The organism is Promicromonospora aerolata, from assembly GCF_042682255.1.
In the GTDB taxonomy this organism is placed as follows: Bacteria; Actinomycetota; Actinomycetes; order Actinomycetales; family Cellulomonadaceae; genus Promicromonospora; species Promicromonospora aerolata.
This window is the reverse complement of record NZ_JBHUHF010000001.1, coordinates 5,028,787-5,144,129: the sequence shown is the minus strand read 5'-3', so window position 1 is coordinate 5,144,129 and position 115,343 is coordinate 5,028,787. Positions and strand designations below refer to the sequence as shown.

The window sequence follows — 115,343 nt, the reverse complement described above, 5'->3', positions numbered from 1 at the left end:
GCGGAGGCGTACTTGCCGGTGACCCGGCCGGAGACGGGGTGACAGGTGTGGCAGGCATGCCCTGACCTTGTCGCGGCCGGCCCGCCTCGTCGTCGGCCGAAGGGACGATCTACCGGCCGCGCGCCTACATCGTTCGACGGACTCGGCGGCAGGCGGCGTTTCCCGGTCTGGCACCCTGACCACATGACGATCCCCACCGGCACGGTCGCCGTGCCCGACGTGGTACGCGAGCTCGCCGCCGGAGCACCGATCACCCCCGCGTGGAGCAACGAGCTCGGCGGCCTGACCTTCCGCATCGACCCCGCAGGGCCGGCCGACGCCCGGAACGGCCTGGCCGGGCTGGGCGGGACGGCCGATCTGGGCGCAACGGCACCCGGCACCCCCGAGCGCGCGACCTACGTGAAGTGGGCGCCCCGGACGGACCGGTCGGCGGCCGAGGGGGTCGATCTCGCCGACGAAGCGGCACGGATGCGGTGGGCGGCGCGCTACACGCCGGTCCCCCACGTCCTGGAGGTCGGCGCCGACGAGCACGCCGAGTGGCTGGCGACGGTGGCGATCGAGGCCCGCTCCGCCGTCGACCCCCGCTGGCTGGCCGATCCCGAGACCGCCGCCCGCGCGATCGGGACCGGGCTGCGCGCGCTCCACGACGCGCTACCCGTCGACGAGTGCCCCTGGACCTGGAGCATCAGCGACCGGATCGCCGTCGCCGCGACCCGGGCGACCCGCGGGCATGCGGCCGACGGCTGGTCCGTCGAGGCGCGGGCGCGGCTCCTCGACGCACCCGACCACGACCGGCTCGTCGTCTGCCACGGTGACGCCTGCGCGCCCAACACCCTGCTCGCCGACGACGGCAGCTGGGCCGCGCACGTGGACCTCGGTTCGCTGGGCATCGCCGACCGCTGGGCCGACCTGGCCATCGCCACCTACAGCCTGGGCTGGAACTACGGTCCCGGGCACGACCACCTGGTCTACGAGGCGTACGGCATCGACGAGGACCCGGAACGCGTCGCCTACTACCGCCTCCTCTGGGACCTGGGATGAGCGGCACCGTCCGCGCGCCGAGCCCGATGGGCCGCCTGGGCGTTGCGGTTGCTGCACGTCGTGGAGCAGTAGCGGCGTGAGCGGTTGCGGGAGAGGTCCAGGACGATTCCCCCGCAGTCGCTGTCGGCACAGATCGTGAGGCGGGACAGCTCGTCGTCCCTGATCACGTCGATCATCGCCATCGCGGTCTCGACCAGGATCCGCGTGGCGAGCGGAGCGTCGACCGGCACCGCGTGGATGTGCCAGTCGACGGGCGGGTGCCGCACGAGCTGTGGCACCGCCCCTGCCGCGGCCAGCATCTCGTTCACCAGGTGTGCGGCCGAGTCGCGGTCCGCCGTGAGCAGCTCCCGCAGCCGTGGCCGGAGCTCCAGCACCTGGCCGAGCTCCGCCTGCGTTCGGTCGTGCCGCCCGGTATAGGCGTGCTCGACGAAGAACGCGTCCAGATCCGCGACGGTCCTGATGGTGACCGGCGGCTCACCCGCGTTCACCAGCGCGACGGCCGACTGGAGCGCCCCTGCCGTGTCATGAGTAAAAACCACGTTGACACATTACCCCGAGACCCATAGCGTCAGGACCCATGAGCGCTGTGACACCTGACGCCGACGGCGCGAGCCGCACCAGCGGGATCGGCGTCGGCTCCGCGCCGCGCCCCCGCCGCCTGACCACGGGCCTCGTGCTCGCGGGGGTCTCCGCCGCGGCGTTCAGCCTCTCCGGCGTGTTCGCCAGCGGGCTGCTCGACACGGGCTGGAGCCCCGGTGCCATGGTCCTCGTCCGGGTCGCCATCGCGGCGCTCGTCGTGCTCCCGCTCGGCATCGTGTCGCTGCACGGTGACTGGCGCCCCGTGCGGCGCAACCTCGGGCTCATCACGGTCTACGGGGCGGTGTCGGTGGCGGGCTGCCAGTTCGCGTACTTCTCCGCCGTGCAGCACATGCCGGTCGGTCCGGCACTGCTGATCGAGTACACGTCACCGGCCGCCGTCGTGCTCTGGTTCTGGCTGCGGCACGGCCAACGCCCCACGCGGGCCACGATCGCGGGCACGCTGCTCGCCGCCGTCGGACTGGTGCTCGTGCTGGACCTCGTCTCCGGGGTGCCGGGCGCGACATCGGTCAGCCCCGTCGGTGTCGCGTGGGCGCTGCTCGCCATGCTCGGCGTGTCCACGTACTTCGTCATCAACGCGAACGTCGACACCGGCCTGCCTCCGTTCGCCCTGGCCGCCGGCGGCCTGACCACCGCCACCCTGGCGCTCGGCCTGCTCGGCGCGACCGGCATCATGCCGCTGACCTACAGCGCGGCATCGCCCGTCTACGCGGGCACGGAGGTGCCCTGGTGGCTCCCGGTGGTCGGCCTCGGCATCGTGACCGCCGGCCTCGCCTACGTCACCGGGATCGCCGCGGGCCGCCTTCTGGGTCCCCGGTTGTCGTCCTTCGTGGGGCTGTTCGAAGTGGTCGCCGCCATCGGCTTCGCCTGGCTGCTGCTCGGCGAGCTCCCTCGGTTCGTCCAGCTCGTCGGCGGCGTGCTGATCCTCGCGGGCGTGATCGCGGTCCAGACCGGCGAGAAGCGGACGCGGGTGCCCGCCAAGCCCACCAAGCCCGGCGACCCCGACAGGCCGCACGCGACACGCCGACGATGACGTGCCCGCCGTCGGGGTCGATCCCGCTCTTCACCCGCCTGCAACAATGGGCAGCACCATGACGGCGCCTTCTTCGACACCCCTGACCTCCTCGACCGCCCTCTCCTCCACCGGCGACCCCGGACCGGCGTCGGGCCTCCCGAAGCCCGCCGGGACCCTGATCCCGTACCTGCCCGCACCCACGGGCAAGGACCCTGATCCGGACGTGCTGTTCGAGAGCTTCAGCGAGTGGGCCGCCGCAGGCGGGCGGGCGCTCTACCCGCACCAGGAAGAGGCCCTCCTGGAGGTCATGACCGGCTCCCACGTCGTGCTCGCGACGCCGACCGGATCCGGGAAGTCGATGGTCGCGATGGGCGCGCAGTTCGCCGCGCTGGCGGCCCACCGGTCGGGCCGGGGCGGCCGCACGTACTACACGGCCCCGCTCAAGGCACTGGTCAGCGAGAAGTTCTTCGACCTGGTCGCGGCGTTCGGCTCCAAGAACGTCGGCATGATGACCGGCGACTCCGCGGTCAACCCGGACGCCCCCATCATCTGCTGCACGGCCGAGATCCTGGCGAACCTGGCCCTCCGCCGCGGCAACGGCGACGAGGACGAGGACGACGGCGCCATCTCCCAGGTGGTGATGGACGAGTTCCACTACTACGGCGACCCGCAGCGCGGCTGGGCCTGGCAGGTTCCGCTGCTGGAGCTCACGGACACGCAGTTCATCCTGATGAGCGCGACGCTGGGTGACACGACCCGCCTCCGCGAGGACATCGAGGAGCGCACCGGCCGGTCCGTCGCCGAGGTCGCGGGCGCCGAACGCCCCGTGCCGCTCACCTTCTCGTACGTGGTCGAGCCGCTCACGGACGTCATCCAGGAGCTCGTGCAGACGCACCGGGCACCGGTCTACGTGGTCCACTTCACGCAGAAGGACGCCGTCGACCGGGCGCAGTCCATGCTGTCGATGAACGTCTCCACGAAGTCCGAGAAGGAGGCCATCACCGCGGAGATGGGCGCCTTCCGGTTCGGCACCGGGTTCGGCAAGACGCTCAGCAAGTTCCTGCGGCACGGCGTCGGCGTGCACCACGCGGGCATGCTCCCGAAGTACCGCCGTCTCGTGGAGCGCCTCACGCAGAAGGGCCTGCTCAAGGTCGTGTGCGGCACCGACACCCTGGGCGTCGGCATCAACGTGCCGATCCGGACGGTGCTGCTGACCAGCCTCGTGAAGTACGACGGCGAGCGCATGCGCCACCTCAGCGCCCGCGAGTTCCACCAGATCGCCGGCCGGGCGGGCCGTGCCGGGTACGACACCGTGGGCGAGGTGCTCGTCATGGCGCCCGAGCACGTCATCGAGAACCGCAAGCTCCTGGCGAAGGCCGGCGACGACCCGAAGAAGCTCAAGAAGATCGTCCGCAAGAAGGCGCCGTCGGGCAGCGTGAACTGGACCGAGGCCACCTTCGAGCGGCTCCGGGACGCCGACCCGGAACCGCTCGTGTCCCAGTTCCGCGTGAACCACGCGATGGTGCTGAACGTCCTGGCGCGGGCCTCGTCCCGCACGGCGGGGCACGGCCCCTCGGGTGTCGCGACCGATCCCGTGGACGCCATGCGGCACCTGCTGACCGCCAACCACGACACGGAGACGCAGCAGGCCGCGCACGTGCGCCAGGCGTTCCGGATCTACCGGTCGCTGCGGCTCGCCGGGGTGGTCGAGAAGGTCCGCGTGCCCGACGCCGACGGGCGCCTCCGTCCGTCGGCTCGCCTCATGGTGGACCTCCCGCGCGACTTCGCGCTGAACCAGCCGCTGTCCCCGTTCGCCCTGGCGGCCATGGACCTGCTCGACGTGGAGAGCCCGACGCACGCGCTCGACGTCGTCTCGATCATCGAGGCCACCCTCGACGACCCGCGCCAGGTGCTCATGGGCCAGCAGAACCGGGCGCGTGGCGAGGCCGTCGCCGCGATGAAGGCCGAGGGGATCGAGTATGAGGAGCGCATGGAGCTGCTCGAGGAGGTCACGTGGCCCAAGCCCCTGGCCGACCTGCTGGAGCCGGCCTTCCAGACCTACCGCCGGACCAACCCGTGGGTCGCGGACGCCGAGCTCTCCCCCAAGTCGGTGGTGCGCGACATGGTCGAGAAGGCCATGACGTTCACCGAGATCGTGAGCGTGTACGGGCTGGAGCGCACCGAGGGCGTGGTGCTGCGGTATCTCGCGGACGCCTATCGCGCCGTACGCCAGGTGGTCCCCGACGAGCACCGCACCGAAGAGGTGCAGGAGATCATCGAGTGGCAGGGCGAGCTCGTCCGAGGTGTGGACTCCTCGTTGCTCGACGAGTGGGAACGCTTGGCAAATCCGGTGGATGACGATGCCGACCTCGTGACCAACGGAGAGCTGGCCGACGCCGGCGCCGAGGCCCCCGTCCGACCGGTCACCGGCAACCCGCGCGCGTTCCGCCGACTGGTCCGCAACGCGATGTTCCGGCGCGTCGAGCTCATCGCACGCGAGTCCTACGGGGCGCTGGCCGCACTGGGTGGCGGCTGGGACGCCGACGCCTGGGCCGACGCCCTGGACCCGCTGTTCGAGGAGCAGGGGGACGACGCCGTCGGGATCGGTCCGGAGGCGCGGTCCGCCGCGCTGCTGACCATCCTCGAACCCGGCGCCGAGCTGCCGGGCGGGTCGGGCGGCACGGACAACACCGGAGGCGAGACCGGCCGGGTCGAGCCCGGCACGTGGTGGGTGCGGCAGGTCCTGGACGACGCCGACACCAACCGCGACTGGGCCGTCACCGCACAGATCGACCTGGCGGGTAGCGACGAGGCGGGCGAGGTCGTGCTGACCGTGCTCGACGTCGGCCAGATCTGACCCCTCCCCCACGTGTCGGACGCACAGGTCACCCCGGTGCCCCGTGCGTCCGACAGCTGCTGGGATCGGCGCGCCAAGGGGATTTGCCGTTCATTTACCTTTTAACCGGCTTAGCGTAAACTCCTGCTATTAGAGTTCCGGTCAGCAGTGCCGACGGCACTGCCTGGACACAGGAGTGCCAATGACGACGCACCTGCGCAACCCCGACCGCCACCGCCGCCACCTCAACCCCCTCGCCGCCGCCTGTCTCAGCGCGTTCGGCCTGCTCGCCGGCCTCGTGCTCACCGCGACCCCGGCGTCCGCCGCACCCGTCGCCACCGACGGGCCCGGCGACGGCGCACCGTGGATCGCGACCCTCGGCGACTCGTACATCTCCGGGGAGGCCGGCCGCTGGGCCGGCAGCTCCAACGACGACTACCGGCGGGCCGACGCGCTCGGCCGGCACGCCTACCACGACGACCCGAGCGGCACCGGCGAGGTCATCGCGCGCTGCCACCGTGCGTCCTCCGCCGAGGCCCACATCGGCGGCGGCGTGACCGGCCTCAACCTCGCCTGCAGCGGAGCCACGACCGCGACCTCGACCGGCAGGAACTTCAAGCCCGGCATCGACTTCTACGACGGCTCGGCGGGCAAGGGCCAGGCACTCATGCTCCAGGAGGCCGCCGCCACCCGGAACATCCGCATGGTCGTCGTCTCGATCGGCGGCAACGACTTCGAGTTCGCGAGCGTCGTCCAGACGTGCGTGGTCAACTTCCTCACCTCACCGTCCTGGTGGAAGAACTACTGCCACGACGACGGCTCGGTCGCCGCGAACTTCACGGCCGCCAACGTCGCAGACATCCGGGCCCGGGTGGCAGGAGCGCTCGGCAACGTCGCGACCGCGATGAGCAACGCCGGGTACAGCACCGACCAGTGGACCCTCGTGGTCCAGACCTACCCGTCACCGGTGCCGGACGGCTCCGGGTTCCGGTACTCCGAGTCGGGCTACACCCGCCAGTCCATCGGCGGCTGCGGCCTCTGGAACAGGGATGCCAACTGGGCCAACGCCACGGCGCTGCCCACCATCAACGGCGCCCTGCTCGGTGCCGCGTCCGACGTCGGGCTGCCGAACGTCCGCACCCTCGACATGACCCACGCGTTCGACGGCAAACGGCTGTGCGAGGACGGGGTGGGCCTCTACGAGGAGGTCGGCCTGCCCGGCTGGCAGTCGCCCGGCGCCGTCGACCGGACCGAGTGGGTCAACCAGATCCGCACGGTCACCACGATCGGCGACTCCCCGTACTCCGTCCAGGAGTCCCTGCACCCCAGCTACTGGGGGCAGCTCGCGATGCGCAACTGCCTGCGCCAGGTCTGGAACGACGGAAGCCCCCGCAGCGGCAGCTGCACCGTGGGCAACCTCGGGGCCGCCAGGCTCACGCCGACGGGTGAGCCCCGGATGCTCCTGGGACCGCTCGACCAAGGCTGACCCGCGCCCGGATCCGCCCGGATCCGCCCGGATCCGCCGAGTGCAGACCTGGTCGCGGCTACGGGGTCTCCATCCGCGACCAGGTCTGCACTCGCCGTGTCGGGGGCGGACCAGGTCTGCAGTCGGCGGGATTTTGGTCAGGGGTAGGTGGGGGTGGGACCCCGCCTCGGGCGTCAGCCGGGGGTGAGGGTGGGACCCCGCCCCGGGGGTCAGCCGGCCAGGCCGATCAGGCCACGGCCGAGCGTCGCGAACCCGCCGACGTAGGCGAGCGTCACGAGCACCCTCCGCGTGGCGGTCACCGAGATCCGCCCGACGAGCAGCTCGCCGAGCCCGACCGACGCCACCAGCGCGACAAGGACCGTCGCCCACTCCCACCCGGCCAGCTCGGGAAACGTTGCGTCGGCGACCAGCAGCTTCGCCGCGATCGCCGCGAGCGCGTTGGTCAGGAAGATCGGCTGGACCGTGGCCGCGAACGCGCGGGGGTCCCAGCGGTCGAGCACGGAGTAGACGGCGATGGGCGGACCGCTGATCCCGGCCGCGACGCTGCCGAACCCGGCGGCCGCCCCCGTGAGCAGGAGCGGCAGCCGCGCCTCCGGTGCGAAGGGGCGCATCGGCCCGCGCAGGCGCGACGTGACCTGGGCAAGCATCATGGCGCCCACCACCGCGCCACCTATGCTGATCTCGAGCACGGACGCGCTCGCATCCCGGATCAGCAGCGCCGCGGGCACTGTGACGATGATCGAGGCCGTCACCAGCCAGCCGTAGCGGTGCCAGTCGACGCCGCGGATGGTCCGTCCGAGCACCAGCAGCGCCATCATCGCGCCGGCGAGGTTGACGAAGAGCACGCCCTCGACCGGGCCGGTGAGAAGCACGATGAAGGGGCCGGCGACGAGCCCGAAGCCCATGCCCGCCACACGCTGCAACGAACCCCCGACGAGGATGGCGAGGATCAGCAGAGCGAGCACGGCCCTACGGTAACCGAGCGATTCCCGACCGGTTACTGCGGGATTGCCCCGCCCGGCACGACGACGACAGCACGTTCGCGCCGGAAATCGGTGCGCCACGGGACACTCGAGACGGCAGAATCACGTCGTGGCCAAGAACTCCGGGAAGAGAACGTCAGCGCACAGGACGGGCAGGGGGCCGCGCGCCAGCCACGGGACCCCCGCCGTCGTGTCGCTCGAGAAGGCGGGTGTTCCGCACACCCTGCACCCCTACGAGCACGACCCGTCCAGCGAGCTCAGCTTCGGGATGGAGGCCGCCGAGGCGATCGGCGTCGACGCTCCGCAGGTGTTCAAGACGCTGCTGGCCGACGTCGACGGGAAGCTCGTGGTCGGCATCGTCCCGGTGGACCGCAAGCTCGACCTCAAGGCCCTGGCCCGGGCCGCCGGCGGCAAGAAGGCGGCGATGGCCGAGCCCGCGGCGGCCGAGCGCGCCACCGGGTACGTGGTGGGCGGCATCTCGCCGCTGGGCCAGAAGACGAGGCACACCACCGTGCTGGACGATTCCGCCGAGGCCTACGACGTGGTCTACGTCTCCGGCGGCCGGCGCGGGCTCGACGTCGGCCTCGCGCCGGCCGACCTGCTCACGCTCACGGGCGGGACGACGGCGCCGATCGCCCGCGACTGATCAGGCCGCGGTGGTCTTGCGGTAGGTCGGCAGCAGCGCGTCGCTGGGCACGATCTGCTTGCCGAGGGGCATGAGGGACACCGGGATGAGCTTGAGGTTGGCCCAGGCCATCGGGATGCCGATGATCGAGATCACGAGCGGGATCGCGGTGACGACGTGCCCGAGAGCGAGCCACCAGCCCGCGACGATCACCCAGATGACGTTCCCGATCAGGGCGAACGCCCCGGAGCGCGGGCTCTCGACGACCTCACGGCCGAAGGGCCACAGGGCGTACCCCGCGATGCGGAAGGAGGCGATGCCGAACGGGATGGTGACGATGAGCAGGCAGCAGATGATCCCCGCGAGCATGTACCCGAGCCACAGCCCGAATCCCGCGAAGATGACCCAGATGATGTTCAGCAGCGTCTTCATGGCTCCATCCTTCCGTAGTGCGGCGGGTCCGCGGAACCGGGAGACCCCTGATCCCACCCTGAGCCTGGCTCCACCCTGTGTCGCCGGCCGGTGGCCCTGCAACTGCGGGCCCGGCCGTGCCACCACCCGGACCCGCCGAAATAGACTCGGCCCGTGTCCGACCAGCAGCAGCCCTCCACGCCCCAGCCTCCCGCCACCGCGACCGGGCCTGACTCCGGGACTGACTCCGGTGCGGTCGCCGCCCGGCTCGCCGCCGTCCGCGAGCGCATCGCCGCGGCCGCCGACGCCGCCGGCCGCGACCCGCGCGAGGTGCGCCTGCTGGTCGCGACCAAGACGCAGCCGCCGGAGGCCGTGCTGGAGGCGCTGGCGGCGGGTGTCGACCTGATCGGGGAGAACCGCGTGCAGGAGCTCGTCGCGAAGGCCCCGGCCGTGGCGGACCGGGTCGCGGCGGGCGAGCTGGAGGTCCACATGATCGGCCACCTGCAGCGCAACAAGATCAACCAGGTGCTCGCCACCGCCACGGGCCTGGAGACGCTCGACTCGCTGGACCTCGCCCGGTCGATCTCGGACCGCTGCGTACGCGACGGTCGCACCGGCGAGCGTGGGCTGGAGGTGATGGTCCAGGTCAACGTCACGGGCGAGGAGAGCAAGTCCGGCGTCGGACCCGACGACGCGGGCGCGCTCGCCACGGCGGTGGCCGCGCTGCCGGGTCTGCGGCTGACCGGGTTCATGACGATCGGCGCCCACCTGGACGACGCGGCCGAGCACACGGTCCGTGCCGGGTTCGCCCGCCTGCGCGCCGTGCGCGACGACGTCCTGGCCTCGGGCGCCCCGGGGACGGGTTCCGCCACCGAGCTCTCCATGGGCATGACCGGCGACCTGGAGCTCGCTATCGCCGAGGGTGCGACCGTCGTGCGGGTGGGTACTGCGGTGTTCGGCCCCCGCCCGAAGCCGTGACCAGGCGTGTCGTTCAGCCTCCGGGGGATGCGGCGCTCCCGCGCGGCACGTGATCGCCGCCACTCTTTGACGCACGTCACAGACGGGCGGGGCCAGGACGACTAAAGTCCATGGTCTTCCCATCAACTCCTTGGAGTGATCGCGCCATGCCCACGGCCACCCTGCTGCGCCCCGCCACTGACGCCGACGTCTCTCGCTTGGTCACCCTGAACAACGCCTCGGTCCCCGCCGTCCCGGACACCCCGGCCGACGACATGACCGAGCTCCTCGACGTCTCCTCGCTCGCCCTGGTCGCCGTCGACCCCGAGACACCGGCGGACCCGCTGGGCTTCGTCGTCGCGCTCGAGGGCGGCGAGGACTGGTCCGGCGAGAACTACGCCTGGTTCGAGGAGCGCGGCCTGGACCACCTGTACGTCGACCGCATCGTGGTGGGCGAGAAGGCTCGTGGCCGCGGCATCGGCCGCCTCTTCTACGACGCCGTGTTCGACGCCGCCCGCACCGCCGGCCACGACGTGGTCACGTGTGAGGTCAACCTGAACCCGCCGAACCCCGGTTCGATGCGCTTCCACGGCCGCCTCGGGTTCGAGGAGCGCGGGCAGCAGCTCACCAAGGGCGGCGACATCCTGGTCGCGAAGCTCGCCGCCGACGTCAGCGGCGCCCCGGCCCTGGCGCGCCGGCCCCAGCTGGCCGTCCCCGCCTGACCGGGGTCGGCCTGACCGGCGCCCGCCCGGCCCCGACCGTGCTCGTCGGCGTCAGGCGGGCTCGATACCCAGCGTCGCCAGCGCGTCGCGCACCGACGGACCACCGATCCGGCCCGGCTCGACGGCCAGGGCACGCGTCGCCGCGGAGCGGTCCACGCCCGCCACGAGCATCACCAGGGCGGCCCGCAGGTCGCCGTCGGTGGCGGCGAGCGCGTTCTCGCACACGTCCGGACCCAGGTTCGTGGCCTGGGTGAGCAGGCGCACCAGCCGCTGGCGCAGCTTGGCGTTGGTCGCGAGCACCTCGACCATCAGGTTCGAGTACGTCTTGCCGAGGCGCACCATCACCGCCGTCGAGAAGGTGTTGAGCACCATCTTCTGCGCGGTGCCCGCCTTCATGCGGGTGGACCCGGTGATGGCCTCCGGACCGGTGTTCACCAGGATCGGGACGTCCGCCTTCGGTGCCAGGGCGGCGAACGGGTTGGACGCGAGCAGCACCGTGCGAGCCCCGCGGGCCCGCCCTACGTCGAGTGCGCCCCCGACGTACGGGGTGCCGCCGCTGGCCGCGATGCCGAAGACGATGTCGGCCGGCCCGACGTCGGCCACGAGGGCCCCGCCTGCCGCGATGTCGTCCTCGGCGCCCTCGGCCGCCCGCTTGAAGGCGTTGAGCCCGCCCGCCAGGTGGGGCACGAACATCTCCTCGCCGACGCCGTAGGTGGGCAGGAGCTCGGCGGCGTCGAGCAGGCCCATGCGGCCCGACGTGCCAGAACCTACGTAGTGCACCCGTCCCCCGGCGCGAATCCCGTCCACCGCCAGGTCGATCGCCTCGACGATGCGCGGGTGTGCCGCACGCACCGCGGCGATGACCGCGGCGTCCTCGTCGGTGATCATGCGGACCATCTCGGCGGTGGAGACCACGTCGATGTCCCGTGTGCGCGGGTTGCGCTCCTCGGTGGGTGAGACCGGGCGCGGCGCCGACTGTGCGTGCCGTTCGAATCCCGCCTCCGCGATCATCGGCGAGCCCCTTTCTCATTGCTTGCTCTGTCCTCGGGGACCCTGCCCTCGGGAACTCTGTGCTCTCTGACGTGGTGCTCTCTGACTTCGTGCTCTCGCACCCTGCTCATCACCGCTGTCACTGCTGTCACTGCTGCTCGCTGCCGTGCTGCTCCTCGCCGCCCTGCCGGCCCGCCGGACCCCGGAGCCGCTCGACGACGGCCGCCGCGTTCGCCCGACCGGTACCGCACGCCACCACGACCACCGGACCACCACCGCTCAGCGTCCCGAACCACTCCTCGACCGGTCCGGGAAGACCCGTGTGCACCACGACGAGGTCCGGCCGGACCGCCCAGAGCTGCTCGAGGCGGGTCCGTTCGGCCGAACCAGGGACGGGTTCCCGGGTGATCACCACGAGTGGTTCGGAGCCGGACGCTTCCTGGACGGCTCCAGGAAATTCTGCGCCACGTTCCGTATCGATTCTGTTGAGATCCGCCGACACACCGTACCGGGTGAATCGGGCAATTAGCACGGCAAGTCCAGGTTGATCCTGGCCGAGTTCCGCCGGCGGCGTGTCGGCGGCCCCGTTCTCGGCACGCCGACCGGCACCGTTCTCGACGTCGTCGGCAGGAAAAGCCCTGGTCCGGGGCCAGGCCGCGGTGATCGCGGCCTGGACGTGCCGCGCCTTGCGCCCGGCGGCGTGGTCCAGCCGCGTACGCAGGTCCACCACGTCGGGCTCAGCCTCGGGCACCAGCGGCACGAGGGACCCGCGCCGCACGTGCACGACGGCGTCCGCGATCCCGGCCCCGAACGCGGTCAGGTCCGCGAGCGCCTCCGTCGCGACGTCGAGGCCGGTCGCCGCCCCTGCCGCGGCTCGTCGGTCGCGGACCGCCCGCACGAGCGCCTGGGTCCGCGCCCGGGACTCCTCGAGCCGGTCGAGGGTCAGCCGTCCGGTGGCCACCGCCTGGCTCAGGGCGTCGAACGACTCGGTGTACAGGGCCGGGTCGAGGCCGAGGCAGAGCAGGTCGGCGCCGGCCTCGACGGCGCGGACGGCGGCCTCGCCCACCGAGCCGGTGAGCTCACGGAGGGCGCCCATGTCGAGGGCGTCGGTGATGATCGGCCCGTCGTGGCCGAGCTCGCGCAGCAGGCGCGTGGCGGACGGCTCCACCGAGGCGGGTGCCGGCCCGAGCGCGGGGTAGAGCACGTGGGCGGTCATGACGGCGTCGAGCGTGGACTGGCCGGCGTCCCGGCCCTCGGGCCGCAGGGCGCGCGCGAACGGCAGCAGGTCGCGCGCCCGCACGACGTCGAGGGGCTCGTCCACGACGGGCAGGCCCACGTGGGAGTCGACGGTGGTCGCGCCGTGGCCGGGGAAGTGCTTGCCGCACACGCCGACGCCGGCGCTGCGCACGCCGCGGGCGAACGCGATGCCGTGCCGGGCGACGTCGTCGGGTGTGGTCCCGAAGGCGCGCACGCCGATCACCGGGTTGTCCGGCTCGGAGACGACGTCGAGCACCGGGCCGAGGAGCAGGTCGATCCCGGTCGCGGCGAGCAGCCGGCCCAGTGCCCGGCCGGCGTCGAGGGAGACGGTGGCGCCGCCGGGGTGGGCGCCGAGCGCCGCCGCTCCGGGCAGGGACGATCCGGTGACCGCTTCGAGCCGCGACACGTCCCCGCCCTCCTCGTCGACGGCGATCACCAGGTCGGGCGAGATGGCGTGCAGCGCGCTGGACAGGGCCGTGGTGGTGGCCACGTCGGGCGTGTTCCGCGCGAAGTAGACCACGCCGGCGAGACCCGCGCGGGCGGCATCGGCCAACCAGTCCGGCACGAGCCCGCCGTCGCGGTCCGGGTCGCCGGCCGGGCGGCCGCGGTTCTCGAAACCGGGCAGGAGCACGCCGTTGACGGCGCGTTCCGTACGGGTCGCCCCGGCAGGCTCCGCGGTCATGCCTTCACGGCCCCCGCGGTGAGCCCGGAGGCAAGGCGGCGCTGGACCAGGATGAAGAAGATCATCACGGGCACGGTGATGATCGTGGACGCCGCCATGATGGCGCCCCAGTCGTTGGAGTGGATGCCGAAGAACGAGCGGAGGCCGATCGCCACCGTGTAGTTCTCTGTCGCACCGCCGAGCATGGTCATGGCGAAGATGAACTCGTTCCACGCGGTGATGAAGGCGAAGATGCTCGTCGCGACCAGGCCGGGCGCCACGAGGGGCAGCAGGACCGACCAGAACATGCGGCCCCAGCTCGCGCCGTCGAGGTAGGCGGCCTCCTCCAGCTCGACCGGGACCGCCGCGACGAATCCTCGGAGCATCCAGATCCCGAACGGCACGGCGAGCGCCACGTACACCACGACGAGGCCGATCAGGGTCTCGAGCAGCTGCAGGTCACGGACTTGCACGAACAGCGGGATCACGAGGGCCTCGAGCGGCACCATCTGCACGATCAGCACCAGCATGAGGATCTGGGTGCGCATCCGGAACCGGAAGCGGGCCACCGCCACGGAGGCCAGCAGCGCGAGCGCCGACGAGATCAGGACCGTGCCCAGCGCCACGAGCAGCGAGTTGCGCAGGAACGTGCCGAACCCGCCCTCGGTGAGGACGAACACGTAGTGGTCGAGCGTCGGCTCGGCCGGCCAGAAGCTGTTGGTGTGGCCGGCCTGTGCGTCCAGCGAGCTGTTCAGCATCCAGTAGACGGGGAACAGCGTGAACACGAGCAGCAGGGCGACGAGCACGCCCTTGCCGAGCTGGCGCAGTGGCGAGCGGCGCGAGGTGCGCCGCAGCAGGCGCCGGTTGCGCCGGCCGGCCCGGACGGCGGCCGCACCCGTGGTGGAGCCGGGCGTGCGGCTGGGTGAGGCGCCGGGTGTCTCCGCGAGGGGGGTGGCGCTCATCGTTCCTCCTCAGCCAGCACGGTGCGGACGTAGACCGCGGTGATCACGAGCAGCAGCACGGTCAGCAGGACGGCGATCGCCGACCCGAACCCGTACCGGTTCTGGCCGAACGACTCGACGTACGACCACACTCCCAGGTTCAGCACGGACCGGTTCGATCCCGCGCCACCGGGCATGAGATACACCTGCGCGAACACCTTGAAGTCCCAGATGGTCGACAGGATGATCACGACGGCGAACACCTGCCGCAGCTGCGGCACGATGATCGAGAAGAACCGGCGGAACGATCCGGCGCCGTCCATCTCGGCGGCCTCCAGCATGTCCTTCGGCACCCCGAGCAGGCCGGCGAGCACCGTGACCGCGACGAACGGGAAGCCGTGGTGGATCACGTTGAGCAGCACGATGGCGTAGAACGACCACCGGTCGGTGAACCAGTTGGTGGGGTCGTCCAGCAGGCCGAGCCCCATCAGGACGTCGTTGAAGACACCGCTGTCGGCGTCGAAGATCCAGATCCACACGTACGTACCGGTGACCGCGGGCATGGCCCAGGCCGCCATGATCGCGCTGGAGGTGACGGTGCGCCAGAAGGTGCCGAGCGACGCGAGCAGTACCGCCACACCGGTGCCGAACGCGACGGTTCCCGCCACGGACAGCACGGCGAACCCGACGGTGTTGGGCAGCACCACCGTCCACAGCTGGGACGACGTGAGGATCTCGGCGTAGTTGGCGCCGCCGATCCAGTTCGGCTCGCCCGTGGTGATCTCGCGCAGCCCGTAGTCCTGCAGGGAGAAGAGGAACACCCGCACCAGCGGCCACAGCAGCAGGACTGCCAGGACCGCCAGCGCGGGGGCGAGGAGCAGCCAGGGCCGCACGGTGGCGGCCCTGGCCCGGCTGAGCCGTGGAAGTGTCACTGTCACCGCAGGGTCACTCAGACCCGTTCAGCACGCTGGTCATCTCCTCGGCGGCTGCCGTGCTCGCCTCGTCGACCGTCGCGTCCCCGGAGAGGATCGACTGCATCATCGTGCTCGTGGTGAGCTTGGCCTGCACCGCACCGTAGGTCGGCGCGACGGGCACCGAGGCACCGCCCTCGACGAACTGCTGGGCGAACGGCGCCACGAGCGGGTCCGTGCTCTCGAGCGTCTCGTCCAGCAGCGAGACCTGGCCGGGGAAGTACCCCGACTCCTCGCCCCACTGCTGCGCGAACTCGCCGGTGGTCATCATCTCGATGAACGCGAAGGCCAGGTCCTTGTCCTCGGCCGTCTCGAACATGCTCAGGTGCGATCCGCCCAGGACGGACGGTGCGATGCCGCCGTCCTGGCCCGGGATCGGCACGGCCGCGAACTTGCCCTCCATGTCGGGGTTGGCGTCCACGATCGCGCCGGGCGTCCACGAGCCCATGACCGCCATGCCGACGTCACCGGCGGCGAACGCGTCGAGCACGTCGGTCTCGCGCCAGGTGGTGGCACCCTCGGACGAGTAGCCGCCCTCGGTGGCCAGGCCTGTCCAGAACTCGATGCCCTCCTGCGACTCGGGGCTGTCGAGGTGCGAGGTCCAGGTGTCGCCCTCCAGCGTGGCGACCTCGCCGCCTGCTCCCCACACCCAGGGGTAGACGGTGAACTCGGCGTCGCCGGGGACGGCCACCGCGATCTTGTCCGGGTACTCCTTCTCGAGCCCCGCTGCCGCGTCCTCGAGCTCGGCCCACGTGGTGGGCGGCTCGACACCGGCCTTGTCGAACATCTCCGTGTTGTAGACGAGGGAGCGCACCCCGGCGTACCAGGGCATGCCGTAGAGCTGCTCGTCGTAGGTCCCGGCCTCGACCAGACCTTCGACCAGGTCGTCGCCGATCCCTGCGCCCTCGACGTGCTCGTCGAGCGGCGCGAGCGCGCCGGCGTCGGCGAACTCGGGGGTCCAGGTGGTGCCGGTCTCCGCGACGTCGGGAGTGGTGCCGCCGGCGATGGAGGTCACGAACCGGTCGTGGGCATCGCCCCACTCCACGAACTCGACGTTGAGCGTGGCACCGGTCTGCTCCTCGAACGCCGTCGAGACATCGTCGAAGAAGCCGTCGGCCTCGGGGTTGGTGCCCTGCATGATCCAGACGTCGAGGGTGCCGTCACCCTCGGTCTCGCCGCCGTCCCCGCCGCCGCCGCACGCGGCCGTCGTGGCCGCGAGAAGCAGTGCGCCCGTGGCTGCAGCCATGGGCCGTCGCATCGCTCGAGTCATCGTTCGGCTTCCTTCCGCTCGGTGCCGCGAGAGTAGCCAGGTGATATTCCTGAGAAATGAACTTCCCAATACGCGGCATTGCGTGGAGATTACTGACGGGATGGGCTATCTGCTAGGGGTGTTACCAAACCGTGATTGCCCATCATGGCACGCCTTCCGGGGCGCGGCCCACGACACGTTCTACGGAACGCGCGCGGTCCATTTCGGCGTGCCGAACTTCGAGTCCACCAGCTCGCCCGCCAGACCCCACTCCGTGGGGGTGATCTCGCCGGTCACGGTGCGATACCGCGCCCGGAACGACGTCTCGAGCGCGTCGATCACCGCGGTGCGGCCGAGCCCGGTCTGGGAACGCAGCGGGTCCACCCGCTTGTTGGCGCTGCGGGTGCCCTTGTCGCTGAGCTTCTCGCGGCCGATCCGCAGCACGTCCGTCATCTTGTCGGCGTCCATGTCGTAGGCCATCGTCGCGTGGTGCAGTACCGCGCCCCCGGCGAGCCGCTTCTGCGCGGCGCCGGCGATCTTGCCGGCCGGCGAGGCGATGTCGTTGAGCGGCACGTACGCGGCGTCGATGCCGAGGTCGTGCAGGGCCCCGATCACCCAGTCGTCCAGGAACGCGTAGGACCGTTCGAAGCTCAGCCCGTCCACGAGCGAGCCCGGTACGTACAGGGAGTACGTGATGGTGTTGCCCGGCTCCATGAACATGGCACCGCCCCCGGAGATGCGCCGGATCACGCGGGCACCGTGGCGTGCCGCGCCCTCGACGTCGACCTCGTTGCTCAGGGACTGGAACGATCCGATGATCACCGCGGACTCGTCCCACTCCCAGAACCGGAGGGTCGGCCCGCGGCGCCCGGCACCCAGCTCCCCGGTCAGGACCTGGTCGAGGGCGACGTTGAGCAGCGGCGACACCGCCGGGGTGCGGATCACCTGGAACTCGTGGTCCTCCCACGCGGTCGCATGGCCCAGCGCACGCCGGGTGGCCACGGCCACGGCGTCGGCGTCGAAACCGACGGCGGTGGCCCCTTCCAGCGCTCCCCGTACGGCCTCGGCGAGCTGGGCCTTCGACGCGTCGGCGGGCATGCCGTCGAGGGCGGCCCCCATCGCTTCCAGCGCCTCGTCGGGCTCGAGGAAGAAGTCCCCGCTCACCCGCGTGCTCGTCAGCCGCCGGACGGGCTCCTCGCCCTCGACCACCTCGGTCTCGACACGAACCAGTTTTCCGAGTGGAACCTTGAACTCTCCTCGCACGTGTTCACAGTAGGCGACGGTGCCTACGGTGTCCGACGCCGAAGCTGCGCCCCAGGTACGGAAAGGCGCGGCCTCGGCGTCGGGCACATCCGATATTTGGCGAGAAGGCGCAGCAGAACAGACCAGAATTTCCTCCTCTCTTTAGACAACCTTGCCCTGGTTTCATGTCAGAATGACCTGGTGTCCGAACTCGCACAGGGGATTGATGAAGCGGCGGTCGACGCCTGGGTCGTCGCTCTCGACGTAGGCGGCAGTGGCTCGCGCCTTGTCGCTGAATTCGGCAACGAGCGCATCAGCCTGAACGGCCGCGCCGTCAAGGTGAACCACCACGGCAGCGACGCTCCGGCCGTGGTCGCGTCCCTGTGCCAGTCCTTCAACGCGTGGGCCGCCCGGATGGGCCACCACGGGATGAGCGACGGCAGCACCGCACCCGTCGCCTCTGCGGCGGTCGGCATCACCGGCCTGACCTCGCTGGTCGAGAAGCCCATCGACGTGCACGACATCCTGGCGCGCGAGCTGCGGACCAACCGCACCGCCGTCGCCGGTGACGCGCTCACCGCCCACCTCGGAGCGCTGAAGGGGCGCGCAGGTGCCGTCCTGTCCGTGGGTACCGGTGCGGTCGCGTTCGGCTACGACGGCGTGAGCCGCTGGCGCCGCGCGGACGGCTGGGGCCACCTGCTCGGCGACCTCGGTGCGGGCGTCTGGATCGGTGGCGAGGCCCTGCGTGCGGCCGGCCGCTTCCACGACGGCGCGAAGCGTGGCGCCTCGGAGCGCCTGCTGGATGCGGCCGTCGCCAAGTTCGGCCTCATCGAGAGCTGGCCCAACCAGTTCTACAAGAACGAGCAGCGCGCCAAGCAGCTCGCCTCGATGGCCCAGGAGGTCATCATCGCGGCGGCCGAGGGCGACCCGACCTCGATCAACATCCTCGAGCAGGCGGGCCGGCACCTCGCCGACACGCTGTCGAGCGCGCTGGGCAACGGCATCCCGCCGCTCGCCTCCACCACCGGCCGCCTGGTGCAGGAGGAGTCGCCGCTGACGGTCTCGCTCACCAAGCAGCTCTCGGAGGACCGGCCCGACGTCTCGCTCGTGCCCAGCGACGGCTCACCGCTCGACGGTGCGCTTCGCCTGGCCCGGCGCCTGCGCGACACGCCCCAGTCCGTGGCCGGGTTCCGGCCCTGGCTCACCGTCCGGGTGGACGGTCACCACACGCTCCGTGACACCCCCTCGGACCTTGGCGCCTCGGAGGTGCTCGCCGCGAAGCTCTCGGCGACCGACCTGCCCGGTGACGAGCTTCAGTGACCGACGGTCATCCACTGACCAGTTCCTTCACTGCTCCGTCATGCCCGAATCCCCGGTACGGGTGTATGTTCTCGACCCCCAGCCCCACCACCCCATCCCGGGAGATGCGACATGACAGGTGACGTCCTCGTCCGACTCAGGCGCGCACTGCCCACGCTGCGGCCAGCAGAGGCAAGAGTGGCGCAGACGGTCCTCGACGACCCGAACACCGTCGTCCAGTCGACCATCACCGAGCTTGCCGGACACGCGGACACGTCACAGGCCACCGTGGTGCGGTTCTGTCGCGCCGTCGGCTACGCGGGCTACCCCGAGTTCCGGATCGACCTGGCCCAGGCGACCAGTCGGCGTGAGGTCGAGATGGAGCGCTCTGGCATCGCCGAGGGCGAGATCAACCAGACCGACGACATCGAGGCCGTCGTCTCGAAGATCGCCTTCCACGAGGCCCGCACCATCGAAGAGACCGCCCGCATGATCGACACCGACGCGATCGAGCGGTTGGCCACGGCCATCTCCGAGGCCAAGCGGGTCGACGTCTACGGCGTCGGCTCGTCGAACCTGGCCGCCGCGGACCTCGCCATGAAGCTGCAGCGCATCGGCGTGTTCGTGTTCACCTCTCCCGACCCGCACCAGCAGCTCGCCTCGTCGGCCCTGCTCGAGCCGGGCAACGTGGCGATCGGCGTCTCGCACTCCGGGCAGACGCGGGAGACCAACCAGGCCCTCGAGAACGCGCGCAAGCGCGGCGCCCTCACGGCAGCGATCACGAACTTCCCGGACGCGCCGATCGGCCTCGTGTCCGACGTCGTCCTGGCGACCACGGCTCGCGAGACCCAGTTCCGGGTCGGGGCCATGTCGAGCCGTATCGCGCAGCTCACCGTCGTGGACTACCTGTTCGTCCGCGTCGCGCAGCGCACCTACGACCGCTCGTCCATCGCCATCAAGGCGACGTACGACGCCGTGCGCGACCAGCGCTTCGACCTGGGCAGCCCTCCGGCGGAGCGCCCGGCCGCACCGGTCGCCTGACCCGCCCGCCGAGGTAGGACCGGGTCACGGTGCTACCTCGGCGGTGCTAAGTCGCCGTGCACCTCGCCACGCTCAAGGGCGCGGCTCCACACCGGACTTCAGCAGTCCGTACACGTACGCCTCGGTGACCGCCTCCCAGGCCGCCTCCACCACGTTCGGGCCCACGCCGACCGTCGACCACGAGTGCTCGCCGTCGCTGGTCTCGATCAGCACCCGGGTGATCGCGTCGGTGCCGAGCTCCGTGTCGAGGATGCGTACCTTGAAGTCGATGAGCTCGAACCGGGCGAGCTCCGGGTAGACCTGGGACAGCGCCGTGCGCAGCGCCTGGTCCAGCGCGTTGACGGGGCCGTTGCCCTCCCCCGTCGTCACGATCCGCTCGCCACCGGCCCGGATCTTGACGGTCGCCTCGGCCACGGCGTCGGCGTCGGGCGCATGGACCGCCGGCGGCGCCGCGCCCGCGGGAACGGTCTCGATGATGGTGCGCCACGACTCGACCGTGTAGAACTCCGGACGGCCACCCAGCTCCGACCGCAGCAGGAGCTCGAACGACGCGTCGGCCGCCTCATAGGTGTAGCCGGCCGCCTCGTCGTCCTTCACCCGGTTGGTCACCCGGGACAGCAGCTCACCCTGACCGGCGAGGTCGAAGCCCAGCTCGCGGCCCTTGAGCTCGACCGAGGCCCGCCCCGCCATGTCGGAGACGAGCATGCGCATGTCGTTGCCGACGAGGGTGGGGTCGGTGTGCTGGTACATGTCCGGGTCCACCCGGATGGCGCTGGCGTGCAGCCCACCCTTGTGGGCGAACGCGCTCGCCCCGACGTACGGCTGCCGGGCGAACGGCGAGATGTTCGTGATCTCGCTGATCGCGTGCGAGATCCGGGCGGCCTCCCGCAGGCCGTCGTCGGCCAGGAGCGACATGCCGCCCTTCAGCTCGAGGTTGGCGACGACCGTGACGAGGTCGGCGTTGCCGGTGCGCTCGCCGTACCCGTTGACCGTGCCCTGCACGTGGGTGGCACCCGCCTCGACGGCGGCGAGCGAGTTCGCCACGGCGCAGCCGCTGTCGTTGTGCGCGTGCACGCCGAGCAGCTGTCCCGACCCCATGGAGGTCGCGGCCCGCAGCTCGCCGACCACCTCGCTGATCCAGGTCGGCAGCATGCCGCCGTTGGTGTCGCAGAGGGTGACCACCTCGGCGCCGGCCTCGAACGCGGCGGTGACGGCGTTGGTCGCGTACTCGGGGTCGTGCCGGTAGCCGTCGAAGAAGTGCTCGGCGTCGAGCACCACCCGGCGCCCCTCGGCGACGAGGTAGGCCACGGTGTCGGTGATCATCGCGAGGTTCTCGGCACGGGTCGTCTTCAGCGCGCGCTCCACGTGCCGCACGTCCGACTTGGCCACGAGCGTCACGACCGGCGTCGCGGCGTCGAGCAGGGCCCGCACCTGCGGGTCGTCGCCCGCGCGGACGCCCGCCCGCCGGGTCGCGCCGAACGCCGCGAGCACGGCGTTCTTGAGCGTCAGCTCGGTGGCGGCGCGGGCGAAGAAGTCGGTGTCCTTGGGTACCGCACCAGGCCAGCCGCCCTCGATGTAGCCGACACCGAGCTCGTCGAGGAGAGCCGCGATGGCGAGCTTGTCGGAGACGGAGAGGCTCATGCCCTCCTGCTGCGCGCCGTCGCGCAACGTCGTGTCGTACACCTGGAACGAGGGGGTGGTCATCGATGCTCCCAACGATGTGTCTGGCGATGTGGCCGAGCTGGAATCTTCAGGCCAACAAAAAAGACCTTCCGAGTGTGGAAGGTCTGCGCGTCCGGTGGGGTGTCGCCGGACGCGCTACGAAATGATGATCACCTGTCGCGGGGTGGAGCGCGGGGTCGTCATGCCGGTCATCGTGCCACAGCAGGGCGGGTCACGGTAGTGGTGTCCAGATCTGGGCGCCCGAGCCCGCCGCCGGAGCCTCGGCGGCGGAGAAACTCCGGCCGTGTGACGACGATCTCGCTTCTTGCAAAGATCTTTGAACTTTTGTTTGCTAATCGACATAAGTCCGGGATAGGTTGCTCCGGACGACGACGTCGATCCGGGGAGCGATGATGCAGAACGCCTCGGCACGCCACCGTGCCGCAGAACGTACAGGAATCTGGTTCGTCGGGGCCCGTGGCTCCGTGGCCAGTACGGCAACACTAGGCCTAGCCGCCATTGCCGAGGGACAGGCACCGCCGACCGGCTGTGTCACCGCGCAGGAGCCGTTCACGTCCGCGGGCCTGCCAGAGTTCACCGACCTCGTGGTGGGTGGGCACGACATCTCCTCCGTCACCATGACGAAGCGCGCGGAGTGCCTGGTCGAGACCGGGATGGTCCCGCCGCGGCTGTTCGCCGCCGCGCACGACGCCCTCGAGCGCGCCGACGCCGAGGTGCGCCCCGGCTACGACCCGCACGGGGGGCCGGGCGGCGAGTCCCAGCAGGCCTCCGCCGAGCGCCTCGCCGCCGACATCACGTCGTTCCGTGACCGGCACGCACTGGCCCGGGTCGTGGTGGTCGACCTCTCCTCGACCGAGCCGCCCGTCGACCTCGCCCCCGAGCACGACGATCCCGCAGCCCTGCTCACCGCGCTGACCGACCCCGCGCGTGCCGTGCTGCCGGCATCCTCCGTCTCGGCGTACGCGGCGATCCTTGCCGGAGCCGCGTACGCCGCCTTCACGCCGTCGGCGGGCATGGGCCTGCCCGCCCTGGCCCAGCTCGCCCGCGAGCGCGGCATCCCCGTCGCCGGACAGGACGGCAAGACAGGGCAGACGTGGCTCCGCACCGTCATGGCGCCCGCGTTCGCCGCACGCAACCTGAAGGTGCTGTCGTGGGCAGGGACCAACCTGCTCGGCGGTGGTGACGGCGCCACCCTGGCCGACCCCGAGGCCGTGCGCAGCAAGCTGTCCTCCAAGACGCGCGGACTGACAGCGCTGACCGGCAGTGACATCACGCCCCTGCACATCGACAACGTGCCGGACCTCGGCGACATCAAGGTCGCCTGGGACCACGTGCACGTCGAGGGTTTCCTCGGTTCGCGGCTCACCCTCCAGACCACCTGGAGCGCGCACGACTCGATGCTCGCCGCGCCGCTCGTCCTCGACCTCGCCCGTCTGCTCGCGCTCGCCCACGCCGCCGGGATCAGCGGGCCGGTGCCCGAGCTGGGCTTCTTCTTCAAGGACCCGTGGGGCTCCGACGTGCACGACGCCGCCGAGCAGTCCCGCGCGCTCGAGGGCTGGGTCCGTAGCGCCGCGGCGCAGGTCCAGCCATGACCTCTCGGTCGGATCAACCCCGGTTCAGACCCCGGTTCGACCCCCCGCTCCACGATGCGTCGTCCGTGACGCCGCCGGCCCACCCCGGGGCCGCGGCCCGCACACCGGCGCCCAGCCTCGGCGACCTCGCCGAGCTGGTCCGCGCACCGGCCGCCCTGAGCGTCGTCGGCGACTCCCTGGCGGGCCTGGCCGCCGCCCGGGCCGGCACCTCGATCCCGCTCCGCGGCCGCCACGCCCTGCTGCCGGTCGCCTCGGCCTGCCTCTATCTCGGCGGCATGGCCCTGAACGACTACGCCGACCGGCACCTCGATGCCACCGAACGTCCCGAACGACCCATCCCCTCGGGCCGGGTGACGCCGCGGGGCGCGCTCGCGGTCGGCGCCGCGCTGACCGCCGGGGGCGTGGCGGCGGCGGGCATCGCGGGAGGACGGCGGGCAATCGCCGTAGCGCTGCCGCTCGCCGCCTGCGTCTGGACCTACGACCTGGTCGCGAAGGATCACCCGACCGGTCCGTTCGTCATGGCCGCGTGCCGCGGCCTCGACGTGCTGCTCGGTGCGACACCCGGACAGCTGAGCTCCGCTCTCCCGGCCGCCGCGGGCCTCGCCGCCCACACGCTCGGCGTCACCGTGCTCTCCCGCGGCGAGGTGCACGGCACGACGGCACAGGTCGCGGGTGGTGTCGCCGCCGGGACCCTCGCGGGCGCGGCAGCGGCGGCGGCCACCGCACCGGCCGCCGGCTCGACGACCGCTGGCCGCCGCCGGTCCGCCGTCCGCTGGACCACCGTCGCTGCCGCCGGCACGTACGCCGCGGCCTGCCTGCCCGCACAGGTGCGCGCGGCGGCCCGGCCGACGGCCGCGAACGCCCGGACCGCCACCCGGTCCGGGATCCAGGCGATGGTTCCGCTCCAGGCCACCTGGGCGGCCCGCTCGGGAGGCCTCGGCACGGCAGCGCTCCTGGCCGGCGTCGCCGCCGTCGGGCACGGGCTGCGGCTGCTGGGCCGCGCCCGCGGCAAGGCAGGGGTGAGCATCACGTGAAACCTCCGTTCCTGCTGGGCTACGGCACCAACGGATTCGGCGACCACCCCCTGCACACGGCGCTCGACGTGCTGGACGACGTCGGGTACGACGCGGTGGCGCTCACGCTCGGGTTCCCGCACCTCGACCCGTTCGCTCCGCTGGCCGGCGACGACGTCACGGCCCTGCGCGCCCACCTCGGGCGGATGCGCGGCGGCACCGGAGCCGCGGTGGTCGTGGAGACGGGCACCCGGTACCTGCTGGACCCGCTGCACAAGCACCGGCCCACGCTCGTGGACCGGGACGCCGCCCTGCGCATGCGCTTCCTCGAGCGCGCGATCGAGGTCGCCGCGGAGCTCGATGCCCGCTGCGTCTCGTTCTTCTCGGGGATCCTGCCGGCCGACGCCGCGCCCGCCGACGGCTGGGCCCGGTTGCGCGACCGCATCCCGGCGCTGGTCGAGTACGCCGGGGAGCGCGGCGTACGGCTCGCGGTCGAGCCCGAGCCGGGCATGCTGGTCGAGACGGTCGACGACGCCCTGCGGCTCCTCTCCGACGTCGGTACGCCGCCAGAGCTCGGGATCACCGTCGACGTCGGGCACTGCCTGGTCGTGGAGCCCGAGGGGGTCGAGGGGGCGCTCCGCGCCGCCGCGCCCTACCTGAGCAACGTGCAGCTCGACGACATGCCCCGCACGCACCACGAGCACCGGCCCTTCGGCGAGGGCAGCATCGACCTCCCGATGGTGCTCGCCACGCTGGCCGACGTCGGCTACACGGGCGTCGCCGCCGTCGAGCTGCCCCGCCACTCCCACGACGCGCCCCGGCTCGCCCTCGACAGCCGCACCGCGCTGATGCGGGCGTGGGCCACCGTCATCGGCGCACCGACCGGCGAAAGGACCGGGTGATGACCCCCCACAGCTCCACCGACGCGACCACCGGGCCGGACGACCAGCCCGGTTCGGGCTGGCTCACGGAGGCTCGCGCCGAGGTCGCCCGTGACCCGGACAGCATCAGCCGGGCCTTCGCGTTCGCCGCCCGCCGCGTGGGCCGAGCGCCGCTGCGGCCCGACGTCGACCCGGCCGGCGTCGTCCACGGCACCCTCGACGACGCCGCCCGTGCCGCCCTGGTGGTCGCGCTCGCCGACGCCGTGGGCACCGGCCAGGACTGCGCCGACCGGCTGGTGTCCCTCTACCGGCAGGGCGACGCCGCGGAGCGACGCGGGGTGCTGCGGGGCCTCGACGCGCTGACGGAACGGGGCGACCTCGGCCGCGCCGATACCGATACCGATACCGATACCGATACCGATACCGATTCGAGTACCGACACCGACACCGGCTCGGACCCAACGGTCGCCGCCGGTCTCGACCTGGCCGCCGACGCGCTGCGCACCAACGACCCGAGCCTCGTCGCGGCCGCGGTCGGCCCGTTCGGCTCCCGGCACCTGGACCAGCACACCTGGCGGCACGCGATCCTCAAGCTCGTGTTCCAGGGCGTGAGCCTCGAGGCCGCGAGCGACCTCGAGGCCCGGGCCGACGACGAGCTCGACCGCATGGCCCGCGACTTCGCCACGGAGCGCCGCGCGGCCGGCCGCTCCGTGCCCACCGATCTTGACCGGCTCACGAGCCCCCCGCTCAGCAGCCACCCGCTCAGCAGCACGAAGGAGTGACGATGCGCATCCTCGACCCGCACATCCACATGACGAGCCGCACCACCGACGACTACGAGGCCATGTACGCCTCGGGGGTGCGCGTCGTCGTCGAGCCCGCGTTCTGGCTGGGCCAGCCCCGCACCGGCGTCGGCTCGTTCACCGACTACTTCGACTCCCTGCTGGGCTGGGAGAGGTTCCGGGCCGCGCAGTTCGGCATCCGGCACCACGCGACCATCGCGCTCAACCCCAAGGAGGCGAACGACCCGCGCTGCCGCGAGGTCCTCGCCGAGGTACCTCGCTACCTGCTCAAGGACGGTGTCGTCGCCGTGGGCGAGGTCGGCTACGACTCGATGACACCCGAGGAGGACGAGGTGTTCGCCGCGCAGCTGCAGATGGCCCGCGAGGCCGAGCTGCCCGTCCTCGTGCACACCCCGCACCGCGACAAGCTCGCCGGGACGCGGCGCACGCTCGACGTCGTCGCCGAGTCCGGCCTGCCGCCCGAGCAGGTGCTGGTGGACCACCTGAACGAGACCAACGTCGCCCTCGTGCGCGACGCCGGAGCGTGGGCCGGGTTCTCGATCTACCCCGACACCAAGATGGACGAGGACCGCATGGTCGCGATCCTGCAGGAGTTCGGCACCGAGCGCATGATCGTGAACTCCGCCGCCGACTGGGGCCGCTCCGACCCGCTCAAGACCGCCAAGACGGGGCACGCGATGCTCGCCGCGGGCTACAGCGAGGACGACGTCGACCAGGTGCTGTGGCGCAACCCGGTCGCGTTCTACGGGCAGTCGGGCAATCTCGTGCTGGACCCGGTACCGGGGTTCACCGAGGGCGCCCCGCCCACACCGGGCGTCGAGTTCGAGGGCTCGTCCGTGCTCCGCGGCGCGCGAGCCTGAGGGGGATCTGACGATGCTGCTCTCCTACTGCACCAACGTGCACCCCGCCGAGGACCTCGACGGCGTGATCGACCAGCTCGCCCGGTACTCCGGCCCGGTGCGCGAGGCCGCGGGCCTCGACACGCTCGGCGTGGGGCTGTGGCTGCCCGCCGAGGTGGCGCACCGCCTGGACGCCTCCGCCGAGGACCGCGCGCGGCTGCGGGCGGCGCTCGCCGAGCACCGGCTCCAGGTGCACACGCTGAACGCCTTCCCGTACGGCGGTTTCCACCGCGAGGTGGTCAAGCTCGCCGTGTACTCCCCCACCTGGGCGGAGCGGGCTCGCCTCGACTACGTGCTCGCGTGCGCCCGGGTGCTGGCCGACCTGCTGCCCGACGGCGCGGCCGGGTCGATCTCGACGTTGCCGCTGGCGTGGCGCGCTCCCTGGACCCGTGCGGACGACGACGAGGCGACCAAGGCCTTCGCCACGCTGTCCGCGGAGCTGCGCGAGCTGGAGCAGCGCACCGGCCGCACCGTGCGCATCGCCGTCGAGCCCGAGCCGGGGTGCGTGCTCGACACGGTGGACGACGTCGTCGCGTGGCTCGCCGCGCGCACCGGGCCCGAGTGGCCGGCCGACCGGCGGATCGATCCCGAGTACATCGGCGTCTGCCTGGACACCTGCCACCTGGCCGTCTCGTTCGCCGACCCGGCGGGCGCCGTCCGCCGGATCACGGACGCCGGCCTGCGCGTGGTCAAGGTGCAGGCGTCCGCCGCGCTGGAGGTCGCGGACCTGTCCGCAGCCGGTGCGCGGGACGCCGTCGGCCAGTTCGTCGAGCAGCGCTACCTGCACCAGGTGCGCGAGCTGACGGCGGCGGGCGACGTGCTGGCGTCCGACGACCTGCCCGTGGCGCTCGGGGACGCCGACCGCCGGCCGGGCCTGCCGGGCGAGGGGCCGTGGCGCGTGCACTTCCACGTGCCGCTGCACCACGAGCCCGCGGCGCCGCTCGCCGCGACGACCGAGGTGCTGCGCGACGCCGTCGCCGCGGTCCGGGCCGCACCGCACGGCGCCGAGGCGCACCTCGACGTCGAGACGTACACCTGGTCGGTCCTGCCGGACGGCGTGGACGGCGGCGCGCCGGGCGAGGCGGGCCTGGTCGCCGGCATCGCGGCCGAGCTGCGGTGGGCCCGCAAGCACCTGCTGAACGAGCTGCCGACCGGCCACGAGGGGGCCGGGAACGTACCCGCCGGAGCCACCACGGAAGGAACCGAAGCATGAGACCCGTCCTGCTGCTCGACGTCGTCGGGCTCACCGCCCGCGCCCTCACCCACATGCCGCGCCTCCGGCGGCTTGCCGCGTCAGGCTGGCAGTCCGAGCTCGCCACCGTGCTGCCCGCCGTGACCTGCAGCGTGCAGTCGACGATGCTCACCGGCCTGATGCCGGCGCAGCACGGGATCGTCGGCAACGGGTGGTACTTCCGCGAGCTGGGCGACGTCTACCTCTGGCGCCAGCACAACAAGCTCGTCGCGGGCGAGAAGGTCTGGGAGACCGCTCGCCGCCACGACGCGGCGTACCGGGCCGACAACGTGTGCTGGTGGTATGCGATGGGCATGACCACCGACCTCACGATCACTCCCCGACCGATCTACCACGCCGACGGCCGCAAGTCGCCGGACGGGTACATCCGGCCGGCCACGATGCACGACGACCTGATCGGCCGGTTCGGCGACTTCCCGCTGTTCCAGTACTGGGGTCCGACAGCGTCGATCGCGTCCACCCGGTGGATCGTGAACGTGACCCGGCACCTGCTGCGCACCCGGAAGTCCCAGCTCACGACGGCATACGTGCCGCACCTCGACTACGACCTGCAGCGCTTCGGGCCCAACTCGCCCGAGGCCGACCGGGCAGCGGCCGACCTCGATGCCGCCCTGACGCCCCTGCTGGACGACGCCGCGGCGGCGGGCATCACCGTCGTGGCGGTCTCGGAGTACGGCATCGGGCCCGCGAACCAGCCGGTGGACATCAACCGGCTGCTGCGGCGCGAGGGCTATCTCGAGGTCTACACGCAGGACGGCCGCGAGCAGCTCGACCCGTGGACGTCGCGCGCGTTCGCCGTCGCCGACCACCAGGTGGCGCACGTGTACGTCGACGACCCGTCGGACGTGACCCGGGTGGCGGACCTGCTGCGGGGCGTGCCCGGCGTCGACGAGGTGCTCGACCGCGAGGCGCAGGCGAAGTGCGGCCTGGACCACGAGCGGGCGGGCGAGCTGGTCGTCGTAGCCGAGCCGGGTGCGTGGTTCACGTACTACTACTGGCTCGACGACGACCGCGCGCCCGAGTTCGCACGCGGCGTCGACATCCACCGCAAGCCCGGGTACGACCCCGCCGAGCTGTTCTTCAACCCCGCCGACCCGCTCGCCAAGGCGAAGGCCGGCATGAACCTGGTGCGCAAGAAGCTGGGCCTGCGGTACGCGATGAGCACCACCCCGCTCGACGCGTCGTACGTGCGCGGGACGCACGGCCGGCTGCCCGACTCGTCGGCGGACACGCCGCTCGTGCTGTGCTCGGACGCGGAGGTGCCGTCGTCCGTCGCACGCTGGGTCGACGACGACGCCGGCCAGGTCCCGGCGACCGCCGTCAAGGGCCTGGTGCTGGACCTGCAGGGCGTGGGCTGACCACGGACGACGAGGAGCGGGAGCACGACGGCCGGGCCCGGCGTACGACGCCGGGCCCGGACCGCTCTGCGCCGTGCGGTGCGCGCCGATCCGTGGTGGAGTGGACATAGGGCTCACAACCGGGAGGTACCGCGATGAGTGACCCGAACCGCCCCTATGACGCTGACTACGGGGAGCAGCCGCCGCCGGCCTATCCGCCGCCGGCGCAGACTCCCGGGACGCCGACCCAACCGGTGGGACAGCCGCCCGACGGCGGGGCGGTCCAGCCCGTGACGTCCGGCACCGAGAACCCCCGCCTCGGCCTCGAGGTCGGCCGGTTCTGGGCGGGAGCGCTGGCGACGACCCTCGTGGCCGCGCTCATCGGCCTGGCGGCGCACTTCGTGCTCGAGGAGGTGTTCAACCTCGAGATCCGGGCGCAGGCCGACCTGTTCGGCACCGGCTCCGACCTGATGGCCTGGGTCGTGGCGGGCGCCCTCTTCGCGCTCGGCGCGGCGGCGGTGCTCTACCTCCTCGTCATGAGCACACCACGCCCCCGGTCCTTCTTCGGCTGGGTGGTCGGGCTCGGCACCGTGATCCTGGCCGCCGTGCCGTTCGCGGGCCAGTTCGAGCTCGTGCCCGCCATCCTCGCGGCGATCGTCTGGATCGTCATCGGCTCCGCCGTCTACTCCCTGCTCACGGGAACGCTGAGCCGCACGGTGGTGCGCCGCCCGCCCGGCTGACCGCCTCCCTCCGCCACGCTGTCAGACCCACAGGTCACTCCGATGACCTGTGGGTCTGGCGCGTCTGGCGGCTTTCGCCCTCGTGAGCGTTGACGGTGGGGTAGTTACCGGGTAAGTATGTCCCCGACAGATACTTACTCGGTAACTACTGGAGGCCACCGTGTCCGTCCGTCAGGGCTTCCTGGCCCTGCTCAGCGAACGACCGATGCACGGCTACCAGCTCCGGCAGGAGTTCGAGCGCCGCACCGGCGGCGCCTGGCCCCTCAACATCGGCCAGGCGTACACGACCCTCAACCGGCTGCACCGGGACGGCCTCGTCGAGGCCGTCGCGGGCGAGACCGTCGACGACCCGGCGACACCCCCCACCACCGGCCGCCCCGCCGAGCAGTACCACCTCACGGAGCTCGGTCGGCAGTCGGCCGTCATCTGGTGGGAGTCGCCCGTCGCCCGCGGCAAGGCCGAGCGCGACGAGCTCTCCATCAAGATCGCCCTGGCCGTCACGGCGCCGGGGGTCGACGTCGCCGCCGTCGTGCGGCACCAGCGGTCCGAGACCATGCGCGCCCTCCGCGCGCTCACGCGGGCCAAGCGCCAGGCCGACCCCGAGACCGACCGGGCTCGTTCGCTGGTCCTGGACGCACAGATCTTTGCCGCCGAGGCGGAGGCGCGCTGGCTCGACCATGTCGAGGCGACGGTCGCCGGCGGGCCCCACACGGAACGATCGAAGAGGAGCACACCATGAGCGTCGTCCTGGAGCTGACGAACGTGACCCGCGACTACGGGCGAGGCGCGACGCAGGTGCACGCCCTGGACTGTGTGGACCTCACCGTCCGGGAGGGCGAGCTCGTGGCCGTGATGGGCCCGTCGGGCTCCGGCAAGTCGACCCTGCTCAACGTGGCGGGCGGCCTGGACCCGGTCACGTCGGGCACGGTGCTCGTGGGCGGGCGGGACCTCACCGCGATGGACGCACGGCGTCGGGCGGAGGTGCGGCGGCGCGACGTCGGCTACGTGTTCCAGGACCTGAACCTGATCCCGGCACTGACCGCGCTGGAGAATGTGGCGCTCCCGCTGGAGCTGGACGGCGTCGGTGTCGGCAGGGCACGTGCGCAGGCCACCGACGCGCTGAACGCCGTCGGGCTCGAGTCGGCACGTGACCGGTTTCCGGTAGACCTCTCCGGCGGACAGCAGCAGCGCGTCGCCATCGCGCGCGCCCTGGTGGGACCACGCCGGCTCGTCCTCGCCGACGAGCCCACCGGCGCCCTGGACTCCGTCACCGGCGAGGCCGTGATGCGACTCCTCCGCACCCGGGTCGACGCCGGGGCGGCCGGGCTCCTGGTTACCCACGACGCGCGGTACGCGGCGTGGGCGGACCGCACGGTGCACCTGCGCGACGGCGAGATCGTCGGCACGGATGCCGGCGCCTCGGCCGGCGAACCGATGGGCGAGCCCGCCGACCTCATGGAGACCGACGCATGAGCAGGATCCTGGACCGCCTGCCCGCCCAGTGGCGGCTCGGACTGCGGCTCGCCCGCCGGGAAGCACGGCAGCACGTGGGGCGCACCACCCTGGTGGCCGTGATGGTGGGGCTGCCGGTACTGGCCGGCACCACGGCGCTGACCGCGCTGGAGTCGAGCAAGGACAGCCCCGAGAGCGTGCGCGTCGAGTCCCTGGGGCCCGACCTCCAGGCCTCGCTCGTCTACCGGGGTGTCGGGCAGGTACGCCAGACGTTCGACGCGACGAACGCCACCTGGAGCAGCGGCGTGGAGCCCGAGGAGACGCCGACCCGGGCCGAGCACGAGGCGGAGCTCACCGAGGTGTTGCCACCCGGCGACCGGCTCGTCCCTGTCGAGACCGCCCATGTCGTCCTGCACGGGCCTGAGCTGCACCTCACCAGCCGGATGGCGCAGACCGACCTGACCGACGCAGACGTCCTGGCGGCCTTCAAGCTCCGCGAGGGCGCCGCGCCCGGCCCTGGCGAGATCGCGGTCTCGCGCGGGGTCGCCGAGCAGATCGGCGTCGAGATCGGCGACACCGTCGAGGTCGAGGTGCGAGGCGGCGGCGGCACGGAGGCCCGGCGGGTCTCAGGGCTGCTCGCCCGGCACCTCCCCAAGGATGCGGGTGCGGTGGTGCTCACCGATCCCGCCGACGTGTCGCCGACGCTCCGAGACGTTCCAGGCTGGGGCGAGGTCGGGTGGTTCGTCTCCGGGCCCACGCCGGTGACGTGGGACGACGTGCTGCGGCTCAACGAGCACGGTGCCGCCGTGATCAGCCAGGAGGTGCTGACGAACCTCCCGCCGCAGGAGGCCGAGACTCTCTTCCGTCCCGGCGTCGGCGTGGCCGCGAGCGAGCTCGCACTCGGCGGTGCCGTCACCATCATCGCCCTGCTCGAGGGGATTCTCATCGTCGGCCCCGCCTTCGCCGTCAGCGCCCGACGGCAGGAGCGTTCGCTCGCGGTCGCCGCCGCGCAGGGCGCCTCACCGAGCACGCTCCGCGTGCTGGCCATGGCGCCCGCCGTCGTGATCGGGCTCGGCGCGTCGGTGCTCGCGGCCCTCGCCGGGATCGCCGTGGCCGCCGTCCCCGTGTGGTACTACGAGTTCGCGGCCCTGGTCGTGCCCTGGCCACGGATCGCCGGCATGGTGCTCCTCGGGCTGGTCGTGGCCGTCGCAGCGGCCTGGCTGCCGGCCCGGGCCGCAGCACGGCTCGACATCGTCGCCACGCTCAGCGGGCGACGCCGGACCCGCAAGGTCACGGGCTGGGTCGCCACGTTCGGCATCATGCTCGCCGGCGCCGGCCTGGCCGGCGCCTTCGCGGCCACGGCGAACAACGGCGACGGCACCATCCTCGCCTGGTGCCTCGTCGCCGCCGAGATCGGGCTCGTCATGACGACGGGTGCCATCGTGGCCGGGCTCGCCAGGATCTCCGGAAGGCTCCCGTTGTCCGCCCGCTTCGCGCTGCGCGACGCCGCCAGGCACCGGGCGCGGACGTCACCCGCCATCGCCGCCGTGCTCGTCGCCGTCGCCGGCGCCACGGCGGGACTCATCCACCTGGCCTCCGACGCCCAGTACCGGGAGCGCGTCTACCGGCCGATCTCGACACCCGGTACCACCGTCGTCCACACCACCGGCTCGGCGATTCCGCTCGATACGCAACGCCCGGCGATCGAGGCCACGATCCGGGACACCCTCCCAGAGGTCACCACGATCACCCCGGTCTCCGTGTTCGCGGAGCCGACGGCCGACACCACCGTGATGGTCATGGTCATCGACCCGGACGGCGCCGGCTTCGGCCATGGAACCGACGGGCTCGGGGCGCCGGTGGTCGACGACGGCGACCTCGTGCCGCTGCTCGGGCTGACCGGGGAGACGGCGGATGCCGCTGTCTCGGCCCTCCGTGAGGGGCGTGCGGTCGTCCCGCGCGGCACGACCGCCTCGGACGGCACGGTTCAGCTGGACATCCAGGTCTATACCGCCGACCGGGCCGAGCTGGGCCACACGTCGGAGGACCGTACCGTCCGGGTCCCCGCCACGGAGATCGGCGACGGCCTGGAAGCCGTACCGAACCTTCCGATCTTCCCGCCCACGCTGCTCGGTGAGCTGGGCGGCGAGGAACGGGTCGAACGCCTCGTCGTCGAGACCGGGACGGTCCCGACGCCCGCCCAGGAGGAAACGCTCGCGGACCGGCTCGGCGAGCTCGTGGTGCCACAGGATCCCGGCCCCACCGGGAGCGCACCCGGATCGGCCGGGGACGACGCCGCATTCGTGACGGCCCGCACCGAACGGGGCCAGGACTCCACGTGGCAGACCGTCTCAGCCCTGATCATCGCGGCGATCGCGGCGGTCGTGGCGCTGACCGTCACGTGGCTCGCGGCAGGGCTGGCCGCCGCGGAGGCCCGGCCGGACCTGGCGACGCTGGAAGCGGTCGGCGCCGCACCCCGGACCCGCCGGACGGTCGTCGCGGCGCAGGCGGGAGCGATCGCGGTGGTCGGAACGGTCCTGGGACTCGGCATCGGCGGAGTCCTCGGCGTCGCCCTCGTCCGTCTCCTGCGTTCCTGGGAGATGGCGTCGACCGCCGGCGCCTGGACCGTCGCGGTCCCCTGGCCGTGGCTCGTCGGCCTGGCCGCGGCGCTCCCGGTCCTCGCCATCGCCGCGGCCTGGCTGGCCGCCCGGCCGCGGCCGCTGCTGAGCCGGCGGCTGGCGTGACGGTCTTCAGGTCACGTCTTCAGGTCACGCGAGGCCCGCCTCGCGCGCCGCGATGGCCGCCTGGACGCGGGACGTCACGCCGAGCTTGGCGAGCACCCGCGACACATGGGTCTTCGCGGTGGCCTCGCTGATCGTCAGCTCGGCGGCGAGCTGGGCGTTCGACAGGCCGCAGCCGAGGCCGGCGAGCACATCGCGCTCCCTCGGCGTCAGGTCGGCGGGCAAGGATCGCACCGGGCCGCCCCGGGGGCTGCCGCCGTTCCGTTCCCGCGGCGCCGACAGCTCCGCGATGAGCCGCCGGGTGACCTCCGGCGCGACCACGCCGTCACCCGCCGCGACATGCCGTACGGCGTCCACCAGCGCCGTCGTCTCTGCGGTCTTCAGGAGGAACCCCGCCGCCCCGGCCCGCAGGGCACCGAACACGTACTCGTCCAGGTCGAACGTCGTCAGCACCAGGACCTCGGACAGGCCCTCCTCGACGATCTGCCGGGTAGCGGTCACACCGTCCGTCCCGGGCATCCGGACGTCCATGAGCACGACGTCGGGACGCAGCGCCCGCGCGTTCGCGACCGCGACGGCGCCGTCACCGGCCTCGCCGATCACCTCGATGTCGTCGGCCGTCGCGAGGAGCATGCGCAGACCGGCCCGGATCGCCGCGTGGTCGTCGGCGAGCAGTACGCGGATCATGCGTGGAGCCCCGGGACGGTCCGGTCCGACGGTGCCGGCTCGACCGCCACGCGTTCCGGCAGGGGCAGGACCGCGCGGACCCGCCACCCGGCGCCGTCGGACGGGCCGTCCGGTCCCGCGGCGAACGAGCCGCCGAGCGACTCGACACGTTCGCGCATCGAGACCAGCCCGAGCCCGGTACCGCCGCCGACGTCGGCCTGGTCCGGGGCGTCCCCGGGACGCACCCCGTCGTCGTACACCTCGAGCTTCAGGGTGTCGCCCGCCGCGACGCGAAGCTCCCCGCGAGCGCCACCGTGCTTGAGCACGTTCGTGAGCGCCTCCCGCACGACCCGGTACACCGCGTGGTCCACGGCCGCCGGCAAGTTCGTGTCGCCGGCCAGCACGCCGTCGGCATCGGTCACCGCGAGCTCGAGTCCCGCGAGCCGCATCTGCTCGAGCACGAGGCCCAGCTGAGCGACGCGCGGCGCGGCCAGCAGGTCCGTGCCGCCCGCGCCGGTGGGCGCCCCGCCGTCCGCCTGCGCCTCGCCGGGCGCTGGCCCGCCCTGCCCCGTCTCGGCGGACAGCACGCGGATCATGGCCTGCATGTCCTGCAGGGATGCCAGGCTCTCGGCGCGGATGCTGCGCAGCGCGGCACGGTCGCGTTCCGCCTCCGCGGCACCCGCGAGCGCGGCGCCCGAGGTGATCGTGATCGCGGACAGGTGCGAGGCGACGACGTCGTGCAGGTCGCGGGCGACGGTGGTGCGCTCGGTCCGGACGGCGTCGTGCCTGGCCGCCTCCGCGAGGCGGAGGAGCGCTTGGCTGCGCTCCCGCTCGAGGCGTCCCCGCTCGTACGCCGCTGCGGTCAGCTCCCGGCCCTGTCGCACGTTGGCGCCCCACCACATCGGCATGACCAGGAGCGTGACGATCTGGAGCCCCGAGAGGACAGCAGCGCGGAGGTCGCCGCTCAGCACGCCGATGACGATCATCAGCGCGAGCGTGACCAGGGCGGTGCCGAGGGCGGTGATCCGCCGGGCCACCGGCCGACCGTGCAGGTGGACCGAGTACAGGGACTCCCACACGACCACGAACAGGCCGACGCTCCCGCCGAGCGCGATGTCGGCGCCGAGCGCGACAGCGGCGACCGCGAGCGCCACGAGCGGCCGGGTCCGCCGCCAGACCAGTGCGGTGCAGCCGACGACGGCGGGCACGGCGAACCACCAGGACGGCATGTTCGTCGGTCCGTCCCAGGTGATCCTGACGAGGCCGAGCGCGTCGAGCGCGAGCGCGATGAGGAGCAGGCCGCCGGCTGTGATGACGTCGCCGCGCCGGTTCTCGGCCGTGTAGATCTTCGAGACGGACGCGAACAGGTCGGACGCACGGAGCATGCCCCCATCTCAGCACGGCGGGCCGCGGCCCGGGTCATCCGAAAGATGTACCAGGATTCGGCGGTTCGACGGATGTCCCCTGCGGGGTTCTGCACGAGGCTTGGGCGCATGGACTTCCTTTCCGCCGAGCTCACGGGTGCCGCGCTGATCGGCGCTCTGGCCGTGCTCGCGCTCATCGACTCCACGAGCTTCGGGACCCTGCTCATCCCCGTGTGGCTGCTCATGTCGCCCGGGCGCGTGCGCGCGGGGCGGATGCTCGTCTACCTCGGGTCGATCGCCGGGTTCTACGCGCTGATCGGGCTCGCGATCCTGCTCGGTGCCGGCGCGCTGAGCGACACCCTCACCAGCTTGTCCAGCACCCGCCCGTTCCTGATCGCACAGCTCGTGGTCGGCGTGGGGCTGTTCGCGTGGAGCTTCAAGCTGGAGCCCATCGGGGGCCGCAAGCGCACCGAGCCCACGGTGGCAGCGACAACGGCGGGAGCTCCGGCACCGGGAGCCACGGGGGCGGCGGGCGACGCCGCCGCGGAGCACGTCCGGCCAGGACGGCTGAACCGGTGGCGCGAGCGGGTGCTCAGCAGTGAGTCGGGCAGCGGTTCGGCGCTGGTGATGCTGGCGATCGGGGCCGGCCTCGTCGAGGTCGCGTCGATGCTCCCGTATCTCGCCGCGCTCGGCCTGATCGGTACGCAGGGGCCCGCCTGGCCGACGTCGGGCCTCTGGATCGTCGGGTACTGCCTGGTGATGATCGCACCGGCCCTCGTCCTGCTGGCGGCACGGGTGTTCGCGGCGCGGCTCGTGGAGCGTCCGCTCGGGCGGCTGGACAGGTGGCTCACGAAGAACGCCGCGAGCACCACGGCGTGGGTCGTCGGGATCGTGGGGTTCCTCGTCGCCCGCGACGCGATCGGCCGGCTCTGGACCTGACGTCTCCTCCCCGGATCGGTCCGCTGAATTCGGTCCGTTGCCCTGAGATCGGTCCGTCGATGGACCGATCTCGGGGCAACGGACCGAATTCAGTGAGTCAGGCCAGGCGGCGCATCCAGCCGTGCCGGTCCTCGGCACGGCCGTACTGGATGCCGGTGAGCTCCTGGCGGATCGCCATCGTGAGCTCGCCCGGCTCGCCACCGTTGATCTCGTGGTCGAACGTCGCCCCGGCGAGCCGGCCCACCGGCGTCACGACCGCGGCCGTACCGCAGGCGAAGAACTCCTTGATCTTCCCGGACTCCAGGCCCGCGGCGACCTCCGCGAGCGGGATCCGACGCTCCACCACGTGGTACCCGCGGTCCTCGGCGAGCTGCAGCACCGAGGTGCGCGTGATGCCCTCCAGGATCGAGCCGAGCTCCGGCGTGTGCAGGGTGCCGTCGTCCATCACGAGGAACACGTTCATGCCGCCGAGCTCTTCGAGGTAGGTGCTGGAGGCCGCGTCCAGGAAGCACACCTGGTCGAAGCCCTCCTTCTGCGCCTCGAGCTGCGGCAGGAGGCTCGCGGCGTAGTTGCCGCCGAACTTCGCGTCGCCGGTGCCTCCGGGCGGGCCCGCCCGGTGGTACTGCTCGGACACATAGATGGACACCGGCTGCACGCCGCCCGCGAAGTACGGGCCGACCGGCGAGGCGATCACCAGGTACTCGACCTCGAGCGCCGGACGCACCCCGAGGAACGCCTCCGACGCGAACATGAAGGGCCGCAGATAGAGGGACGAGTCCTCGCCGTCGGGCACCCAGTCGATGTCGGTACGGACGAGGGCGGCGAGCGACCCGATGAAGTCGTCCACGCTGAGCGCGGGGAGCGCCAGGCGGTGCGCGGAACGCGCGAACCGCGCGGCGTTCTGGTCCGGCCGGAACGTCCAGACCGAGCCGTCGGCGTGCTTGTAGGCCTTGAGGCCCTCGAAGATCTCCTGCGCGTAGTGCAGCACTGCCGTCGCGGGGTCGAGCTGCAGCGGACCGTACTTCTCGATCCGCCGGTCCTTCCAGCCGTCCGCACTGGTCCAGGAGACCCGGGCCATATGGTCCGTGAACACCGTTCCGAACTTCGGTGCGCTGAGCGCCTCGGCGCGCTCGGCCTCCGGCGTCGGCACGTCGGTGGGCCGCACGTCGAAGAGCGCGACCAGGTCTTCGAGCCGGGTCGGGAGGATGGGATCCGTCGTTGCTGTCATGTCGATGCCTTTCACCGGAATGCTGTTGTCAGTCTTCCACGCCCGGCAAGGCAGGAGGAGCATTCCGTGCCGGGCGCCTGCCCCGGACGGCCTTCGACATACGACGGCGGCGCCCGAGTTCGGTCTGCGTGACCCGGGCTCGCCGTGGTGCGACGGGCTACTCGGTCACGCGGGCCGCAATATCGCGGCCTACCTGGTCGGTCGTGCGTACAGCGTCGCCGCGTTCCGCGAGGTCCGCCGCGACGGCGCCCTGAACCTTCGCGGACTCGTCAGCGAAGCCCAGGTGGTCCAGCAGGAGGGCGACCGAGAGGATCGTCGCCGTCGGGTCGGCCTTGCCCTGGCCCGCGATGTCGGGGGCCGAGCCATGCACCGGCTCGAACATCGACGGCGCGGTGCGGTCCGGGTTGATGTTGGCCGACGCCGCCAGCCCGATGCCGCCGCTGATCGCAGCGGCCTGGTCGGTGAGGATGTCACCGAAGAGGTTGTCCGTCACGATCACGTCGAACCGGCTCGGGTCGGTCGTGAGGTAGATGGTCGCGGCGTCCACGTGCGCGTAGTCGGTGGTGACGTCGGGGAACTCGGCGTTCACCTGCTCGACGGTACGGCGCCACAGGTGGCCGGCGTGGACCAGCACGTTGTGCTTGTGCACCAGCGTCAGGTGCTTGCGCTTGCGCGCGTTGGCCCGGGTGAAGGCGTCCCGGACCACGCGCTCGACGCCGAACGCGGTGTTGACGCTCACCTCGGTGGCGATCTCGTGCGGCGTGCCCACCCGCAGTGCACCACCGTTGCCGACGTACGGCCCCTCGGTGCCCTCGCGGACGACGACGAAGTCGATCTCGCCCGGGTTCGCCAGCGGGCTGGACACTCCCTCGAACAGTTTGGTCGGACGCAGGTTCACGTAGTGGTCGAGCGCGAAGCGCAGCTTGAGCAGCAGGCCGCGCTCCAGCACGCCGCTCGGGACCGACGGGTCGCCGATCGCGCCGAGCAGGATCGCGTCCTGCGCCTTGATCTTCTCGAGGTCCTCGTCGGTGAGGGTCTCGCCCGTGGCGTGCCAGCGGCGCGCGCCCAGGTCGAACTCGGTGGTGGAGAGCTTGGTGCCCGACGGCGCCAGCGCCGCCTCGAGCACGGTGAGCCCCTGCTCGACGACCTCGGTACCGATGCCGTCACCTGCGACCACTGCGAGGTCGATACCCTCTGTCCTGCCCACCTGTGCCATGTCCGGAGCCTACGCGTGCGACCAGGCGTCTGAGACGCGGGTCTCACCCAATGGACGCATCGATCGGCTCTATCGGTGGGTTCGACGGGCGGCTACTGCTCCCGGGCCGAGAGCACGCAGAACTCGTTACCGTCCGGGTCCGTCAGCACGGTCCAGGTCGCGTCGTCCGGCTGCCCGACGTCGATCACGGTCGCCCCCAGCTCGACGAGCCGGGCGATCTCGGCGTCCCGGTCGTCGCTCGTGTGCGGCGCGAAGTCCCAGTGCAGCCGGTTCTTGCCGACCTTCTGATGCTCCACCGGGACGAACACCATGCCCGGTGGGACCTGGTGGAAGTCCAGCTTCTCCGAGAGCTCGAGCGCCCAGGGCGGCACCAGCACGGACTCCTCGTCCGTCTCGAATCTGACGTCCCAGCCCAGCGCCTCGGCCCACCAGCGGGCGAGCTTCTTGTGGTCGGTGGACTCCACCACGGTCGAGTACCAGCGCAGCGTCATCGCCTTCACCTCATGTCGGGACCTGCGGCGCGCCTCCCGCGCCGCTGCGCCCACCGTAGGAGGCGACACTGACACGCGGACGGGAGAAGTCGGGTGGGTGCGTCTTGAGCATGGGGGTCCGTGGCACGCAGGGCGCGGCCTGCACGTCTTCTTCTACGGATGGCAGAAGCCCCGGTCCGTGTCAGTGGTGCCAGCTATGATCGAACAAATATCCGCAGTGATGGTCCTATTGACAGGTTCTTGACCAAAAGGGGTGAAGTCGGCATGGGCGCTGGGCAGCACTACGCGGGCATGGGCAGCGTGCTCCTGGACGACCCGGCCGGGGACGACTGGGTCCTGGGTGAGCTCGCCGTGCGGGACGGGACGGAAGTGCGCGTGGTGCCGCACGACGAGGTCCCCGCCTGGGTCCTGAACGCCCCGCCCGGCCCTTGGTCGGACGCCGCTCCAGACGGCCTGCTGGACAACGCACCGGACGATGCACCGGACCGGCCGCCGCAGGGCGTGCCGGTGGCCCTGTGGCCGGTCGGGCTGCTGCAGCAGGCGCTGTCGGGCGCACCTGGCGACCGTCTGGCGCGGGTGGTGGCCGAGGTCTCCGCGACGGAGGCCGACCGGCTCGCCGACCTGTCCGACGACGCGCTCGGCGACCTGGTGAGCGCATGCGGGCGGCTGCAGGCCTGGGCGGCCGGTGTGCAGGCCCGAGCCGTAGCACACCGCGCCGCGCGCGAGACCCACCCGCTGGCGCACGGCTCCCTGGTCGGGCAGGTCACCACCGAGCTGGTGGTGACCGAACCGGAGGCGACCGAGGTCGTGGTCCGTGGCGAGTCCGGCGCCCGGCACCCCACCGTGATCGCGGCTCTGGAGGCGGGGCGGATCGACGTCCGTAAGGCACAGACCCTGCTGCGTAGCGCCGCCCAGCTGACCGTGGCCGAGCGCGCCGAGGCGATCGCCCGGTTCCTTCCCCGTGCGCCGCGCCGCACGTGGCGGTGGCTCCAGGCCCGGATGCTCGAGTTCGCCAAGGCCCGCCACGGTGCGGCGGAGACCGCCAGGACGGCGGCCCAGGGGCGCTGCGTGCAGCTCGACCGGGCGGAGAACGACATGGGCTGGCTGTCGGCCTACCTGCCCGCTGTCGACGCGGCAGCGGTCTGGGGCGTCGTGGACGACATGGCCCACCAGCTGCGACACGTCACGGGCGAGGAACGCACGCTGGGACAGCTCCGCGCCGACTCCCTGACCGGCATCATCACCGGCCGTCTCCTGCCCGCCGACCGTTACACGGACACGAGCACGAGCACGGACACGGACACGGACACGGACACGGACACGGACACGAGCACGAGCACGAGCACCGACCCTGGGCTCGGAGCCGGCGACGACGCTCACCCGGAGGGTCTGGACGTCCCGGGTACCGGCGACGCCGACCCCGCGGACCAGCCGGTGTGCACGTGTGGTGGACGGGCGCCTGTAGTGGAGCAGGTCGTCCAGGAAGTGGTGCAGCCGGTACGGGTCACGCCGACCCGCCCCGTGGTCCGGGTCACCGTCCCGGCCAGCGCACTGCTCGGCCTGGACGACGCGCCCGGCGAGCTGCGCGGCTTCGGACCGATCCCCGCGGACGTCGCCCGGGTCATCGCCACCGATGCGACCTGGCAGCGGCTGCTCACCGACCCGAGCACCGGGGTCCTGACCGACTACTCCACCACCACCTACCGACCGGGCAAGGTGTTGAGCGCCGCCGTGCAGGCCCGCGACGAGACCTGCACGTTCCTCTTCGGGTGCGACAGTCCTGCCGCATGGGACGACCTGGACCACATCGTCCCGTTCGACCATGACCTCGACCCGGCGACCTCGCCACCCGGTACTCCAGGGCAGACCCGGGCCGCCAATCTCCAACCCCTGTGCCGCAAGCACCACCTCCTGAAGACTCATGCGGGCTGGGGCGTCGTTCGTGATCCCGACACCGGGATCACGACCTGGACCACGCCCACCGGACGTCAGCACGAACGTCCGCCGACCGTGCTGGATCCCCACGCCGTGCTCGAGGACGTCGATCCGGACACCAGCGGCGACCTCACCCTCCGTGCGCTCACCGGCCAACGCCTGCCCCGCAGCTACGCCACCACCGAACCGGGAGCCCTACCCACCGACCCACCCTTCTGACCAGCACCGCAACCACCACATTCAGACGGTCCAGGTAGTGTCCGCGATCGACTCAGCACCGTCCGCGAGGCACATCACCACCCCGGCGAGACGATGCGTCTACCGCGGCGTGGTCGGCTTCGCCGGATTGGTCCTCCCGCCGGCGTGAGCCGGGCGGAGCCACAGCAGGACGCAGCCCGGCCGGTCAGAGCCTCGGGTAGAGCAGCTCGAACCGCTCGCACACCACCGGCATGTCGGGCGCGAACTCCCGGCCCTCCGGAAGGTTCCGGCGGAAGTAGGACTCGTGCCCGGCGCGCCAGGACTCGAGCGTGCGGTCGTCCTCGCCCTCCGCCGCGGCGAAGTCCTCGTCGACCTCCTCGAACGTGGTGGTCTCGACGCTCGTGGTGCGGATCAGGGCGCGCGGGTGGTTGCCGCCGTCCAGGAGGATCGACAGCTCGCCGACCACGGGCAGCGGGGCCCCCTCGTCGTCGTAGTCCCACAGCGCCGACGACGTCGCCGTCTTGTCCCCCGCGAGGACCGCGTCGAGGAGCCGCTCGGCGAGCTCCGGCTCGTCACCGAACGACCACGCCTGCGGCGGCACGGTCTCGCCGACGGTCTGACCCACCACGATGCTCGCCTTCGCCATGCCCGCGTACTGCCGGGTGGCCGCCCAGAAGTCGAGCACCTCGGCAGCGACCTCCGCGTCCTCGACCGGGACCGCTTCGGGCTGGAACGTCGCGGGGTCGAAGGGCTCGGCCCGGGACTCGTCGGTCGGCTCGTTGTCGTCCGCGGCCTGCGGGTTCACGTCGTGGTTCACGGGGACATCCTGCCCTACCGGCCATCGCCCGACGAGGCCTCGGGCCGCATTACAAACCCTGAACGATCCGATAACGAACCCTTACCGAGTTTGCATGTGCGTGACCGACCGTGGTCTGGTGATCGACGGCCCATGTCGCACCCCCGTGCCGGGCCCACATCATTTTCCTGCCAAGGCAAGGAGGCTCTGTGCCAGCCATCGAGGCACATCATCTGTACAAGGTGTTCGGCCGTAAGGCTAATGAGGGCGTCAAACGCCTCAAGGCCGGTGCCGACGCCGACGAACTGAAGAAGTCGGGACTCACACCCGCGGTCATCGACGCGTCGTTCACCGTGGAAGAGGGCGAGATCTTCGTCGTCATGGGCCTGTCCGGGTCCGGCAAGTCGACGTTGATCCGCATGATCAACGGGCTCCACCCGCCGACCGCCGGCCACGTGGAGCTCCACGGCGAGAACATCACCGCCGCGACCGGCAAAGATCTGCGCCGGCTGCGCCGCGAGCGCATCAGCATGGTGTTCCAGCACTTCGCGCTGTTCCCGCACCGCTCGGTCATCGACAACGCCGCCTACGGCCTCGAGACCCAGGGCGTCGGCAAGGAGGAACGGCGCAGGCGCGCTCACGAGGCGCTGGAGCTGTGCGGCCTGACCGGCTGGGACGAGCACCTGCCCAGCGAGCTGTCCGGCGGCATGCAGCAGCGCGTGGGCCTGGCCCGCGCGCTCGCCGCCGACACCGACATCCTGCTGATGGACGAGGCGTTCAGCGCCCTCGACCCGCTGATCCGGCGCGACATGCAGGACCAGCTGATCGAGCTGCAGCAGAAGCTCGGCAAGACGATCCTGTTCATCACCCATGACCTCAACGAGGCCATGCGCATCGGCGACCGCATCGCCATGATGCGCAACGGGCGGATCGTCCAGGTCGGCACGGCGGAGGAGATCCTCACCGACCCCGCCAACGACTACGTCGCCCAGTTCGTCGCCGACGTCGACCGCACCCGCGTCCTGACGGCGTCGTCCGTCATGGAGCCGCCGGCCGCGGTCCTCGGCGCCGAGCAGGGGCCGCGCGCCGCGCACAAGCTGATGCGGGAGCACCAGCTGCCGGCGATGTTCGTCACCGCGCGGGACCGCACGCTGCAGGGCTACGTCACCGAGAACGAGGTCAGCATGCGCCTCGAGCAGAAGAACCTCGACGGCCTCCTGAAGCCGGTGCCGGACTTCGCCAGCGTCTCCCCCGACACCTCGCTCGCCGACCTGTTCGGCCCGGCGGCCGAGACCCCGGCCATCGCCGTGGTGGACGACAACGGCAAGCTCCGCGGCGTCATCCCGCGCATCACGCTGCTCTCGGCCCTCGCCACCCAGACCGACGCCGAGATGGCCGCTGCCCTGAGCGCCCCGGCACCCGATACCGGTCCGGCACCCGATACCGACGAGACGAAGGAGGCCGTCCGTGGCTGAGAGCGCCGTTCCCCAGACGATCGTTCCGCCCCTGCCGATCGGCGACCTGCTCGAGTCGGGCTTCGAGTGGTTCAAGGAGACGTTCGACGCGTTCTTCGACTCCGTCGGTGACCTCGTCGACGGTGCCATCGACGGGATCGCCGGCCTCCTCCTGCTCCCGGACCCGCTGCTGCTCGTGGGCCTCTTCGCGCTGCTCGCGTGGCTCATGCGCAACTGGAAGCTCGGGGTCGGGACCCTGGTCGGCATGGTCGTGATCATCGGGATGGGCATGTGGGAACCCGCCATGGAGACCCTGGCCCTCGTGATCGTGGCGACGCTGCTCGCTCTGGTGATCGGCATCCCGCTGGGCATCCTGGCGGCGCGCTCGGCGGTGGTCAGCCGCATCACCAAGCCCGTCATGGACTTCATGCAGACCATGCCCGCCTTCGTGTGGCTGCTGCCGGTGGTCATGCTGTTCAGCATCGGGGTGGCCGGTGCGCTGGTCGCCACGGTGATCTTCGCGCTGCCCCCGGCCGTCCGGCTCACCGAGCTGGGCATCCGCCAGGTCGACGGCGAAGTGGTCGAAGCGGGCCAGGCGTTCGGCGCCGGTCCGCGCCAGATCCTCAAGGACATCCAGCTGCCCCTGGCCCTGCCGACCGTGATGGCCGGCGTCAACCAGGTGATCATGCTCGCGCTGTCGATGGCCGTGATCGCCGGCCTGGTCGGCGGCGGCGGACTCGGCGACGAGGTGGTCGGCGCCATCTCGACGCTCGACCTCGCGCGCGGGTTCGACGCCGGTGTCTCCGTGGTGATCCTGGCGATCTTCCTCGACCGGCTCACGGCCTCCATCGGGTCCCGCCGTCCCGGGCACGGCCGGCTCCGCGAGCTGCGCGGCCGATTCACCCGCACGCCGGCCAAGACGCCGGCGCGCGTGGCCTGACCCACGCTCGTACCCAGACCAACGACTCCCATACATCACGAATACTGCATACGAAACGGAAGGACACCGATGATCGGCACGACCGGCAAGCGGATCGGAGCTGCGACCGCGGCTCTCACCCTGACCCTCAGCATCACGGCATGCGCCTCAGAAGACGGGGCGAGCGGTGGCAGCGAGAGCGAGACCGACAAGACGATCACGCTGGGGATCATCCCCTCGTGGACGGACGGCCTCAGCACCGCCCACCTGTGGAAGAACATCCTCGAGGAGGACGGCTACACGGTCGAGATCGAGGAGATCAACGACGCCGCGCCGCTGTACACGGGACTCGCCGAGGGCGACATCGACGTGTACCCGTCCGCATGGCCCGAGGTCACGCACAAGTCCTACATGGACGAGTACGGCGACGACATCGAGGACCTCGGCGCGTACTACGACAACGCCAAGCTGACCATGGCCGTCCCGGAGTACTCGGATCTCCAGTCCATCGAGGACCTCGTCGGTAAGTCGGGCGACTACGACGGCAAGATCATCGGCATCGAGGCGGGCGCCGGCCTCACCAAGGCCGTCCAGGAACAGGTCATCCCGCAGTACGGTCTGGACAAGGACGGCTGGGAGCTCCAGACCTCCTCGACCCAGGCGATGCTGAGCGTCCTCGAGGAGTCCGTCGCGAACGAGGAGGACGTCGTCGTCACGCTGTGGCGTCCCTTCTGGGCGAACAACGAGTTCCCCGTCCGCGACCTCGAGGACCCCAAGGGCGCCCTCGGCGAGCCGGAGGGCCTCCACGAGCTCGCGACCAGCGGGTTCAGCGAGGAGTTCCCCGAGGTCGCCGAGATGATGGGCAACGCGAAGATGGACGACGCGCAGTACGGCACCCTGGAGGACCAGGTCGTCAACCAGAACCCGGACGACCCGGCCGCCGGTGTCGAGGCCTGGATCGCGGACAACCAGGACTGGGTCGACGCCCTGAAGGGCTGACGGCCAGTCGTGGTCGGCAGATCGTCAGGTGATCGGCACCCCGGAATACCGATCACCTGACCGAATGCCGACCACATCTGGACCTGCGGCGCCTCATCCCTTCGGGGGTGGGGCGCCGCAGTCGTGTGACGAGGTAGACAGCTCCGCACCGGTGCCTCGGGCAAGCGCCGTTCCTAGACTTGTCAGGTGCCCCCGACCCTCTCGCTCGACGACCCCGTGCCCGCTGCCGACACCGCCCCGCCCGCCGCTCGTCCCGGCGGCCGCGCGGCGGCGGGCGTCGTCCTCGCCGTCGTCGGCGGCGCCGGGATCGCCGTGCAGAGCCGGGTCAACGGCTCCCTGGCGGAGCACGTCGGCAGCGGCTATCTCGCGGCGGTCGTGTCGTTCGGGTCCGGGCTGGTCCTGCTGGCCCTCGCCCTGCTGGTCTCCCGCCGTAGCCGGACCGGTATGCGCCGGATCGCCACGGCGCTGCGCGAAGGAGGCCTGCGCCCGTGGCAGGTTCTCGGTGGCGCCGCGGGCGGGTTCTTCGTCGCGACCCAGGGACTCACCGTCGGGGTGCTGGGGGTCGCGACCTTCATCGTCGCCTTCGTCACCGGCCAGTCGCTCGGGTCGGTCGTCATCGACCGGCTCGGCCTCGGGCCGGGTGGGGTCCGCCTGGTGACGTTCCCGCGCGCCGTCGGCCCCGTGCTGACCGTCGCGGCCGTCGTCATCGCGATGTCGGGTGGCCTCGGGTCGCCGTCGGCCCTGGCACTGGCCGTCCTCCCGCTCCTGGCCGGGATCGGCTCGGCCTGGCAGCAGGCGGTCAACGGGCACGTACGGGCCGCCGCCGGCGACGTGCTCGCCGCGACCCTCGTGAACTTCGTGGTGGGCACCACTGTGCTCGTCGTCGCGCTGGGCATCTCGGTGCTGGCCGAGGGGCTGCCCGACGGCGCCCTCCCCGCCGACCCGCTGCTGTACACGGGCGGGATCATCGGCATCGCGTTCATCGCGCTGTCGGCGGCCATCGTGCACCGGATCGGCGTGCTGCTGCTCAGCCTCGGCATGATCGCCGGGCAGATCGTCACGGCACTGGTGCTCGATGTGGTGACGCCCGGTGCCACGCCGCCAGGGGTCGCGACCTACGTGGGTGCTGCTCTGACGCTCGTCGGCGTGGCCGTGCCCCTCCTCGCGGAGCGCCGCCGCCACGCCTGACACACGACGGCGCCCCGCTCTCCGTGCGGAGAGCGGGGCGCCGTGCGTTGCGAGCGGTACGGTCAGCGACCCTCGCCCCTACCTCGTCAGCGCGACGCGCTTCCCTCGACGTAGTCCGAGTCGGACGGCTTGATCCACGAGAACATCTTGCGCAGCTCGCGCCCGGTGGTCTCGATGGGGTGCTGCTCACCCTTGGCGCGCAGCTCCTTGAACTCGGGGGCGCCCGCGTCCTGGTCCCCGATGAACCGCTCGGCGAAGGCGCCGTTCTGGATGTCGGCCAGCACGGCCTTCATGTTCTCCTTCACGCTCGGGTCGATGACCCGCGGACCGGAGACGTAGTCGCCGTACTCGGCCGTGTCCGAGACGGACCAGCGCTGCTTGGCGATGCCGCCCTCGACCATCAGGTCGACGATCAGCTTGAGCTCGTGCAGCACCTCGAAGTACGCGACCTCCGGCTGGTAGCCGGCCTCGGTCAGCGTCTCGAAGCCGTACTGGACCAGCTGCGACGCGCCACCGCACAGGACGGCCTGCTCGCCGAACAGGTCGGTCTCGGTCTCCTCCGTGAACGTCGTCCTGATACCGCCGGCGCGCAGGCCGCCGATGCCCTTGGCGTACGAGAGGGCGAGGCCCCAGGCGGAGCCGGACGCGTCCTGCTCCACCGCGACGATCACGGGAACGCCGCGGCCGTCGGCGAACTCGCGGCGCACGATGTGGCCCGGACCCTTGGGGGCGACCATGAGCACGTCGTGGCCGGCCTCCGGCTTGATGTAGCCGTAGCGGATGTTGAAGCCGTGCCCGAAGACGAGCGCGGCGCCCTCCTTGAGGTTCGGCGCGATGTCCTCGGCGTACACGTGCCGCTGCACCTGGTCGGGCGCGAGGATGACGACGACGTCGGCATCTCGGACGGCGTCCGGCACGGTGGCGATGGCGAGGCCCTCGTTCTCGGCCTTCGTGCGGGACGTCGAGCCCTCGCGCAGGCCCACGGTCACCTGCACGCCGGAGTCACGCAGGTTCAGGGCGTGCGCGTGGCCCTGGCTGCCGTAGCCGATCACAGCAACCTTCTTCTGCTGGATGATCGACAGATCGGCGTCGTCGTCGTAGAACAGCTCAGCCACGGTTCTTGCTCCTTGAGTTGATATCTCTGATGGAAAGTAAGTCAGTAGGTCACGCGGTCACGCGGTCACGCGGACCGGACGGCGCGCTCGAAGGCGCGGTCCGTGATGGATCGAGCGCCCCGACCGATGGCCAGGGTCCCGGACTTGACGATCTCACGGACGCCGTACGGTTCCAGCGCCGCGAGCAGCGAGTCGAGCTTCGCGGCGGGTCCGGTGGCCTCGATGACCACGGAGTCCGGCACGACGTCGACGACGCGCGCCCGGAACATCTCGACGACTTCCAGCACCCCGGTTCGGGTGGTGGCGTCGGCCCGCACCTTGACGAGCAGCAGCTCGCGGTGCACCGACGACTCGGGTTCGAGCTCGACGATCTTGATCACGTGGATCAGCTTGTTGAGCTGCTTCGTGACCTGTTCCAGGGGGTGCTCCTCGACGTCGACCACCACGGTGATGCGCGAGATCTCCTCGTGCTCCGTGGGGCCCACCGCCAGGGAGTGGATGTTGAACGCGCGACGGGCGAACAGCCCGGCGACGCGCGTGAGCACGCCGGGCTTGTTCTCCACGAGCACGGACAGGGTGTGCCTCGACATGGGATTCAGTCCTCGCTCAGTCTTCTCGGTCCCACGCCGGCGAGATGCCGCGTGCGTACTGGATGTCGTCGTTGCTGACGCCGGCGGCGACCATGGGCCACACCATCGCGTCCCGCGAGACGGTGAAGTCCACGACCACCGGCCGGTCGTCGATCTCGTTGGCGCGCTTGATCGCGGCGTCCACGTCGGAGGCCCGCTCGACACGGATGCCCTCGCAGCCGTACGCGTCGGCGAGCTTCACGAAGTCCGGGATGCGCCGGGTGCCGTGGCCGGTGTGCAGGTCGGTGTTGGAGTAGCGCGACTCGTAGAAGAGCGTCTGCCACTGCCGCACCATGCCGAGCGAGCTGTTGTTGATCACCGCCACCTTGATGGGGATGTCGTTGATCGTGCAGGTGGCGAGCTCCTGGTTGGTCATCTGGAAGCAGCCGTCACCGTCGATCGCCCACACGTTCCGGTCGGGCATGCCCACCTTGGCGCCCATCGCGGCGGGCACGGAGTAGCCCATCGTGCCGAGGCCGCCGGAGTTGATCCAGGTGTTGGGGCGTTCGTAGGTGATGAACTGGGCCGCCCACATCTGGTGCTGCCCGACACCCCCGACATAGATCCCGTCGGGACCGGTCAGGTCCCCGATCCGCTGGATCACGTGCTGCGGCGAGAGGTGGCCGTCCTCGGGCTGGGTGTAGCCGCGCGGGTAGGTACGACGCCACTCGTCGAGCTGGCGCCACCAGCCCTCGACGTCCGGCTTGCCGTGCGCCCCGTGCTCCCGGGCGAGCTCGGGCAGCAGGTCGCCGATGACCTCACGGAGGTCGCCCACGATCGGGACGTCCGCCTCGCGGTTCTTGCCGATCTCCGCGGGGTCGATGTCCGCGTGCACGACCGTCGCGAGCGGCGCGAAGCTCGAGAGCTTGCCCGTCACGCGGTCGTCGAACCGGGCACCGAGCGCGAAGACCAGGTCCGCCTTCTGCAGGGCCGCCACGGCGGGCACCGTGCCGTGCATGCCCGGCATGCCGAGGTGCTGCGGGTGGCTGTCCGGCACCGCACCACGAGCCATCAGCGTGGTCACGACCGGTGCACCCGACAGGTCCACGAGCTGGCGCAGCAGGTCCGCCGCACCCGACCGGATGACGCCGCCGCCCACGTACAGCACCGGCCGGCGGGCCGTGGCCAGCAGCTTCGCGGCCTCCCGGATCTGCTTCGAGTGCGGCTTCGTCACCGGGTGGTAGCCGGGCAGCTGGAGGTCCTGCGGCCACGAGAACGTCGTGCGGGACTGCATCGCCGACTTCGAGATGTCGACGAGCACCGGACCCGGCCGCCCCGTCTTGGCGATGTGGAACGCCTCGGCGATGGTGCGCGGGATCTCGGCCGGGTCGGTCACGAGGAAGTTGTGCTTGGTGATCGGCAGCGTGATGCCGACGATGTCGGCCTCCTGGAACGCGTCGGTCCCGATCGACGAGGAGGCCACCTGGCCGGTGATCGCCACGAGCGGGATCGAGTCCATGTGGGCGTCCGCGATGGGCGTCACCAGGTTGGTCGCGCCCGGGCCCGACGTCGCCATGGTCACGCCGACCTTGCCGGTCGCGTGGGCGTAGCCCGATGCCGCGTGCCCGCCGCCCTGCTCGTGCCGCACGAGGATGTGGCGCAGCTTGGCGGAGTCCATGAGCGGGTCGTAGAGCGGAAGGATCGCGCCGCCCGGGATACCGAAGACGGTGTCGACCCCGATCTCCTCGAGCGAGCGGACGATGGACTGCGCCCCCGTGACTTCTTCCGGCCCGACGCGAGGTGCGGCTGCCTCGGGCTCGGTCTTGCCGCCTACCGCGCGGGACCGAAGCTCGGTGCGCACCTGGTCACGCGCCTCGGCGCGCGCGGCGATCTGTGCGGGTGTCGGTGTGCCGGTCATACGGATCTCCTGCCGTCGCGCCCCGTCCCGGGGCGAAAGCGAGCGTTCGTGACAACAAAAAAACCCCGGGTCCTCGGTGAGAAGGACTGCCAGGGTGAGCGCGCGGACGATGCCTGTGCTGGGCTTAGGCCGCGCGCTCAGGAAGTACTACAAGAATGATCGTCTGCACGTGACGCACGTTACGCCGAATCTGCGCCGGTGTCACCCAGCGGGCCGAAGGTCCCACGATTCGAGACACAGAAGGGGTTCAGCCGCGGGATTCCGCGCCTGGCAGGTGAATCGGGACGACGCCGGCGGCCCCCCGATCGGGTGCTACCAGCTCATCGCGCCGTGCAGCGACGTCGGTGCCGGGTCGACGCCGAGCCGCTCGCGCAGCACCGTGAGGTCGTAGGTGCGCTCCATGGCGAGGTGGCTGATCGTGTACCGCGACAGCCGGGGCTCGCGGCCGGTCCACCGGGAGACCCGCTCCCCCGCCCAGGCCAGTGCGTTCGCCAGCCGGACCGGGATGCCGACCACCTGCACCGGCCGGAACCTGGCGAACATCAGCAGCTCGAGCGTCTCGTCCAGGTCGACCGGGCGGGCATCGGCCACGTTCGCCACGAGCGGCCGGCCGGCCGCGATCTCGGGTTCGACGTCGGCTCCGAGGGCCGCCCGCACCGCGTGCGCCAGGGTGTCGACGTGCGTGAGGTGCTGACGCACCTTGCCGCCGCCCGGGATCGGCAGCCAGGCGCCGACCGCCGCCGACTCGAGCCGGGGCAGCAGGGTCGTGTCGCCGGGGCCGTAGACCGCGTGCGGCCGCAGCACGATGACGGGGCCGCGGTCCTCCCGCGCGGCGTCGGCCGCCAGGTACCGTTCGGCGGCCGCCTTGGTGGCGCCGTACGGGTTGACGTAGCCGCGCGACGGCGCCTCCGCCTCCGTCACCGCGACGCTCGGCGTGCGCGGGTCGTACACGCTCCCCGAGGACACGTGCACGAACCGTGCCTCCTGGAAGGTCTCGCGCACCGCGCGCGTGCCCTCGACGTTGACCACCCACGCCCGGGCGTGGCTGCCGCCGTCGGCCACGGCAGCGCCGCAGTGCACCACGGCGTCGACGTCCTCGGGCCGGTCCTCCTTGGCCAGCGGCCCGTCCCGGAGGTCCCAGAACTGGTGGGACACCCGGTGCAGCACCTCGCTGGGCAGGCGCGGCACCCGCCGCGAGAACGCGATCACCTCGTGTCCGTGCGCCGCGAGGTCACGCACCACAGCACCACCGACAAAACCCGACGAACCGGTCACCGCCACCCTCATGCGCGCACTGTACCGGCCACGGGTGACACCACGTTGACCAGTGCGCGACGATCAGGTTTACGAGAGCGGCCGGCGAGCGGCAGGTGCGACGCCTCCACGACCAGGTCGGGCAGGGCCCCGTGGTCCAGGACGTCCGTGACCTGGTCGGCGACCGAGCGGGTCAGCTCGGTGCCGGTCCGGATCTCCGGGGAGCCGGCCACCCGCGTACCGCCCGCGGCGGTCACCACGAGCACCACCCGCTCGTCACCGTCGGGTCCGGGGACGCCGACCAGGACGGCGTCGGCCACGCCCGGCAGACCCCGCAGCCGCGGTTCGAACAGACCCGGGTAGATGTTCACCGTGCCCCGGATGATCATGTCCCGGTTGCGGCCGACCAGCACGATCCGGCCGGCGTCGTCCTGGTACGCGAGGTCCCCCGTGCGGTGCTCCGTCGCGCGGCCCTTGCCCGCGTCGAGGTCGGACAGGTAGCCGGCCATCAAGGAGGGCCCGGTCAGCACGAGCTCGCCCACCTCGTGCGACCCGGCCGACGACGCCGGTACGTCGTCCGGGTCCACGGCCTCCCGGTCGATGTGGACGCCGATGCCGTCGAGCGGCCGGCCGACGAGGTCGCCGTCCGCCACGGCCGCGATCTTCTCGTCCGCACCGGTCACCGCCGCGGGGAGGATCTCGGTGGCGCCGTAGACCGCGAGCCACCGTGTGCCCGGCAGCACGCGGCGGCCACGTTCGAGCAGGGCCACCGGCACGGGCGCCGCACCGACCGCCAGCACCGCCGGGCCCAGGGCCGCCCCGGCAGCGGGAGCACCGGCAGCAGGAACACTCCCCGCCTCCAGCACGTCGAGCAGTGCCGTCACGTCAGCAGGCACCAGGAACGACGAGTCGGCCCCGGCGACCCCGCGCGCGAACGCCTCCGGCGCGTCCTTCGGCGCCCGCGCCGGGATCTCCCACGTCCCGCCCGCGAGCACCGCCGGCAGCCCGAGGAACATCTGGTCCGTGTGCGCCCGCTGCCCCGGCCGCAGGTCGCCGACCTGCGCGAACAGCTCCAGCATCCCGCCGAGCGTGCGCACGGTGTGCACCACAGCCTTCGGGTCCGACGTCGTCCCGGACGTGAAGACCACGAGCGCCTCCCGGTCCTCCTGCTCCGCCGGCCCGCCGCGCACCGCGGCCGGGCCCGGCTCCGCACGCGCCAGGTCCGCCACCCGACGCGCCCCGCGCGGTACCCCCGGAAGCCACCGGCCGGTGTACAGGTGCCGCACGGGCAACCGTCCGTAGTCCGGCAGCAGCAGGCCGCGCGACCGGGCGACCGCCCGCAACGGACCGGACGACGCCGCGTACAGCAGGGCCTCGGTCGCAGCCCAGCGGGGCGCGGCCGCGGCGATCCGGGCGGCGAACAGCTCCGGTGTCGAACCGGGGTCCACGAAGACGACGGCGCCGCCCGCCCGCAGCACCGCGAGGCACAGGATCACGCCCTCGGGCCGGGGCCGGATGCTGAACAGGACCCGGTCACCGGGCGCCAGGCCACCGGCGCGCAGCGCGGCCGCCGTCCGCTCCACCCGTTCGGCCAGGAGACCGAACGTGACCTCCTCGCGCACCCGCGCGCAGCCGCGAGCGCCGCCGGACCAGCCCCGGCCGGCGCCGAACCAGCCGCGGCCGCCGCCGAACCAGCGGAGCGCGACGGCGTCGGGCGTGCCGTGTGCCAGGGCCGTCAGCTCGTCGAGGAAGTGCGTCACGCGGCCTCCTCCGCGGTCCGGGAACAGCCGGCGCCGGCGACCGCCCACCGGTCGGCGTCCTGCTCAGCGACCGAGAGGCTGAGCTCCAGCGAGCGGTACGCCGGCACCAGCACGCCGCGTGCGGCGCGACGCCGCCCGACGACGGGGAGCCGGCCGTCCGCCGCACCTGCCGCCAGCGCGTCCAGCACGCCGTCCACCTGCGCCAGGGCCAGCGGCATGCCGAGGCAGAAGTGCGGGCCGGCGCCGAACCAGAGGTGCCGCACGGCAGGGTCGACCGGCCGTGCGGGGTCGAAGCCGCCCGGCGCCCGGCAGCAGTTCACGGTGGCGATCACCACGCGGTCGCCCGCGTGGACCGGCACCCCGCCGACCGACGTGTCGGCACGCACGGAGCGCAGCATCGCCGGCGTCGGCACGGTGACCCGGAGGCCCTCCTCGACGGCGCGCCGCCGCAGCCCCGCGTCGTCCGCCAGGAGGCGCCGGGTCCATCCGGTGTCGTGCGCGATGGCCACGAGCCGCGGCACGAACGACTGGATGGTCTCGGTCCCGGTGAGCACGAACGCCCCGACCGCGCCCATCGCCTCACGTTCGGACAGGCCGAGCTCGCGCATCCGCCCGGGCACCGTCGCCGGGTCGCCGGCCCGGTAGGCGGCGCGGGCGGGCGCCGTCAGCCGCTCGAGCACGCTCCGGGCCCGCACCGTCTGGGACCGGGTCAGCCCGTGCCGGTGCAGGCGCACCATCCCGGTGACCGTCTGTGCGGCCACCATCGCGGAACGCACGGCGTCGTCCGTCGGCGGCAGCCCGACCATCGTGCAGATCACGGCACCGGCCTGTGCGGTGACCACCGCCGCCAGGTCGACGGTCTCCCCCGCGCCGAGCCGTCGCGTGAGCTCCGGCAGCACGCCCGCTCGCCCGTGGCCCGCGGCGACGAGCTCCCGCACCGCTCGCGGCGAGAACAACGGCCCGAGCGCGCGCCGGAGCGCGGCGTGCTCCGGGCCCTCCATGTTCAGGAGCACCGACGGACCGAGCACCGGCGTCCACAGGTCCGACGGCGCTCCCGGGCCCACCTTCGAGAAGTGGTCCAGGTCGAGCAGCACGTCGCGGGCGAGCGCCGCGTCGCTCACGACCACCCCGACGCGCGGCACCCGCACCGCCGGCCGGTGCCGGGCGGACCGCAGCGCCGGGTACGCGATGGGGTGCGCGGACCGCTGGACCCGCTCCTCCCAGAGCCCCTCGGGCGCGGCCGCGCGCAGGACGGCGCGGCGCGGGGCCGGAGCGGCCCTCATCGGATATCCACGACCTCGGGCCGGTACCGGTGGTCGGCGTACCACCCGAGCGTGCGGACGAGCCCCCAGGCGTGCACGCGACGCGTCGAGGCGCGCACCCACACCGCACGGTGCTCGGCGTACCGCATGGTCAGCCGCCGTACCGCGTTGACGAGGGCCCGGTCCTCGTGCACGTCCTCGATGCGGGTGCGCGGGAACCCGCCCGCCCGCTCGTAGAGGGACGCCGTGATCGCCATGTTGCAGCCCGGCGTCATGACGTAGGGACCGAGATAGCCCTCGTCCTGGTTGCCCGGCCGCACCTTGCCGAAGGTGCTCGACGCCCACAGCGCGAACGACAGGACGCCCTGCTGGAAGCGGGACACGGGCAGGTCGTCGTCACGCGGGACGAGCCGGCCGGCGACGAGCTCGTCGCCCGACGCGAACGCCTCGCGCACCGCGCGGGTCCAGGTGGGCGGCGGCAGGCAGTCGGCGTCGGTCCTGGCCAGCAGCTGCGCACCGAGGCCGATCGCGGCCCGCATGCCGGTGTCGGCGGCGGCTCCGGTTCCCTTCTGGTCCTCGGTGATCACCTGCCAGCGCAGCCGCCCCCACTCGGCGATCGCCTTGCGGACGACGTCGGGCGTGCCGTCGGTGGACCCGTTGTCGACGACCACGACGTCGAAGTCGTCGTCCTCCTGGGCGTGCAGGGCCTCGAGCGTGCGCAGGATCCCGTGCTCGTGCGCCTCGTTCAGCGCCGGCACGACGACGGCGAGGCGCGGGCGGCCGGTCGCCGGGTCCGCCTGACCGCCGGGCAGGTCGCTCACCACCGGACCACCATCGCGCCCATGCTGATCCCGCCGGCGAGGCCCACCAGCAGCACCACGTCGCCGCGCTGGAGGCGACCCGACTCCAGCGCCTTCGCCAGCTGCAGGGGTAGCGTCGCCGAGGCGACGTTGCCGTGGTCGGCCACCGTGACGATCGTGCGGTCGGCCGGCACGCCGAGGGCACGGTGCACGTCCGCGAGATAGCCGACGGCCACCTGGTGCACGGCGACGAGGTCCACGTCGTCGATGGTCACGCCCGCCTGTTCCAGGGCCTGCCCGACCGGTCCCGACCCGAGCGCGAGGAACGCCTCGCGCAGCCGTGAACCGTCGATCTCGAAGTAGCTCCGCTCCGGGTCACGCGGGTTCACCGTGCCGCCGCCCGGCAGCATGCCGACGTCCCAGTGCTGCGACTCGGCGGTGAACGCGGAGGCAAGGATGCCGGACGGCCCACCCGGCTCCCTGCCCGCTGGCTCTCTGCCGGACTCTCTGCCGGACTCTCTGCCGGACGCCTCCAGGCTCTCGTCGCGGACCAGCCCCGCGAGCTCGGCGACCAGGTCGTCCTCGAAGGTGCCGGCCGGGCGCGTGCCCGGCGCCTCGCCGGTCATCTCGCCGGTCGCCTCGAGGAGTACCGACGCACCCGCGTCGGACATCGTGTAGCCGGCCGCCGACATCGCGTACGTGCGGCGGTCGGGCACGTCCCACCGCACCCCGCGCGTGGGCAGCTCGCCGCACGCGACGAGCACCCGGCGGTACCGGCCGGTACCGATGAGCGCCTCGGCCACCTCGATGCCGTTGAGCACGGAGTTGCAGGCGTTCTTGACGTCCATCACCGGGCCGCGGACGCCGAGCTTGGCAGCGGTGATGTGACTGGTGGCGGGCTCGATCATGTCCTGGGTGGCCGACGCGAAGATCAGGAGGTCGACGTCCTGCGGGCCCAGCCCCGCACGGTCCAGGACGGCACGGGAGGCGGCGACGGCGAGGTCGGACGCCTGCTGGTCGTCGTCCGCCACGTGCACGCGCCGCACGCCCGTCAGCCGCGACACCATCGGGAGCCGGGGCGCGACCTTCGGGTTCCTGCGGTGCAGGTCGCTCTCGGCGTCGGCCACGTCCCGGGTGCGCTCGGGGAGGTGCACGGCGATGTCGACGATGCGGGCGACGGGACGGGGAGAGAGCTGGTGCGGCGCCGGCTGGGGCGACGCGGACGGTTCGGCGGGTCGGGCGGGTGCCGGGTTCAGCACAGCGGCCGGTTCGGGGAGCACTCGGCACAGAGTAGAGCACGCCTCCAGCGTGCCAATGAGGGCTAGACGTATTAACGTCTAGGTATGCGATCGACAGCAGCAGCGCCCAGTCATGACACGGCAGTTGCGCGTTGCTACCGTGGTGCCATGACTGAGCTCCCCGGCTGGATGCGCCCTCCGCGCCCGGAGGGCTGGCTCGCCGAGGACCTGGACAACCTGCCGGATGCTCCCCGCCACACCGAGCTAATCGACGGAGCCCTCGTCTTCATGATGTCCCCACAACGCCGCAGGCACAGCAGCATCGTCTTCTCTCTGCGGACAGACCTGACGCGTCAGGCGCCAGAAGGGGCCGTCGTCGACAGCGAGATGACCGTCCGCTTGGACAAGTACAACCGCCCCGAGCCCGATGTGATCGTCTCGACGGCGTCGATCGCCGGTGACGCTACGTGGTACGAGGCCAAGGACATCATCCTGGCGGTCGAGGTGGTCTCTCCCGAGTCCGTCCACCGCGACCGAACGGTCAAGCCCCACAAGTACGCCGAGGCCGGCATCCGCCACTTCTGGCGCGTCGAGACTGAGGACGGAGACGCTTCGACCGCGATCCACGTCTACGAGCTCGACGACCTGACCAGGACCTACGTCCCGATCGGCATCTTCCGCGACACCCTCAAGGTCGACCTGCCGTTCCCGATCGAGCTGGACGTCCAGAGCCTGTACGGCTGAGCCGGCGAACGGGTGCCGCGCCGGGAGCCGTTGCCCATAGGGTGACGGCCGTGACCCAGATCCTCCCCACCACCCGGCACGAGCTGGGCCTCCTCTACCGCGCGCGACCCGCGATGGCCGGCCTGCTCCTCGCGGGCTCTGCCGCCCAGCGATGGCCCGCCCAGGGTTCGCCGGTACGCAAGGTCCCGGGCATCGGGTGGGTCACGGCGGACCCGGTGGTTGCCCGCGCGGTCCTGCAGGACCACCGGTCGTTCACCATCCTGGGCGAAGGCGGGGTGGGGAACCTCTGGGCCCAGATCCTCGGGGACTGGGTGCTCGACCTGTTCGACGGCGCCGGCCACCACGACCTGCGCACCCGCACGCGCGAGCTGTTCACGGAGGCCGTCTCCCGTGATCTCGTGCACTCGGCGTGGGCCGAGCGGGTCGCCGCCGCGGGCGAGGTGCTGCGCGCGGGCGGGACGCTCGACGTCGCACACCTCTCCCGGGTCCTGGTGGGCCGCATGGTCATCGGTCTGCTGGGTATCCCGCGCCCCGCGGGGCACCACGGATCCTGGCCCGACGACGAGGGTGCGCTGCAGGTCTTCGAGACCGGCGAGCGACTGGCCACGGTCGCGCTCGGCACGGCCGGGTCGACGCTGCTGACGCCGGCCCAGGTGGCGACCGCGCAGGACGTCGTCGCCGAGCTGACCGCGGGGGTCCCCGACGGCTGGCGGGACGCGCCGCCGGACACCCTGCTGGGCCGCTGCCGCGAGCTCGGCCTGGGCCTGACCGAGACGTCCGGCCTGGCCTGCCTGCTCATGGTCGCGGGGACCGAGACCGCCGCGAGCGCCATGGGCCGCACCACCGCCCTGCTGATCGACACCGGTGAGCAGCATCGACTGCTCTCGGCGCTGCGGGCGGGTGCCGGGGTCGGTGCCGGGGTCGGTGCTGGCGTGGGTGCGGCGGTCCCGGCACCCGGTCCCGCGGGCGGCGGCGGGCAGGCCGTCCGTCTGCTGAACCCGGGCGAGGGCGACCCCGTCGAGAACGTGGTGCGCGAGGGGCTGCGGGTGACGAGCCCGGCATCGGTGATCGGCAGGGGTGTGGCCGCCGACGTCGAGGTGGGCGGTGCCCGGCTGCGTGCCGGTGAGCGGATCATGCTGCTGGTCTGGTCGGCGAACGCCACGGCAGGCCCGTTCCGCGCCGATCGTCCGTACGTGCGGGAGTCCCGCCAGCTCTGGTTCGGGGCCGGCCGGCACCTCTGCCTGGGCGCGGCGCTGGCCAGGGCCGAGATCGGCACCCTGTTGCGGATGCTGTGGTCCGCGGACCGCCCGCTGCGCGTCGTCCGACGGCGGGCGGCCCGGGGCGTGCTGGTCCCTGCCTGGTCGGAGCTGGTCGTCTCCCGCTGAGCCGGACCGCGGGACTACTGCCGGGTGGCGCGGTAGATCTCGCGCACGACGTCCTCGATGTCCGGCTCGGTGATCGACAGGTCCACCACCTCCGCCCGCTCGGACACCCGGGCCAGCACGCGCGCCGCCGTCGTGCGCTGCGGGTCGAAGGCGAGACGCTGCCGCAGGCCTCCGGACTCGCTGCGCACGTGCTCCGCACCGTCCAGGCCGACGAGGTCCGGGCTCGCCGTGGCGAGGTCCACGACGAGCTCACGCCGCGCGCCCACGGTGCGGGCCAGCCCGTCGAGCGTGCCGTCGAACGCGAGGCGGCCGTGGTCCACCACGAGAACGCGGTCGCAGAGGCGTTCGACGTCGCCCATGTCGTGGGTCGTCAGCAGCAGCGTGGTGCCGTGCTCGCGCCGTTGGGTCACGAGGAACTCCCGGAGTCGCTGCTTGGACAGCACGTCCAGGCCGATCGTCGGCTCGTCGAGGATCAGGAGCTCCGGCCGGTGCAGCAGCGCGGCCGCGACCTCGGCGCGCATCCGCTGCCCGAGGGACAGCTGGCGCACCGGCGTGGCCAGGAACTGGTCCATCTCGAGCATCTCGACGAGCTCCGCGGTGCGGCTCCGCTCGTCGGCGGCCGTCAAGGAGTGGATCGCCGCCAGGATCGAGAACGACTCCCGCACCGGCAGGTCCCACCAGAGCTGCGAGCGCTGCCCGAACACCACGCCGACCCGGCGCGCGAGCGCACGGCGCTGCTTCAGCGGGTGCAGGCCGACTGTGGTGACCGTTCCACTGGTGGGCACCAGGATGCCGACCAGCATCTTGATGGTGGTCGACTTCCCGGCGCCGTTCGCGCCGATGTAGCCCACCGCCTCGCCGGCCCCGATGGTCAGGTCGAGGTGGTCCACGGCGACATGCCGGGGACGCCGGAACCTGTCCTTCCGGTTCGGCCGCCCGGTGAACACCCGGGTCAACCCCTCGGTCTCGATGACGTTCATCCGCCGGCTCCTCGGTAGTTGCGAAGGCCCCAGCGCCAGCACAGACCCGCGCAGGTGACGGCCCAGAGTGCCGCGACCGGCGCGCACCAGCCCAGCCACACGGGCAGGCCGGGCAGCCCGGGCTCACCGAGCAGCGTGGACACCGGCAGGTAGGCGGCGAAGGCCATGGGGAAGACGGCACCGAAGACGACCAGCAGCCCCCGCGGCCACACGCTCGCGGGCTGCGTGGACGCGTAGCGGCCGCCGTACACGAAGGCGTTGGTCATCTCGGCGCCGTTGATCAGGAAGAACTGGAGGCCGGCTGCGGTGACGAACTGTGCGGTGAAGATGACGAAACCGCAGACCAGCGCGAGCATCAGGAGTCCGACGGTGGCGACGCTCCAGTCGATGTCGTTGAGCACCAGCCCGACCGTGAGCGACGTGGCGCCCACGAGGCAGCGTCCGATCCGGCGCAGGCTCAGATCGCTCGTGATGAGCTGCGCCAGCAGCGGCTGCGGTCGCAGGAAGAAGACGTCGAGCGTGCCGGCGCGCACGTACCGGGGGAGGTTGTCGCAGTGCCCGGCCGCCAGGTCGGCGAGCGAGAACGAGAGGTCCGCCAGGCCGAACACGAGCATGATCTGCGCGAGTGTGAACCCGCCGATCTGGTCCGTGGCCGAGTACAGGACCCAGATCTCCGTGAACTCGATGGCCCCCACGAGCAGTGCCCCGACCAGGTCCATGCGGAAGCTGGCGCGGTGGCTCGCCTGGGAGCGGGCGCGGCTGGCGAGGACCGCCCGGTAGGCGCGGAGCGTCCTGCCCGCCAGGGCCCGTCCGCGCCCGAGCCTGCTCCCCGGCTCAGCCACCCTGCACCTCCAGCCTGCGGCGCCCGGCCCGCGTGGTCAGGTGGCCGACGACAAGGGCCACCGCCAGCCACCCGAGCTGCATCCCGAGGTGCTGCCAGGCAGCCACGCCGGTGACCTGTCCGGAGAGCACGTCGATCGGGAGCTGCATCATCGCCGGGAAGGGGGTGAGCAGCGCGACCGTCAGCAGCCAGTCCGGGAACAGGTAGATCGGCGTGAACAGGCCGGCGAAGAGCCCGGCGACGGCCACGTAGAGCACGCTGATGCCACGCGTCTCCACGAGCCAGAACCCGGAGGTGGCCACGGCGTACATGGTGGCGTGCGAGACCGCCACACCGATCAGGAGGCTGAGCAGCCCCAGGGCATACGCGGCCGCACCGGGCGGCAGTGCCATGCCGCCGATGAGCACGCCGATGAGCACGCTCGGGAGGCCTCGCGGCAGCAGGGCGAACAAGCCCTTGCCGACGTCGGTCAGGATGTGCGCGGCCTGCACGCTCACCGGTCGCAGGAACTCGACGGCCACGTCACCCGACTTGATCCGGGTCTGCAGGTCGCTGCCGCCCCACATGTTCACCGAGCCGAGCATCCCCTGGCCCAGCCAGACGAACGCCGCCATGGTGCCCGCCGTGTATCCGGCCAGCTCACCACCGGAGCTCTCGACCGCCGCACCCATGATCCCGCCCTTGAGCAGGCCGAACGTCGCGTTCGCGATCAAGCCGGCGAGCGTCGCCAGCGGATAGGCCGACTGCCCGCGGAAACCCGTGACCAGGAACCGCCAGTACGGGTTCCGGGCGGGTGAAGGGAGCGAGCGCACAAACGCGAGATCTTACGTGTCGCGCGGCCGGCGATCACCCTGTTTTTGCCGACGCCGACGCTCTCGGTCCTGCCGCGCGAGGCGACCGGCGGCAGAAGATCAGAACTCGCCCTGCCACGTGCACACGCAGGCCTCGTTGCCCTCGGCGTCGGCCAGCACCCACCACGACGGCGCGAACTCGTCCGTGACCAGTCGGCCACCCGCCGCCACCACTGCCGCCACCCGCTGCTCGGCCTGGTCGTACGGCACCCACACGTCGAGGTGGATGCGGTTGCGCTGCTCCCGGCGCTCGTCGGACTGCTGGAACCAGACCACCGGCAGGCGCCCGTCGGGATCGCTCAGCGGTGCCGCGGCGTCGTTCCCACCGCGGGAGAGCTGCGCGTCGTGCCCCAGCAGCGCCTGCCAGAACTGCTGCACCTCAGGTCCCACGATCGCGTCGATACCTATCGTGACGTCCTTGACCCCTGCCGGGTCCGCCGCGACGTCCAGCTCCCGGGCCGCCATCGAGATCTCCCGAGCGAGCGCGAGGTCGCGCGCCGACAGCCCGCCGACGTCGTGCGACCAGGTCCGCACCGTGACGGTCCCGTAGCGCAGGTCGACGTCCGGATGGTGGTTCGCCGCCTCCGCGAGCGCGCCGATGCGGCTGACCAGCCGCACTCCCCGGGTGAACGAGCCGGTGGTGAACCGTGCGACCGCCGACCTCCTCAGCACCCGCCATTCGCCGATGCCCTCGCCCGCGGTGAACTCGGCGGCGGTGATCGCGTCGGTCATGGGTCGCTCCCTGGTTGCGTGTCGAGTGGGTCACCCCACCATGGCACGACACACCGACACTCGAAAACGTCATCCGGCGGCGAGATGCCGGCCGCGGGCGCGGCACCTCGCGGGCGCCGCGCCCGTACCGTCAGCCGCGCCGGAGCCGCGCCACGTCCCGCACCGCACCACGGTCCGCGGACGTCGCCAGCGCCGCGTAGGCCTGCAGCGCCGGTGACACGTAGCGGTCGCGGCCGACCGGCTGCCAGGGACGCTCCGAGGACTCCATCTTCGCGCGCCGCTCGGCGAGCACCTCTTCCGGCACGTTGATCCGGATCTTCCGGGTGTCGACGTCGATCTCGATCTCGTCGCCGTCCTCGACCAGGCCGATCGTGCCGCCCGCGGCCGCCTCCGGCGAGACGTGCCCCACCGAGATACCGCTGGACCCGCCCGAGAAGCGGCCGTCGGTGATGAGGGCGACGACCTTCCCCAGGCCACGGCCCTTGATGTACGAGGTCGGGTAGAGCATCTCCTGCATGCCCGGACCGCCGGCGGGCCCCTCGTAGCGCACCACGACGACGTGGCCGGGCCCGACCTGCTTGGTCAGGATCTTCTCGACGGCCTCGTCCTGCGACTCGCAGACCAGCGCCTTGCCGACGAAGTGGAACACGTCCGGGTCGACGCCCGCCGTCTTGAAGACGGCGCCGTCCTCGGCGAGGTTGCCGCGCAGCACGGCGAGCCCGCCCTCCACGGTGTACGCGTGCTCGACGGACCGGATACAGCCGCCCGCCCCGTCGGTGTCGAGCGACTCCCACTGGTTGTTCGTGGAGAACGCCTTGGTGGTGCGCACGCCTCCGGGCGCGGCGTGGAACAGGCCGAGCGCGCGCTCGGTCGCCTTGCCACCGCGGACGTCCCAGTCGTCGAGCCATGCGCGCAGCGTGGGCGTGTGCACCGACGTGACGTCGTGGTCCAGCAGGCCACCCCGGTCCAGCTCACCCAGGAGCGCGGGGATACCGCCGGCCCGGTGGACGTCCTCCATGTGGTAGTCGGGGTGGTTGGGCGCGACCTTCGACAGGCACGGCACCTTGCGGCTGATGCCCTCGATGTCGGCGAGCGTGAAGTCGACCTCCGCCTCCTGGGCCGCCGCGAGGACGTGCAGCACGGTGTTGGTCGAGCCACCCATGGCGACGTCGAGCGCCATCGCGTTCGCGAACGCGGCCTTGGTCGCGATCCCGCGCGGGGCGGCGCTGTCGTCCTCGTCCTCGTAGTAGCGCCGGGCCAGGTCGACGACGGTGCGGCCGGCCTCGAGGAACAGCTCCTTGCGGGCCGCGTGCGTCGCGAGCGTCGAGCCGTTGCCCGGGAGCGACAGTCCCAGCGCCTCCGTGAGGCAGTTCATCGAGTTCGCCGTGAACATGCCGGAGCACGAGCCACACGTGGGGCAGGCGTTCTCCTCGACCAGGCCGAGGGCCGCGTCGTCGACGTTCTCGTCGGCCGAGTAGTTGATCGCGTTGATCAGGTTGAGGGGGGTCTTCGCGACGCCGTCCGCCACCACCGCCTTGCCGGCCTCCATCGGGCCGCCCGACACGAAGATCACCGGGATGTTCAGCCGCAGCGCGGCGTTCAGCATGCCGGGCGTGATCTTGTCGCAGTTCGAGATGCACACGAGGGCGTCCGCCGTGTGCGCCTGCACCATGTACTCCACGGAGTCCGCGATGAGGTCGCGGCTCGGCAGGGAGTAGAGCATCCCGGCGTGGCCCATCGCGATGCCGTCGTCGACGGCGATCGTGTTGAACTCCTTGGCAACGCCGCCGGCCTCGCGGATCGCCGACGCGACGAGGTCGCCCATGTCCTTGAGGTGTACGTGCCCCGGAACGAACTGCGTGTACGAGTTCGCGATCGCGATGATCGGCTTCCCGAAGTCCTCGGACCCCATGCCCGTGGCGCGCCACAGCGCGCGAGCTCCGGCCATGTTGCGGCCGTGGGTGGACGTCCGGGAGCGCAGGGGACGACTCATGACGGTTCAGCTCCTTCGATGCTGGGTGGCCGCGCTCTGTGCAAGGCGAGCGGCCTGAGCACGCTACCTCCGGTGTGCCGCCCGCGGCAGCGGGCGTCCACAGGGTGGCCGCGCCCCGGAGTACCGGACGAACGGTGCGGTGGCGGCCGGTGGCGTTCTCCCACTACCTGAACGTCGCACGGTGCCGTACGGTCTTAGCAGGAGCCCGCAAAGACGCGGATTCCGGCGTGCACGCGATGGAGGTGCTCGAATGCGAGTGACAGAGGCATTGCGGCGCAAGGGCAGCTCGGTGGTCACCATCGCCAAGGACCGGAGCGTGCGGGACCTGCTCGCCCTTCTCGCCCAGCACGGCATAGGTGCCGTCGTGGTGTCCGACGACGGTGCGCACGTCGACGGGATCGTCAGCGAACGCGACGTCGTCCGGCGGCTGCACTCGGACGGCGACGGCATCCTGGACGGCACCGTGGCGGCGATCATGACCGCCGGTGTGCACACCTGCGGGCCGGAGGCGACGCTCGACGAACTGATGCCCGTGATGACCGAGCACCGCGTGCGGCACGTCCCCGTGCTCGTGGACGCCCGGCTGACCGGGATCGTGAGCATCGGTGACGTGGTCAAGCACCGGATCGCCGAGGTCCAGGCAGAGCGCGACCAGCTGACCGCCTACATCACGGGCGGTCGGTAGACAGGGGCGCCCGGGCCACGGGGCCGGTCGGGCCCGGGTGGGCCCGACCGGCTCAGTCCTGCAGCGCCCGGTACTCGTCCTCGAGGATGCTCATCACGATCGCGTCGGCCCAGGTGTCGCCGTCGCGGTAGATGTCCCGCAAGCGACCTTCCGGACGGAAGCCCAACGACTCGTAGAGCGCCTGGGCGCGCGGGTTGATGCTGAGCACGTCCAGGCTCACGCGGTGCAGGCCTGGCCCCGGCTCGCCGTCCACGCCCTCGAACGCGAACCGGAGCACCTCGGCAATGGCCTCCCGGCCGTACCCGCGACCCCGGTAGTTCGGCAGCAGCTGGAGCCGCAGGTTCGCGGAGCGGACGTCCTCGTCGAGGTCGTTGAGCACGATCTCACCGATCAGCTCGTCGCTGACCGGCTTGCCGTCCCGCTCCGCGGCCGGGCAGATCGCCCAGTCGAAGCGGCCGGGCCGATCGCTCACCGTCCGCGCCCACTCGTCGATCTGCTCGCGCGTGAAGACGGCGGTGGTCCCGGTCAGCCGGGTGCCCTCCGGGTCCTGGACCGCCTCCCACAGACGTTCCGAGTCACGCGCCTCGATGGGGCGCAGCCGCATCATCTCGCCGTGCAGAAGGGGCCCGCGGGTCACCTGGCTGCCCTCGAACCCAGTCTCATGAGCCGATCCGATCCAGCACCAGCTCGCGGACCCGCTTCGCGTCGGCCTGACCCTTCGTCGCCTTCATGACGGCGCCGATGATCGCACCGACCGGTCCCTGGTTGCCGCCCCGCACCTTCTCCACGATGTCCGGCTGTGCGGCCAGCGCGTCGTCGATGGCGGCGAGCAGCGGGCCGTCGTCGGACACGATCTCGAGCCCGCGCGACACGACCACCGACTCCGGGTCGCCCTCGCCGGCGAGCACGCCGTCGAGCACCTGACGGGCGAGCTTGTCGTTGAGCCGGCCCGAGTCCACGAGACCCTGGAGCTCGGCGATCTGCGCCGGGGTCACCGTCAGCTGCTCCAGCGGGACCTCGTCCTGGTTGGCGCGGCGAGCCAGCTCGCCCATCCACCACTTGCGCGCACCCGCGGCGCTCGTGCCCGCGGCCACGGTCGCCTCGATGAGGTCCATGGCGCCCGCGTTGACGACGTCGCGCATCTCGGCGTCGGCGTAGCCCCACTCCGTCTGGAGCCGACGGCGGCGGGCCACCGGCATCTCCGGGAGCGTCGCGCGGATCTCCTCGACCCACTCGCGGCTCGGTGCCACCGGGACCAGGTCGGGCTCGGGGAAGTAGCGGTAGTCCTCGGCGTCCGACTTCACTCGGCCCGACGACGTGGTCCCGTCCTCCTCGTGGAAGTGGCGCGTCTCCTGGATGACCGGCACGCCCGCGTCGAGCACGCCCGCCTGGCGGGACACCTCGTAGCGGACCGCGCGCTCGATCGACCGGAACGAGTTCACGTTCTTGGTCTCGGTGCGCGTGCCCAGTGGCGACTCGGGCGTCGGGCGGAGCGACAGGTTCACGTCCGCGCGGACGTTGCCGCGCTCCATCCGCGCCTCGGAGACGTCGAGCGAGCGGAAGATGTCGCGCAGCGTCTGCACGTAGGCACGCGCCACCTCGGGAGCGCGCTCGCCGGCGCCCTCGATGGGCCGCGTCACGATCTCCACCAGCGGGATACCCGCGCGGTTGTAGTCCACGAGCGAGTACTCGGCGCCCTGGATGCGGCCGGTCAGGCCACCCACGTGGGTGTTCTTGCCGGCGTCCTCCTCCATGTGCGCGCGCTCGATCTCGACGCGGAAGACCTCACCGTCGTCGAGCTCGATGTCGATCCAGCCGTCGAAGGCGATCGGCTCGTCGTACTGCGACGTCTGGAAGTTCTTCGGCACGTCCGGGTAGAAGTAGTTCTTCCGCGCGAACCGGCAGTTCTCGGAGATGCTGCAGTTGAGCGCGAGGCCGATCCGGATCGCGTACTCGACGGCCTTGCCGTTGACCACCGGCAGCGCACCCGGCAGCCCCAGGCTGACCGGGGTCACCTGGGTGTTGGGCTCGCCGCCGTAGGCGACCTCCGCCGCGCAGAACATCTTGGTGAGCGTGCCGAGCTCGACGTGCACCTCGATGCCCAGCACCGGGTCGTAGCGGCGGACGGCGTCCTCGTAGGCGACAAGCTTCGTCGCCGTCGCGGATGTCTGGGCAGTCATCGGGCGAGCTCCGTGGTCTTGAGTTCGGGTGCCTGGTTCAGGATGGGTCCGCCCCAGCGGGACTCCAGGGCCGCCTCGAGGGCAGCGCCCACGCGGTACAGCCGGTCGTCCGCCTTGGCGGGCGCCAGGATCTGGAACCCGACCGGCAGCCCGTCGTCGGACAGGCCGTTCGGCAGCGACATGCCGGGGACGCCGGCGAGGTTCGCCGGGATGGTCGCGATGTCGTTGAGGTACATCGCGAGCGGGTCGTCCAGCTTCTCGCCGAACTTGAACGCTGTGGTCGGCGCCGTGGGCGAGACCAGCACGTCGGCCTGCGCGAACGCCGCGGCGAAATCGCGCTGGATCAGCGTGCGGACCTTCTGCGCGCTGCCGTAGTAGGCGTCGTAGTAACCGGCCGACAGGGCGTAGGTGCCCAGGATGACGCGACGCTTCACCTCGTCGCCGAAGCCAGCGCCGCGGGTGGCACCCATGACGCGCTCCGCGGTGACCGGACCGTCGGCGGGCTCGACGCGCAGGCCGAACCGCATGCCGTCGAACTTGGCCAGGTTGCTGGAGGCCTCGGCGGGCATGATCAGGTAGTAGGCGTCCAGCGCGTAGCCGAAGCTCGGGCAGGAGACCTCGACGATCTCGGCGCCGAGCGAGCGGAGCTGTTCGAGCGACTCGTCGAACCGAGCGGACACCCCGGCCTGGTAGCCCTCGCCGGACAGCTCCTTGACCACGCCGACACGTAGGCCCTTGAGGTCACCCTTGGCACCCAGCCGAGCCGCCGCGACGACGCCGGGCACCGGCTCGTTGATGGAGGTCGAGTCGTGCGGGTCGTGGCCGCCGATCAGCTCGTGCAGCAGCGCCGCGTCGAGGACCGAACGCGTGACGGGGCCCGCCTGGTCCAGCGACGAGGCCATGGCGATCAGGCCGTACCGGGAGACACCGCCGTAGGTGGGCTTCACGCCGACCGTGCCGGTGACGGCGCCGGGCTGACGGATCGAACCGCCCGTGTCGGTGCCGATGGCGAGCGGCGCCTCGAACCCGGCGACCGCGGCGGCCGAGCCACCGCCGGACCCGCCCGGGATCCGGTCGAGGTCCCACGGGTTCTTCGTGTTGCCGTAGGCCGAGTGCTCGGTCGAGGACCCCATGGCGAACTCGTCCATGTTGGTCTTGCCGAGGATCGGCAGGCCGGCAGCCTTGATGCGCTCCACGAGCGTCGCGTCGTACGGCGGGATCCAGTCCTCGAGGATCTTCGAGCCGGCGGTCGTGGGCAGCCCCTGGGTGACCACGACGTCCTTGACGGCGATGGGTACGCCCGCGAGCGGGTGCAGCTCGTCACCGGAGGCGCGCTTCGCGTCGATCTCGGCGGCCGTGGTCAGCGCCGCCTCGGAGGCGACGTGCAGGAACGCGTGCAGGTCGCCGTCGACGGCGGCGATGCGGTCCAGGCTGGCCTGGGTGGCCTCGACGCTGGAGATGTCCTTGCGGGCGAGCGCGGACGCGAGGTCGGACGCACTGAGCCGGGTGATGTCGTGTGTCATGTCGTTGCTTCCCATCACTCTTCGCCGAGGATCTGCGGGACGGCGAACCGTCCGTTCTCCTGCTGCGGGGCGCCGGCCAGGACGTCCTGGATCGGCAGGGCGGGTTCCGGTACGTCGTCACGGAACACGTTCGTCAGCGGGAGGGGGTGGCTCGTTGCCGGCACGTCTGCGGTAGCGACCTCGCTCACACGGGCGACGGACTCGACGATCACGTCGAGCTCACCGGCCAGGCGGGCGACCTCGTCCGGTCGCAGGTCGATCCGTGCCAGCGCAGCCACGCGCGCGACCTCGTCACGGGAGATGGTGGACATGGCCGCAAGTCTAGTCGCCGGACGCCGTGAGATCGTCCCCGATTCGGCCCCCCGCACTGTGAATCTCTGCGATCTCGGAGCCCGCGGTACACCGGTCCCTCCGCCCGAAACAACGCCGAACCGCAACCTAACCGTCGCTGACGGCGCCGAGCCGAAACTTACGAGTCCGCGGGGGCCGTTGTCGACACGCAGATTGCGGTTCGACACGCCGGCGGACGAGCCACTTGCGGTTCGTCCGCCGGTCGGCGGGGGCGCACAAAAGAAGGGAGCCTTCCTTTCTGACCAGTACTGGTCGGAAAGGAAGGCTCCCTTTGAATGGTTGTCCGGCGGCGTCCTACTCTCCCACCCCGTCTCCAGGGCAGTACCATCGGCGCTGTGAGGCTAAGCTTCCGGGTTCGGAATGGGACCGGGCGTTTCCCCCACGCTATGACCACCGTAACACTATCGAGAAGGCAAACCCTCTCCGCCACTCCCAACCCAACACCCTTAAAAAGAGGGATGTGTGCTGGTCGTGTGTCGGGGGGTTGGTGCCCGTGACTCGGGAACCGCATAGTGGACGCGTAACAAAAACCTTGAGCATTATTAACAGCGTTGAGGTGTTATGAAGTTATCGGCAGTTAGTACCGGTCAGCTCCGACAGTCGTTAGTCCTGTCTTCCACATCCGGCCTATCAACCCAGTGGTCTGCTGGGTGCCTCTCACACCGAAGTGTGTGGAAACCTCATCTCGAAGCAGGCTTCCCGCTTAGATGCTTTCAGCGGTTATCCCTTCCGAACGTAGCCAACCAGCCGTGCTCCTGGCGGAACAACTGGCACACCAGAGGTTCGTCCGTCCCGGTCCTCTCGTACTAGGGACAGCCCTTCTCAAGTTTCCTGCGCGCGCAGCGGATAGGGACCGAACTGTCTCACGACGTTCTAAACCCAGCTCGCGTACCGCTTTAATGGGCGAACAGCCCAACCCTTGGGACCTACTCCAGCCCCAGGATGCGACGAGCCGACATCGAGGTGCCAAACCATGCCGTCGATATGGACTCTTGGGCAAGATCAGCCTGTTATCCCCGGGGTACCTTTTATCCGTTGAGCGACGGCGCTTCCACAAGCCACCGCCGGATCACTAGTTCCGACTTTCGTCCCTGCTCGACCTGTCGGTCTCACAGTCAAGCTCCCTTGTGCACTTGCACTCGACACCTGATTGCCAACCAGGCTGAGGGAACCTTTGAGCGCCTCCGTTACATTTTAGGAGGCAACCGCCCCAGTTAAACTACCCACCAGGCACTGTCCCTGATCCGGATCACGGACCGAGGTTAGACATCCGAAGCGATCAGAGTGGTATTTCAACAATGACTCCACCCGAGCTGGCGCCCTGGCTTCACAGTCTCCCACCTATCCTACACAAACCGCACCGAACACCAATACCAAGCTATAGTAAAGGTCCCGGGGTCTTTCCGTCCTGCTGCGCGTAACGAGCATCTTTACTCGTAGTGCAATTTCGCCGAGTTCGCGGTTGAGACAGCGGAGAAGTCGTTACGCCATTCGTGCAGGTCGGAACTTACCCGACAAGGAATTTCGCTACCTTAGGATGGTTATAGTTACCACCGCCGTTTACTGGGGCTTAAATTCTGGGCTTCGCCTTACGGCTAACCCGTCCTCTTAACCTTCCAGCACCGGGCAGGCGTCAGTCCGTATACATCGTCTTGCGACTTCGCACGGACCTGTGTTTTTAGTAAACAGTCGCTTCTCCCTGGTCTCTGCGGCCCTCCCCGCGTCCCCCAGCAAGTGGGTTAACGGTTCAGGCCCCCCTTCTCCCGAAGTTACGGGGGCATTTTGCCGAGTTCCTTAACCACGATTCTCTCGATCGCCTTAGTATTCTCTACCTGACCACCTGAGTCGGTTTAGGGTACGGGCGGCTAGTCCCTCGCGTCGAGGCTTTTCTAGGCAGCATAGGATCACCAGTTTCCCGCGTAAGCGGTCACTATCAGCTCTCACCCTCATGCCCCACGGATTTGCCTATGGGACGGGCTACAACCTTGGACGTGGACAACCATCGCCACGCCTGGCTACCTTCCTGCGTCACCCCTGTTAACACGCTTACCTACTACCGGATCAGGTCCCACGCCTCGCCCACGATGACACCCGAAGGTGCCGGTGTGGGTCCGGGGTGGTTAGTATCACCGGGCTCGGTATGGGCGGTACTTCGCCGGTAGGAGAATATCAACTCCTTGTCCATCGACTACGCCTGTCGGCCTCGCCTTAGGTCCCGACTTACCCAGGGCGGATGAACCTGGCCCTGGAACCCTTGGTCATTCGGCGGACGGGATTCACACCCGTCATTCGCTACTCATGCCTGCATTCTCACTCGTGTAGGCTCCACCGCTAGGTCACCCTGCGACTTCACTGCCCACACGACGCTCCCCTACCCACCCACACACCTGAACACACAGAACAAGTCTGGTGCTGGGCTAACGTGTGAGTGCCACGGCTTCGGCGGTGTGCTTGAGCCCCGCTACATTGTCGGCGCGGAATCACTTGACCAGTGAGCTATTACGCACTCTTTCAAGGGTGGCTGCTTCTAAGCCAACCTCCTGGTTGTCTGTGCAACTCCACATCCTTTCCCACTGAGCACACGCTTAGGGGCCTTAGCCGGTGATCTGGGCTGTTTCCCTCTCGACCACGGAGCTTATCCCCCGCAGTCTCACTGCCGCGCTTGCACTTACCGGCATTCGGAGTTTGGCTGACGTCAGTAACCTGGTGAGGCCCATTAGCCATCCAGTAGCTCTACCTCCGGTAAGAAACACGCGACGCTGCACCTAAATGCATTTCGGGGAGAACCAGCTATCACGAAGTTTGATTGGCCTTTCACCCCTAACCACAGGTCATCCCCCAGGTTTTCAACCCTGGTGGGTTCGGTCCTCCACGCCGTCTTACCGGCGCTTCAACCTGCCCATGGCTAGATCACTTCGCTTCGGGTCTAGACCCGGCGACTCAATCGCCCTATTCGGACTCGCTTTCGCTACGGATACCCCACACGGGTTAACCTCGCCACCGAGCACTAACTCGCAGGCTCATTCTTCAAAAGGCACGCCGTCACCCCTACTAGGGAGGCTCCGACGGATTGTAGGCACACGGTTTCAGGTACTATTTCACTCCCCTCCCGGGGTACTTTTCACCTTTCCCTCACGGTACTTGTCCGCTATCGGTCACTAGGTAGTATTTAGGCTTAGCAAGTGGTCTTGCCAGATTCACACGAGATTTCACGGGCCCCGTGCTACTTGGGATCCCCTCCACCAGGCCATGCCATTTCGTCTACGGGACTCCCACCCACTACGGTCCGGTATTCAACCCGGTTCGACTATGACACGACTTTCTTACTGGTCCGGAGACTGTCAGATCTCCACAGAAGGTCCCACAACCCCGCACACGCAACGCCTGACAGCTTGACACGCATACGGTTTGGCCTCATCCGCTTTCGCTCGCCACTACTCACGGAATATCTCTTCCTGTCGGTACTGAGATGTTTCACTTCCCGACGTTCCCTCCACACGCCCTATACATTCAGGCGCGGGTAACCGAACATGACTTCGGCTGGGTTCCCCCATTCGGAGACCCTCGGATCACAGCTCGTCTGCCAACTCCCCGAGGATTATCGCAGGCTACAACGTCCTTCTTCGGCTCCTAGTGCCAAGGCATCCACCAATGTGCCCTAAAAAACTTCAACAACACTACAATCACAGAAACCAAGATGACCGATAAAACAACAAGACCACACACCCGAAGGTACACAGCCCCATCATCTCACGATCGCAATCTTGGAAAATTTCAAAGATGCTCGCGTCCACTATGCAGTTCTCAAGCAACGGACGAACCCACCAGGCAAACCCGCACCACCACACCCAACAACCAACCAGCTCCAAAGAACCAGTCAGCGTGAGCGGGTATGACACGAACCTCGTGACCCGTACTCGAACCAGAAACCCCCGACACATGGCCGGTTGTCTCAGGACCCAACAGTGTGCTCGGCGAACCACCCCCACCCGGCAGACCGCGTTCCAACCCGTGACAAGCACCGGCGTACTAGCAGCCAACCCGGACAGCAGGCGACTCTTCGTCAATGTTCCACCCATGAGCAACCACCCCAGACACGTACGGCCTGGGCCTGGCCTCTGCCACCAGCACCAACCACGCTACGCAGCACCCGCTCCGAAGAACGACCACTGCCGGCAGCCGGCGACCCCACTGTGTGGGGGCTGATGGAGATGAGCTCCTTAGAAAGGAGGTGATCCAGCCGCACCTTCCGGTACGGCTACCTTGTTACGACTTAGTCCCAATCGCCAGTCCCACCTTCGACCACTCCCTCCCACAAGGGGTTGGGCCGTGAGCTTCGGGTGTTACCAACTTTCGTGACTTGACGGGCGGTGTGTACAAGGCCCGGGAACGTATTCACCGCAGCGTTGCTGATCTGCGATTACTAGCGACTCCGACTTCACGGGGTCGAGTTGCAGACCCCGATCCGAACTGAGACCGGCTTTTTGGGATTCGCTCCACCTCACGGTATCGCAGCCCTCTGTACCGGCCATTGTAGCATGCGTGAAGCCCAAGACATAAGGGGCATGATGATTTGACGTCATCCCCACCTTCCTCCGAGTTGACCCCGGCAGTCTCCCATGAGTCCCCGGCATAACCCGCTGGCAACATAGGATAAGGGTTGCGCTCGTTGCGGGACTTAACCCAACATCTCACGACACGAGCTGACGACAACCATGCACCACCTGTGTACGAGTGTCCAAAGAGAACCCCATCTCTGGGGCGTTCTCGTACATGTCAAGCCTTGGTAAGGTTCTTCGCGTTGCATCGAATTAATCCGCATGCTCCGCCGCTTGTGCGGGCCCCCGTCAATTCCTTTGAGTTTTAGCCTTGCGGCCGTACTCCCCAGGCGGGGCACTTAATGCGTTAGCTACGGCACAGAACCAGTGGAACTGGCCCCACACCTAGTGCCCAACGTTTACGGCATGGACTACCAGGGTATCTAATCCTGTTCGCTCCCCATGCTTTCGCTCCTCAGCGTCAGTAACTGCCCAGAGACCTGCCTTCGCCATCGGTGTTCCTCCTGATATCTGCGCATTCCACCGCTACACCAGGAATTCCAGTCTCCCCTACAGTACTCTAGTCTGCCCGTACCCGATGCAAGCCCACAGTTGAGCCATGGGATTTCACACCAGACGCGACAGACCGCCTACGAGCTCTTTACGCCCAATAATTCCGGACAACGCTTGCGCCCTACGTATTACCGCGGCTGCTGGCACGTAGTTAGCCGGCGCTTCTTCTGCAGGTACCGTCACTCTCGCTTCTTCCCTGCTGAAAGAGGTTTACAACCCGAAGGCCGTCATCCCTCACGTGGCGTCGCTGCATCAGGCTTTCGCCCATTGTGCAATATTCCCCACTGCTGCCTCCCGTAGGAGTCTGGGCCGTGTCTCAGTCCCAGTGTGGCCGGTCGCCCTCTCAGGCCGGCTACCCGTCGACGCCTTGGTAGGCCATTACCCCACCAACAAGCTGATAGGCCGCGAGCCCATCCCCCACCGAAAAACTTTCCAACACCCACCATGCGGCAAGCGTTCATATCCGGTATTAGACCTCGTTTCCAAGGCTTATCCCGAAGTAGGGGGCAGGTTGCTCACGTGTTACTCACCCGTTCGCCACTGATCCACCCAGCAAGCTGAGCTTCACCGTTCGACTTGCATGTGTTAAGCACGCCACCAGCGTTCGTCCTGAGCCAGGATCAAACTCTCCGTAAAAGAGAAACATCCACACCCACCCCCAAAAGGGCAGGCACGAACAAATGATACCGGCCAGATACAAATCTGATGATTTGTGTCCGTCCAAAAAACCCCACAAGACCTGCAACCCACCAACCAGACAGCTGGCACGCCACACCCTCACGAGGATAAAACATTGGCATTGACTATCAAGCACACTGTTGAGTTCTCAAACAACCGACGCACACCGTCAAAGTCGCAATCTTTCCGATCGCTTCCCTGTCCGGGGCAGTTCCTCTAACTTACCAGATTCTTTCGGCCGATCAAATTCGCTTCCGTTCTCAGAACTGGAAGGAATTGCACCCGCCTGCCGAATTCGGCACCACATCATTGTTCCGGGGAACACAAAGCTTCCCGGTCCTGCGATGTGGGTTTCAACCCCGGCGCGGCCACCCTGCCGTTTCTGGCTGGTGTCCGTCTGCCCGTCGGGCTGACCTGGAGAACATTACACACGTTCCTCCATGGACGCCACTCCGCTCCGAGTGGCCTGGAGCACACCCTGTTTTCCCAGGTCAGAGGCGCTTTTGACGAGGCCGTGACGGCCCGCCGGGCGGTACGTGTGACCGGGGCCACCCCCCAGGGGCCGTCGTAGCCCGCAGCGGACCACCCATTGGCCCCTCCCGCATCGCGATTTTCCGGTGACAGCGCCTCGACCGCCGCGGCCTGCACGCGTATACGTTCGGACCGTGACCTCCGAGACCAGGCCGACCTCCGCCACCAGTACCGCGACACCCACCGCCCAGCAGATCACTCCCGACGGGCGCGGGACGTCTGTCGCGACGCCGGCCGTCCCCGGCGTCGTGCGCAGAGCCACCGCCGCCGACGCTGCCGACGTCGCGTGGCTCGCCGCGCTCACCTTCCCCCTCGCCTGCCCACCCGAGGCCGCACGGACCGAGATGGCCACGCACATCGCGGAGAAGCTGACGCCCGGCCACTTCCGCGAGTGGGCGGCCAGCGACCGGCACGCCCTCCTCGTGCACGACGACGGCACGCGGCTGCTCGGATACGCACTGCTGGTCCGTGGGGCGCCCGAGGGTGCGGCCGAGGCGGACGCCGTGCGGCAGGCGAGCGGGCTCGACGCCCCGTATGTCGAGCTGTCCAAGATCTACGTCCAGCCCGGCGTGCAGGGCGGCGGCGTCGCCGGTGAGCTCATGCGGGCTGCCGCCGATGCGGCGGCCGAGCTCGGCCCGGACCTGCCCTACTGGCTGGGGACGAACGCCCTGAACCTGCGGGCCCAGGCGTTCTACCGCAAGCACGGCTTCGAGACGGTCGGGCAGCGCCCCTACGTGGTGGGCGGACTCGCGCACGAGGACCTGGTGCTGCTCCGCACCCGCTAGCGGCGGGGCGCCACCGACACCGCGGGGGGTGTGGCCGACGCCGCCGGCGTCGGCCACACCCCCCGCGAGCACTGCTCAGCCGCGCCGGAGCGACCGGATCTCGACGTAGGACCGCTCGGCGTTCCCGAACGAGTCGACCGGGAAGCCGGGCGCCGGCCGGGAGGAGGCGTTGTCCTGCTCCCAGATCCCGTGGCGGCGGCCGCCACCGCCGAGTGCCGACAGGAACTCGGTGTACGGCAGGTCGCCGGCACCGAACTCCACGATGTCGTAGCCGCCCGAGTTCTCCGGGTTCACCTCTCCGTCCTTGAGGTGCAGGAGCGGGTACCGGTGCGGGTTGCGCTTGATGTAGTCCACCGGCTCGAAGCCCGGGTACCGGTGCTGGCCCACGAACGCCCAGTAGACGTCCATCTCGAGGAACACCTTCGCGGGGTCGGTGTTGTCGTAGAAGACGTCGTACAGGCGCACGTCGGGGTTGTCCGTCGCGAAGCTGAACTCCCCGTCGTGGTTGTGCTGGTAGAACTTCAGGCCGCGGGCGGCCGCGGCCGCCCCGAACCCGTTGAACTGCTCGGCCGCGGCGAGGTAGCCGGCGACCGTGCGGTCCGACGTGGGCGCGTTCGCGGTGCCCACGTGCTCCGTGCCCAGGATCTCGGCGATGTCGAGCTCCTGCTCGAGGTTGTTCACGAAGTCCCGGATGCCGCGGTGCGACCCGACAGCGCGCAGGCCGTTGTCGTCGAGCAGCTGCCGGATCTCCTGCGGCGTGATCGGCCCGACCTGGCCCTGCGAGTACCCGGCGAACTCGATCTCCGCGTAGCCCATGGCCGAGAGCCGCTCGAACACGGTGCGGAAGCCGAGCGACGAGACCTTGTCCCGGATCGAGTAGAGCTGGATCCCGATCTGGCCCGGCGGGACGAGCACCCGGCCCGTGCCCGCGGCGGTGGTCGCGGGCGCCGCCGCCGTCGTCGGGGCGAGGGTGGAGGCGGCGGCGCTGCCCGCGAGGGCCACGCCGGCGAGCGAAGCCGCGCCGACGGCTACGGTGCCGCCGGCCAGCCTCAGGAAGTTCCTGCGGTCGACGTCAGTGCGTGATTCCATCACTGCTCTCCTTCTGTCTGAGCGGCCCCGGTCGGGCCGGTCACGTTCTCTGCTGCCGCCGGGGGCGTCCCCACGCCCGCGCCGACCATGGTCACCGCGTCGACGTCGAGCGTCCCGTTCGTGGTGACGTACAGGGTTCCGGTGCCCTCGGGGGCGCCGAACGGCAGGGCGACGTCCTGCCACGCCTGACCGCTGCGCACCTTGGCGGTGGCGAACGGCTTGGCCGTGGGCGAGTCCCAGCGGAGCTGGAGCTTGCCCTTGCCCCGGACGGTGGCCGTCGCGCTGTCGATACCGCTGAGGTTGACCTGCGTGAGCCCCAGCGAGTCGCCGTTGCCCAGGCCGGTCACGTAGGCGCCGGCCGACGCCGCATCGGAGGCGACGACCTCCACGCCGTCCCCGGTCGCGTGCTCCGCCTGCTGCAGCTTCGGGTTCAGGCGGACGGTCGCCTCACCGGTGGCCGGCGGCAGGCCGTTCGCCCCGCCGTCGGTGTAGGTGACCACCACTGCCCCGTACAGGTGGGCCCCCGCGCCGTGCTCCGGGGAGTTGGGGTCGGTGGGGAACACACCGGTGCACCCGGTGCCGGAGACCTCCGGGTGGGCGTGCTCGTCGTGGCCGAGACCGTACGACCACGACACCCGCTCGCACACCGTCTCGGCGCCGTCCTCGGCGTCCTGCGTGGTCACCTGGAACGGCACATCGGCGCCCCAGTCGAAGAAGCCGCCGTCGGCCGGGAACTCCACGGTGACCTCTGGTGCCTGGTTGCCCACGCTGATGTCGCGCGAGGTGAGCGTGAACTTGCCGCTCTGGTCGGTGACCCGCAGGCGTGCGGTGTACACGTCGAGCTCGGTGTACGTGTGCGTGGTGCGGACGCCGGTGGCGTCGAACGTGCCGTCGCCGTCCACGTCCCACTCGTAGGTGAGGGTGTCACCGTCGGGGTCGCTGGACCCGGAGGCGTCGAACGTGACCTCCAGCGGAGCCTGCGACGACGATCCCGGCGTGGCCGTGAACCGCGCCTGCGGCGCCTTGTTCCCCTCGGCGTAGTCGATGCGGTAGAGCCCGGAGTCGGGGTTCTGCCGGAAGAAGCCGTCGCCGTACTCGAGCACGTAGAGGGACCCGTCCGGGCCGAACTCGAGGTCGATCGGGTTGTCGTGGGTCTTCATGCCCGCGGCCTCGACGGCACTGTTGGGGAAGAAGTCCTCGATCTCGCCGAGCTCGAACGTGGACCAGTCAACGCTGAACGCCGCGTAGTAGTCCTGGGAGAACTCACCGAAGAAGGCCTTGTTGTCCCAGTACGCGGGGAACTTGCCGGGCGCGGTGTTCTCGGCGTCGAAGTGGTAGACGGGTCCACCCATCGGGGCCTGGCCCCGGCCGGAACCGAAGTTCACGAGCTCGTCACGCGGCTGCTGGCCCGGCTGGTCGCCGTAGTACACGGTCGCCGCACGCGCGGCGGGCAGGTCGGTGAGACCCGTGTTCCAGCGGGAGTTGTTCTGCGGCGCGGCGCAGTCGAAGAACTCGCCGGGCGTCGCGGTCGCGAAGTCCCACTCGTTGTAGGCCGCGTTCGGCCCGTGGCAGTACGGCCAGCCGGAGTTGTGCGGGTCGTCGAGGCCCACGGCGTTCCACTCCACATAGCCCATCGGCCCGCGGTCCGGGTTCGCCGCACCCGCGTCGGGACCGTAGTCGCCCCAGGTCAGGGAGTTCGTCTCCGGGTCGACCTCGATGCGGAACGGGTTGCGCACGCCCATCACGAAGATCTCGGGACGCGTGCCCACCGCACCGGGTGCGAACAGGTTGCCGGCGGGGACGTCGTACGTGCTGCCCTCCCCCGGCGGCGTGCCGGCGGCGATGTCGTCCTTCACGTCGATCCGCAGGATCTTGCCGCGCAGATCGTTCGTGTTCCCGGCACCCCGGCGGGCGTCGAAGCCCGGGTTCATCCCCGGTGCGTCGTTGTTCGGGGCGTACCCGCTGGCCCCCGGCGTGCCGGCCGGCGTGTTGTCGCCGGTGGACAGGTAGAGGTTGCCCTCCGCGTCGAAGTCGATGTCCGCGCCGACGTGACAGCACTGGCCGCGCTGCACCTCGATGTCGAGGATCGGCTGCTCCGACGCCAGGTCGAGAGCATCACCGGTCCACGTGAACTTGGCGAGGCGGTTCACGCCGACCCACCGGTCCCAGTAGCTCTCGTCCTCGCCGGCGGGCAGCGAGTTGGGCGCGTTGCCCGCAGGAGTGTCCGCCTGCCCGTCACCGTCGGCGTCCCGCGGTGCGTAGACGAGGTAGACCTCGTTGCTCGTCGCGAAGTCCGGGGCGAGGGCGATGCCCTGCAGGCCGTCCTCCGAGTTGGCGTAGACATCGAGGGTGCCCGCCGCCTTGGTGACGCCCGTCGCCGGGTCGGTCACCCGCACTTCACCGTTGCGGGCCGTGTGCAGGACCCGCCGGTCGGGGAGCACCGCCATGTCGATGGGCTCGCCGACGTCCTTGGTGAGCAGGACCTTCTCGTAGTTGTTCCAGTCCGTGTCGGCCGCCGCGGCGGTCTCGGACTCGTCCGTGCCCTGGGCCGATGCCGTCGGCGCGGCCAGGAGGGCCACACCGATCAGTGAGGTCGCGGCGAGCGCCGCGAGCGCCTTCTTTTGCCGCGCTCGAGCGCGTGCCTGGATAGTCTTCATACGTGATGCAGCTCCTCGTCGAGTTCGTCACGCCGACCGGGCCTCGTGCGCATCCCATTCGTCCGGGGCCCGGTCCTGCGTCCTCACGCAGCTCCGCCGTCGGACCATGACGGCGGGTCGTACCGTGCGTTGCGGGGCATACCTCCTTGCTCAGCGGGCAGAGGTCAGCGGGCAGAGCGAGTCTCTGCCGTCGGAAGACTCAGCGGGTCGAGAAGGCGGCGTCGAACGCCGAGTCGGGTGCGTCGTACGCGTGCGAGCGGACGAACTGGAGCGCCTCGGGCGCGCCGATCAGGCGGTCCATGCCCGCGTCCTCCCACTCCACGGAGATCGGGCCGTCGTAGCCGATCGTGTTGAGCATCCGGAACGCGTCCTCCCACGGCACGTCGCCGTGCCCGGTGGAGACGAAGTCCCAGCCGCGGCGCGGGTCGGCCCACGGCAGGTGCGAGCCCATGCGGCCGTTGCGGCCGTTGGTCATGCGCTTCTTCGTGTCCTTGCAGTCCACGTGGTAGATGCGGTCCTTGAAGTCCCAGAGGAAGCTGACCGGGTCCAGGTCCTGCCACACCATGTGGCTCGGATCCCAGTTCAGGCCGAACGCCTCGCGGTGGCCGATCGCCTCGAGCGTGCGGACGGTGGTCCAGTAGTCGTAGGCGATCTCGCTCGGGTGCACCTCGTGGGCGAACTTGACGCCCACCTCGTCGAACACGTCAAGGATCGGGTTCCAGCGGTCCGCGAAGTCCTGGTAGCCCGCCTCGATCGCGGCGTCGGACACGGGCGGGAACATCGCCACGTACTTCCAGATCGCGGAGCCGGTGAACCCGACGACCGTCTTGACGCCGAGCTTGGCGGCGAGCCGGGCGGTGTTCTTCATCTCCTCCGCGGCGCGCTGGCGCACACCCTCGGGATCGCCGTCGCCCCACACCCGGTCGGACACGATGTCGCGGTGCCGCTGGTCGATCGGGTCGTCACAGACGGCCTGGCCCTTGAGATGGTTGGAGATCGCCCACAGCTTCAGGCCGTGCCGCTCCAGCAGCTCCAGTCGCCCGGCGACGTACTCGTCGTCGTCCCAGCGCCACGGGTCGAGGTGATCGCCCCAGCAGGCGAGCTCGAGGCCGTCGTAGCCCCACTCGCCCGCGAGGCGCGCCACCTCTTCGAGCGGCAGGTCGGCCCACTGGCCGGTGAACAGGGTGATCGGTCGTGTCATGTGCTTTCCTCCTGTGCGTGACGATCCGGCGGCGCCGGTCGTGCCCATCGGTCTTCGGTCACGTCGTCCGGCGACGCAGGACGACGACGGCCACCACCCCTCCGGCGGCGACCAGCGCTCCCAGCACCCAGCCGGTCCAGCCCGGCAGGCCGCTGGAGGTCGGTGTCCCGCCGGCCGACGCCGCGCCGGCGGCGTCCGCCTCGGCGGTGATCTCGGGAGCCTCGGGTCCGGGGTCGGACGGCGCAGGGTCGGATTGCGCGGGGTCGGACGGCGGTGCGGCCGGCGTGACGACATCGACCTCGACCTCGACCTTTGCCTTCCGCGGTTCCTTCACCCGCGCGGTGACCGTCCAGTGCCCCTCGTCGAGCAGCGCGGGCTCCGAGCGGTACCAGCCGACGCCCTCCGAGGCGGAGACGAGCGTGACGGGGCCGACCTCCTCGCCGGCGTCGGAGACCGCCCGCACGACCACGACGGCCGACTCCTCGACGGGGTGGTCGTCACCTGCCCAGGTCACGGCAGCGGAGATGCCGCCGGCGCCGTCGGTGCCGAGCTCGACGTCGATCTTGCCGCCGTGCGCCGCAGCCGGAGCCATGACGGCAGGCCCGGCGGCGAGCCCCCACGTCAGCAGGAGCACCGCACCGAGGCGGGTGAACCGTTCCATGTTCGTTCCTCTCCGACTCAACCAGGGCCGGCGGCCCTGACTCGACCAGGGGCCGGCGGCCCCGTGGGGCCTCGGCACGGGGCCGGAGCGCGTCCACCCCGTGCCGAGGATGGGCCGGCGTTCACCGGCCCTGCCGCCGGCCGCCACCGCTCCCCGTCGCCGACCTTGGGCCAGGTCGGCGACGGGCGTTCAGCGCGGTGGCGGCCGACGACGGTCAGCGGGGCGTGCGCCGAGGGCCGGCGCACGCCCCAGGTCTCTCAGTCACACCTCTCTTCGACGGTGACGACGATGCTTGCCTTGCCGGACCGCAGGAGCTCCCAGTCCCCCGCGGCTGTCAGGTCGGCGCCCCTGGCCGGCGAGGCGGTCACCCGGTAGTCACCCGGAGCGAGGTCGCCCAGGTCCCGTACCTTGCCGCGCGGCGAGCCGTCGACCCAGCCGTGCACGGTGTAGCCGCGCACACCCGGGAGCACGACGGGATCGATCGACCCACCCGCGTCGCACGTCGCCGCCGCCACCACGACGTCCGGCGTGTTCGGGTCGGGGCACTCCGGCTCCTCGATCGTCACGAAGAGCACGGCGAGCCCGTTGTCGCGGACCTTCCAGCCGTCCTCGGCGACAAGGACGTACCCGTCGGCCGGTCGGGCCGCGATCCGGTACGTCCCTGGTGCCACGTCCTCCAGGTCGTCCACGCGGTCACCGGCGGTGCCGTCGACCCACTCGCGCACGACGTAGGAGCGCACGCCCGCCACCTGGGCGGTGACCAGCGCGCCACCGGTGACGACCTCGGCTCCCGAGGCGTCGTACGAGCACGTCGCTTGGACGATCTCGACGGCGGGAACCGCCTCGACGGCCGGCTCTGCGATCGTGAACTCGAGGGTCTCGCCGACCACCGTCTCGCCGTCCACCGAGGCCCGCACCTGGACGGTGTGGGCGCCGGCCGCCGAGATCTCCAGCGGTGCCGTGTACTCGGTCCAGCCCTCGTCGTCGACGTTGACCTCCCGGTACACCTGGGCACCGGCCGGACCGCCGGACGTCTCCACCGTGACGGTGACGGGCCCGGCCCACTGGCCGTCGGACCCGTCCGGCTCAGCCGGCGACAACGTGCCCGTCACCTCGAGCGGCTCGGCGGAACCGGCCGTCCGGAAGTACTCGAACGACGCCGTGGCCGCCGACTGCTGAGCGGCCCCGAGGGCGTACAGGCCCACCCGCGCGTCCTGGAGCCCCTCGTGGGTCACCGCGTCGGCGAGGGCGGTCCAGTCCGCACCGTCCGCGCTGTACTCACCGGTGTAGGTCGAGCCCTGCTTCGTCAGCCGCAGGTGCCACACGCCCGACGTGAGGTCGTTCGCGTTCGGCTGCGGGTCCTGCACCACGGAGCCGACCTCGCTGCGCAGCTCGATGCGTTGCGCGACCGGGTCGCCCGCCGCGTTGTCGGTCACGAGGTCGAGCTTGACGTAGTTGTCGTCGTCCCCGTACACGATGAGACCGCCCTGCTGGTACTGCTGGTCGAAGTCCGACCCGTCCACCTTGGTCTCGACGGTCCAGTCGTCCTCCGGCAGGTCCTGCACGACGATGTTCGGCGTGCCGGTGTTGCTGCCCGTGTAGATGTCCGTGGCGGTCGTGTCGATCTCCAGCGCGCCACCGGTCACCCGGTAGCCCGACGGGTCCTCCCGCACCACGTCCCAGCGGCAGCCGTCGAGAGTGGTCCCGTCGAACTCGTCCGCGGGCCCGGGGGTCCCGGCCGTGTCGTCCGGGGTGATGTGGAACCAGTCGAACTGCGCGTCCACGACGTCCGCGGCCGAGCCCGCACCGGCGAGTGCGACGAGCCCGATCTGCGGGTCGTCGATGCCGGCGAGCGCCTTGGTCTGCGGCATGGCCGTGAACTCCACGCCGTCCGCCGAGTACGACGCCGTGAGGTCCGCGCCGTCGCTGCTCGCCAGCCGCACGTACACCGTGTCGGGGTACTCCTGGCCCAGGGCGGCGGTGTTGGAGTCGCCGACCTCGTTGGGTGCGCCGGCCTCCTCACGGATGTACTGGAAGATGCGCGTCGCCGGGTCGGCAGGTGCCGAACGGCCCTGGATGACCATCTTCGCGTAGTTGTCCGCGTCCCCGTAGATCAGCAGGCCTGCCTGCTGGTACTGCGCGTGGGCCGGGATGGTGACCTTGGCCGTCGCGGTGAACGGGCCGTCGGGCAGGTCCTGCAGGACGAGGTTCGGCACCGTCGTGTTGTTCGTGCCGTAGATGTCCGTGGCGCTCGCCGGGATCGTGAGGACCCCGTCGGCGACCTGCAGGTCCTGGTTGCGGTCCAGCACGGTCCAGCGCTCCGGGTCGAGCTCGGCACCGAGGAAGTCGTCCGACCGGCCCGCCAGGCAGGGTGTCGGTTCCGGAAGGGTTCCGGTGACCTCGACCATGACGTACTCGACGGCGTAGGCGCCGCCCTCGTCGGTGACGCGCACCTGGAGCCGGTAGGTGCCCGGCTCGTCGTAGGTGTGCTCGAAGGCCGACGTGCCGTCGACGAACCCGTCACCGAGTCCGGCGTCCCAGGCGTAGGTCAGGTCGCCGGTTCCGTCGGGGTCGGTGGCCTCGGCGGTCGCGGTGACCGTCAGCGGGGCGTCGCCCGCCATCGGGTCGACCGTCAGGCTGACCTCCGGCCGTTCGTTGTCGGTGACACCGCGGCCGTCGATCTGCATCCAGTTGACGTTGATCCCACCGGAGAGCAGGACGAAGTACAGGGAGCCCGAGCCGGACGGTGCGTCGGTGAGCTCGGTCCGGGCGTCGACGTACTGCTGCCAGTCGCCGGTGCCGGGCACCGTGATGCGGCCGATCTCCGGACCGTCGGGGGCGTCCCAGCGCACCGAGACCTCCCCGCCGCCGGGGGAGGCGGCGCGCAGCGAGATCGCGTCGATGCCGCCCAGGCCCACCGGTTCGTGCGCCCAGTAGTCACCGGGTTCGATGTACCCGATGTTCTGGCCGCCGCCGGCGGTGTCGCCCGTCTCCTCGATCTGGACGCCGGGGTCGCCGGCGCCGTCACCGATGCCGTCGACCCGGCCCGTGCCGGTGAAGAACTCCGACTGGACCAGCTTGGGCTGGAGCACCTGCAGGTCGGTGGCCGTCAGCGGTGCGCCGGCCGCTCCGCCGTCGTCCGTGTAGAACGCCTCGATCACCCAGAAGATGTTCGACTCGATGCCGTGGCCCTCGTCGCGGGCGGTCTGGATGACGCCCTCGCAGCCGGTCAGCTCGTCGAACGGGTGGGCGTGGGAGTCGTGGCCGAGCGAGGTGAACAGCGAGACGTCCGCGCAGGTCACGTCCCCGTCAGGGTCATTGACATCGATGTCGTAACGCACCTGGTCGCCCCACTCGAAGAAGCCACCGTTCTCGGGGAAGGTGATCGTCACCTCGGGGGCGACGTTGCCGACCACGATCGTCACGTTCGCCACACCGGTCTGCCCGGAGGGGTCGGTGGCGACGAGCTGGGCGGTGTAGCGCCCGTTCTCCGTGTAGGTGTGGGTCGGGTTCGCCTCGGTGCTCGGTTCCGAACCGTCGCCGAACGTCCACTGCAGCGTGATCGGTTCCCCGGCCGGGTGCCGGGTGCCCTCCGACGAGAACTGCACGGTCAGCGGGGCCACACCGTCGGTCACGTCGGCCGTGGCCTGCGCGATGGGTGCCGGGTCGCCCTTGACGTAGTTGACCCGGTACACGCCGGAGCTGTCGTTGTTGCCGCCGAAGCCGGAACCCCAGTCGACGACGTACAGGGCGCCGTCAGGACCGAAGTCGAAGTCCATCGGACGGTCGAACCCGGCCTGCGGGTCGAAGACCCCGGGCAGGACCCGGTTGATGTCCACGAGGTCGTGGCGCTGCTCGCCGGCGAGCTGGAACGAGTACATCCGTCCCTGGTTCCACTCCCCGAACAGCGCCTTGCCGTCCCAGTAGGCCGGCCACTTGACGTCCGACTCCAGCTCCGGGTCGTACTCGTAGACCGGGCCGCCCATCGGTGCGCCGCCCCCACCGATCTCGGGGAACAGCGGGTTGGTCGCGTACCCGTACCAGACCTCCGCCTCCACGGCCGGCGGCAGCTGCGTGATGCCGGTGTTGTTGGGCGAGTCGTTCACCGGACCACCGGCGCAGTCGAACGCCGCACCGGACTGTCCCGTGGCGAAGTCGTAGGCGCGGTAGTCGGCGTTCGCGCCCGTGCAGTACGGCCAGCCGTAGAATCCCGGCTCGCTCACGACGTTCCACTCGACCGTGCCGGCGGGCCCTCGGGCCTCGCTGGCCGATCCCGCGTCCGGGCCGTAGTCGGCCACGAGCACGTTGCCGTTCGCCGGGTCGACCCCGATCCGGAACGGGTTGCGGAAGCCCATCGCATAGATCTCCGGCAGCGTGTCCGCCTCACCCGCAGCGAACATGTTGCCCTCGGGGATGGTGTACGAGCCGTCGTCCTGCGGCGTGATCCGCAGCACCTTGCCGCGCAGGTCGTTGCTGTTGGCCGACGTGCGCTGGGAGTCGTAGTTCTCGCGGCCGGCCCGCTCGTCCACCGGCGCGTACCCCTGGGACTCGAACGGGTTCGTGTTGTCCCCGGTGGCGACGTACAGGTTGCCGTCGGCGTCGAAGACCATGTCACCGCCGGCGTGGCAGCACGTCTGGCGCTGCGTCGGGATGACGAGCACGGTCTCCTCGGTCGCCGGGTCGATCGTGCCCGAGGCCGCGTCGTAGTCGAAGCGCGAGACCCGGTTGTGGGGCCCGTCGTCGCCGACGTCCTGCGGGGACCAGAACAGGTAGATCCACCCGTTGGACGCGAAGTCGGGATCGAGCACGACCCCGGTCAGGCCGTCCTCGTTGGACTGGGTGACCGAGAGCGTCACCGCGGTGCTCGTGGTGTTCGCCTCCGGGTCGATCACCTGGACGCGGCCGTCGCGCTCGACGTAGAAGACGGTGCCGTCATCGGCCACGTCCAGCATCATCGGGTTCGCCGTGTCCTCGTCGAGCGGCACCATCTCGTAGCTGTCGCTCTGTGTCGCGGCACAGTTGGAGTCCACGGCTCCGGCCGCGGTCTGCAGGCCACCCAGCAGGTGCTCCAGGAACTCCGGCTCGGCGTACGAGGCGTCGGTGTGCCCACCACCGCTGTACCAGGACCGGCCTCCGTCGTAGTCCTGGCACCAGGCGATCGGGTGCTCCGCGCCCATCGCGCCCGTCCCGGCGTCGTACGTCGACTCGTCCAGCGAGGCGAGGACGTGCACCTCGTCACGCGGGTTGGAGCGGTAGTTGTACCACTCGTCGTAGCGCTGCCACCGCTGCGGCAGGTGCTCGGTCGAGGCGTGGTCGGAGTCCTCGACCTTGACCGTGGCGTCCTGGTTCTGCGGGTGGGAGCTGAAGTAGGCCCCCACCAGCTCCCCGTACCACGGCCAGTCGTACTCCGTGTCGGAGGCCGCGTGGATGCCGGCGTAGCCGCCGCCACCCTGGATGTAGCGCTCGAACGCGGCCTGCTGCTGGCCGTCGAGGACGTCACCGGTCGTGGAGAGCCAGGCGACCACGTCGTAGTTCGCCAGGTTCTCGTCGGTGAACGCCCCGGCGTCCTCGGTGGCGTCCACCGTGAACCCGTGGTCGGCGCCGAGCTGCTCGATCGCCGCGATACCCGCGGGGATCGATCCGTGCCGGAACCCTGCCGTCTTGGAGAAGACGAGCACGTCGAACGGGTCGGACTCGGGTGGCGCCGCGGCGAGCGGCGCGGTAGGCGGTGCGGCCTCGACGGCCGCCTGCGCCGACGTAGCGCCGGCCAGCATCATGGGAGCGGCGACCGCGAGCGCGGCGGTGACGGCAAGCAGCCGTACACCCGCCCGCGGTACTCCCCAGAGCAAATCCTTCACCAAGAACTCCTTCGTCGTCGAATGGTCTTGTTTGCGCTCCGGGAATCCGAGCCGTCGGCCCTGACGACATCGGTACCGGTCCTGCTGCTACCTGCCTCGCATCTCTGCCGAGGTTCCGCTCCTCCTCTCGTCGGAGCCGCCCGTCAGGGCAGCTCCACCCAGCCGCTGCCCTGCTGGGCACTGCGCTCGACGGCGTCCAGCACCCGCTGGACCTCCAGGCCGTCCCGGAACGACGGCGTGGGCTGCCGCCGCTCCGCCAGGTCGCCCATCAGGTCGACGACCTGGTGCGTGAAGGCGTGCTCGTAGCCGAGACCGTGCCCCGGCGGCCACCAGGCGCCGCCGTACGGGTGCTCCGGCTCGGTGACGACGATCCGACGGAAGCCGGCGGTCGTCACATCGTCGGTGGCGTCGAAGAAGTGCAGGAGGTTCATGTCCTCGAAGTCGAACGCGAGCGAACCCTTCGAGCCGTTGATCTCCAGCCGGATGGCGTTCTTGCGGCCCCAGGCGAACCGGGTCGCCTCGAAGGTCGCCAGGCCGCCGCCGGACAGCCGCCCGAGGAACACCGCGGCGTCGTCCACCGTGACCTTGCCCGTGCGGCCGCCGTCGGCGACGCCCGACAGGCCGGAGGACGACGACGCCTCCGGCCGCTCGTGGACGAAGGTCTCGAGCAGGCCGCTCACTCCGGTGAGCGACTCGCCCGTGATGAACCTGGCCAGGTCCACGACGTGGGCGCCGATGTCGCCCAGCGCACCGGAACCCGCCTTCTGCTTGTCCAGGCGCCAGGACATCGGCGCCTCGGGGTCGGCTATCCAGTCCTGCAGGTACTGGGCCCGCACGTGCCGGATCTCGCCGATCCGGCCCTGTTCCACGAGCCGGCGGGCCAGCGCGATGGCGGGCACGCGGCGGTAGGTGAACCCCACCATCGCGTGCACGCCCCGCTCGGCTGCCGCGTCGGCGGCAGCCACCATCTTCTCGGCCTCGGCCACGCTGTTGGCCAGCGGCTTCTCGCACAGGACGTGCTTGCCGGCCTCCAGCGCCGCGACCGCGATCTCGGCGTGCGTGTCACCCGGCGTACAGACATCGACCAGTCCGATGTCGTCCCGCGTGAGCAGCTCGCGCCACCCGACGACCGCCTCGTCCCAGCCGAGCCGGTCGGCGGCCGCACGGACCGCGGCCTCGTCCCGGCCCGCCACCGCACGCATGCGCGGCGTCAGCGCCAGGTCGAAGAACCGCGGCGCCGTGCGCCACGCCTGCGAATGTGCTGCCCCCATGAACGAGTAGCCGACCATGCCGACCCCGAGCTCGCTCTTACCAGTACTCATACCGCGCCTCCCCGCCACTGTTGTCTCACCGCCGTGTCGCACGCCCTGGCGGGCGTCATCTGCTGCGTCACCGCGTCAGGAGTCGAAACCGATCGGCAGGTACTCCTCGACGTTGTCCGCCGTGACGACGGGCGCGAAGAGCTGGATGGTCCGGGGCACGCCGATCGACGCGAGGTCGCTCACCGTCTTGTTCTGGGCGATCAGCCGGGCGAGCTTGACGCCGTCAGCAGCCTGGGTGGACGGGTAGACGACCGTCGCCTGCACCACGCTGTCGCCGGACTGGATCTCTTCCATCATGTCGAGCGAGCCTGCGCCACCCACGAGGAAGAACTCGTCGCGGTCGGCGTTCTCGATAGCGGCGAGCACGCCGATGCCCTGGTCGTCGTCGTGGTTCCAGATGGCGTCGATCTCGGGCTCGGCGGACAGCAGGTTCGCGGTGGCCTCCTCGCCGCCCTGGACCGTGAAGTCCGCGGCGACGCGCGCGTCGACGTCGAGCCCGCAGTCGTCCAGCGCGTCCTTGAAGCCGTTGCTGCGGTCGGTCGTCAGGGGCAGGGCGTCGATACCGGCGATCTCGGCGACCACGGCGTCCTTGTTGTCGCCGATCTGCTCGCAGATGTACGTGCCCGCGCTCACGCCCATGCCGTAGTTGTCGCCCAGCACCGTGGTGCGGGCGGCGAACGGGCTGGTGAACTCGCGGTCCACGTTGACGACCGGGATGCCGGCCTCCATGGCCTCGAGCGCCACCTCGGTGAGCGCGGCGCCGTCGAACGGCAGCAGCACGATGGCGTCGACGCCCTCGTTGATGAAGCCCTCGATCTGGCTGATCTGGACGTTCACGTCGTTGGTGCCCTCCGCGACGCGCAGGTCGACGTCCTCGTACTTCTCGGCCTCGGCCTCGGCCGCCGAGGTGATGGCGCCCATCCAGCCGTGGTCGGCGGCCGGGGCGGAGAAGCCGATGACCACCTCGTCGCCGGGCTCGTCGTTCTCGGTCGTCGTGACGGGACCGGCCGCGGCCGTCTCCTCGTCGCGGGGCTCGTTGCTGACGCAGCCGCTGACGACGAGCGCGGCACAGGCTGCCGCGATGAAGGCACCGGACACCCGGCGGGTACGTACTGCTCGAACTGAGGTCATCGTGATCTCCCTTGATCTGGAGGTGGAGCTGGGGTGTTGGCTGGTACGCGCACCGGAGATACGCGACGGGTCAGGCTTGCTCACGTGCTCGTCGCCTTCTCGCGCGACGCGAACCACTGCTGCAGCAGCACGGCGCCCACGATGATCGCGCCCTTGGCGATCGCCTGGACCGAGCTGTCGATGTTGTTGAGGATGAAGACGTTGGTGAGCGTCGAGAAGATGAGGACGCCCAGCACGGTGCCGGTGATGGTGCCGCGGCCGCCGGCCAGCAGGGTGCCACCGACGACGACCGCCGCGATGACGTCCAGCTCGAGGAGCGTTCCGGTCGTGGAGGAGCCGGCCGTGGTGCGGGCCAGCATCATCACGGCGCCGATACCCGCCGTCAGGCCGGTGAGCCCGTACAGGTAGAGGGTGTGCCGCTTGATCTTGATGCCCGCGAGGCGTGCGGCCTCGGGGTTGCCGCCCACCGCAACGGTGCGCCGGCCGAACGTGGTGCGGTTCAGCAGGAACCAGCCAGCGGCCGCGACCACGACGAAGATCCACACGATCATCGGTACGCCGAGCACGTCGGCGCGGAAGACGTCGAGGAACGGATCCACCTCGACACGCTGCGTCTGCCGACCGGCGATGAGCTCGGCGAGACCCTTGGCCGCGGCCAGCATGGCGAGGGTGGCCATGAAGGCCGGTACCTTGCCGTACGCGACCAGGGCGCCGTTCACGAGGCCGGCGGCCAGGCCGACGGCCATCGCGGTGACCACCATGATCCACCAGCCGTAGTCCTCCGCCATGTACTGGGTGGACAGCGTGGACGCCCAGACGGTCGCCAGGCCGAGCACCGAGCCGACCGACAGGTCGATGCCGCCGGCGGTGATGACGAACGTCATGCCGATGCTCACCACGCCAGTCGTGGCTGCGAGGGCGAGCAGCGTGGTGATGTTGCCGACCGAGGCGAACCTGCCCTCCGTGGTGGCGATCCCCACCACGCACAGCAGGATGAGGGCAAGCACGAGGCCGCCCATTCGCAGTGCCGGCCCTGACAGGGCAGCAGCTCGTCCACTCACGGGACACTTCCTTCCATGACCATGTCGAGCACGGCGTGCTCGTCGATGTCGTCGGCGGGGCTGTCGTGGACCGCCCGGCCGTCGGAGATGACCAGGACCCGGTCTGCCAGGCCCAGCACTTCGGGGATCTCGCTCGACACGACGACGACGGCCGCGCCGTCGTCGGCGAGGCGACGGATCAGGTTGTAGATCTCGGAGCGCGCGCCCACGTCGACGCCCCGGGTGGGCTCGTCGAGCAGCAGCACGCGACAGCCGTGCACGAGCCAGCGGGCGAGCAGCACCTTCTGCTGGTTGCCGCCGGACAGGGTGCGTGCGTCGCGGTCCACGGACGCGGGCCGCAGCTCGAGGGCCTCGACCTGCTCCTGCGACGCGGCACGCTCGGCACGCTCGTCGAGCCAGCCGCCGTGCGCCATGCGCCCGAACGAGGACAGGGTGATGTTCCGGTACACGGGCTCGTCCAGGAGCAGGCCCTGGCTCTTGCGCTCCTCCGGGCACAGGCCGATGCCCGCCGCGACCGCCGCGTCCACGCCGGACCGCAGGCGCTTGCCGCCCAGCCGCACGGTGCCCGACGTCGCCCGCCGCGCCCCGTAGATGGTCTCGAGGATCTCGGACCGGCCGGAGCCGACGAGGCCCGCCAGGCCGACGATCTCGCCGGCCCGGACCGTGAGCGAGACGTCCTTGAAGACCTCGCCGTGCGCGAGGCCGTCGACCTCGAGCACCGGTGCCGCGTCGTCCGGCACGCCGGGGCGTGCGGGGAACGTGTACTCGACGCTGCGCCCCGTCATCAGCTTGATCAGGTCGTCCGTCGACGTGTCGGCGACGGACAGGCTCGTCGCCACCGTACGGCCGTCCTTGATCACCGTGATGCGGTCACCGAGCTGGCGGATCTCCTCCAACCGGTGCGAGATGTAGACGACGGCGACGCCGTCGGCGGTCAGCTCGCGCACGATGCGGTGGAGGTTCTCGACCTCCTCGGAGTCCAGCACCGCGGAGGGCTCGTCCATGATCACCACACGCGCATCCCGCGACAGCGCGCGGGCCAGCGACACGATCTGCTTGCCGGCTGCCGGCAGGCTCCCTACCTCGCGGTGGGGCGAGATCTCCGGGTGGCCGAGCCGCTTCAGGATCGCCCGGGTGTTCCGCGCCGCGTCGGACCGGCGCGTGACGCCGCTCCGAGCGAGCTCGTGCCCCAGGTAGATGTTCTCGGCGACGGTCAGCCCGTCGACGACATCCAGCTCCTGGTAGATCGTGGCGATGCCGAGCCGGAGCGCCGCGACCGGGTCCGGCATGGTCACCGGCTTCCCGTCGAGCAGCACCTCGCCCGCGGTGGGCTGGTGCGCACCGGCCAAGGTCTTGATGAGGGTGGACTTGCCGGCCCCGTTCTGGCCGAGCAGGCAGTGCACCTCGCCGGGGCGGACCTCGAGGTCGACGCCGTCGAGTGCCTTGGCGCCAGGGAAGTGCTTGACGATGCCCCGCATCTCGAGCAGCGGTGCTCTTGAGTCTTCGCTTGAGTCTTCGCTGACCATGCGCCGACGGTAGACGGCACTTCTGCTTACTGTCAATCAAAAGTTCCGGTACTTTAGGAACGTTACCAGCCCGTGACGCGGTAGGGCGGGCGAAAAAGTCGGAGGAAAGGCGGCATGGTTCACTGTGCTCATGGAAGGGCTGGCAAAATTCCCACCGCGACCTACGGGTGCGGGCGAGATGTTCCAACTGCTCAGGAACGGTGCGCCTCGGACGCGTGCCTCGCTCGTCGCCGAGACCGGGCAGTCACGGTCGACCGTCGCCGCGCGGATCGACGCACTACGGTCCGTCGGCATGCTCACTCCGGCGGGAGAAGCCACCAGCACCGGTGGACGACCCCCGTCGACCTTCGCCTTCGACCCGGCGGCACGGATCGTGCTGGGGGTCGACCTGGGCGCCACCCACGCCCGGATCGCCGTCACCGACCTCGCGGGCGAGCCGATCACGCACGTGGATGAGCCGCTCGCCATCGCCGAAGGCCCCGACCGCGTGCTGACCTGGGTGGCCGAGACGGGAAGCAAGCTCGTCAGCCGGGCCGGACGCCGCATGGACGAGCTCGCCGGCATCGGCATCGGCCTGCCCGGCCCCGTCGACCACAGCACGGGCCAGCCCGTCAACCCGCCGATCATGCCCGGCTGGGGCGGCGCCGACGTCCCGGCCCAGCTGCACGCGCGGCTCGGCGTGCCGGCGATGGTTGACAACGACGTCAACATCATGGCGCTCGGTGAGCACCGCACGATGGCTCCCGACGTCGACGACCTGCTGTTCATCAAGGTGGCCACCGGCATCGGTGCCGGGATCATCATGGACGGTCAGCTGCGTCGGGGCGCCCAGGGGGCCGCCGGCGACCTCGGCCACGTCACCGTGCCCGGCGCCGGGGAGATCCCCTGCCGGTGCGGCAACACCGGATGTCTCGAGGCCGTCGCCGGTGGTGGCGCCATCGCCGCGCACCTGCGCGAGCTGGGCGCCTCGGTCGAGAGCACCCACGAGATCGTCGACCTCGTCCGGTCCGGTGACGTCGCCGCCGGACAGGCCGTCCGCCAGGCCGGCCGGGACATCGGCAGCGTGCTGGCCGCGTCGGTCAGCCTGCTGAACCCCGCGCGGATCGTCGTCGGAGGCATCCTGGCCGGAGCCGGCGAGCATCTCCTGGCGGGCATCCGGGAGGTCGTCTACCAGCGGTCGCTGCCGCTGGCCACCCAGCATCTACGCATCACGCCGTCCGAGGCGGGTCCCCAGGCCGGCGTCGTCGGGGCCGCCACCCTTGTCATCGAGCAGTACCTTGCGCCATCGTCGGTCGACGCTCTCATCGCCGCCAAGGAGGTTTCATGACCACGCGTACGGCACTCGTCGTCCGGGGAGGCTGGGACGGTCACGACCCGGTCGGCACCACGGACCTGTTCGTCCCGTCCCTCCAGGACGCCGGGTTCGACGTGATCGTCGAGGACTCTCTCGAGGTCTACGCCGACGAAGAGGTCATGGCCCGCACCGACCTGATCGTCCAGTCGTGGACGATGGGCGACATCCTGGTCGAGGAGATGCACGGCCTGCGCGTGGCGATCGAGAACGGCACCGGGCTCGCCGGCTGGCACGGCGGGCTGCTGGACGCCTTCCGCAACGTCACCGACTACCAGCACATCGTCGGCGGCCAGTTCGTCGCGCACCCCGACGACGCCATCGACCACGAGATCGTCGTCCGGCCCGAACGCGCCGACCACCCGGTCGTCGAGGGTCTTCCGTCGACGATCCGGTTGGACACCGAGCAGTACTGGGTGCAGAACGACGCCGCCTGCGACGTCCTCATGACGACCACCCATCAGCCGCGGCCGGACGCGCCGTGGCAGGAGCCCGTCACCGTTCCGGTGACCTGGACGCGCCACTGGGGCAAGGGCCGGGTCTTCGCCTGCACGGTCGGCCACTCGGTCGCGGATCTCGAGCACCCCGCGATCCACCGGACCATCACCCGCGGGCTCCTCTGGGCGGCGGGTTCGGCACAGCCGACGCAGTAGGCGCGCAAGGCGCCCGAACCGAACGAGAGATACCGAACGAGAGATGGTGCTGCCCGGGACCTCGCGTCCCGGGCAGCACCATCTTCCTGTGTCGCGGGTCAGCCCACGTCCGCCAGGTCCTTCACCCGGACGTCACGGTAGTAGATGGTCTCGCCACCACCGTGGTTCTGCAGGCCCACGTACCCCTGCGCGAGGTCACGCGCCGGGTCGGTGCTCATGAAGTCGTTCACGAGCACCCCGTTGAGCAGGACCTTGATGTTCTGGCCCTCCACCCGGATCTCGTAGGAGTTCCACGAGCCGACCGGGTTCAGAGCCTGCTCCACGGCGGCCGCGTCCGCACCCTGGAAGGTGTAGATCGACCCCGTGGTGCGGTCGGGCTCGTCGCTCGCGTCGACCTGGATCTCGTAGCCCTGGTTCACGGCGACCCACGGGTCGTTCCCGGGGTCCGGGAAGCCGACGAAGATGCCGCCGTTGTCGTCCTGCACGAGCTTCCAGTCCAGCTTGAGGCTGTACTCGCCCAGCTCCTGACCGGTGTGCCAGAGCAGGCCCATGCCACCGGTGCTACGGATCGAGCAGTCGCTCTGGCGGCCGAACGAGCCGGCTCCCGCGAGACGCCACTCGTCGAGGGACTCCAGGGTGCCGTCGAACAGCGCCTCGTAGCCCTCCCCGTAGTCCTTCGAACCGCAGATGTCCGGGTTGCCGCCGACCTTGAGGACGTCGAGGTTGACGTTCCCGTCGTCGTCCGCGTCGTAGCGGAGCGTGATCGTGTTCACGCCCTCCTGCAGCTGCATCGGCCGCGTGACGGTCGCCCAGGTCTTCCAGTCACCGGTGGACTCGAGAGCCCACGGCTCGACCTCCTGCCCGTTCACCAGCACCGAGACCTGCTTGGTGCCCTGGAACGGGTTGGGGCCGTTGGCGTAGCGCAGGCGCACGGGGTGCGTGCCCGCCCGGTCCACGTCCACCGTGAACCGAGCCGAGGCGCCCACCTGGCCGAACCCGGCAGCGAACCCGGACCCCGAGTAGCCGGAGTGCTCGGTGGCCACGTTGGCGGAACCGCGCAGCGTCGCCTCCTCGGCCTCGTGGTACCCGCGCTCGGCCGGCGACGTGTAGCCGGGGATGGCGTTGAGCGTGTACCAGGCCTCGGTGTTCCAGAGCTCACGGCCCTCGGCGTCCGCGAACGGGCGCGGGCTGCGCAGGTGCACCACGCGGCCCGGCTCGAGCCCGTCCACCGTCAGCGTGACCTGGGTACGGTCCTCGGACACCTCGGCGTCCGCGACGAAGAGCGGCCGCTCGTCGATCTTCGGTCCGCCGTAGTTGCGCGTGGGCACGTAGCGCCAGTGGTCCATCCGGAACGCCTCGTTGGGGTTCTCGGCGATCTTCGCGACCGTCTCGTCCGACAGGGGCTCCGTGTACTCGACCTCGAAGCCGGTCTCGGTGGCCCGCATCTCGGTCATGTCGAAGGCGTCCTCGCCGTTGGGCGCCAGCTTCTGCAGGCCGTAGCGCAGCTTGCCGCCCTCGCTCCAGTTGCCGGCCTCGCCGATGCCACCCACGTACAGGGCGCCGTCGGGACCGACCACCGTGCGGTTGACGCCCGCCTCCAGGCCGGCCGAGTGCCGGAACACCGCGCCCTGGTACTCGCCGTCGACCTTCTCGAGGAAGCCACGCTGCAGACCACCGTAGGTGACGTCCCCGAACACCAGCTGGCCCGCGTACGGGCCCTCGTCGAGCTGCACCGGGGCGCTCGGCGAGTTGCCGATCTCGTTCTGGGGCACCCACAGCGCCGGAGCGGAGACCGGCTGGTCGTCGAACGGACCCGCCGGGTTCGTGAAGTGGTTGAAGAACTTGCCCTGCTCGACGTGCACGAGCTTGGAGGCGGGCAGCCAGGCGCCCTGGTTGTCCATCACGAACAGCTCGCCGTCCGGACCCTTGACCATGCCGTTGGGCGTGCGCAGGCCGCCGGCCACGTACTCGATCTCACCGGTCTCGCGGTCGATCTTGATCGCGGTGCCGCGGTTCTCGGCCGGCTGCGGGTCCGTGGTGGCACCACCGTTGTCGATGGCGACGGAGAGGTTGACATAGAAGCTCTCCTCGTCGTGCAGCAGACCGAAGGCGAACTCGTGGAAGTTGCCGCCGAAGGGCCACTCGGCCAGCGTGCTGTGCTCGTCGTAGAACCCGTCGCCGTCCGGGTCCGTGAGCTCCGTGAGCCCGTCCCGCTCGGAGACGAAGATCGAGTCCCCGATCACGGCGACACCCATCGGGTTGAGGAGGTCGGTGGCGACCTTCTCGACGGTGACCTCCTCCTTCGAGGTCTCTCCGGTCACGTTGTCGAGCAGGAACACCTCGCCCGGCTCCGGGTCCTCCACCCAGCCGGCGGGGCTCACCGAGCCGGACGTGACCACGGCGAGCCGGTCGTCACCGGTCCAGTCGAGCGCGGCGACCATGGGCTCGAAGCCCTCGGGGCGCAGGTCAGTGAGCGTGTAGCCCGGGTACACCGAGTCGAGACGCATGCCGTCGCCCGCGGTGTCGTCCTGGTTCTCGCAGTACTTGGTGCCCGGGGCCGTGACGCGCACGACGCCGGCCTCGGTGCTCAGGACCGACGAGGGCACGATCGCGAAGTCGGCCGCGCCCGGGGGACGCCACTCGAGCCGGAGGACGTTGCCGCCGCCGTTCTCGAAGTACTCGACCCGCAGGGCGTGCACGCCCGCCTCGAGCGCGACGGTGCCCTCCTTCGAGGTCTCACCGTGCAGGCCGTCGTGGTCGATGACCTCGGCCTCGTCGATCACCAGGCGCGAACCGTCGTCGCTGGTGAGCCGGAACTCGTAGTTGCCGGCCGACGGGACCGTGAGGTTCGCCAGCGCGTGGGAGATGAACCGGTCGCTCATCCCGAAGTCGGCGTCCGTCGAGTAGTCGATGGTGGGGGTGAGCTGGTCGACGTTGGGCGTCTGGCCCGACCGCAGCGTGCACAGCTCGCTGAGCTCGCGGGCCAGGTCGTAGGTCCTCAGGGTGACGCCGGGCTCTTGCGGCGGCAGCTCGTCCGCCGCTGATGCGGAAGCGGTAGTTCCTGCCAGCATCACCGCTGTCAGGCCTATGGCAGTCGCGCCTGCGACTGCCTGTCTTGCGTGGACATTGGTTCCACGTTGGCGCATGAACTCTCCTCGGTCGGCGTTGACCATGCGACAAGAACCTACGAGGACTTTTGTCGACAGTCAAGCAGAAGTCGTCAACTCGTCGCCGTTAATGGCGCTTGCCGGAACACGTCGGCCGGCCCGGGTGCGAAAGACGCATCCCGACCGGCCGACTCAGGTGCCCTGCGGTCAGCTCATCGGCCGGTGTCGGCGACGACGAGCTCGACGGTGGCCCAGTCCCGCGCCCCCGCACTGTCGGTCGCGACCAACCGCGCGGTGTACCGGCCCGGGGCCGAGTACTCGTGCGTGACCTCCTGGCCCTCCGCCGTCGTGCCGTCACCGAGGTCCCAGCGGTACGACGTGATCTCCCGGCCCTCCGGTGCCACGGCGGAGCCCGAGAGCTCGGCCACGAGGTGGTCCGGCGCCCCGGTGCGGTCGGCCTCCGCCTCGACCCGCGGCGCGGTGGCGTCGGCGACGCCCCGGCCGTGGAAGACGAGCCAGTCGAGCGCCGGTGCGACGTCCGCCTCAGCCGTCCCGGCAGGCTGCCCCGTGTCGCTGGACACGAGATAGAGGGTGGTGGTCCCGCTCTGCCCGTCGATGTCGATGCTGGGCGAGACGACCTGTCCGGCGGCGTCCGCCGCACCGACCCGCGCCTGACCGAGCTTGGGACCTGTCGGGCTGCCCACGCGCACCTCGACGGTGGCGCCGACGTCGCCGGGCAGTACGCCGAGAGTGAGCCCGGTGATGCCCGTCAGATCCACCGGCTCGAACGCGATCCAGTCGCCGGGGTCCAGGTCGCTGACCAGACGGCCGCCGCGTGCCGCGGGGTCGTCGACGACGGTGACACCGGCGCTGTCGCTGAAGAACTCGGCCTCCTTGTCCTTGACCTGCAGCCGGATACGGTCCTGGCCGGTGAGCTCCGGAACGCCCGCGGCGCCCAGGTCCCGGTAGCCCGCACCGAGCACGCCGTACACGTTCTGCCCGGCACCGTGGTCGGCCGGGTCGAGGAACACGGCACCGGAACAGCCCGTGTAGTTGTCCAGCGGGTGGGCATGCGTGTCGTGCCCCAGCTGGGTGTTGACGGTCACGCGGTCGCAGTCGATGGTTCCGGCGGCGGTGGAGCCGTCCTCGGCGTCGACGACGTCGACCGAGTACGGGAGGGTGTCCCCGAGCTCGGCGAAGCCGCCGGCTGCCGGTGTGCCGAAGGAGACCTCCGGGCGGGTGTTGCCCGCCGTGATCTTCTGGACCGAGACCCCGGTGAGGCCATCGCTGTCGGTGACGGTGAGCCGCGCGGAGTGCTGTCCGCGCTCCGTGTAGGTGTGCACGGGTTTGGCCTCGGTCGAGTCGACGACACCGTCGTTCTCGAAGTCCCAGGCGTACGTGATGTCGAGCCCGTCAGGGCTGTTGCTGGCCTCGCCGTCGAAGCTCACGGTGAGCGGCGCCGCGCCGGACTCGACGTCGGTCGTGAACTGCGCGATCGGGCGCCGGCCGTCGGCGACGTAGTCCACGCGGTAGATGCCGGCGTTGGTGTTGGTGCTGCCTCGTCCGGCGCCTCGCCCGCTGCCGAAGTCCATGATGTACAGCGACCCGTCGGGCCCGAACTCCGCCTCGAACGGCGAGACGAAGGTCTCCTCGGAGAGGAAGGGATCGATCGAGCGAAGGTCGCCCGTGGCCTCGTCGATCGACAGCACCTTGTAGAAGTTGCGCGCGTACTCGGACACGAACCAGTGGCCGTCGTACGACTCGGGGAACTTCGTCTTGACGGGGTTCTCGGCGTCGTACCGGTAGACCGGGCCGGCCATCGGGGCGGCGCCGCCCGTCCCGAGCTCGGGGAACTCCGCGGACTCGCCGTAGCCGTACCAGACGAGCGGCAGCTCGCTGGGCGGCAGCTCGCGCAGACCCGTGTTGTTCGGGGACTCGTTGACCGGGTTGGCGCAGTCGAACGCCTCGCCCGACTCGCCCGTGGCGAAGTCGTAGTCGATGTACGCCTGGTTGTTCGCGTGGCAGTACGGCCAGCCGTGGTTGCCGGGTTCGGTCATCCGGATGAACTCGACCATGCCCTCGGGTCCGCGCAGCGGATTCGCCACCCGGGCGTCCGGGCCGTAGTCACCGACCAGGACCGCGCTGGTCCCGGGGTCGACGGTGATGCGGAACGGGTTGCGGAAACCCATCCCGTAGATCTCCGGACGGGTCCCCGCGGTGCCCGGCGCGAACAGGTTGCCCTCGGGGACCGTGTACGTCCCGTCGTCCTCCGGGTGGATCCGCAGGACCTTGCCGCGCAGGTCGTTGGTGTTGGCGGACGTGCCCTGCGCGTCCCAGGCCCGGCGGCCGTCTCGTTCGTCGATCGGCGTGTAGCCGGCCTGGTCGAACGGGTCGGCGTTGTCACCGGTGGCCACGTGGAGGTTGCCGTCGGGACCCATCGCGAGCGAGCCGCCCATGTGGGAGTTCGCGCGGCCCTCACCCCGCCAGATCGTGTAGTCGAGGAGGCGCTCCTCCGACGCCGGGTCGATCGTGTTGTCCGGCCCCATGGTGAACCGGGAGAGATTCATCTTGGCGACGTCGGGGTCGCTCCACAGCAGGTACAGCCACCCGTTCTCGGCGAAGTCGTTGTCCAGCGTCAGACCCAGCAGGCCGTCCGACTGGGTCAGGAGGTCGAGGGAGTAGTCGAGGTCCAGGGCGGTGGTCTGGCGTAGCGTGTCCTGCTCGAGGACCTTGACCGCGCCGGTCCGCTCGATGTAGATGACCCGGCCGTCCTCGGCGACGTCCAGCTCGAACGGGTCGCTCAGACCCTCCGTGACCAGCGGGATCTTCTCGAAGCTGGACGAGTCGGCGTGGCCGCCCTCCCCCGGGTGTGCTGCGGAGACCGAGGCGGTTGCCAGGGACCCGACGGCGACGGCCATCCCGAGCACGGCCGCCACGGCTCTGTGGCGTGGTGCAGGCATCATGAACACTCCTCCGTGTAGTGAAAGCTCTCGTCGGCCGAACGGCGTCGTCGACGTTCTCCGGGCTCGCCGGTACGAGCGACCGGCAGCGTGCTTCAGTAGCGCAGCTCGGCGAGGTTGCCGATGCTGGTGCACGCGGACGTGACACCGTCCGGGGTCGGCTGGTCGTGCTCCGTGAAGCCGTAGCGCACCCCGGCGAGGGAGGCGTTCGCGAAGATCTCGGCGAAGTCGATGGTGCCCTCGCCGACGTCGGCGAAGGATCCGTCGGCCGCGAGGTCCTTGAGGTGCAGCAGCTCGAACCGGCCGGGGTAGGTGGTGAACAGCTCGACCGCGCCGACGCCGACGCTGGCCGACCAGTACACGTCGAGCTCCATCGTGACCAGCTCGGGGTCGGTCTCCCGGACCAGGACGTCGTAGCCGCTGACGCCGTTCTCGACGGTCTCGAACTCGTACCCGTGGTTGTGGTACGCGACGGTGATCCCGTTCGCCTTGAGCGTCGCGCCGACCTCGTTCAGCACCGCCGCCGTCCGCGAGTAGTCGGCGAGGGTCCACCTGCTGGAGCCGGAGATGCGCACGTACTCGGCGCCGATCGCGTGCGCCTCGGCGATGACGCCGTCGATGTCGTTCTCCAGGTTCGACAGGCTGACGCCCAGGGACGGGACGGCCAGCCCCGCAGCGTCCGTCAGCGGCGCGAGCTGTGCGGACGTGTACCCGTAGAAGTTGCCGACGCGGCCCGACGGCTCGATGTTCTGGAACCCGCACTCGGCGAGCGCCGCGAGGGTTCCCTCGGCATCCGTGGGCATCGTGGCCCGGACGGTGTAGCCCACCAGGCCGATCGTGCTCAGGTCCACCGAACGCGTCCCGGTCACCGGGTGCGGGGCGCCCACCTCCGAGGCGGCCGCGGCTCGCGCGATGCTGGACCGCTCGGCGTCGGTGAGCACCCCCGCCCGCTCCAGCTCGCTCGCGACCCGAGCGACGGTGCTCGTGAACTGGCCGTGCGTCGAGAACGGCGCGTCGGCCATGATCTCGTCCATGACGGTGCACCCGTTGCCGGTGTCACGGTTGGGTACCCCGGAGGCGGCCTCGCCCGCCCCGAAGAACACCGACTGGCCGGCCGAGTAGCCGTAGACGCACTCGTCCGCTGCCGGCGCGGCCGAGGCGCCTGACGCGACCAGCGGGAGTGCGAGGACGACGCCGGCGACCGCACCGAGCCACCTGTTCGTTCGTGGGGTCCGTCGTCGCGGGGTTCGACCGGGGGTCCGTCCGGGGGTGAGAATGCGGTTCATCAGCCTGCCTCTCCGTTGAGGTTGCCTGTCCGTCACGCGCACGAGGACCGATGTCGTCCTCCTGCCGTGGCCGACGGTATGACCCCGGTAGAGCGGTCACAATGAGTTGCCGTCGGTTGCCCTGGTGTCGTCCCGGGGAGGGCCGCCAAGGGCTGGGCTCAGGGCGGGCACAGGGCAATCCTGGGGGCGGGACGCGCGGGGGCCCGCCCCGAACGCATCGGCGCCGAGCTGCGCGAAGTGCCGCACGACGGGCAGGTCGAGCGCCCAGCCGACGAGCGCCCAGCCGAGGTGGAGGTGCCCCAGTGCGCGGGCGACCGCGGCGACGCCCTGGGCACGGACGGCCGGTGTCCCTGGCACACCTGTGGTGTCGTCCGGCACCTCGTACGTCACGCGGTAGAGCACGTCCGGGTGCTCTGCGGCAGGCCGGATCTGCAGGCGGACGGGCTCGTGACGCACGAACCAGCGTGCGAGTCCGCTGCACGGGTCGCAGTCGGCGGCGACCCAGAGCGTCGCGGCGGGGACCGTGGGTGCCGGCCGCCAGCGGGGCAGCCAGGGCCGTACCGCTGCGCGGTAGCCGAGGTAGGGCGCACCGAACGTGCTGCGTAGCTGCTCTCCCTCGTGCCATTCGCCCAGCCCGGCGGAGTAGCCGACGGCGACCAGGGTGCCGAGCAGGAGCGCCGGCTCCCCGAGGGTGAGGGCGAGCATCGCATACGTGGCGGCGACGGTGGTCTGCATCGGGTTGCGCAGGTACGCGTACGGGCCGGACGTGACGAGGTGCGACGGGGGGTCGTACGGCAGCGGTGTACCGCGTCCGACGGCGGCCAGCTCGCGCATCGCGGCCAGTCCCGGCAGGCAGGTGAGCAGCGTGAGCTGGAGGCCGACGGACGTGATCCCCGCGGGCCAGCGGGGTTCGGGCGACAGGGCCAGGACGGGGAGCGCGAGCAGCAGACCGCCGGCCCAGAACGCCTGGGCCCACGCGCGGTGGGTGACGTGCGTGCCGCGCAGCGTCCAGCGCGTCAGGAAGAGGGCGGGGACCAGGACCGTCACGACGCCCACCGCCTCGCCGACCAGCCAGGCGCCGCCGAGCACGACCACCGGCTCGCCGAGCGGCATGACGGCCAGGTCCAGCCAGACCAGGACAGCGGCCAGGAGTACGAGCGACCCGCGCCCGTCGCGGAGGTGGCTCGCACTCAGGGCGGGCACCGCACCCCACAGGAGCGACCAGCCCAGCCACAGGTCGACGGGCACACCGAGCCAGACGGCCCCGGTCGCGTGGAACGTCCACCAGCCGAGCGACGGCGCCACCACGTTCAGGGGCAGGAGCAGCAGCGCGGCCCAGGCGGTGGCCGTGACCGCCGCCCCGGTCACACGCGCGCTCGGCGGCCGCCACGCGCCCAGGGCGACCACGGCGAGCAGCGGCACTCCCACGGCCACCGCCCGGACGACGACGGCGGCGGTAGCCGGGTCGAGCGGACCGGTCACCCGTCCGCCTGTTCCGCCGTGGCCGTCCGCTCCGCAGTGGCCGCGAACGTCTCGATGAGGTACTCGGCGGCCAGACCGGTCGCGTAGTGCTGGAGCGGCCCGAAGTACCAGGACGGGTCGAACGTGCGGGTGTAGTCGAGGGACCAGGTGACGCGCGTGCGACCGGCACCGGCCGCCTCCCACGTGACGTCGGCGGAGTGCAGGTCCATCCAGCGGTCCAGGGTCGTGTCCGCCGTGACGCCGAGGCGCACGTGTCCCCCGCCGTCGGACACCTGGGACTCCACCACCCGGAGCGACATCGCGCGGGGCACCACCTCCGCGCCGAGGCCCAGGCTACGGCCGGGGGTGAAGGTGACGTGGCGCTCGTCCCCCACGCGCAGTCCGTCCCCGGTGGCGGCCACCGGCTCGGGGAACGGGACCGCCCGCAGGAACGGCGCCTCGAAGTCACCGTAGGCGGGCGGGGCGGCCAGCGCTGCCGCCACCTGCTCGGGTGTCGCCTGCACCACCACGGTTGCGGTGCCCGAGTCGTCGCGCGGCAGCAGGCTGAACCCGCCGACCCCCTCGGCCAGCAGGACGAGGAGCACCGGTGCGGCCGCCACCGCGCGTCCGCGATGGTGGCGCGACTTCTGGACGAGCCCACCGATGAGCGCCGCGACGCCGTAGAAGAGCGGGGCCGCGATGACCAGGCACACGACACCCTCGTCCAGCAGCGGGCCCGCGAGCGCCAGCCCCACCGTGGTGGTGGCCAGCGCCGTGCCGACCGCGCTCCGGGGCCGGGCGGTGAGGATCACCGTGAGCGCGATGACCGCCGGGATGCCGACGTAGAAGAGTGCCGTCTGCTGCGCGTCGGCAGAGCCGAGGAGCTTGGCCACGAGCATCGCGGCGAAAAGGGCGAGCGCGACCCCGGCGAGCTGGAGCCGGGCGCGGCGCGCACCGGGCGTCAGCGGAGGGCGGGATGCTGGGCGCGGTTCCGGGTCGGCGTCCCACTCCGCGTCGGGCCGGATGTCGCGGCGTGCCGGGTCGGCTTGTTCTGGGCCGGGATACTCCGGGCCGCGATGTTCTGGGACCGGGCGTTCCGGGTCGGGGCCGATCCCTCGGGGTTCTTCCATCGGTCCGTGCACCAGTCCCTCCGCCGCCGTCGGCCAGCGGCCGGGGCTCGTTTGATCAGTCGCTTTAATCACTCGATTAAAGCATATGATCAAGAGACGGCGAAAGGAGCTGACGATGGCCCAGACCGGGCGCAGGACGGCCGAGGAGACCCGCAAGCGGCTGCTGGACGCGGCGGACCAGGTGCTGCAGGAGCAGGGGTATGCCGGAGTTTCGGCCCGCACGATCGCGACCGTGGCGGAGGCCAACTCGGCGCTGGTCTTCTACCACTTCGGTGGTGTGGACCAGCTGCTCCTGGCGGCGCTGGACCGCGCGACCGAGGAACGCATGGCACTGCACCGCGTCACCGCGGCGAAGGCACGCACCGTCGAAGAGCTGGTCGAGGCCGCGACCACCATCTACCGGACCGACCTGGAGCGCGGGTACCTCGCGCAGTTCGGCGAGCTCGTCGCGGCCGCCGTGACCAAGCCGGCGCTGCGCGAGGAGATCAGCGTGCGGGCCGAACCCTGGGTCGGCTTCGTCGCCGAGCACTGGGAGCGGGTCGTGGGCGGGTCACCGCTCGGCAAGCTGCTCCCCGCACGGGACGTCGCCGACGCCGCGATCACCTTCTACCTGGGTGTGAACCTGTTCTCGGTGATCGACCCCGGCCGGGAGCGCACGGACGGGGTCTTCGCCCTCGCGGAACGCCTCGCGCCCCGGGCCAAGCTGCTTACCGTGCGGCTACCGGGCCGGCGGTGATCCTCGCGTTCACAACGCCTCGGGACCGCCCTCCAGCAGCGCCTTGAACTCGTCCTCGTCGAGGGTGGGGATCTCGAGCGCCTCGGCCTTGGCGGCCTTGGTGCCGGCGTTCTCGCCCAGCACGACGTAGTCGGTCTTCTTGGAGACGGATCCCGAGGCCTTGCCGCCCGCGGCGAGGATCGCCTCCTTGGCACCGTCGCGCGTGAAGTCCTCCAGCGAGCCGGTCACCACGACGGTCAGGCCTGCGAGCGGGCCGGTGGGCCCGGTGTCGGCCTCGGCCATCGCGGCAGGTCCCGGGTGCCCCGGAGTGGCGAGCTCGACACCCGCCGCACGCCACGCCGCGAGGATGTCCTGGTGCCAGTCCACCGCCAGCCACGCCTTGATCTCGGCGGCGATCACCGGGCCCACCCCGTCCACCGCCGCCAGCTCCTCCTCGGACGCCGCCTCGACGGCTTCCACGGAACCGAACCAGCCCGCGAGCGCCCGGGCCGCCACCGGCCCGACGTGCCGGATGTTCAGGGAGACCAGCTTGCGCCACAGCTCCTTCGTCTTGGCGCGCTCCAGCTCGTCCAGGAGCTTGGTCGCGCTGGCGGACGGCGCCCCGTCCGACAGGGTCTCGCCCGACTCCTCCGCCGCGGCGCGCTGCGCCTTCGTGTACGACAGCTTGCGCCGGAACGGGGCCCTGCGGCGCACCACGCCGTCGTCGTCCATCTTCGGCAGGCCGGTCTCCGCGTCCCGCACCACCGCTTCGATCGGCAGCAGCTGGTCGAGCGTGAGCGAGAACAGCTGGGCCTCGGTGACCAGGGGCGGGGTGTCCGGCACGTCGGGCTGCGTGAGCGCCGCGGCCGTGACCTCGCCGAGCGCCTCGATGTCGAGGCCGCCGCGCGACCCGATGTGCTCGACCCGTCCGCGCACCTGTGCCGGGCAGGACTTCGCGTTGGGGCAGCGCAGGTCGACGTCGCCCTCCTTCATGGGACGCAGGGGCGTATCGCACTCCGGACACCGGGCCGGCATGACGAAGTCCTCGCGCGGGTAGCCGTCGTCGGCCAGGGCGGGCACCGGCCCGAGGATCTCCGGGATGACGTCGCCCGCCTTGCGCAGCACCACCACGTCGCCGATGCGCACGCCCTTGGCCCGCACGACGTCCTGGTTGTGCAGGGTCGCCTGACGCACCGTGGAGCCCGCGACCTTCACCGGCTCCATCACGGCGTACGGGGTGGCCCTGCCGGTCCGCCCCACACCGACCTGGATGGCCAGCAGCCGGGTGTTGACCTCTTCGGGCGGGTACTTGAAGGCGATGGCCCACCGGGGCGCCCGGCTGGTCGACCCCAGCCGGCGCTGCCGTGCCAGCGCGTCGACCTTGAGAACGATCCCGTCGAGCTCGTGCTCGATGTCGTGCCGGTGCTCACGGAAGTGCTCGATCATCTCGAGCGCGCCGTCCAGCCCGTCGACCACCCGGTTGTGCGGGGAGACGGGGATGCCCCACTGCTCGAACAGCGTGTACGCGTCGGACTGCCGCTCCAGCTCGGCGTGCTCGCCTTCCTCCCACTGCAGCGCACCCACGCCGTGCGCGTACATGCGTAGCCCCTCCACCCGGGCGAGCCCCGCCTCCAGCTCGAGCCCGTCCTTCTTATCCAGCAGCTGCCGCAGGCCGCCCGCCGCGGCGTTGCGTGGGTTGGCGAACTGCGGGAACCGGCGCAGGGCGGCGATGCGGGCTTGTTCCACGTCGAACGGCTTGCGACCGGCGGTGTGGCGTCCGGAACGTGCCCGGCTCTCCTCGACGGCCCGCTCCCGAAGCTGGGCCTGCAGCTCGTTGAGCCGCGCGAAGGTGGCGACCGGGATGAACACCTCGCCCCGCACCTCGACCACGTCCGGGTGGTCCTCGCCGGTGAGCTTCTGGGGGATCTCGGCGATCCGGAGCACGTTGCGGGTCACGTCCTCGCCGACGCGTCCGTCACCACGCGTGACCCCTCGCACCAGGCGTCCCCGCTCGTACACGAGAGAGATCGCCAGGCCGTCGATCTTGACCTCGCACAGCAGGCCGGGTCGGTCGGTGCCGAGGTCACGGTTGACCTTCTCCGCCCAGACCGCCAGCTCGTCGGTGGTGAAGGCGTTGTCGAGCGACAGCATGCGTTCGAGGTGCTCCACCGTGGCGAACCCCGCTGCCGCCGCACCTCCGACGCTCTGGGTCGGTGACTCCGGGGTCGCCAGCGCGGGGTGCGCCGCCTCCAGCGCCTGCAGCTCACGCATCCGCGCGTCGTACTCGGCGTCCGACGACACCGGGGCGTCGGCCTCGAAGTACGCCCGCCGGTCCTCTTCGATCCGGGCCACGAGCTCGGACCACCGGCGCTGCGCACCGGCGTCGTCGCTCGTCGTCTCGGTGGGTTCCGGGATGCCTGTCGTCTCGCTCACAGACACAATCATGGACTGAACCACTGACATTCGAACGGCCAGGCACCGGAGCCCGCGACGAAAGGTCAGCCGACCTGGGCATTTGCCCTGATCCGCCCCTATCGCACAGGGTTCCGTCCCGCTACCATTCGAGAAAAATGCCAGGAATCTACTGAGAGCAGGGGCCCCTTGAAGATCGCCGTCGTCGGTGCCGGTTTCGCAGGACTGGCCACCGCGAAGATTCTCCGCGAGTTCGAGCACGATGTCACCGTCTTCGAGAAGGCGCCGGACGTCGGCGGCGTGTGGAGCGCCACGCGCCGGTACACGGGCCTGCGGACGCAGAACAACAAGGACTCGTACGCGTTCTCCGACCTGCCGATGCCCCGGGACTACCCCGAGTGGCCGACCGGCGAGCAGGTCCAGGCCTATCTCGAGCGGTACGTCGCGAAGTTCGGGCTGCGCCCGCACCTGCGGCTCGCCACCGAGGTCGTGCGCGCCGAGCTCACGGACGCCGAGGACGGCTGGATGATCACGGCCCGCCGGATCGGTGCCCCCGTCTCGGCCCCCGAGCGGTTCGACCACCTCGTGGTCGCCAACGGGATCTTCTCCGACCCGGTCTTCCCGCAGTACGAGGGCTACGCCGACCTCGTCCGTGCCGGCGGCAAGCTCGTCGCCTCCAGCCAGCTCAACACGCTGGACGACGCCCGTGGCAAGAACGTCGTGGTGGTCGGCTACGGCAAGTCGGCGTGCGACGTCGCCGCCGAGATCGGTCCGGTGGCCCAGTCCACCACGGTCGTGGCACGCCAGCTGCTGTGGAAGATGCCCAAGCGTGTGGGCAAGGTCCTCAACATGAAGTACCTGCTGCTGTCCCGGCTGGGCGAGGCGCTGTTCCGCTACCAGGACCTGAACGGCGGCATGGAGAAGTTCCTGCACGGTCCGGGCGACAAGGTCCGGGCCTCGATGCTCGACAGCATCGGGGCGGTGGCGACCGTCCAGCTCAAGCTCAAGAAGCTCGGCCTCGTCCCCAACGGCGAGTTCGCCGACATCGCGAACAGCACCGTGTCGCTGTCCACCGACGGGTTCTACGAGCAGGTCGTGGACGGCACCATCGCCGTCCACCGCGACACCGAGATCGAACGGTTCGAGTCCGAGGGCGACCACCCGGTCGCGGTGCTGAGCGACGGCGCCCGGCTCCCGGTCGACCTCGTCGTCTGCGGCACCGGCTTCCACCAGCGCGTCCCGTTCCTCGACGACACGATCTCCGCACGCCTGCTGGACGACCAGGGCAACTACGAGCTCTACCGGCAGATCCTGCCCCACGACGTGCCGCACCTGACGTTCTCGGGCTACAACTCCTCGCTCTTCTCGCCGCTGTCCGCCGAGGCCGGCGCCATCTGGATCGCCGCGTACCTGAGCGGTGCCCTCGACCTCCCGAGGATCGAGGAGCGGCGCAAGCACGTGGCCGAGCGTGTGGCGTGGATGGAGAAGCGCACGGGCGGCAAGCACGCTCGCGGCACCAACGTGATCCCGTTCTCGATGCACCAGATCGACGAGACGCTCGACGAGGCCGGCGTGAACATCGGATCGAGCACCCGGACGATGCAGTGGCTCCTGCCGATCGAGCCGTCCGTCTACAAGAACCTGGTGCCCCGCCTCAAGGAACGGATCAAGGAGCGGACGCCCAAGGAGCGGGTCGCCTCCGAGTCCTGACCCCCGCACTGCCGAGGTGGGACCGCAGCCTGCGCCGCGGTGCCACCTCGGCAGCGGTCCACCCCGGCGGGGTCAGCGCTCGATGCGGGGGCCGCCCTCGGTGGGCGGCGACGTGAAGCGGACCGGGAGGCTGCGCGGGTAGCGCGACCACGGCGAGATCGACATCTTGAGCGAGTCCGACGACACCGTCAGCTCCATGTCGAGGATCCGGCGCAGCAGGGTGTCCACGGCGATCCGCCCGATGAGCGGGCCGATGCGGTGCGCGGGGCAGGCGTGCGCACCCGCGCCCCACGTGAGGTGGAACCGGCTGCCCAGCTCCTCCCACGGGTCGTCCGTGCGGATCGCCCGGTCGGCGTTCGCCGCGGCGACGGCGGGCACGAGCGCGTCACCGTACGCGATCCGGCGCCCACCCAGCTCGCAGTCCTGCCGGGCGAACCGGGGCAGCACGTGGGGTGCGGGCGGGTGCCGCCGGGACACCTCGTCCAGCGCGTCGTCCAGGTCGAGCCGGCCGCGCCGCACCCGGGCGGCGAACGCCGGGTCGGTCAGGATCATGTGCAGCGTGCTGGCGATCCACGCGATCTCGGCGTCGTGCCCGAGGCTGAACATCACGCCGATCGAACCCATCACCTCGACGTCGTTCGCGTGGTTGGGGTGGTTCACGAGGGCGGTGGTCAGATCCTCGCCGGGCTCGGCGCGGTGCGTCGCCACGAGCACGGCCAGCAGCGACTCCTGCTCGACGGCGGCCGCTCGGGCCTTCTCCGTGCCCGCGTACACGGCCTCGGTGAGCTCGTGCATCTTGTTCCCGTCCGACAGGCTCATGCCGAACATCTCGGTCATGACCATGACGGGAACCGACACCGCGTACTCGGCCACGAGGTCTGCCTCGCCCCGCGGCATGAGGCGGTCGATGATCGCCTCGCACGTCACCGCCACGGTGCGCGCGAGCCGCTTCTCGTCCACGCCGCTCAGGGCGTCGTCGAGCGGGGCGCGCAGCCGCCGCTGCTGCATCCCGTCGAGGAAGTACGCGTTCTCCCGCGGCGCGAGGGCCGCGAACACTCCCGAGTTCTCCGGCAGGGAACGCTCCTGCACGTACCGCCAGTTGCGGGAGTTGCGGGAGAACAGCAGCTCGTTGCGCATGACGCTGCTCGCCTCGTCGTACCCCAGCACGAGCCAGGCGGGGACGCCCGGCTCCAGGTCCATCGGTGCGACCGGGCCCCACTCGTCACGGAGCTGCTCGTACAGCTTGTGCGGATCCCGGGCCGTCGTGATGTCCGACAGCTGCACCCGGTCCGAGATGTCCTCCAGCCGGAGGTGCAGTCTGTTGGCCAACGTCACGCGTTGACCTTCTGGAACACCGGGAACGTCATGGCGTGCTCGACCAGGGTGATCAGGGTCAGCACGGCGGACTGCCGGTCCCGCGCGTCGCACTCCACGATGGGGGTCTCCGGCAACAGGTCGAGGGCCGCGCGCACGCGCTCCAGCGGGTAGGCCGGCGAGTCGGGGAACTGGTTGACGACCACGGCGAACGGGATCTTGGTGCGCAGCTCCAGCTGGTCGAGCACCTCGAAGCTGTCCTCGAGATGCCGGGTGTCGATCATGACCAGCGCACCCACGGCGCCGTCGGCCAGACCCGCCCAGAGGTCCCAGAAGCGGCGCTGGCCCGGGGTGCCGAACAGGTACAGCGCGATGTCCTCGGTCACGGTGATCCGACCGAAGTCCATCGCGACCGTCGTCGTCTCCTTGTTCGGCTGCCCCGGGTCGATACCGACGCTCGCCGTGGTGATGCGCTCCTCGGTGCGCAGCGGCTCGATCTCGCTCACCGCGCCGATCAGGGTCGTCTTGCCCACCCCGAACGCGCCGACGACGAGGACCTTGACCGACCGTGCCACGGTCGGCGCCAGGTGCTGCTCGGGTACGGTGCGGTCAGAGCTTGCGGAGTCCATCGAGAATCTTCTCCAGGATGTCCTTGCCGGGCAGGACGTGCGCTTGATGGTTGGAACGGATCGTCAGGTTCCCCGAGTCGACCAGGTCGGAGACCATGACCGCCACGAGGCTGACCGGTAGCTGCAGGTAGGCCGCGACCTCGGCCAGCGCGAGCGTGCCACGGCAGAGCTGAACCAGCTCGCGCTCCAGCCGGCCCGCCGTCGAGAGCACGGGACGGCTCTCGACGGCTCGGACGAGAGTCTCCGGTCGCAGCGTGTTGCGCGACGGGTGCGCCCGCCCTGAGGTGAGCACGTACGAGCGCACCGGGTGGTCGCGGTACTCCTCGGTGTCCATCCCCTCGCCCCCTGTCGGTCGGTCAGGTATCGGTCGAGCTGGTGGTGCCTGATTCGAACCCTGTCGGGCTCGAGTACTGCTTTCCTTCGACGGTGCCCGATGCGGGATCAGCTGGTGATCCGCTCCGTGCCCAGGGTGCGTTCTCCGATCATGAGGACCTGAGCCTGCATCTGCTGGGCAATCAGCGCCGGGTCGATCACCGGATCGGTGACGACCGCAAGACGGGAGCCGTCACCGGCCCCCCGGACAAAGAGGAACCCACCGTCGAATTCCACCACAATCTGGCGAATCGTGTCGCTGTTCCCGAACTCCCTGCTCATTCCGATCCCGAGTGCCGCGAGTCCGGCACATGCCGCGGCGACCTTGTCGGCCACGTCGAGCGGGGTCTGGTCCGTCCGAACCTTCATCAGGCCGTCCGAGGTGAGCACCACGACATGCTTGACCCCCCGTACACCACTGATGAGCTCGAGCATCCAGCTGTTGCCATCGGTGCTCGTCATGCCGTCGGCGTGCGTCGTCATCGGTCCTCCGAAGTTCCACCGGCTCCAGCCGGCGGTTCGCTGCTGTCAGATGAGTCCCCGAACCGCGCCTCGCTCGAACTGAAGAAGGCACCCATCCACTCACCGGCCTCTTCAGCCGATTGCACGGGACCAGGAGCTTCGGTACGGGGCTCCGTGGTCGTGGTCCGCTCGTCGGGCGCTCCCGCCTCGCCGCGGCGTGATCGCCGTTGCGGAAGTGCGGACGGCTCGGGGAACTCGTCGTCCTCGGGGCGGGCTCGCCCAGGACGCAGGGGCAGCTCGCCAGGGGCCTTCACCGGGGCACCGGCCACGGGCGTCTCCTCCTCGTCGTCGTCGACCACGTCGTCGGGCGCGCTCAGCGGCTCGACCGGGACGACTGTCGCAGGGTCGGGCGCAGCGGGAGCCGGCCACTCGTCGTCGTCAGCAGGCTGCACACTGGGCAGGTCGGGCGCGAGCGGCGCCTCGACGACGGCGGTGGCGCTACGCCCCGACGAGAGCGCGGACGCCCCGCCGGCGGGGCCTGTAGCGCTCGGCAACGTCGCTGCCGGCGTGAGCATGCCCGTCGGCACCACTGCCTCGGTGAGCTCCGCCGGGATCATGACGATGGCGCGCAGGCCGCCGTACACCGACTCGGTGACGTCCACGCGGAAACCGTGGCGCCGGGCATAGGTGCCGACGACGGCCAGGCCGGTCTGCGGGATCTCGCCCAGCTCGGTGATGCTGATCTCGCGCTTGCCGGAGGCGATGTCGCGCGCCTGCTCGAGCTGCTTGAGGTCCAGGCCCACACCGCAGTCGTCGATCTCGACGACCGCGCCGCGCTGCACCTGGCGCAGCGAGACGAGCACCTGCGTGGTGGGCGGCGAGGACTGCGTGGCGTTGGACAGCAGCTCGGCCACCAGGTGGATGAGCGGCTCGACGATACGCGCCGAGACGGCGACACCCGGGTCGCCCGACACCTCGACCCGGTGGAAGGCCGTGATCCGGCTGGCAGCACCCTTGACGACGTCGGGCAGCGGGAGCGGCTCGCTCCACTGCTGGCCCGGCCACTCTCCGCACAGGGCCGCGAGGCTCTGCGCCTGACGGGCCTGCTGGGCCGCGGCGTGGTCCACGCGCATGGACGTCTGCAGGATGTCCGGGTCGGTGGGGTGGCGCTGCACCATCCGCGCCGCCTCCTCCTGGATACGGTGCGCGGCGGCCTGGACCTTGCGGCTCAGGGCCACCACGGCGACCTGGACGGCGTCGCGCCGCGCGACCCGTTCCTCCTGCACCCGGGCGAGCATGGCCGCGGCCTCGTCCAGCCGGGCCTGTGCGCCCGCATCACCGGGAAGGTGCGGCAGCGGCGGCGCCGGCTCGCTGTCGAGGAACGCGGGCAGCTGCTCCTTCGCCAGGGCGTCGAGCGCGGCGGAAGCCGCCTCGGCCCGCTCCTCGGCCCGACGGTGCGCGAGGACGAGGTCCTCGTGCGAGGCAAGATCGTCCCGGGAGGACCGCGCGGCGATCAGCGCGGCCGCCACGGCGAGCCCGACGGCGGCGATGCCGACGAGCCACGCGGGCCAGGTGGAGGAGGCCCCGGTGGCAGTGAACAGGACGGGGGCCACGAGGACATAGGCAAGCACGCCGGCAACGCACACCCAGGGCGCGACCTGGCGCAGCCTGCTCGGCGGAGGAGAAGAAGACATCGAGCTCACCGAGCCGATCCCCCTAATAGTTGTCTCGTCAGAGTTTGGGAAGACCGGACACGGCGGATGCCGCAACCTGCTCCACGAACTCGGCTGGAGAGGGCGAACAACCCCCTGGACTGCAGTTTCTACCACAGCGCGTCCCAAGCGTGGAAGGGCACGACCGTGGTGCGCGAAGCGAAAAT

88 protein-coding genes and 3 rRNA genes (1 of these 91 running past the window's edge) are annotated in these 115,343 nt (G+C 70.8%); 34 read left to right on the top strand and 57 right to left on the bottom strand.

Annotated elements, in window-relative coordinates; all coding sequences use genetic code 11:
* A protein-coding gene (locus ACFSL2_RS22810) for a DUF418 domain-containing protein (protein ID WP_377200038.1) crosses the window boundary here: on the bottom strand, nt 1-58 show its 5' end (the start). The gene continues 1,175 nt to the left of window position 1, outside the view; only the first 58 of its 1,233 coding nucleotides appear in the window; its start codon is at nt 56-58; its stop codon lies beyond the left edge, outside the window.
* Between the two features lie 125 nt (nt 59-183).
* Here ACFSL2_RS22810 and ACFSL2_RS22805 point away from each other — a divergent pair, with 125 nt between their 5' ends.
* A complete protein-coding gene (locus ACFSL2_RS22805) occupies nt 184-1,041 on the top strand; it encodes a phosphotransferase (RefSeq protein ID WP_377200037.1) in 858 nt (285 codons plus the stop codon).
* Here the strand turns inward: ACFSL2_RS22805 and ACFSL2_RS22800 are convergent.
* Nucleotides 1,014-1,580, bottom strand: coding sequence for a CGNR zinc finger domain-containing protein (locus ACFSL2_RS22800; RefSeq protein WP_377200036.1), 567 nt, complete (start codon nt 1,578-1,580; stop codon nt 1,014-1,016). The two genes, ACFSL2_RS22805 and ACFSL2_RS22800, sit on opposite strands and share 28 nt — an antisense overlap.
* A gap of 38 nt (nt 1,581-1,618) precedes the next feature.
* Here ACFSL2_RS22800 and ACFSL2_RS22795 point away from each other — a divergent pair, with 38 nt between their 5' ends.
* From ACFSL2_RS22795 to ACFSL2_RS22785, 3 genes are all read left to right on the top strand, one after another.
* Nucleotides 1,619-2,671: an EamA family transporter gene (locus ACFSL2_RS22795; RefSeq protein ID WP_377200035.1), complete on the top strand. Its 1,053-nt coding sequence runs from the start codon at nt 1,619-1,621 to the stop codon at nt 2,669-2,671.
* Nucleotides 2,672-2,729: 58 nt separating this feature from the next.
* On the top strand, nt 2,730-5,510 hold the full coding sequence (locus ACFSL2_RS22790; protein ID WP_377200034.1) for a DEAD/DEAH box helicase: 2,781 nt from the start codon (nt 2,730-2,732) through the stop codon (nt 5,508-5,510).
* A gap of 181 nt (nt 5,511-5,691) precedes the next feature.
* On the top strand, nt 5,692-6,975 hold the full coding sequence (locus tag ACFSL2_RS22785) for an SGNH/GDSL hydrolase family protein (protein ID WP_377200033.1): 1,284 nt from the start codon (nt 5,692-5,694) through the stop codon (nt 6,973-6,975).
* A 209-nt stretch (nt 6,976-7,184) separates the two neighbouring features.
* Here the strand turns inward: ACFSL2_RS22785 and ACFSL2_RS22780 are convergent, their stop codons facing one another.
* A complete protein-coding gene (locus ACFSL2_RS22780; RefSeq protein WP_377200032.1) occupies nt 7,185-7,940 on the bottom strand; it encodes a sulfite exporter TauE/SafE family protein in 756 nt (251 codons plus the stop codon).
* Nucleotides 7,941-8,067: 127 nt separating this feature from the next.
* On the opposite strand from ACFSL2_RS22780, the gene ybaK reads away from it, so the two are divergent.
* The gene (gene ybaK, locus ACFSL2_RS22775) at nt 8,068-8,604 is read left to right on the top strand and encodes a Cys-tRNA(Pro) deacylase (protein ID WP_377200031.1); all 537 of its coding nucleotides are present in this window, start codon (nt 8,068-8,070) and stop codon (nt 8,602-8,604) included.
* Here the strand turns inward: ybaK and ACFSL2_RS22770 are convergent, their stop codons facing one another.
* The gene (locus tag ACFSL2_RS22770; RefSeq protein WP_377200030.1) at nt 8,605-9,015 is read right to left on the bottom strand and encodes a YccF domain-containing protein; all 411 of its coding nucleotides are present in this window, start codon (nt 9,013-9,015) and stop codon (nt 8,605-8,607) included.
* Nucleotides 9,016-9,168: 153 nt separating this feature from the next.
* On the opposite strand from ACFSL2_RS22770, the gene ACFSL2_RS22765 reads away from it, so the two are divergent.
* Together ACFSL2_RS22765 and ACFSL2_RS22760 are read left to right on the top strand one after the other, a co-directional pair.
* A complete protein-coding gene (locus ACFSL2_RS22765; RefSeq protein WP_377200029.1) occupies nt 9,169-9,972 on the top strand; it encodes a YggS family pyridoxal phosphate-dependent enzyme in 804 nt (267 codons plus the stop codon).
* A gap of 146 nt (nt 9,973-10,118) precedes the next feature.
* Entirely contained in the window at nt 10,119-10,673 is a 555-nt protein-coding gene (locus ACFSL2_RS22760) for a GNAT family N-acetyltransferase (RefSeq protein ID WP_377200028.1), read from the top strand.
* A gap of 51 nt (nt 10,674-10,724) precedes the next feature.
* On the opposite strand, the gene murQ is transcribed toward ACFSL2_RS22760, so the two are convergent.
* The 6 genes from murQ to ACFSL2_RS22730 all read right to left on the bottom strand — a co-directional run bounded on the left by murQ (nt 10,725) and on the right by ACFSL2_RS22730 (nt 18,005).
* Entirely contained in the window at nt 10,725-11,684 is a 960-nt protein-coding gene (murQ, locus tag ACFSL2_RS22755; RefSeq protein WP_377200027.1) for an N-acetylmuramic acid 6-phosphate etherase, read from the bottom strand.
* Between the two features lie 127 nt (nt 11,685-11,811).
* Complete coding sequence (locus tag ACFSL2_RS22750; RefSeq protein WP_377200026.1) at nt 11,812-13,602, bottom strand: glycoside hydrolase family 3 N-terminal domain-containing protein; 1,791 nt, start codon at nt 13,600-13,602, stop codon at nt 11,812-11,814.
* Nucleotides 13,599-14,543 carry a carbohydrate ABC transporter permease gene (locus tag ACFSL2_RS22745; protein WP_377200025.1) on the bottom strand — a complete coding sequence of 315 codons (945 nt, stop codon included), beginning with the start codon at nt 14,541-14,543 and terminating at the stop codon, nt 13,599-13,601. The genes ACFSL2_RS22750 and ACFSL2_RS22745 overlap by 4 nt, the downstream gene beginning before the upstream one ends.
* Complete coding sequence (locus tag ACFSL2_RS22740; protein WP_377200024.1) at nt 14,540-15,454, bottom strand: carbohydrate ABC transporter permease; 915 nt, start codon at nt 15,452-15,454, stop codon at nt 14,540-14,542. Before ACFSL2_RS22740 ends, ACFSL2_RS22745 begins: the two co-directional genes overlap by 4 nt.
* A gap of 13 nt (nt 15,455-15,467) precedes the next feature.
* On the bottom strand, nt 15,468-16,739 hold the full coding sequence (locus ACFSL2_RS22735; RefSeq protein WP_377200023.1) for a sugar ABC transporter substrate-binding protein: 1,272 nt from the start codon (nt 16,737-16,739) through the stop codon (nt 15,468-15,470).
* A gap of 204 nt (nt 16,740-16,943) precedes the next feature.
* Entirely contained in the window at nt 16,944-18,005 is a 1,062-nt protein-coding gene (locus tag ACFSL2_RS22730; RefSeq protein WP_377200022.1) for a lipoate--protein ligase family protein, read from the bottom strand.
* Between the two features lie 180 nt (nt 18,006-18,185).
* Between ACFSL2_RS22730 and ACFSL2_RS22725 the strand changes: the two genes are divergently transcribed.
* Nucleotides 18,186-19,304 (top strand): N-acetylglucosamine kinase, encoded by a 1,119-nt coding sequence (locus ACFSL2_RS22725; RefSeq protein WP_377200021.1) that lies wholly within the window; start codon nt 18,186-18,188, stop codon nt 19,302-19,304.
* Between the two features lie 111 nt (nt 19,305-19,415).
* Nucleotides 19,416-20,324: a MurR/RpiR family transcriptional regulator gene (locus ACFSL2_RS22720; RefSeq protein ID WP_377200020.1), complete on the top strand. Its 909-nt coding sequence runs from the start codon at nt 19,416-19,418 to the stop codon at nt 20,322-20,324.
* A gap of 72 nt (nt 20,325-20,396) precedes the next feature.
* On the opposite strand, the gene cimA is transcribed toward ACFSL2_RS22720, so the two are convergent.
* Nucleotides 20,397-22,028 carry a citramalate synthase gene (cimA, locus tag ACFSL2_RS22715; RefSeq protein ID WP_377200019.1) on the bottom strand — a complete coding sequence of 544 codons (1,632 nt, stop codon included), beginning with the start codon at nt 22,026-22,028 and terminating at the stop codon, nt 20,397-20,399.
* Between the two features lie 368 nt (nt 22,029-22,396).
* On the opposite strand from cimA, the gene ACFSL2_RS22710 reads away from it, so the two are divergent.
* The 11 genes from ACFSL2_RS22710 (at nt 22,397) to ACFSL2_RS22660 (ending at nt 34,720) form a co-directional block, all read left to right on the top strand.
* The gene (locus ACFSL2_RS22710) at nt 22,397-23,599 is read left to right on the top strand and encodes an inositol-3-phosphate synthase (RefSeq protein WP_377200018.1); all 1,203 of its coding nucleotides are present in this window, start codon (nt 22,397-22,399) and stop codon (nt 23,597-23,599) included.
* A 65-nt stretch (nt 23,600-23,664) separates the two neighbouring features.
* Nucleotides 23,665-24,633 (top strand): SCO3242 family prenyltransferase, encoded by a 969-nt coding sequence (locus ACFSL2_RS22705; protein WP_377200017.1) that lies wholly within the window; start codon nt 23,665-23,667, stop codon nt 24,631-24,633.
* Complete coding sequence (locus tag ACFSL2_RS22700) at nt 24,630-25,514, top strand: sugar phosphate isomerase/epimerase family protein (RefSeq protein ID WP_377200016.1); 885 nt, start codon at nt 24,630-24,632, stop codon at nt 25,512-25,514. The genes ACFSL2_RS22705 and ACFSL2_RS22700 overlap by 4 nt, the downstream gene beginning before the upstream one ends.
* Nucleotides 25,514-26,275 (top strand): EboA domain-containing protein, encoded by a 762-nt coding sequence (locus ACFSL2_RS22695; RefSeq protein ID WP_377200015.1) that lies wholly within the window; start codon nt 25,514-25,516, stop codon nt 26,273-26,275. The genes ACFSL2_RS22700 and ACFSL2_RS22695 overlap by 1 nt, the downstream gene beginning before the upstream one ends.
* Before the next feature lie 2 nt (nt 26,276-26,277).
* Nucleotides 26,278-27,156 carry a TatD family hydrolase gene (locus tag ACFSL2_RS22690; protein ID WP_377200014.1) on the top strand — a complete coding sequence of 293 codons (879 nt, stop codon included), beginning with the start codon at nt 26,278-26,280 and terminating at the stop codon, nt 27,154-27,156.
* Between the two features lie 13 nt (nt 27,157-27,169).
* Entirely contained in the window at nt 27,170-28,408 is a 1,239-nt protein-coding gene (eboE, locus tag ACFSL2_RS22685; RefSeq protein WP_377200013.1) for a metabolite traffic protein EboE, read from the top strand.
* A complete protein-coding gene (locus tag ACFSL2_RS22680; RefSeq protein WP_377200012.1) occupies nt 28,405-29,805 on the top strand; it encodes an alkaline phosphatase family protein in 1,401 nt (466 codons plus the stop codon). Before eboE ends, ACFSL2_RS22680 begins: the two co-directional genes overlap by 4 nt.
* 134 nt (nt 29,806-29,939) lie before the next feature.
* The gene (locus tag ACFSL2_RS22675) at nt 29,940-30,524 is read left to right on the top strand and encodes a hypothetical protein (protein WP_377200011.1); all 585 of its coding nucleotides are present in this window, start codon (nt 29,940-29,942) and stop codon (nt 30,522-30,524) included.
* 160 nt (nt 30,525-30,684) lie between these two features.
* Entirely contained in the window at nt 30,685-31,263 is a 579-nt protein-coding gene (locus tag ACFSL2_RS22670; RefSeq protein ID WP_377200010.1) for a PadR family transcriptional regulator, read from the top strand.
* On the top strand, nt 31,260-31,997 hold the full coding sequence (locus ACFSL2_RS22665; protein ID WP_377200009.1) for an ABC transporter ATP-binding protein: 738 nt from the start codon (nt 31,260-31,262) through the stop codon (nt 31,995-31,997). Before ACFSL2_RS22670 ends, ACFSL2_RS22665 begins: the two co-directional genes overlap by 4 nt.
* Nucleotides 31,994-34,720: an FtsX-like permease family protein gene (locus ACFSL2_RS22660; RefSeq protein ID WP_377200008.1), complete on the top strand. Its 2,727-nt coding sequence runs from the start codon at nt 31,994-31,996 to the stop codon at nt 34,718-34,720. The genes ACFSL2_RS22665 and ACFSL2_RS22660 overlap by 4 nt, the downstream gene beginning before the upstream one ends.
* Nucleotides 34,721-34,744: 24 nt before the next feature.
* Here ACFSL2_RS22660 and ACFSL2_RS22655 read toward each other — a convergent pair whose 3' ends face one another.
* Together ACFSL2_RS22655 and ACFSL2_RS22650 are read right to left on the bottom strand one after the other, a co-directional pair.
* Nucleotides 34,745-35,404: a response regulator gene (locus ACFSL2_RS22655; RefSeq protein WP_377200007.1), complete on the bottom strand. Its 660-nt coding sequence runs from the start codon at nt 35,402-35,404 to the stop codon at nt 34,745-34,747.
* Nucleotides 35,401-36,768, bottom strand: coding sequence for a sensor histidine kinase (locus ACFSL2_RS22650; RefSeq protein WP_377200006.1), 1,368 nt, complete (start codon nt 36,766-36,768; stop codon nt 35,401-35,403). The genes ACFSL2_RS22655 and ACFSL2_RS22650 overlap by 4 nt, the downstream gene beginning before the upstream one ends.
* Nucleotides 36,769-36,876: 108 nt before the next feature.
* Here ACFSL2_RS22650 and ACFSL2_RS22645 point away from each other — a divergent pair, with 108 nt between their 5' ends.
* Nucleotides 36,877-37,686: a GAP family protein gene (locus tag ACFSL2_RS22645; protein ID WP_377200005.1), complete on the top strand. Its 810-nt coding sequence runs from the start codon at nt 36,877-36,879 to the stop codon at nt 37,684-37,686.
* 97 nt (nt 37,687-37,783) lie between these two features.
* Here ACFSL2_RS22645 and ACFSL2_RS22640 read toward each other — a convergent pair whose 3' ends face one another.
* The 3 genes from ACFSL2_RS22640 to ACFSL2_RS22630 all read right to left on the bottom strand — a co-directional run bounded on the left by ACFSL2_RS22640 (nt 37,784) and on the right by ACFSL2_RS22630 (nt 40,621).
* On the bottom strand, nt 37,784-38,914 hold the full coding sequence (locus ACFSL2_RS22640) for a branched-chain amino acid aminotransferase (protein WP_377200004.1): 1,131 nt from the start codon (nt 38,912-38,914) through the stop codon (nt 37,784-37,786).
* Nucleotides 38,915-39,071: 157 nt separating this feature from the next.
* Entirely contained in the window at nt 39,072-40,130 is a 1,059-nt protein-coding gene (locus tag ACFSL2_RS22635; RefSeq protein WP_377200003.1) for a 3-isopropylmalate dehydrogenase, read from the bottom strand.
* Nucleotides 40,131-40,222: 92 nt separating this feature from the next.
* Entirely contained in the window at nt 40,223-40,621 is a 399-nt protein-coding gene (locus ACFSL2_RS22630; protein ID WP_377200002.1) for a VOC family protein, read from the bottom strand.
* A gap of 264 nt (nt 40,622-40,885) precedes the next feature.
* Here ACFSL2_RS22630 and ACFSL2_RS22625 point away from each other — a divergent pair, with 264 nt between their 5' ends.
* The gene (locus tag ACFSL2_RS22625; RefSeq protein ID WP_377200001.1) at nt 40,886-42,775 is read left to right on the top strand and encodes an HNH endonuclease signature motif containing protein; all 1,890 of its coding nucleotides are present in this window, start codon (nt 40,886-40,888) and stop codon (nt 42,773-42,775) included.
* A gap of 184 nt (nt 42,776-42,959) precedes the next feature.
* On the opposite strand, the gene ACFSL2_RS22620 is transcribed toward ACFSL2_RS22625, so the two are convergent.
* The gene (locus tag ACFSL2_RS22620) at nt 42,960-43,571 is read right to left on the bottom strand and encodes an ASCH domain-containing protein (RefSeq protein WP_377200000.1); all 612 of its coding nucleotides are present in this window, start codon (nt 43,569-43,571) and stop codon (nt 42,960-42,962) included.
* Nucleotides 43,572-43,759: 188 nt separating this feature from the next.
* Between ACFSL2_RS22620 and ACFSL2_RS22615 the strand changes: the two genes are divergently transcribed.
* The 4 genes from ACFSL2_RS22615 to ACFSL2_RS22600 all read left to right on the top strand — a co-directional run bounded on the left by ACFSL2_RS22615 (nt 43,760) and on the right by ACFSL2_RS22600 (nt 48,110).
* Nucleotides 43,760-45,025: a quaternary amine ABC transporter ATP-binding protein gene (locus ACFSL2_RS22615; protein WP_377199999.1), complete on the top strand. Its 1,266-nt coding sequence runs from the start codon at nt 43,760-43,762 to the stop codon at nt 45,023-45,025.
* The gene (locus ACFSL2_RS22610; protein WP_377199998.1) at nt 45,018-45,944 is read left to right on the top strand and encodes an ABC transporter permease; all 927 of its coding nucleotides are present in this window, start codon (nt 45,018-45,020) and stop codon (nt 45,942-45,944) included. Before ACFSL2_RS22615 ends, ACFSL2_RS22610 begins: the two co-directional genes overlap by 8 nt.
* A gap of 69 nt (nt 45,945-46,013) precedes the next feature.
* A complete protein-coding gene (locus tag ACFSL2_RS22605) occupies nt 46,014-46,922 on the top strand; it encodes a glycine betaine ABC transporter substrate-binding protein (RefSeq protein ID WP_377199997.1) in 909 nt (302 codons plus the stop codon).
* Nucleotides 46,923-47,108: 186 nt separating this feature from the next.
* Nucleotides 47,109-48,110: a DMT family transporter gene (locus tag ACFSL2_RS22600; protein WP_377199996.1), complete on the top strand. Its 1,002-nt coding sequence runs from the start codon at nt 47,109-47,111 to the stop codon at nt 48,108-48,110.
* A gap of 86 nt (nt 48,111-48,196) precedes the next feature.
* Here ACFSL2_RS22600 and ilvC read toward each other — a convergent pair whose 3' ends face one another.
* The 8 genes from ilvC to ACFSL2_RS22560 all read right to left on the bottom strand — a co-directional run bounded on the left by ilvC (nt 48,197) and on the right by ACFSL2_RS22560 (nt 58,068).
* The gene (gene ilvC, locus ACFSL2_RS22595; protein WP_377199995.1) at nt 48,197-49,225 is read right to left on the bottom strand and encodes a ketol-acid reductoisomerase; all 1,029 of its coding nucleotides are present in this window, start codon (nt 49,223-49,225) and stop codon (nt 48,197-48,199) included.
* Nucleotides 49,226-49,290: 65 nt separating this feature from the next.
* Nucleotides 49,291-49,815, bottom strand: a complete 525-nt coding sequence (gene ilvN, locus ACFSL2_RS22590; RefSeq protein WP_377199994.1) for an acetolactate synthase small subunit — start codon at nt 49,813-49,815, stop codon at nt 49,291-49,293.
* A gap of 16 nt (nt 49,816-49,831) precedes the next feature.
* Nucleotides 49,832-51,712, bottom strand: a complete 1,881-nt coding sequence (locus ACFSL2_RS22585) for an acetolactate synthase large subunit (RefSeq protein WP_377199993.1) — start codon at nt 51,710-51,712, stop codon at nt 49,832-49,834.
* 312 nt (nt 51,713-52,024) lie between these two features.
* On the bottom strand, nt 52,025-52,999 hold the full coding sequence (locus ACFSL2_RS22580) for an NAD-dependent epimerase/dehydratase family protein (protein WP_377199992.1): 975 nt from the start codon (nt 52,997-52,999) through the stop codon (nt 52,025-52,027).
* Nucleotides 52,996-54,726, bottom strand: a complete 1,731-nt coding sequence (locus ACFSL2_RS22575) for a class I adenylate-forming enzyme family protein (protein WP_377199991.1) — start codon at nt 54,724-54,726, stop codon at nt 52,996-52,998. The genes ACFSL2_RS22580 and ACFSL2_RS22575 overlap by 4 nt, the downstream gene beginning before the upstream one ends.
* Entirely contained in the window at nt 54,723-56,009 is a 1,287-nt protein-coding gene (locus ACFSL2_RS22570) for a cytochrome P450 (protein ID WP_377199990.1), read from the bottom strand. The genes ACFSL2_RS22575 and ACFSL2_RS22570 overlap by 4 nt, the downstream gene beginning before the upstream one ends.
* Complete coding sequence (locus tag ACFSL2_RS22565; RefSeq protein WP_377199989.1) at nt 56,006-56,809, bottom strand: glycosyltransferase family 2 protein; 804 nt, start codon at nt 56,807-56,809, stop codon at nt 56,006-56,008. The genes ACFSL2_RS22570 and ACFSL2_RS22565 overlap by 4 nt, the downstream gene beginning before the upstream one ends.
* Nucleotides 56,806-58,068, bottom strand: a complete 1,263-nt coding sequence (locus ACFSL2_RS22560) for a 3-oxoacyl-ACP synthase III family protein (protein ID WP_377199988.1) — start codon at nt 58,066-58,068, stop codon at nt 56,806-56,808. Before ACFSL2_RS22560 ends, ACFSL2_RS22565 begins: the two co-directional genes overlap by 4 nt.
* A 126-nt stretch (nt 58,069-58,194) precedes the next feature.
* Between ACFSL2_RS22560 and ACFSL2_RS22555 the strand changes: the two genes are divergently transcribed.
* The gene (locus tag ACFSL2_RS22555) at nt 58,195-58,770 is read left to right on the top strand and encodes a Uma2 family endonuclease (protein ID WP_377199987.1); all 576 of its coding nucleotides are present in this window, start codon (nt 58,195-58,197) and stop codon (nt 58,768-58,770) included.
* A 50-nt stretch (nt 58,771-58,820) separates the two neighbouring features.
* On the top strand, nt 58,821-60,155 hold the full coding sequence (locus ACFSL2_RS22550; RefSeq protein ID WP_377199986.1) for a cytochrome P450: 1,335 nt from the start codon (nt 58,821-58,823) through the stop codon (nt 60,153-60,155).
* A gap of 14 nt (nt 60,156-60,169) precedes the next feature.
* Here the strand turns inward: ACFSL2_RS22550 and ACFSL2_RS22545 are convergent, their stop codons facing one another.
* The 5 genes from ACFSL2_RS22545 to ilvD form a co-directional block, all read right to left on the bottom strand.
* A complete protein-coding gene (locus ACFSL2_RS22545; RefSeq protein WP_377199985.1) occupies nt 60,170-61,135 on the bottom strand; it encodes an ABC transporter ATP-binding protein in 966 nt (321 codons plus the stop codon).
* Nucleotides 61,132-61,977, bottom strand: coding sequence for an ABC transporter permease (locus ACFSL2_RS22540; RefSeq protein ID WP_377199984.1), 846 nt, complete (start codon nt 61,975-61,977; stop codon nt 61,132-61,134). Before ACFSL2_RS22540 ends, ACFSL2_RS22545 begins: the two co-directional genes overlap by 4 nt.
* Nucleotides 61,970-62,788, bottom strand: coding sequence for an ABC transporter permease (locus ACFSL2_RS22535; protein ID WP_377199983.1), 819 nt, complete (start codon nt 62,786-62,788; stop codon nt 61,970-61,972). Before ACFSL2_RS22535 ends, ACFSL2_RS22540 begins: the two co-directional genes overlap by 8 nt.
* Nucleotides 62,789-62,887: 99 nt before the next feature.
* Nucleotides 62,888-63,559: a VOC family protein gene (locus ACFSL2_RS22530; protein WP_377199982.1), complete on the bottom strand. Its 672-nt coding sequence runs from the start codon at nt 63,557-63,559 to the stop codon at nt 62,888-62,890.
* Between the two features lie 130 nt (nt 63,560-63,689).
* Entirely contained in the window at nt 63,690-65,552 is a 1,863-nt protein-coding gene (ilvD, locus tag ACFSL2_RS22525) for a dihydroxy-acid dehydratase (protein ID WP_377199981.1), read from the bottom strand.
* A 250-nt stretch (nt 65,553-65,802) separates the two neighbouring features.
* Here ilvD and ACFSL2_RS22520 point away from each other — a divergent pair, with 250 nt between their 5' ends.
* Nucleotides 65,803-66,237, top strand: coding sequence for a CBS domain-containing protein (locus ACFSL2_RS22520; RefSeq protein ID WP_377199980.1), 435 nt, complete (start codon nt 65,803-65,805; stop codon nt 66,235-66,237).
* A gap of 52 nt (nt 66,238-66,289) precedes the next feature.
* On the opposite strand, the gene ACFSL2_RS22515 is transcribed toward ACFSL2_RS22520, so the two are convergent.
* The 7 genes from ACFSL2_RS22515 to ACFSL2_RS22485 form a co-directional block, all read right to left on the bottom strand.
* The gene (locus ACFSL2_RS22515; RefSeq protein WP_377199979.1) at nt 66,290-66,874 is read right to left on the bottom strand and encodes a GNAT family N-acetyltransferase; all 585 of its coding nucleotides are present in this window, start codon (nt 66,872-66,874) and stop codon (nt 66,290-66,292) included.
* Nucleotides 66,875-66,896: 22 nt separating this feature from the next.
* Nucleotides 66,897-68,417, bottom strand: coding sequence for an Asp-tRNA(Asn)/Glu-tRNA(Gln) amidotransferase subunit GatB (gene gatB / locus ACFSL2_RS22510; RefSeq protein ID WP_377199978.1), 1,521 nt, complete (start codon nt 68,415-68,417; stop codon nt 66,897-66,899).
* Nucleotides 68,414-69,940 carry an Asp-tRNA(Asn)/Glu-tRNA(Gln) amidotransferase subunit GatA gene (gatA, locus tag ACFSL2_RS22505; protein WP_377199977.1) on the bottom strand — a complete coding sequence of 509 codons (1,527 nt, stop codon included), beginning with the start codon at nt 69,938-69,940 and terminating at the stop codon, nt 68,414-68,416. Before gatA ends, gatB begins: the two co-directional genes overlap by 4 nt.
* Before the next feature lie 14 nt (nt 69,941-69,954).
* Nucleotides 69,955-70,251 (bottom strand): Asp-tRNA(Asn)/Glu-tRNA(Gln) amidotransferase subunit GatC, encoded by a 297-nt coding sequence (gatC, locus tag ACFSL2_RS22500; protein WP_253873965.1) that lies wholly within the window; start codon nt 70,249-70,251, stop codon nt 69,955-69,957.
* A gap of 321 nt (nt 70,252-70,572) precedes the next feature.
* A 5S ribosomal RNA gene (gene rrf, locus ACFSL2_RS22495) occupies nt 70,573-70,689 on the bottom strand.
* Between the two features lie 160 nt (nt 70,690-70,849).
* Nucleotides 70,850-73,964: ribosomal RNA gene (locus ACFSL2_RS22490) — 23S ribosomal RNA — on the bottom strand.
* A 551-nt stretch (nt 73,965-74,515) separates the two neighbouring features.
* Nucleotides 74,516-76,038: ribosomal RNA gene (locus tag ACFSL2_RS22485) — 16S ribosomal RNA — on the bottom strand.
* The 16S, 23S and 5S rRNA genes sit together here, the layout of an rRNA operon.
* A 707-nt stretch (nt 76,039-76,745) precedes the next feature.
* Here ACFSL2_RS22485 and ACFSL2_RS22480 point away from each other — a divergent pair.
* Entirely contained in the window at nt 76,746-77,396 is a 651-nt protein-coding gene (locus tag ACFSL2_RS22480) for a GNAT family N-acetyltransferase (RefSeq protein WP_377199976.1), read from the top strand.
* A 75-nt stretch (nt 77,397-77,471) separates the two neighbouring features.
* On the opposite strand, the gene ACFSL2_RS22475 is transcribed toward ACFSL2_RS22480, so the two are convergent.
* From ACFSL2_RS22475 to ACFSL2_RS22435, 9 genes are all read right to left on the bottom strand, one after another.
* Entirely contained in the window at nt 77,472-78,485 is a 1,014-nt protein-coding gene (locus tag ACFSL2_RS22475) for a sugar phosphate isomerase/epimerase family protein (RefSeq protein ID WP_377199975.1), read from the bottom strand.
* On the bottom strand, nt 78,485-81,142 hold the full coding sequence (locus ACFSL2_RS22470; protein WP_377199974.1) for a PQQ-dependent sugar dehydrogenase: 2,658 nt from the start codon (nt 81,140-81,142) through the stop codon (nt 78,485-78,487). The genes ACFSL2_RS22475 and ACFSL2_RS22470 overlap by 1 nt, the downstream gene beginning before the upstream one ends.
* Nucleotides 81,143-81,341: 199 nt before the next feature.
* Complete coding sequence (locus tag ACFSL2_RS22465; protein WP_377199973.1) at nt 81,342-82,343, bottom strand: sugar phosphate isomerase/epimerase family protein; 1,002 nt, start codon at nt 82,341-82,343, stop codon at nt 81,342-81,344.
* 58 nt (nt 82,344-82,401) lie between these two features.
* On the bottom strand, nt 82,402-83,004 hold the full coding sequence (locus ACFSL2_RS22460; protein ID WP_377199972.1) for a hypothetical protein: 603 nt from the start codon (nt 83,002-83,004) through the stop codon (nt 82,402-82,404).
* A gap of 257 nt (nt 83,005-83,261) precedes the next feature.
* Nucleotides 83,262-88,862 carry a ThuA domain-containing protein gene (locus ACFSL2_RS22455; RefSeq protein ID WP_377199971.1) on the bottom strand — a complete coding sequence of 1,867 codons (5,601 nt, stop codon included), beginning with the start codon at nt 88,860-88,862 and terminating at the stop codon, nt 83,262-83,264.
* Nucleotides 88,863-89,005: 143 nt separating this feature from the next.
* A complete protein-coding gene (locus tag ACFSL2_RS22450) occupies nt 89,006-90,184 on the bottom strand; it encodes a Gfo/Idh/MocA family protein (protein WP_377199970.1) in 1,179 nt (392 codons plus the stop codon).
* Between the two features lie 75 nt (nt 90,185-90,259).
* Entirely contained in the window at nt 90,260-91,315 is a 1,056-nt protein-coding gene (locus ACFSL2_RS22445) for a substrate-binding domain-containing protein (RefSeq protein ID WP_377199969.1), read from the bottom strand.
* An 80-nt stretch (nt 91,316-91,395) separates the two neighbouring features.
* Complete coding sequence (locus ACFSL2_RS22440; protein ID WP_377200875.1) at nt 91,396-92,334, bottom strand: ABC transporter permease; 939 nt, start codon at nt 92,332-92,334, stop codon at nt 91,396-91,398.
* Nucleotides 92,335-92,372: 38 nt separating this feature from the next.
* Complete coding sequence (locus tag ACFSL2_RS22435; RefSeq protein WP_377199968.1) at nt 92,373-93,902, bottom strand: sugar ABC transporter ATP-binding protein; 1,530 nt, start codon at nt 93,900-93,902, stop codon at nt 92,373-92,375.
* Nucleotides 93,903-94,080: 178 nt separating this feature from the next.
* Between ACFSL2_RS22435 and ACFSL2_RS22430 the strand changes: the two genes are divergently transcribed.
* Nucleotides 94,081-95,229 carry an ROK family protein gene (locus ACFSL2_RS22430; protein ID WP_377199967.1) on the top strand — a complete coding sequence of 383 codons (1,149 nt, stop codon included), beginning with the start codon at nt 94,081-94,083 and terminating at the stop codon, nt 95,227-95,229.
* On the top strand, nt 95,226-95,906 hold the full coding sequence (locus ACFSL2_RS22425; RefSeq protein WP_377199966.1) for a ThuA domain-containing protein: 681 nt from the start codon (nt 95,226-95,228) through the stop codon (nt 95,904-95,906). Before ACFSL2_RS22430 ends, ACFSL2_RS22425 begins: the two co-directional genes overlap by 4 nt.
* A gap of 98 nt (nt 95,907-96,004) precedes the next feature.
* Here ACFSL2_RS22425 and ACFSL2_RS22420 read toward each other — a convergent pair whose 3' ends face one another.
* The 5 genes from ACFSL2_RS22420 to ACFSL2_RS22400 form a co-directional block, all read right to left on the bottom strand.
* On the bottom strand, nt 96,005-98,977 hold the full coding sequence (locus tag ACFSL2_RS22420; RefSeq protein WP_377199965.1) for a 3-keto-alpha-glucoside-1,2-lyase-like domain-containing protein: 2,973 nt from the start codon (nt 98,975-98,977) through the stop codon (nt 96,005-96,007).
* Nucleotides 98,978-99,225: 248 nt separating this feature from the next.
* Nucleotides 99,226-101,976, bottom strand: coding sequence for a PKD domain-containing protein (locus ACFSL2_RS22415; protein WP_377199964.1), 2,751 nt, complete (start codon nt 101,974-101,976; stop codon nt 99,226-99,228).
* A 92-nt stretch (nt 101,977-102,068) separates the two neighbouring features.
* Nucleotides 102,069-103,259, bottom strand: coding sequence for a sugar phosphate isomerase/epimerase family protein (locus ACFSL2_RS22410; RefSeq protein WP_377199963.1), 1,191 nt, complete (start codon nt 103,257-103,259; stop codon nt 102,069-102,071).
* Between the two features lie 96 nt (nt 103,260-103,355).
* The gene (locus tag ACFSL2_RS22405; RefSeq protein WP_377199962.1) at nt 103,356-104,741 is read right to left on the bottom strand and encodes a methyltransferase family protein; all 1,386 of its coding nucleotides are present in this window, start codon (nt 104,739-104,741) and stop codon (nt 103,356-103,358) included.
* Complete coding sequence (locus ACFSL2_RS22400) at nt 104,738-105,850, bottom strand: hypothetical protein (RefSeq protein ID WP_377199961.1); 1,113 nt, start codon at nt 105,848-105,850, stop codon at nt 104,738-104,740. The genes ACFSL2_RS22405 and ACFSL2_RS22400 overlap by 4 nt, the downstream gene beginning before the upstream one ends.
* A gap of 115 nt (nt 105,851-105,965) precedes the next feature.
* On the opposite strand from ACFSL2_RS22400, the gene ACFSL2_RS22395 reads away from it, so the two are divergent.
* A complete protein-coding gene (locus tag ACFSL2_RS22395; RefSeq protein WP_377199960.1) occupies nt 105,966-106,586 on the top strand; it encodes a TetR/AcrR family transcriptional regulator in 621 nt (206 codons plus the stop codon).
* Between the two features lie 9 nt (nt 106,587-106,595).
* On the opposite strand, the gene ligA is transcribed toward ACFSL2_RS22395, so the two are convergent.
* A complete protein-coding gene (gene ligA, locus ACFSL2_RS22390; protein WP_377199959.1) occupies nt 106,596-109,010 on the bottom strand; it encodes an NAD-dependent DNA ligase LigA in 2,415 nt (804 codons plus the stop codon).
* A gap of 156 nt (nt 109,011-109,166) precedes the next feature.
* On the opposite strand from ligA, the gene ACFSL2_RS22385 reads away from it, so the two are divergent.
* Nucleotides 109,167-110,687: a flavin-containing monooxygenase gene (locus ACFSL2_RS22385; RefSeq protein ID WP_377199958.1), complete on the top strand. Its 1,521-nt coding sequence runs from the start codon at nt 109,167-109,169 to the stop codon at nt 110,685-110,687.
* Nucleotides 110,688-110,759: 72 nt separating this feature from the next.
* Here the strand turns inward: ACFSL2_RS22385 and ACFSL2_RS22380 are convergent, their stop codons facing one another.
* The 5 genes from ACFSL2_RS22380 to ACFSL2_RS22360 form a co-directional block, all read right to left on the bottom strand.
* Nucleotides 110,760-112,022: a cytochrome P450 family protein gene (locus tag ACFSL2_RS22380; protein ID WP_377199957.1), complete on the bottom strand. Its 1,263-nt coding sequence runs from the start codon at nt 112,020-112,022 to the stop codon at nt 110,760-110,762.
* Nucleotides 112,019-112,630: a GTP-binding protein gene (locus tag ACFSL2_RS22375; protein WP_377199956.1), complete on the bottom strand. Its 612-nt coding sequence runs from the start codon at nt 112,628-112,630 to the stop codon at nt 112,019-112,021. Before ACFSL2_RS22375 ends, ACFSL2_RS22380 begins: the two co-directional genes overlap by 4 nt.
* Nucleotides 112,611-112,964: a DUF742 domain-containing protein gene (locus tag ACFSL2_RS22370; protein WP_253876932.1), complete on the bottom strand. Its 354-nt coding sequence runs from the start codon at nt 112,962-112,964 to the stop codon at nt 112,611-112,613. Before ACFSL2_RS22370 ends, ACFSL2_RS22375 begins: the two co-directional genes overlap by 20 nt.
* A gap of 107 nt (nt 112,965-113,071) precedes the next feature.
* Nucleotides 113,072-113,485, bottom strand: a complete 414-nt coding sequence (locus ACFSL2_RS22365) for a roadblock/LC7 domain-containing protein (RefSeq protein WP_377199955.1) — start codon at nt 113,483-113,485, stop codon at nt 113,072-113,074.
* Nucleotides 113,482-115,158, bottom strand: coding sequence for an ATP-binding protein (locus ACFSL2_RS22360; RefSeq protein ID WP_377199954.1), 1,677 nt, complete (start codon nt 115,156-115,158; stop codon nt 113,482-113,484). The genes ACFSL2_RS22365 and ACFSL2_RS22360 overlap by 4 nt, the downstream gene beginning before the upstream one ends.
* Nucleotides 115,159-115,343 lie beyond the last annotated feature (185 nt).

Excerpts from the sequence above, each read along its gene's own strand:
- ACFSL2_RS22805 (WP_377200037.1), top strand. The coding sequence starts at position 184 with ATGACGATCCCCACCGGCACGGTCGCCGTGCCCGACGTGGTACGCGAG.
- ACFSL2_RS22795 (WP_377200035.1), top strand. The coding sequence starts at position 1,619 with ATGAGCGCTGTGACACCTGACGCCGACGGCGCGAGCCGCACCAGCGGG.
- ACFSL2_RS22790 (WP_377200034.1), top strand. The coding sequence starts at position 2,730 with ATGACGGCGCCTTCTTCGACACCCCTGACCTCCTCGACCGCCCTCTCC.
- ACFSL2_RS22785 (WP_377200033.1), top strand. The coding sequence starts at position 5,692 with ATGACGACGCACCTGCGCAACCCCGACCGCCACCGCCGCCACCTCAAC.
- ACFSL2_RS22770 (WP_377200030.1), bottom strand. The coding sequence starts at position 9,015 with ATGAAGACGCTGCTGAACATCATCTGGGTCATCTTCGCGGGATTCGGG.
- ACFSL2_RS22760 (WP_377200028.1), top strand. The coding sequence starts at position 10,119 with ATGCCCACGGCCACCCTGCTGCGCCCCGCCACTGACGCCGACGTCTCT.
- murQ (WP_377200027.1), bottom strand. The coding sequence starts at position 11,684 with ATGATCGCGGAGGCGGGATTCGAACGGCACGCACAGTCGGCGCCGCGC.
- ACFSL2_RS22750 (WP_377200026.1), bottom strand. The coding sequence starts at position 13,602 with ATGACCGCGGAGCCTGCCGGGGCGACCCGTACGGAACGCGCCGTCAAC.
- ACFSL2_RS22745 (WP_377200025.1), bottom strand. The coding sequence starts at position 14,543 with ATGAGCGCCACCCCCCTCGCGGAGACACCCGGCGCCTCACCCAGCCGC.
- ACFSL2_RS22735 (WP_377200023.1), bottom strand. The coding sequence starts at position 16,739 with ATGGCTGCAGCCACGGGCGCACTGCTTCTCGCGGCCACGACGGCCGCG.
- ACFSL2_RS22720 (WP_377200020.1), top strand. The coding sequence starts at position 19,416 with ATGACAGGTGACGTCCTCGTCCGACTCAGGCGCGCACTGCCCACGCTG.
- cimA (WP_377200019.1), bottom strand. The coding sequence starts at position 22,028 with ATGACCACCCCCTCGTTCCAGGTGTACGACACGACGTTGCGCGACGGC.
- ACFSL2_RS22710 (WP_377200018.1), top strand. The coding sequence starts at position 22,397 with ATGATGCAGAACGCCTCGGCACGCCACCGTGCCGCAGAACGTACAGGA.
- ACFSL2_RS22695 (WP_377200015.1), top strand. The coding sequence starts at position 25,514 with ATGACCCCCCACAGCTCCACCGACGCGACCACCGGGCCGGACGACCAG.
- ACFSL2_RS22690 (WP_377200014.1), top strand. The coding sequence starts at position 26,278 with ATGCGCATCCTCGACCCGCACATCCACATGACGAGCCGCACCACCGAC.
- eboE (WP_377200013.1), top strand. The coding sequence starts at position 27,170 with ATGCTGCTCTCCTACTGCACCAACGTGCACCCCGCCGAGGACCTCGAC.
- ACFSL2_RS22680 (WP_377200012.1), top strand. The coding sequence starts at position 28,405 with ATGAGACCCGTCCTGCTGCTCGACGTCGTCGGGCTCACCGCCCGCGCC.
- ACFSL2_RS22675 (WP_377200011.1), top strand. The coding sequence starts at position 29,940 with ATGAGTGACCCGAACCGCCCCTATGACGCTGACTACGGGGAGCAGCCG.
- ACFSL2_RS22665 (WP_377200009.1), top strand. The coding sequence starts at position 31,260 with ATGAGCGTCGTCCTGGAGCTGACGAACGTGACCCGCGACTACGGGCGA.
- ACFSL2_RS22660 (WP_377200008.1), top strand. The coding sequence starts at position 31,994 with ATGAGCAGGATCCTGGACCGCCTGCCCGCCCAGTGGCGGCTCGGACTG.
- ACFSL2_RS22655 (WP_377200007.1), bottom strand. The coding sequence starts at position 35,404 with ATGATCCGCGTACTGCTCGCCGACGACCACGCGGCGATCCGGGCCGGT.
- ACFSL2_RS22650 (WP_377200006.1), bottom strand. The coding sequence starts at position 36,768 with ATGCTCCGTGCGTCCGACCTGTTCGCGTCCGTCTCGAAGATCTACACG.
- ACFSL2_RS22645 (WP_377200005.1), top strand. The coding sequence starts at position 36,877 with ATGGACTTCCTTTCCGCCGAGCTCACGGGTGCCGCGCTGATCGGCGCT.
- ACFSL2_RS22640 (WP_377200004.1), bottom strand. The coding sequence starts at position 38,914 with ATGACAGCAACGACGGATCCCATCCTCCCGACCCGGCTCGAAGACCTG.
- ACFSL2_RS22635 (WP_377200003.1), bottom strand. The coding sequence starts at position 40,130 with ATGGCACAGGTGGGCAGGACAGAGGGTATCGACCTCGCAGTGGTCGCA.
- ACFSL2_RS22630 (WP_377200002.1), bottom strand. The coding sequence starts at position 40,621 with ATGACGCTGCGCTGGTACTCGACCGTGGTGGAGTCCACCGACCACAAG.
- ACFSL2_RS22625 (WP_377200001.1), top strand. The coding sequence starts at position 40,886 with ATGGGCGCTGGGCAGCACTACGCGGGCATGGGCAGCGTGCTCCTGGAC.
- ACFSL2_RS22605 (WP_377199997.1), top strand. The coding sequence starts at position 46,014 with ATGATCGGCACGACCGGCAAGCGGATCGGAGCTGCGACCGCGGCTCTC.
- ilvN (WP_377199994.1), bottom strand. The coding sequence starts at position 49,815 with ATGTCGAGGCACACCCTGTCCGTGCTCGTGGAGAACAAGCCCGGCGTG.
- ACFSL2_RS22585 (WP_377199993.1), bottom strand. The coding sequence starts at position 51,712 with ATGACCGGCACACCGACACCCGCACAGATCGCCGCGCGCGCCGAGGCG.
- ACFSL2_RS22580 (WP_377199992.1), bottom strand. The coding sequence starts at position 52,999 with ATGAGGGTGGCGGTGACCGGTTCGTCGGGTTTTGTCGGTGGTGCTGTG.
- ACFSL2_RS22570 (WP_377199990.1), bottom strand. The coding sequence starts at position 56,009 with ATGAGGGCCGCTCCGGCCCCGCGCCGCGCCGTCCTGCGCGCGGCCGCG.
- ACFSL2_RS22555 (WP_377199987.1), top strand. The coding sequence starts at position 58,195 with ATGACTGAGCTCCCCGGCTGGATGCGCCCTCCGCGCCCGGAGGGCTGG.
- ACFSL2_RS22545 (WP_377199985.1), bottom strand. The coding sequence starts at position 61,135 with ATGAACGTCATCGAGACCGAGGGGTTGACCCGGGTGTTCACCGGGCGG.
- ACFSL2_RS22530 (WP_377199982.1), bottom strand. The coding sequence starts at position 63,559 with ATGACCGACGCGATCACCGCCGCCGAGTTCACCGCGGGCGAGGGCATC.
- ilvD (WP_377199981.1), bottom strand. The coding sequence starts at position 65,552 with ATGAGTCGTCCCCTGCGCTCCCGGACGTCCACCCACGGCCGCAACATG.
- ACFSL2_RS22520 (WP_377199980.1), top strand. The coding sequence starts at position 65,803 with ATGCGAGTGACAGAGGCATTGCGGCGCAAGGGCAGCTCGGTGGTCACC.
- gatB (WP_377199978.1), bottom strand. The coding sequence starts at position 68,417 with ATGACTGCCCAGACATCCGCGACGGCGACGAAGCTTGTCGCCTACGAG.
- gatA (WP_377199977.1), bottom strand. The coding sequence starts at position 69,940 with ATGACACACGACATCACCCGGCTCAGTGCGTCCGACCTCGCGTCCGCG.
- gatC (WP_253873965.1), bottom strand. The coding sequence starts at position 70,251 with ATGTCCACCATCTCCCGTGACGAGGTCGCGCGCGTGGCTGCGCTGGCA.
- ACFSL2_RS22475 (WP_377199975.1), bottom strand. The coding sequence starts at position 78,485 with ATGGAATCACGCACTGACGTCGACCGCAGGAACTTCCTGAGGCTGGCC.
- ACFSL2_RS22470 (WP_377199974.1), bottom strand. The coding sequence starts at position 81,142 with ATGAAGACTATCCAGGCACGCGCTCGAGCGCGGCAAAAGAAGGCGCTC.
- ACFSL2_RS22465 (WP_377199973.1), bottom strand. The coding sequence starts at position 82,343 with ATGACACGACCGATCACCCTGTTCACCGGCCAGTGGGCCGACCTGCCG.
- ACFSL2_RS22460 (WP_377199972.1), bottom strand. The coding sequence starts at position 83,004 with ATGGAACGGTTCACCCGCCTCGGTGCGGTGCTCCTGCTGACGTGGGGG.
- ACFSL2_RS22450 (WP_377199970.1), bottom strand. The coding sequence starts at position 90,184 with ATGAGTACTGGTAAGAGCGAGCTCGGGGTCGGCATGGTCGGCTACTCG.
- ACFSL2_RS22445 (WP_377199969.1), bottom strand. The coding sequence starts at position 91,315 with ATGACCTCAGTTCGAGCAGTACGTACCCGCCGGGTGTCCGGTGCCTTC.
- ACFSL2_RS22440 (WP_377200875.1), bottom strand. The coding sequence starts at position 92,334 with ATGGGCGGCCTCGTGCTTGCCCTCATCCTGCTGTGCGTGGTGGGGATC.
- ACFSL2_RS22435 (WP_377199968.1), bottom strand. The coding sequence starts at position 93,902 with ATGGTCAGCGAAGACTCAAGCGAAGACTCAAGAGCACCGCTGCTCGAG.
- ACFSL2_RS22430 (WP_377199967.1), top strand. The coding sequence starts at position 94,081 with ATGTTCCAACTGCTCAGGAACGGTGCGCCTCGGACGCGTGCCTCGCTC.
- ACFSL2_RS22425 (WP_377199966.1), top strand. The coding sequence starts at position 95,226 with ATGACCACGCGTACGGCACTCGTCGTCCGGGGAGGCTGGGACGGTCAC.
- ACFSL2_RS22420 (WP_377199965.1), bottom strand. The coding sequence starts at position 98,977 with ATGCTGGCAGGAACTACCGCTTCCGCATCAGCGGCGGACGAGCTGCCG.
- ACFSL2_RS22415 (WP_377199964.1), bottom strand. The coding sequence starts at position 101,976 with ATGATGCCTGCACCACGCCACAGAGCCGTGGCGGCCGTGCTCGGGATG.
- ACFSL2_RS22410 (WP_377199963.1), bottom strand. The coding sequence starts at position 103,259 with ATGAACCGCATTCTCACCCCCGGACGGACCCCCGGTCGAACCCCGCGA.
- ACFSL2_RS22400 (WP_377199961.1), bottom strand. The coding sequence starts at position 105,850 with ATGGAAGAACCCCGAGGGATCGGCCCCGACCCGGAACGCCCGGTCCCA.
- ACFSL2_RS22395 (WP_377199960.1), top strand. The coding sequence starts at position 105,966 with ATGGCCCAGACCGGGCGCAGGACGGCCGAGGAGACCCGCAAGCGGCTG.
- ligA (WP_377199959.1), bottom strand. The coding sequence starts at position 109,010 with ATGATTGTGTCTGTGAGCGAGACGACAGGCATCCCGGAACCCACCGAG.
- ACFSL2_RS22375 (WP_377199956.1), bottom strand. The coding sequence starts at position 112,630 with ATGGACTCCGCAAGCTCTGACCGCACCGTACCCGAGCAGCACCTGGCG.
- ACFSL2_RS22370 (WP_253876932.1), bottom strand. The coding sequence starts at position 112,964 with ATGGACACCGAGGAGTACCGCGACCACCCGGTGCGCTCGTACGTGCTC.
- ACFSL2_RS22365 (WP_377199955.1), bottom strand. The coding sequence starts at position 113,485 with ATGACGACGCACGCCGACGGCATGACGAGCACCGATGGCAACAGCTGG.
- ACFSL2_RS22360 (WP_377199954.1), bottom strand. The coding sequence starts at position 115,158 with ATGTCTTCTTCTCCTCCGCCGAGCAGGCTGCGCCAGGTCGCGCCCTGG.